Source organism: Mycoplasma sp. 06067-C1-B144P-99-0482-3, assembly GCF_051053925.1.
In the GTDB taxonomy this organism is placed as follows: Bacteria; Bacillota_I; Bacilli_A; order Mycoplasmatales; family Mycoplasmataceae; genus Mycoplasma; species Mycoplasma leachii.
The window spans coordinates 634,387-749,729 of the sequence record NZ_CP144017.1 but is presented as its reverse complement, the minus strand read 5'-3'; the positions used below and the strand labels follow the sequence as shown (position 1 = coordinate 749,729).

Here is a 115,343-nt window from a genome sequence, read left to right as displayed (position 1 = left end):
AGTAACAATAGCATTGATTATTTAATACTTTTTATTGTAATTTTATATGGTTTTAAAATATCTTTAATTTCAACAGTATCACCAATTTTTTTACCTAAAATAGCTTTAGCAATTGGTGATTCATTAGAAATTAAACGAGAAAAAGGATCGGCTTCAATGGCACCAACAATTTTTATTTCTTTTGTTTTATGATCTAGACTTGAAAGAAATTCTACAGTTGATCCTATTTTAACTTCACCAGTTGAATGAGTTTTAGAATCATCAATAACTTTAGCTCTATTGATTAAAGTTTCAACTTCTTTAATTCTTGCTTCAACTTCAGCTTGTCTATTTCTTGCAGCATCATAATCAGCATTTTCAGATAAATCACCTTGATTACGTGCTTCAACTAGTTCTTCAATAACTTTAGGTCTAGTAACTTCTAAAAGATTTTTAAGTTCTGCTTTTAATTCTTCTAATCCTTCTTGAGTTAAAATAATTTCTTTTGACATGTCCTTCTCCTTATAACTAGTTAATTATATAATAAAGACTAATAAATATCTATTACTATATCAAATCTAAAATTAAAATATATTTAGAAATCTATTTTTTAAAATTACTAATAATTAAATTAGTAATTTTTTTATTATTAATAATTTTATTTAGTTCATCAAAATCAGCATTTTTAATATTCTCAATTGTTTTAAAATGCTTGTATAATTTTAAATTAGTTTTTTTACCAACACCTTTTATTAAAAAGATTTGATCATTTAACTGATTGTGATATTTTTTTCTAAATCCAGATTTTGCATATTCATCAACTCTAATTTGTAAACTAGTTAAAAAATTATACAATTTTTTGAAGTTTTTAATATCAATAGTTTGTTCAAAAATATCAATTAAGTATCTAGTTTTATGATTATTATCTTTACTTAAACCGATTACATTAATTTTTAAATTTAATTTATTTAAGACTTCTTTAGCTGCATGAATTTGAATAATCCCCCCATCAACAATAATAAGATCTGGTAGTTGCTCTTTTTCTTTTATTCTTTTTAAAAACCTTTTTTCTAACATAAACTTCATTCTTGCATAATCTGAAGTATATTGAGAATCAATATTATATTTTCTAAATTCATTTCTAACTGGTTTTGCATTAATATAAACTATGCAAGCTCCAGTTATAAACTGATTATAAATATTTGAAATATCAAAAATTTCAATACGTTTTGGATATTTGTTAATATTTGATACTTGTTGAAGTTGATCTAAAATTTCAAGCTCATCTCCACTATTAACATTATTTGAAATAATAGATTTATTTAAACTATCAATAGCATTTTGTTTTGCTAATTTTATAAACACATCATCTTGATTATTAAAACTATAAGAACTAAACTCTAACAAATTTTCATCTAAATCTAACAAGTCAATTTCATTTGGTATTAATAACACATCAGGATAAAGATTTTTTTGATAAATTTGCTGTAAATAACTATTTAATAATTCATCTAGATTTTGACCTTCATAATTTTGAATGTATTCATCTTTATAAGTTAATTGACCCAATCTATAAAATAACATTACAAAACAAATTTTTTCTTCATTAATTTCATAATTAATTACATCAATATTTTTATTTGTAACAATATCAACATTTTGTTTTGCAGTAATAAAATCTAAACTAGTAATTTGGTCTTTAATTCTTTTTGCTTGTTCAAATTGTAAATTATCACTAGCTTTTTGCATTTGTTTTACTAAAGTTTGTTTCACTTGATTAATTTCACCTTTAAAAAATTTATCAACTTGTTTTATTTGATATTCATAATAACTAGGATCAACTGTTTTAAAACAAGCCCCAGAGCATTGATTTAAATGATAATACAAACAAGGTTTTTTCAAATCACCTTTACACATTTTTAAAGGAAACAAACGTTGTATGGTTAATAAAATAGATCTAGCATTACTTCCAATTGGTAAAGGTCCATAATTTCTTATAGCTTTTTTTTCATACTTTCTAACATATTTATACATTGGATCTTTTTGATTAGTAATCACAATGTATGGATAAGTTTTATCATCATTTAATAAAACATTATACTTAGGACGATATTTTTTAATTAAGTTTTTTTCTAAAAGTAATGATTCTTTTTCATTATCAACAATAAAATATTTTAAGTCAGTAATTTCTCTAATTAGTCTTGTTGTTTTTATATTATAAGCTTTATTAAAATAAGTACTAACTCTTTTTTTTAAATTTTTAGCTTTTCCTACATAAATAACTTCGTTATCTTTATTTAAAAATAAATAACAACCAGGTTTATTTGTAAGTAAGTCAACTTGTTTTTTTAAATTCATACTATTACCTACTTTTGTTCAAATAGCTCATTAAAAAATTCATCATCACTTATTTTTTTAGATGGTTTATTTCTTTTAAAAGGACTAATTTGACTATCTGTTAAAATACCTTCTTTATGATGATTTTTAAACTGACTAGTATGATTTTTTGTAGAATCATTGATTATTTCTTGCTCTTTTTTAAAATCAGTTTTTTCTAGTTTTCAAAATAACATTTTATCGACAAAATTAGTATCTAATAGTATATTTTCTAAGTTTGTTAGTAAATTTTTTTCTTTGTTTTTATAAACTGGTAGTTCTAAATTATCATCTAATTTGTTTTCAAAAATTTTTAAATCTTTAACATCATAATATTTAGTTATTTTAGGTGTAGCTATTTGATTATTTAAAGCATTATTGTTTTTCAAAGATATTTTTTTGGCCTTATTTTTTAATAAGTAAAATGGATCATCAGTCACTAATCATACAAGCGAAATTATTAATAAAACAATTAAGGTTAAATAACTAGCAGGTAAAGTAATATATCAAAAGATTCCGCAAATAAAAAATGAAATAAACCCACCAAATAAAAATAGATTAAAATAAGTATCTTTATTAAAAAAAAAGTTTACTCAGTTTTTAAAATCTATTGTAAAAACTGAATTTGTATACCAATGATAATTATAAAATTTAATTATTTGAACTAAAATATCATTTTGTCATAAAGCATAAATTTTGTAATTATTAGAAATAGTTTGCTCGTTAATAAATTGTCAAATTATAAAATTTAAAGTTAAAAAACTAGCTAAAACTATTATAAAAAAACTAATTATTATAAATGTTTTTAATTTAATTGTTACTATTAGTTTTTTAAATAAACAAAAGTCAAAAACAAATAATAAGAAATAAATTAAATATTTAAATCATCCAAATAAAAAAGAAAAGAAAATATCATCAAAAAATTGTCCGACTAGTGTTAGTCTAAACATACTAATAATTAAAAATATAAAAATAATTATGGCAATTAAATTATTTTTAAAATTACTAATTTTAGAAATAAAAAACACTTTAGATTCAAAATTTTGATTTTTTCTTATCTTTTTCATAAAAAATTCCTATATATTTTCTAATATTATTATAAAAATACTAAACAATTACTTAAGATTTTTATTTAATTTTTGTTTTAAATGCTTTATTTGTATTAATTAAAATAAATTCTTTATCAAGCTCTTTTTGTAGTTTTTTACCTTCACTAGTTGATAATCTTTGTTTTAGTTTTTTATTATAATATGCAAAGTATCAAATTATTGCAAATGCTAGTGAAATTATAATAAATAATAATTCAACAACTGCTCCTATTAAATCTTCTAATTTTGTGTCTAGATCTTTTTTAATATATTTAGCAATTATATTAAATAATTCATAATAGTGATAAAAAAATAATACAATTAATAAAATTAATACCAGACTAAAACTAATTCATTCTCAAATATGCAATTTAATATATTTTTGAATAGCAACTTTTAATAATGCTAAAACACTTATAATGTATAAAGAAATTATAATAGCACTTGATGCTTCTGTTAATTGAGCTACATTAAAAATTAATTGAGTTCCTGGTTTTTGAAAACCATAAATAATATCTGGAATAATTAATCATAAAAATGTTATTAAAAGTATTACATAAGTATTTAATAACGAAGCTTTAACAGGAATATTGTCTTTATTTAATTCATTATATTTTTCAGAAATATATCCTTCAACAGCCATAGGTTGAAGCATTGTTCCACCATACAAAGCATTCTGTACAGAAGTATTTGCTCTTAAAGCAATTTGGGAAATAAACATTATAACAATACCTAAAACAGATAATCATTTTATTTGTATTATTGGTTGCATATTTCATAACCCAGTTGTCATATTTTGACTAAAGCCTTGTTTTGGGTTAACTGCTGCAAAAAATATCATCATAATTACTATGTAAAATATTGATGAAATTAACATAATAATCATAATACCTTTTGATAAGTTCTTTTCTGGATTTTTAATATTTTTACCAGCTGTTGCAAATGATTCAAATCCAGAAAAAAAGAAAAAACAAGAAACAAATGCTTTTGAAAAAGCATTAAAACTTAATGTTTTAATTGATTGATTAAAATCATTATTTCACATTTTATAATTAGTTGAACCATTCATAAAAGCCATAACAATGCCAGCTAAAATTAAAACAAGTGAAGTAGCTCATTTAATAGCTGATGAATAATTTGCTATTCTTTTAAATCATTTCATACCACCAAATATTACTAGTGCAAATGCAAAATAGACAACAATTCCTAAAATATCTAAAACTAATGAACTTCAGTTTCCAAGACCAGCTATTTTATCAAAGCCTCAACTTAATCCTGGATAAATCTGTTATTAAAAAAGTTTTTAAAAGACCTCAAATTTGATGAGCAATAATAAATGGTAACATTACATACTGAATAAATGCAACCATTAATCCTATAAATCTACCAAAAGCTGTTCTAGCATACAAATAAGTTCCACCATTATTATCTGATTTATGAATAGTAGAAAGTTTTGCAAACGCTAATGCACAAATTGAAGCAACTAGTCCTAGTAGTGCAAAAATTCAAAAAATATGTAACCCTGTTGAATTTTGATTTATTTGATTTTGAATTTTAATATTAGAAAAAATTGCTAAATTACCTATAAAACCAATACCAACTGTATAATTAAATCCCATTCAGATAAATTCTTTTAGAGACATCTTTTTTTCGTCCACCACAATCTTATACCGTTTTTCTATAAAATAATTCATTTTAATTATATAGTAGTATGGTATATAAAATTTATTTGATAATTATTAGATTTAATTTTATAAAAAAAGATAAACCATTAGGATTTATCTCTTTTAGATTTATTGTTTTTTCCCGGGTTGTTAAATCTTTTTTTATTATTTTTAGGAATATAACCTTTACCATCAGATTCATTAATAATTACTAAAACAATTGGTGTTTTTCCTGATTCTTGTTTTATTAATTGTTTAATTCTAGATGTTATATCTTTTTTAATTTCGTTTAAATCATATTTTTTAGGATCTTTTTTATATAAAGCTTGTCCTTCAATAATTAAGTTAGTAATTTCTCTTTGCAAAATTTTAAAGATAGGGTTGTCTTCTTGAATATATAAAACACCTCTCATTTGTGTGTCAATTAAAGAAATTAACTCTTTATTTCTACTATCAATAGTAGCTCCAACTATAATTACTCCATCAGTTGCCAATTGTTTTCTTTCATTTAAAACAATAGAACCAACATCTCCAATTCCAGATCCATCAACATAAACATTTCCGTGTTCAGCACCATGTTCTGATATTGCTAAATGATTCTTTGATAATTTTAAAATTTCACCATTATCAATAATTCCAATATTTTGATTATTAACACCAGCTTCAATAGCTGCCTTTTCGGCATTTAAAAAATCTTTATATAAAGCTTTTATTGGAATAAAGTATTTTGGATTTAAAATAGAAGTTAGCATTTTAATGTCTTCATAACTTGCTCTCATAGATCAAATATTTTTATCACTTAATGCAAGTAATCTAGCATCAGTTCTTGCAAGTTCATCAAGAATTTGAGCATGGCGTTTTTCAACTCCAGCAACTGGGGTATTTGTTAAAATAATTAGATCTTTTTCTGTAAACTCAACTAAACTATCATTAGAAGTAGCGATTTTTGCTAATTTTGAATAAAGATCATCACCAGTACCTGAAATTATTAAAACTCCATTATTTGAATTAACATATTCTTGGATTGAAATTAAATCTTCAGGTTTTATAACTAGATTTTCATGGATTAAATTAGATCTTAAAACTGCATCCATTGTTCTTCCATAAACTGCTATTTTTCTATTGTTTTCTTTAGCGGCCATACATATTTGGCCTAATTTATGAATATCTTCTTCAAAAATTGCAACAATAATTTTAGTGTTTTTTTCTTTAAATGGAGCTAATATGTATTTATCTATTTTATGGTTTGGAACAGTAAAATCTTTTCTTGAAGCAAACTCAGCATCACTAATTAAAGCTAGTACACCCCTTTTTGCAATTTGAGATAAATGAGTATAATCAGTTGAAAAATAAGATTGTTCTTTTCCATCAATAATATAATCACCAGCATAAACAATAGAACCTAATTCGGTATGAAAGACATATCCAAATGATTGTGGTGAAGATGAAGTTGTTCTAAAAATCTCAACTTTGGTATTTCCTATTTTTAAAATATCTTTATCATGAACAACTTTTAATATATGATCCTTATTTTTTACTCTTAACTTTTGAAATTTAATTCTTGCAATTAATTCAGTAATTTCATTGCAATAAATTGGTGCTTCAATTTCTTTTAATAAATAAGGAATAGCTCCCATATTATAAGCACTAGGATTTGTTAAAAAAATTCCTTTTATCTTTTTTTTGTTTTGTTTAATATAGTCAAATTTAGGAATAACTGTATCAATTCCTAAAATGTCTTTTTCAGGGTACTTAACCCCGGCATCAAGTATAAAAAAATCATTATCTATTTCTAAAACATAAAGATTTTTTCCTCTCTCATCTTGACCACCAAGAGCAGTAAATTTAATATCTGGCATTCTAATATCCTTTCAATATGAATATTCTAAATGTTAATAACAAGCAATTAAAACTAATATATATTACAAAACTATTGCTAATATATATTTAGATTTATTTATGTATTTTTAGTTAGCTTATACTTTTTGATTAGTGTGAGAAATCATTAGCTCAGGAATTACTACATCTTGTGGCAATGAGTAAATATAATAAATAACTTCAGCTAGTTGTTCAGGTTTTAAGCCACCATTTAAACTATTTTTTCTTGATATATAACTATTTAAAATCTTTTGATTTTTAGTTGTTGATAATAAATTAGTATCAACAATTGCAGGTTCAATTAAACTAAATCTAATATTAGTATCACTTAATTCTCTTCTAACTTGTTCTGTAATTGCATTAACAGCAAATTTAGACCCATTATAAATAGAATGATCATCATAAGTATATCTTCCAGCAACACTAGAAATATTAACTATTGTTCCATGATTTTGTTTTAACATGCTTGGTAAAACTGCATCCATTCCATTAATAACACCTTTAACATTAACATCTAAAGTATTATATTTATCTTCTAAACTTTGATCAACATATTGATCCATTGGCATAATTCCAGCGTTGTTAATTAATAAATTAACAGGTCCATAAACTTGTTCAGCTTTTTTAACAGCTTGATTTAGTTCTTCGAAATTTCTAACGTCAACTTTAGCAGTTAAAGTATTTGGTAAATTTAAATTATCTAATATTTCTTTTCTTCTAGCAAGTATTAGTAATGGAAAGCCTTTTTTTGAAAAATATTTAGCACAAGCTAATCCAATTCCTGAACTTGCTCCAGTAATTACAACTAATGGTTTCATTTCCCTCCTGTTTAGTTTTTTGTTTTGTCATTTAAAACAAAAATATCTCTTAAAATTTGGATCTTATTAAATTTATCTTTATTTAAATTTAAAAGCTTAATTTTTTTTCTGCTTAATTTAATTAAAAATTCTTTGTTTTTAAATGCATATTCATAAGTATCAGCACTTAAAGTAACATTTGTTAAATCTTTAAGTTTTAAAGTTATATGTTCTTTGTCTGAAAAAATAATTGGAGCATTTAAAGTTCTAAATTTATTAGTTGAAATAGGCATTAATTCTTGCATTTCAAAAAGTGAAACTACAGGATAAATAATTGCTCCATTAGCTGATTTTATAAATCCAGTAGATCCACTTGGTGTTGAAAAAACTAAACCCGTACCCTTAAATTGTTCTAAAAATTCATTATTAATATAAATATCTAATGTTAAAGGTCTTACTTGATTAGTAATTTTTATTTCATTAATTGCATAAACTTTTTGATTATCGTAATTAACTTCAATTAGTCCTAATTCAGTAATGTTTGGGTCTTTAATAATTTTATATAAATCAACATTTTTTAAATCATCAACTCTATTTTTATTAGTATAAAAACCAATTCCACCAAATTTAATTGGTATAAAAATTAATTTATCTAAAATAGATTGATATTTATGTACTGCATACAAAAAAGTACCATCGCCTCCAATGACAAAACAAATGTCTGGTTCTTTTTCATCTTTAGTAAAGTTTGCATCTTTTAATATATCTAATAACTGGTTTAAAATGTCTCCTGATTCTTCGTATTTGTTTGTTATAAAACTATATTTCATAATATTCCTTAACTATATTTAATTATATCTTAGATACTGTTATTATAGAAAATAGCTATTTAACAACTTTCTAAATTTATAACAATTAAAAATCTCTCTTAACTTAGAGAGATTTTAAACTAGTTATGCTTTTAAATCATTAATTTTTTTATTAATTGCTTCTAGTTGTTCTTTATAAGTTTGATATTTAGATTTTTCTTGTTCAACTTTTTGTATTTTTGCTTTTTTAATAAACTCAGGATTATTTAAAATTTTTTGACTTCTTAAAATTTCATTAGTTAATTGAATTTGTTTAGTTTTCAATTCTTTAATTAACTCATCTTTATTAGTAAATGAATCATTTGAAATTTCAATAAAATACTCATCAATTGATAAACTAGTTTTATTAGATATTTTAATAGAATTATCTAACTTAGTATTACAAAAGTTTTTTAAAAAACTATTAATTTGTAAAAAATGTTTTTCAAATATGTAAGAATGTTTATCATTAGTGTTTGAAATATTTGCTAATAAACAAATATTATTTTTAATATTTTTAGTATTTCTAAATTCTCTAATACTTGTAATCATTTTAATAACATCATCAATAAAACTTGTATCATAATTAGAATTTAAATTAGTTCATTGTTCTAAAAGAATAGATTCTTTTAACATCATATTTAAATAAATTTCTTCACTTACAAATGGTATTAAAGGATGAAGCATAATCAAAATTTCTTTTAATACATAAAATAAAGTTTGCTTAGTTTGATAGTTAAATTTATCATTACTTAAATTAACTTTACTAAATTCAATATATCAAGAACAGTATTTGTTTCATACAAAATCTCAAAGATGATTTCCAGCTAAACTAAACTCATATTTGTTCATTTTTTCATAAACATAAGCTTGTGTTTTACTTAGTTGAGTCAAAATTCATTGATTAGTTATTTCTAAGTCAGTTTTATAAAAGTTGGGATCAAATTCAAAGTGATCATCTAAATTTAAAAATACATATCTACTTGCATTTCATAATTTATTTATAAAATTTCAACTAGCTAAAATTTTTTCATTTGAATATCTAATGTCTTGACCTGGAGTTGAATTAGTTAATAAAAATAATCTTAACGAATCACAACCATTATTATTAATAACATCCATAGGATCTATTCCATTACCTAAAGATTTAGACATTTTTCTATTTAATTCATCTCTTACAAGTCCGTGAATTAAAACATCTTTAAATGGAATTTGTTTTGTATATTCTAAAGTTTGAAAAATCATTCTAGCTACTCAAAAGAAAATAATATCATATCCTGTAACTAAAACACTAGTTGGAAAATAATTTTTAAAATATTCACTTTCTAAGCCTTTATTATTTAAAAGTGTTGAAAAAGCTCATAGTCCTGATGAAAATCAAGTATCTAAAACATCTTGATCTTGAGTTCAATTTTCTATATCACTTGGAGGATTAATTCCAACATACATCTCATTAGTTTTTTTGTGATACCAGCAAGAAATTTGATGGCCTCATCATAATTGTCTACTAATACATCAATCATGAGCATTAGTCATTCATCTATTTAAAACATCACTAAATCTATTTGGATAAAAATTAATTCTATTATCTGAATTTTGTAAATCAATTACCATATTTTTAAACTTATCCATTTTAACAAATCATTGATCAGATAAATATGGTTCAACAATAGCATTTGATCTTTCACTAAATCCAACTTGATTAATAATGTCTTCTTCTTTTACAAACAAATCTTCTTTAATAGCATCTTTAATGATTTCTTTTCTAGCAACAAATCTATCTAAACCTTGATATTTTCCGCCTAATTGATTAACTGAACCATCAGTATTTAAACAAATTGGCATTTTTAAATTATGTTTAATCGCTAAATGATAGTCATTTAAATCATGAGCAGGAGTACATTTCATAACTCCAGTTCCAAATTCAATATCAACATATTCATCACTTATAATTGGAATAACTTGCTTATTAACTGGATTAATTACTTTTTTATTAATATATTCTTGATATCTAGAATCGTTTGGATTAACAACTAAACATTGATCAGCAAACATAGTTTCAGGACGAGTTGTAGCAACTATTAAATATTTGTCAGAATTTTCTAACATATATTTAAAATAATACATTTTGCTTTGAGTTTCTTTATAAATTACTTCAACATTAGAAATAGCAGTTTTTTGTTCTGGATCTCAATTAACTATTTGTTTGTCTTTATAAATTATTTTATCATTATAGAACTTTACAAAAATCTCTTTAACAATTTGATTAATATCTTCATCTAGAGTAAATTTTTCAGTTGAATAATCTAAACTTAAACCTAATTTAGCTCATTGTTCTCTAATAATACTTGCATATTCTTCTTTTCATTTTCAAGCTTCTAATAAAAACTTTTCTCTACCCAATTTATTTTTATCTATACCTTGTTTTTTAAGTTTTTGTTCTACTTTTACTTGAGTACTGATTCCAGAATGATCCATACCAGGTAAAAATAAAGTATCATATCCAGTTAATTTTTTAAATCTAATAATAGCATCTTGTAAGCTAGTATCTCAAGCATGTCCAATATGTAATTTACCAGTAACGTTTGGTGGAGGTAAGATGATAGAAAATTTAGGTTTTTTAGAATTAGGATTAGCTTTAAACAATTTTTTATCTAGTCAATATTGATATTTAGTTTTTTCAACTAAGATGTGATTATACTTAGGGTTTAATTGTTTTTTCATAAGTTCTCCTTAATAACTATATAATATTTTAACATTATAAAAAAACTATAAAGTTAGAAAATGCCTCTAGTGAGGCAAAGTGATTTATTTTGTTAATATACAAATTATTGGGTTATCAGATGAAATTATTCCATCTTTATAAGGTAAAAAAGCATTAGATAAACAAGAATTACTATATGCAGATAAACTTAAATTTTCACATTCATACTTAAGGTCTTTAATTGTAATGTTTGTATTATCCTTTGAAATAAAACTAACATAAGTATAATCTTGATAATCTTCAAACTTTAAAATATTTGTTCCCTTGTCAAATTTAAATAAAATTGAATCATCATTAATAAAAGTAAGATTATATTTGAAAATAAAATGAAAAATAGAGTAGTTTTTATCATATCTTTTTGTAGCATTAGCTATAAAAATAATTCTAGCATCTTTACTAGCTTCTAAACCTTTTAAAATCGCTAATTCACCATCAAAATAATCTTTTTCAGGACTTCAAATTTCAACGTTTTTTATTTTTGATTTAATTAGTTCTAATTCTTGATCTGTTACTTTGTCAAAATCTCCAATTGCATAATCAATTTTCATATTTCTACTAATTAGATCTAAACAACCTCTTTCAACTCCAATAATATAAGTTGAATCATTATTAAAAGGTTCAAGATTTAAATTAGTTTTTGCTGTAACAATTAAAATAGTTTTATAGTTCATCAAATAGTCCTTTTGCTCTTTTTGTAAAATCATCACTACCAAATAAATAACTACCAGCTACTATCATATCAACTCCAGCTTGCTTTACTAAAACTGAAGTTTGTTCATTAATTCCACCATCAACTTCAATGGTGTATTTATATTTTTTTTCTTTTCTTAATTGATCTAAAATTTCAATTTTTTTTAAACTAGATGTAATAAATTTTTGACCACCAAATCCTGGTTCAACACTCATAACTAAGACATTATCTAATTTATCTAAATAAGGATAAACTAAACTAACATCAGTATTTGGTGAAATAGCTAAAGAAGCTAAAATATTATTTTGCTTACATAAATTAATAAATTTATTGATTGTACTATTATCTTTTAATGATTCAATATGCATTGTCATTATTTCTGGTTTTGCTTTTATATAATCTAAAAAAAAGTCTTCAAATTGTTTTGTTTTAACATTAACCATAAAATGTACATCAACATTAATATCAATATTTTTTTTAATATCGTGTAGAATTTTAGAACCAAAAGTTAAATTTGGAACAAAATCAAAATCCATAACATCATAATGAATTCAATTTATATTATTTTTTTTACATAATTCTAATTCATTTTTTAGATCCATAAAATTAGCTGATAATACTGATGGAGCAATAATATACTTTTTCATCTTAATATTTATTCTTTCTATTTTGCTTTAATTCTTCATATACTTTTACATAATCATTATAAATGAATGTTGGTAGTAAGTGCTCAGCTACAGCTTTTTTTACTACACATTTAGTTTCATGAGTATGTGTACAATCAACAAACTTACATTTGTTTAAAAAAGGAATAAACGTTTCTCAAGAATATAAAATATGCTCAATATCAATATTATTTAAATCAAATGCTGAAAATCCTGGAGTATCAGCTATAAAAATATTATTTTCTAAATTATAAAGTTGAATACTAGTTGTAGTATGTTTTCCTCTATTTAGTTTTTTTGAAATTTCATTAGTTTTAATTTGTTTATTAATATCTAAAAAGTTATTTAAAGTAGTAGATTTACCAGCTCCAGTTTGTCCTGTAAAAACACTAATTTTATTTTTTAAAAGTTCTTTTAATTTTAAAATGATTGTGTTTTTATTTTCTAAATTGTCTTTATTATTAATGATTAAAACTTGATAATGCATTTTTTCATATCAGTTAATTTTATGCATAACTTCTTGATAATAAGAACTCTTTTTTAATAAATCAACTTTAGTAAAAATTAAAATAGGTTTAATTTTTAGCGTTTCTAACATCATAATATATTTATTTAATAAAAATGATGAAAATAAAGGTTCATATAATGCAGTAACTATTAAGACTTGGTCAACATTTGCAATTTTTGGTCTATCTAGACTATTTTTTCTTGGTTTAATTTCTTTAATATAACCATATCCATCTTCTAAAATACTAAATTCAACAACATCTCCAACTTTAGGTTTTAGTTCTTTTTTTAAATTACCTTTTGCATATACTTTATATATTTTATTTTCATAAAACACATAACTTTCATTACTATCTTTTTTAACTAAAATTCCTTGCATCTACTCACCTTATTTCAAAAATAATGCTATTAAAAAAATAATAAAAATACTCATAACTATTAAAATTCAAAAAATAAAATATTTAGAATTAGTATTTTTAAAAAAATATTGATATTTTAAAGTATTGTTGTTTTTAATATTTAAAGAACTCTCATTTTCTCATCACATATTTGGAAAATCAAGATTAACATTTTGCTCTTGTTTTGCTTTTTGAAGATCTTCAATAATTTGATCAAAAGAATGATATCTATTTTTATAATCTTTAGCTAAGCATTTCATAATAATATTTTCTAGTGCTTGAGAAATATTTGGGTTAATTTCTCTAGGTCTAACAACTTCTTTTAAAATATGTTGTTGAAAATTAACTCTTTCTCTTTCTTTAGAACTAGCAGTATTAGAATTATAGTTTAAAAATAGCATACCACCTGTTAAAAACTCATACATAATCACACCAATTGAATAAATATCTGATTCAAAATAAAAAGCATCTTTTCTTGATTCAAAATTTAAAAACTGTTCTGGTGCTGTATATCTTGGAGTTCCTGGTGAAATATGATTTTGACTATCATCTAAAATAATACTTTTAATTTTAGAAATTCCAAAATCAGAAATTTTTACTTTTGAGTCATTTCCAATTAAAATGTTTGCTGGTTTAACATCTCTATGAATAATATTATTATCATGAATTTCTTTTAAACCTTTAGTAATTTGTAAAAAATAATAAATAAATTCTTTGTTAGATAAAACATTATTATAAGCATTAAATTTTTTACTTAAATCAGCACCATCAATCAGTTCCATTACAATTACATAATAATTTTGCCAACTAAAAATATCTTTCATCTTAACAATATTTTTAGAAAAGGATAATTTTGCAAAAGCATTTGTTTCTAAAAATAAACGTTTTTTAATAGCTTCGATATTTTTATTTTTAGCTTTTAAAATAATTTTTATTGCTACAAAAACATCTTTTTTTTCTAAAACAGAAGCATCCAAATCAAGTGCTTTAAAAACAACTGCAAAAGCACCAGAGTTTAAGTATTTAACTAATTTGTATCGATTGTTTACAATTTGATTTAATAATGCGTCTTTATCTATTCCAAGATCTTTTTTAGTTTTTTGCATTACATAACCTCTAATAAAATTATTGATAAATTATCTGTTGATAAATTATTAATAGAATATTTAATAATGTTTTTAGCTTTAGTTTTTAGTGAAGATTTTAGATCCAAATAGTCTTTAAATGTTTTTATATCAATAAAATCATGTATTCCATCAGTTGTTAAACAAAATAGACCATTACTATCTTTTAAAAAGTAACTATCTATTTTTAGTTTTTTTGTTGGTCCTAAAGCACTAGTTAAGCATTTTCAATAAGTATTTTCATTAAATTTAGTTCCATAATATTTTTGAGCTTGTTTTTTGATTTTTTGCATATCATAATTAGAATTCATTAGATTTTGATCAATTGTTACTTGATTAAAATGTTGATCTTTTAAATGATAAATTCTTGAATCTCCAATATTAATAATATGAGCATTATTATTTGCTATTAAAATAGCAGATAATGTAGTTCCCATATCTTTTACTTCAATAAAACTTTCTACATATTTTTTCATTACATTAATAATATAAGAAATACTATTTTCTAATCATGAAAAAATTTCTTTACTTTCTTTTTGTTTAAAATTAGATTTTTTAAAAAGATCAACAAAAGTATTAACTGCTAGTCTTGAAGCAATTTCACCACATTTATGACCACCCATACCATCACAAATAATTGCTAAAAATGAACCATCAGTGTTTTTATAATAATTTAAATAGTCTTGATTTTCTTTTCTAAAATTACCTTTTTCTGAAAGACCTACTGCTTTTATTTTCATAAACTTACCTATAAATATTATTTTATCATTTAAGTACTTTTACTTTTTTTATTCAAAGATTTTGCAATAATTTTATTTAATAAAAATAATAAACAAATTAGTACTAATAAAATAATAGCAATAATAATATATAAATAAGGGTTTTTATAGATTAATTTATTTTGATCAAAATTATTAACTGAGGTTGTGAAATTATTTTTAATATCTAATTGCTGATTTTGATTTAAAGTATTTGGTTTATTAGATATACTATTGTCTTTTTTTATTTCAGTTATATTTTCATCTTTAAAATTTAAACGAATTTCTTTTTGATTATAAAATTTATTTTTATATTCTTGTTTGGGTTTAATAATTAATAAATTATTTTTAACTTCAGTTTGTAAAGCAGTTAAAAATAATAAATTTAAATCAGGAAAAAGTCTATTAATATTTTTTAAATCATTTTTACTTACTAATAGTTCATTAACTTCAATTAATCAATTTAAATCAATTTTTTTAAAATATTTAGTTATAAAATAAATATCTCTAAGATATTTTTTGTATTTTTGTTTTACTGGTAATGTTATTTTAAGATTAACTTTATCATCTCAAATAAAACGTTTTAGTCTTTTTTCTTGTTGATATTCTAGTTTTAAATTATCATATAATCCATCTCATAAAACTTTATTTTGTTTATAAAATTCAGAGTTTTTAAAATTAGTTTGTTGTAAATAAATTTGTTTTTTAATATCATCAATACTTACATTATCTTTATTAATGTTAAAGTCAAACTCTCTTATTGTTTTATATAAAGAAATAGGAGTATAAAAGCGGTATTTTATATCATTAATACTATATTTGAGTGAATTAAAACTATGTAAGTTGTTAAAATCAATAAATCTAAAGTTTTGCTTTTTATTAAACACGTGTTTTAAGTTAAATAAGTACAAATCTTTATTAAAAGAAAATTGTCAATGATTATTTGTATCAATATAATTAGTAATATTTTTATCTATAGTTTGATATCTAATATTTTTCCAAGTTGTATTTTTTGTACTTTGATTTATAAAACTATCATTTGATAAATAAAAAGTTAGATCATATTTATTATTTAAATATTGATCATTTGTAGTAATAACATCTAAATTAACTGTTAAACTAATTTCAAGTTTCATTCCATCTTTTATAAATGAAATATATTCATCAGATAGTTTAAAATTAAAACTCTTTAAAATATTTTCAACATTTTCATTATAAAAATTAGCTAACCCTTTAGATAAATAAAAATTAGAATCACTATTTTTACTAGGTGTATCTGATGCTTTGATAGTTCTAGTTATATTAACTTGTTCAACTAGATTAAATTCAGATCTAAAATTTTCAATTTTAATATATTTTTGAGTATTTAGATTGTCACTATTATTAGATAAGTTCATACTTGATAATAAAGCTAAAAACATTTTAACCATCTCCTATTAATGTATTAGAAAAAAATGTTTAGTAAGTTAAAAATACTAAAATAGTGTTAAAAAAAGAGTTTTATAATAAATAATAATGAGGTTTATATGAAAGTTAAAATCAATAATTTAGAACAAACTTATAAATTAGCTAAAAAAATAAAAAAAATAATTCAAAACAAACAAATTCCTTTTTATGTTTTATTAAAAGGAGATTTAGGAAGTGGTAAAACTACTTTTACAAAAGCTTTATTAGAACAATTTGAAGTTAAACAAAATATTACATCTCCAAGTTTTGTAATTATGAACCAATATTTTGTAAATGATTTAAAAATCAATCATATGGATGCTTATAGATTAAATAATGATAGTGAATTAGAAATGTATTTAGATGAATTTTTAGATAGTTTAAATATTATTGAATGATATGAAAATTTAAACTTAGATTTAAATACTATTAATAAGTTAATTATTGAAATTAAAATTATAGATGAAAATAAACGTTTATTTTTTATAGGAGAATAAAATGAATTTGTTTATAGATACTACTAATTGAAAGTTAATTTATATTTTAGAAAAAGATCATCAAATTATTGATTCTTTAATTATTTCAAATAATAAAAAACTTTCAGATATTGCTATTTTAAAACTAAATGAGTTCTTATTAAAAAATCAATTAACTATAAAAGATCTTAAAGCTTTTTATTTAACAATTGGTCCTGGTAGTTATACAGGAGTTAGAGTTGGTTTAACAATAGTTAAAACTTTAAAAGTCTTAAATAATAATTTTGAAGTTTTTATAATAAATTCTTTATTATATCAAGCTGGATTAGATAATGTTATTTCATGTATTGACGCTAGAAGTAATAAATATTATATAAGTGTTTATAATAATGCCAAACAATTATTAGATATTAGTTTAATAGAACAAAATCAAATTGATAATTTAATTTCTAAATACAAAGATTTTAAATTAGTAAATGATTATCAATTTGATTACATTAAACACTATTTAGATTTAAAAAAGTATTTTATTAATATAAAAGATGATAACCAATTAAATCCTTTATATATTAAAAGCTTTATTTAATAAAATAAGTTTTAGAGCATAAAAAAATGAGTTTGTAAAACTCATTAAAATTATGCTATTTATTTTTTATTTTTGCCATTTTCACCATTAATTTTAGGTCGTTTGCTCATATCTGTTCATTTTTTAGCACCATTATGATATGCAGAATAAACTCTTATTTTACTAGTATCCCAACTAGATAGATTTTGGTCAAAATTTTCTGCATCTAAAAACATTGCTTCTATATTTTCTAAACTCGATGTTTTTCAACTAGAAATATCTTGATTAAACATTTTTGCTTTGTTGAACATATTTCCCATATCTTCAACTTTACTTACATTTCAACTATTCAATGATTTTCCTTTGTTATCGAATTTTTCAGCTGAACCAAACATAAATCTCATTTTTTTAACATTACCAACATTTCAATTGCTTAGATCTTGATTAAATTCTTTAGCCTCTAAAAACATTTGTGTCATATCTGTTACATTTGAAACATCCCATTTTGAAATATCTTGATTAAACACTGGATTTTTTGCAAACATTGTATACATAGTTTTTACATTTTTTGTTTTTTCATTTCAAGTTAAAGGTCTTTGACCATTATTAAATTTAGACTTTGAGAACATTTGTTTCATACTTGTTACATTACTTACATTTCAATTAGATAAATCCTGATTAAAATCTTCAGTTTCTGAAAGTGCATAATCCATAATTCTTACATTTGAAACATCTCATTTTGATATATCTTGATTAAATTTTTTAGCACCAACAAACATTTGATCAATAGTTTCTAAATTTGAAGTATCTCACATTGATATATCTTGATTGAATTCTTTTGCATCTCAAAACATAGATCTAGTTGAAGTAATTTCTTTTGGTAACTCTTTTGGAACAATTTGAATAGAAGTTGGCATAGCAACAGCTCTTATATGTAATTTATCTGCATCATGATTGTCTTTATGCTCATAATATCCTATTTCAATAATTTCTTTTACATTATTTAATTCTGTATTTGAGCTATCTGAAAAATCAGTTGCATCAGTAGTCTTGATTTCACCTGTTTTTGGATCTATATATTTTGTTGCTTTCTTACCCTCTTTAACCTCACCAAAATCTAAACTAATATTTCTTTCACCAACTTTAATATTAATTTTTTTGATTATCTTGTTCTTTTACAGGTCTCTTTCTAGATTCCTCTTTATTAGATAAATCAATTAATTCTTTTTCTTTAGGATTATTTAATTTATCTTTAACCATTTCAACAATCATTGAATAATTTTTAGCACTAGTTATTTTATCTTTAAAATTATCGTTTCAAATATTTTCTACTTTTTGAGCTAATTGAGTTTCACTAATTGTACTATCAGTTGTTTTACATGCAATTACACTAGTTCCAATTGTAGCAATTAATGTCACTGAACCCAAAACTGTTAATAGTTTTTTCATTAAAAAGCCTTTCAATTTGTTGCTTATTTTTATTTAATATTCACACAACTAAACAGTTGTATATATATATATATATATTTAATGAATTTTGTAAAAAATGTAGCTAAATTATTTTTTTATTATTTATAAAAAATAAAAAATAGACCTTTTTAAGAGATCTATTTATTAAAAGAAATTAAATTTTAATTTAATTAATAAATGTTATTCAATTTCATTTAAAACAACATTTGGTTGAGTTTTTCTAATTTTTCTAGTTGAAATTCAAATTGAAAAAAAATGAACAAAGAATTAAAATTACACAAATTAATGGTGTTCATCATTGTGTTCCAATAGGTATAGAAATATCATTAATAATAATTTATTAAAAATTATAATTGATATAAAAATAATACTTATTGTTAAAAGAATAATTAGGATATTAAAGATTTTAGTAATCGTAGGTTATTATACAAAATGGTACTATAAGTTATAATTATATTATCAAAGAAATTAGAGAATAATAGATCTATTCTAACAAGCCTAATTTATCTTTGAGTTCATGGGAAAACCTTGAACAATCACTTTTAACCCTCAATACGATTCCTGAGATCTCGTCAACTAACTCACTAGGTAATCCATTGGGGTATTTTTTTATGTATAAGAGTGTTTTGTCTAATCCACTATGAATTCTTCTTGTTTGGTTTATCATTGTTAGTATTTTTAAATCTTCTTTTCTACTTTCATCTAATTGTTTTCTTCTAACAAAATCAACTTCAACTCAATCAGTTGAACCAATTTCTAATGGCTTTGCAATATAGCGTTTAGTATCTGTTCTAAAGTAAAGTTGTTCATCTGAACCAATTACAAGTTGAATATTTTCTTTTTTATAAAATCTAAAACGTTTACCAAATTCATCGTATGGAGCATAAATTTTATTTTTATACTCTGCTACACCATTTGCAAATTTTCTAGGTATAGGTAGGTCAAAGAATTTTTCAACTTCATTTTCACCTAGTTGTCTAAATGCATTATCTCTTTTTCTTTTTTTACATTTACTATTAACAAAATCTATTAATTTGTGTTTTATTTGATTTGCTTGTTCAATTGTTTTTATATCATTTTGTTTAAAGAAGAAAGGTGCATTTTTTTGGACTGTATCTCACATTCTTTCAACATGTGGTTTTGCATTAGCATTAGATGAAGAAATCACCTCTATACCCCTATTTTCAAGCTCTAAACGCGTTCTAGCGTTATTTCTTTCATCTTTTTTAAAATTAGCTCTATTATCAGTAATAATTCTTTGAGGATAGCCATAAGTTCTAAATATTGTTTCAAAAATTTTTTGATAAGAATTTAAAGATTCTTCGTATTCTTCAAAACACATATCAAGTATTTGATTAGTTCCAACATCAACAGCCATAACACATGTTGCTATTGTGTTATTTTGAAAATAATAATGAGTACATCCATCTACTTCTATTACCTGTCCAAATTTATAATTGTTTGCTACTGCTAGTCTGTGTTTTTCTACGTTTTTAGGCACATAAAAAACTAGCTCATTGCTATACCTAATTAATTTTCCTTCTTCTTGTTGTCTTCTTATTTTTTTAACTTCTTTTTTGGTTTTACGTTTGCAATAAGGGCTTGCATAACCTTGTTGTATTAGTCTCCTATTTAAAGTTGAATAAGAAATTTTATTTTTAGTGTTAGTTGACATAAGAGTGCTGTGATAGTTTTCTAAAGTTAAATAAGAACAACTAGCATTATTTACATCTCCACCAGTTATTTTTACTTGTTCTTGGTATTTTTCACCTAAATTATGTATTATCTCATCACTATATTTTTGAGCATTTTTATTATTAGTGTTTTTATGTGAAAGAATTAGCTCTGCTTCCTTGTTCTTTCATTTAATATATTCACTTTTATATTTTTTTACAGTAGAAAGTGATTTTTGAAACTGTATAGCGATTGATAACAACTTTCTGTTAGGCTCTTTTTCAAAAGTATCTATTATAAGTTTCTTTTTTTCATTAAACTTTTTATTTTCTTGGATAACAAACATTAGACCTCCTGTTCAATTATAAGACCACAGATCTGTGGTCTTATAATTGGTCTGGTACCATTTTGTTTAATAATCCAACTATATTAACTACTTCTATTTTATTTATTTTAAATTTTTAAAATTTCTAGTAATTCCTTTTTCTTTACAAATTTAAGTGAAGCTTCTCCGCCAGTTGAAATTAATGAAAAATTATCTTTAAATTCCATATTAATAGCAACTGAATTACCATCTTTATAACCAATTAGTAAAGAATCTAACAGATGGAAGAGGATACGTGTTTTCATTAGTTATTTCTTCAATCGTTCAAAAACCATGTATGTATGCTTGACATTATATATATAATGAATTTCAGCTATATAGAATACATAATATGTAGCTAAAATAACCGGTTTTTTGAAAGGATAATTAATGAAAAAATTATTAACTTTACTAGGTTCAGTAGGTTTAATTGCATCAACTAGTGCTGCTGTAGTTGCATGTGGTGATAGATCAAATACTGAAATGAACAATAATGGAACTTCTGAAAAACCATCAGAAATGACAAAAGAAGATAAAGATAATGATAGTAAACCAACTGAAGGAGCAGGTTCATCAACAGGTAAACCAACTTAAGGAAATGCTTTGAGAAGTTCTTATGAATCAAACAATTCGGAATTAGATTCTTATTGAAATGGTTATACTCTTGATTTATAATTTTTTTAAAAAATATAGTTAAGTTTTGAATAAATTAATATTTATATAAGCTAAAAAAGAAAGATCTTTTTAATCTTTCTTTTTTTATATAAAAAATTACTTAGTTTTTAGTTAAAAAAATAGATTTTTAAAAAACAAACATAAAACTTATTTCAACTATAAAGTTTAGATAAATCCTGCTAAGTGCTTGACATTATATATAATGAATTTCAGCTATATAGAAATACATAATATGTAGCTAAAATAACCGGTTATTTAGGAGGTACATTTATGAAAAAGTTGTTAACTTTATTAGGTTCAATTGGTATGGTAGCTTCAACAGCAGCAGTTGCAGTTGCATGTACTGATAAAGGAACTAATACAAGCTCAAATACAGATAATAATGGTAGTGAAAAACCAAGTGATAGTGGAAATCCTGAAGTTCAACCATATGGAGGACACTGAAAATGATGGTGGAATGCAGGATGATAAAGCTAATCAAAAAATACCTACAGATGCAGCTAAAGAAAAAGAATTAAATGATGCAAAAGAAGCTGTAGCAGCTGCTCAAAAGAAAGTTGATGAGGCGATGAGGCTAAACAAGCGTTAGAAAAAGTTGCTCCAGATAAAAAAGAAGCAACTAGAAAAGTAGTTACAAAAGCTGAAGAAGAATTAAAATTAGCTAAAGAAAAATTAGATAAACTTCAAAAAAACACCTAAATCATCATTAACAACAGATTCTTTAGGTATAAATATTGATGTAGATGGTTATAATGTTTTAGGATTATAGTAAAAAAAGATACACATTTAAATATTTTGTAAAGTGAAAGGTTTAAGAAACCTTTCTTTTTTATCCAATTTTAAAAATTAATTATTATTGATGTTTTACTTTTTAATTTTTTATTCACTATTATGAATTATAAAATTAAAGTGTGTTATCAAAATTAGAAAGGTATTATGCTATTTAAAAAAGAACTTGTAACTTATATAGATACAAAAATCACTTCTTGACAACAAGCTATACAAGTTGCTAATGAATTATTAGTAAAAAATCATTATGTTAATGATGATTTTTCAAAAGAAATAATAGAACTAACAAATAAAATAGGTCCATATTATATTATTGCTTCACAAATAGCTTTACTTCACCTAACACCAAAAGAGAAATGAAAAGATAAAAATAATGCTATTAGTTTAACTGTTTTTAAATATCCTATAATTTTTAAACAAGAGCAAAGATATCATGTTAAATATTGTCTGTCATTATTTGCAAAAGATAATCATTCACACATTGATCTTTTGCAAAAATTTGCAGTTTTATTTAATAATAAAGATTTTATAAATGAATTAGAAAAAGTTAATAACACACAAGATATATTAATAGTTTTACAAAAATATGATAAGTAGAAGGAGTTAATATGGATTTTGGAAAATATGTTTTAAATTTCTTTACTGAATTTATTGGAACTCCAGCAATATTAGTAGCACTATTTGCTTTTATTGGTTCTTTATTACAAAAAAAGAAATTTACAGAAAGTTTAACTTCAACAATTAAAACAGCTATTGGTTTTTTAATTATTGGTGGTGGAGCTGGTATTATTGCTGGTTCTATTCAAAAACTAGGTTTTGCTTTTAACTTGTTATTTCAAAGATCTGGAGCTATTGCAAATAATGATGTTTTACCAGGTTTATTTTTAAATATTTCAAAAATAGTTTTAACTGGATCACTAATTATGATTTGTGCTATGTTTTTAAATATAGTTTTAGCCAGAATTAGTAAATTTAAATATATTTATTTAACAGGTCGTGTTTTGTTTTATTTTTCAACAATGTTTGCAAGTGTAATGCATGTTGCTGGTCTAAATTTAGATGAAGTAAAAAATTTAACAACCGTAGTAATTTCTGGAGCTTTGCTAGTTTCTATCTATATGGTGTTAACCCCAGCTTTATTAAATAATCATGTTATTAGAATTACTAAAAATGATAATTTAGCACTAGGACATACTGGTTCACTTGGTTATTGATTATCAGCAATTATTGGATTAGGAATAACAAAAATTAGTAAAAAACCATCACGTTCTACCGAAGATGTTAATTTTCCAAAAGGACTAGCATTTTTAAGAAATACTAATGTAGCTATTGGTATAACTATGTTATTGCTTTATTTGATAATTTACTTTACTACTTTTATAGTTCATGGATATGAGCAAATGGTTGCTCATAAAATTATTGATAATGGAAAAGATGTTTTTGTACAAGGATTATTACAATCTTTAACATTTGCAGCAGGAGTTGAAATTGTTTTAATTGGAGTAAGAATGTTTATTGCTGAAATTATCCCATCATTTCAAGGGATTTCACAAAAAGTAGTTCCAGATGCAAAACCAGCTTTAGATTGTCCAATTGTATTTCCTTATGCACCAAATGCAGTTCTAATTGGGTTTATTTCATCATTTATTGGTGGAATTATAGCAATGGGGATAGCAATTTTAATTGTTAATTTAAAAGGAATTAATGTAGATATTTGAATTATTATTATTCCAAGTATTGTTCCACACTTTTTTGTTGGTGCTACTTGTGGAGTTTTTGGAAATTCAACAGGTGGTATTAAAGGAGCTGTTATTGGTTCTTTTGTTAATGGATTAATTATTTCATTTGTTCCGTTCTTATTTATTGGTTTACAATTAATTCCAAACATTTCTAATAACAATCAACATATTGCTTGAGGAGATGGAGACTTTTTATTAGGGTTACCAATTGGAGTTTTATTAAGATTAATTGGAGTTAAAAGTGCTATTTGAGTTTTACTAATAATTAGTATAATAAGTTGATTAATCTTACCAATTTATAGTTTTTTAACTAAAAAAATTAATTTAGTTAAAAAACTAGATAATAACAATAAAGATGAAATTATTAATAAAGATCAAAAGCTTATATCAAAATATGATCTTAAAAAACAATATAAAATAGTTGCTGTTTGTGGTCAAGGTTTAGGTTCATCATTGCTAATTGAAATGAATTTAAAAAATGTTATTAAAGAATTAGATTTACCAATACAAATAACACATACTAATTTAAATTCATTTGATCCAACTGATGAAACGACATTAGCTGTAGTTTGTGGAATAGATTTGCAAAATAGTATTAACTTTGAACGTAAAATTGTTTTAGAAAATCTTTTAGATCAAGATCAAGCTAAACAAAAGATTAAGGAATTTTTAAGTTAATGAAAATTGTTCCATCAATTTATTGTGCAAATCTAATTGATTTAAAAACAGAAATAACTAATTTAACAAAAGCACAAATTAATCAAATTCATTTTGATGTAATGGATGGTGTGTTTGTTAAAAATTATGCTTTATCAAATAAACTTGTTGATCAAATTAAACAACAATTTCCAAATTTAATAATTGAAGTTCATATTATGGGAATTGATTTATTAGATAAAATTAGTCTATTTAAAAATGCTGATTATTTAACATTTCATTATAATGCTATTAATGATTTAAACCAGGCTAAGTTATGAATTAATGAAATTAAAAAATATAATTTAAAACCCGGAATTGCTTTAGATCTTAATAATGAAATTAATGATATTAAAAAAATATTAAATGAAATAGAAGTGGTTACTTTTATGTCAATTAAACCAGGATTTACTGGACAAAAGTTTGAAGAATCTACTTGAACTAAACTAAATTTAATTAAAGAATTAAAACTTAAATATCCTCATTTAAAATTTCAAATAGATGGTGGAGTTAGATGAGAAAATATTAAAAAATTAATTGATTCTCAATTAGATTGAATAGTCGTTGGTTCATTATTATTTAATGAGAATGATTTTTTAAAAGTAGTAAGTAAAATCAAACAACTTGAAACTAATTAAACTATTTTATAGTTTAACCTTAAACTTAATTTAATATAGTTTAAGGTTTTTTTTATTTGTTTTATTAATATTGTTGTATTTGTAAAATACTATGTATTTTGTATTTAATTTTATGGTTGGATTTTAGTAGATAGTATATAATAATTTTTGATGATATTAATATTCTATTAGCCTATGAAAGGATAGAAATGAAGAAGTTATTAACAATATTAGGTTCTATTGGTTTAATTGCTACAAGTGGAGTTGCAGTTGTTGCATGTAATACATCTGATAAAACAAAAATGCCTAATGAAAGTAAGGGTGAAGAAAAAGTTGATTTAACAAAAGTTGCTAAGCAAAAAGATTTAGGTTTTATTAGTAAAAAAGACAATGAAATAATTAAAAAGGCTTTTATTAAGCAAAATTCTATTGACGAAAAAAAAGTAACTGTAAGTGTTAAAGGTAATGGAAATGATGTCTCTGCTACTGATTCAGCTAATGACACAACTACAAATACAAGTAATGGTAGTTTAAACGATAGTGCTGTTATTGAATTAAAAGCTACAAATAATGGTAATGAAACAAAAATAGTAACTGTAATTTTTGAAGTAAATAATAATTTAGAGAAATTAATTCAAGTAAAAAAATTAAAAGGTTTAGCAGATAATAAAGATGATACAATTTTAAAAGCAATTGATAAACTAAATCCTAAATCAAATTTAGATACTTCTAAATTATCAATTGAAAGAAAAGATAAAAAAGTTTTTATAAAGTCATCTGATAGTACTTATACAGGAAATCCTGTTGAAATTGAAATTGAATCAAAAGTAGGAGTTTATGTTGGTCTTTCTCTACTTTCAGTAGCTTTATTAGCTTCTTCAGGATTTATTATTTATAGAAGTTTAAAAAAGAAAAAGAAATAAAATATTAAGACTAAAAGGCGTATAAAAATATACCTTTTTTAATTTTTTTTTAATAAAAAAATAAAAAAAATTTAAAAATTCTTTTCTTATAATAAAGCCTATTCTATAGGCTTTTTATTATACTTATCAACATTAAATAACTTGTTAACGAGCTTTAAAAGGCTTGTTTTTTTTTTTTTTTTTTTGTAAAAATAAAAATAAGATTTGAAGCAACCAAGAATACAAAACATAAACTATAAATAAAATGTAGTCTAGTTGGGTTTCAAATCTGCATCTGCATATATTAGTACAAAGGAAGATATGGTAGGAAATGTTTTTGAAAAACTACGTGCTAATGTGAAAATGAAAAGTGATAAATATAGTATAGTAGTTGATAATTTTTATAAAAAGTTTAAAGATATAGAAATTGGTCCGTTTTCATTTAATATTGAAAAAGGGAAAATTACTGCTTTATTAGGAAGTAGTGGATCTGGTAAAAGTGTATTTATTAACTCACTACTAGGAACAAGTATTAATTATCAAGGAAACATTTTTATTAACCAAAAAGAAAGAAAAGATAGCGATTCAATCCAAAATAATTCTGATATTGGATTTTATTCACAAATGGACTTTTCTTTGTACTCAATCTCAGCTTATGATTTTTTATACAATATGTGCTATGTTATGGGTTTAGAACAAAAACTAGTTAAAACCAGACTAGAATATTGATTGAAAAAATTTGACTTATGAGAATATAAAGATAAACCTTTAAAAAGCTTTTCATGAGGGATGAAAAATCGTGTTAACTTAATTTTATGTTTTATAAAAGAACCTAGAATTTTAGTATGCGATGAACCTGGAGCTAACTTAGATTCTCATTGAAGAAATCAAATTTATAAAATCTTAGATGAATTTAGAAGAAAATCAAATAGTACAATAATTTTAACTGTTCATAATATAGATGAAGTTTATGATATTATAGAAAACTTTGTAATTTTAGAAAAAGGTAAATTACTATTTTGTGGTACTAAACAAGAACTAAATTTGTATAAAAAAATAAAGATTACATTCGAAAATAATATATTACTAGATGAAGTAGAAAAAATTTTAAATCAAAATGATATTTTAACTTTTAATCTAGATAGTGATTCTAATTCTTTAGTAATCGGTTTAAAAGAACATCAAGTTTTTAGTGATGCTTTAAATATTTTAGAAAAAAACAATTTTCAAATAAAAAGTATTGCCAGTTTATCTATTAATATTGATGCAATTAAAAAAGCTTTAGAAGATAAGATCACTAAACATCAACCTAAATATCAACCAGCTAAATATCAACCAGATATTAATTTAAACTCTAATTTTAACCAATCAATTAGTTTTGATAAAACTTTAAATAATTCAAATATAACCAATCAGCGTGATTCAGCTTCTGAACAATTAGAAGTTGAGATATTGGATAATAACAATAATAATAACAATAATAATATTCAATCAGTTAATTTAATTAATAATTTATTGCAAAAAACATTTTTAAATATGTTTAATGAAATCAATAATTTAAAACAACAAGTTAATCAAAGCAATCTAGATAACTATGAATTTTTTGTAGATGAACTAAAAGCTCAAATTAATAGTGTTAGTGAAATTAAAAAAGATTTTTTAGACAAAATAGATCAACTAAATACTGATCAAAGTAGTGTTTTAGATTTAAAAGATTTTATTAGTAAACAAACTAATAAAATTAATCACACACTTTATAAAGAAATTAAAAATATGAATAATCCTTGTAAAACTAAACTAAAAAATCATTTTAATTCTTTTAAAAGTAGTTCACCTTTAAATGATCAATTTGATCAATTAAAAGATCAAATTTCTTATTTAAAATCTCAAATTCATCAAAATAACTCTAATGATGTTAATCAGTTTTTAAAAAATGAAGAATTTAATAGACTAAAGTCTGATATTTTATCTCAAAAACAAGAACTAGAAGAATTTAAAAAAGAGCTTTATTTTGAAAAAATGCTTAATGAAAAACTAGAAAGTTTTGATAGTAAACTAAAACAAAAAGAAAGTATTTTAGAATTAGAAAGACTAAAACAAGAAATTAAAGATGAACAAAATAAATTACGTGAAATGTTACTTTTAGAAAAACTGGTTAATAACTAATAAAACGAATTTTAACTTATTAGGTTTATAGGAGCATATTTAATTTATGCAAAAACTCTCTAATAATTCTAAAATAAACAATTCTACTAATTCTAAACTAATTAAATATAAAAGAATTCCCTTTAGAAAATTAATCAGATTTTGTTTAAAAAATCTAATAAAGGAACGTTTGTTTTGCATCTTAAACTTTTCTAATATTCTTATATCGTTTTTAATAGGTGTTCTTTTAGCTTTTGTTAAAACAGGACAAAATAGAGTGATTATCTTCAATTTTTACATACTATTTTTTACTTGCTGTTTATTATTTGTCCTTATTTTAAAAATGATTCAATTTTTCTTTAATAAAAATTTAGAAGATAAGACTGCCTATATTGTTTTAACAAATCAAGTTAGTAGAAATAAATTTTTTATCTCACAATATTTTTTAATAATTTTGATTTTAGCAATAAATGTTTTAGTAAGTTTTCTACTTATTAATTTAGCTTATAGTGTTTTTAATAGATTTAAATACGATATTTTTATTTTAAAAATGACATTAGTATATCTTTTGTATAATTTGTTTGCCTCATTTTGTCTAATTAATTTTATAAGTATGTTAATGTTTCTTTTCTCTTTACAAACTACAACTATAATTTGTACTTTATTACTTAGTTTATGTTTTGTAGCAAATATACCGATGTCATTTGTCAGAGCTAATGAAAAAAGTTATAGTATTAAAGTTTTAACACAAAATAATAACCATGAAGATTTTAAGTTAAATGATGTTTATGATACTTATACATTAAATAAAAATATATTAGAGTATAAGATTAAATATCCTTATTTATCTAAATATATTTATCAATATTTTTTAAAGAATAAATTTTTAAAAGATGATTTTTCTTCTAAAAGCAATATTGATTTAAGAATTAAAATGTGAGATGAGCTAGGTCTAATCAATCATGAAAAAATAATGATTAATGAAAAGAACTTAAAGTTATTTTCAAAACCTTTTGGAAATAGTAAAGTTCCTAGTTCATGGAATAGGAATGATTTATTAGATTTAAAACTAATTTTGAAAAACACATTTATTACAAATAATCAACTAAAAGAATTAATCAAAAAAACTACTGATAAAAATAAAAAAAATATTTTACTTGATTTTTTAAATTTTTCTATTGAAATTAATAATTATTTTGAAGATAGCTTACAAGTTAATAACTATGAATTACTTTATGATTTCTTGTTTTTAGATAATTTAAAAAATAGTAACTATTTAATAAAATCAAATGATTTAAAATCTGTTAAATATGAACTAAATAATAAAGATATTCGAAATATTTATGAATATGAACTTTTAGGTGATGCTGGTGATGGTTTTAAATTCTCTAATTCAAAAAGTCTAGTAAATGAATTAAATTTCAATCTAATGTATGTAGCTAGAATATTAGAAAACTATTTTATTAAATATTCTAGCAACTATATTATCCTTTCTACTTCTCGTGTTTTAACAGATCAATTAGATTGATCTAGTTATATTAAAACTAGAACTAAAATGAAGTATTTTTCATATCTTAATTTGTATAACGGATTATGAGTTTTTTATACTAGTAATTTAGGTTTTTATTACAAAGATATTTGATTTACTCCAACTTCAGATTCATTTATTGAACTAGAAAATCAAAAAAACTTATTTTTAGGTTATTTAGAATATGACCTAAAGCTTTTAGAAAATAATTCTATAAGTAAAAATACAACTAGTAATTACACTAAACCGCAAATATACTTAATTACTTTAATTGTAATTAATGTTTTAAGTTTTTTAATAACTTTTTATAAATTTAAAAAAAAGGATTTTTAAAAGAATTTTTTTTTAAAAAATCATAGAAAGGAATACAATGAAAGGTCTATTGAAATTGTTATCGCTTGTTGGTTTTTCAACAGTAGTAACTAGTTCAGTTGTTGCATGTGGAAAAACATCAGATACAAGTTCTGATCAAGATACAGATAAGTCTAAATCAAATGATGAACAAGATAAGTCTAAATCAAATGATGAACAAGATAAGTCTAAATCAAATGATGAACAAGATAAGTCTAAATCAAATGATGAACAAGATAAGTCTAAATCAAATGATGAACAAGATAAGTCTAAATCAAATGATGAACAAGATAAGTCTAAATCAAATGATGAACAAGATAAGTCTAAATCAAATGATGAACAAGATAAGTCTAAATCAAATGATGAACAAGATAAGTCTAAATCAAATGATGAACAAGATAAGTCTAAATCAAATGATGAACAAGATAAGTCTAAATCAAATGATGAACAAGATAAGTCTAAATCAAATGATGAACAAGATAAGTCTAAATCAAATGATGAACAAGATAAGATAAGTCTAAATCAAATGATGAACAAGATAAGTCTAAATCAAATGATGAACAAGATAAGTCTAAATCAAATGATGAACAAGATAAGTCTAAATCAAATGATGAACAAGATAAGTCTAAATCAAATGATGAACAAGATAAGTCTAAATCAAATGATGAACAAGATAAGTCTAAATCAAATGATGAACAAGATAAGTCTAAATCAAATGATGAACAAGATAAGTCTAAATCAAATGATGAACAAGATAAGTCTAAATCAAATGATGAACAAGATAAGTCTAAATCAAATGATGAACAAGATAAGTCTAAATCAAATGATGAACAAGATAAGTCTAAATCAAATGATGAACAAGATAAGTCTAAATCAAATGATGAACAAGATAAGTCTAAATCAAATGATGAACAAGATAAGTCTAAATCAAATGATGAACAAGATAAGTCTAAATCAAATGATGAACAAGATAAGTCTAAATCAAATGATGAACAAGATAAGTCTAAATCAAATGATGAACAAGATAAGTCTAAATCAAATGATGAACAAGATAAGTCTAAATCAAATGATGAACAAGATAAGTCTAAATCAAATGATGAACAAGATAAGTCTAAATCAAATGATGAACAAGATAAGTCTAAATCAAATGATGAACAAGATAAGTCTAAATCAAATGATGAACAAGATAAGTCTAAATCAAATGATGAACAAGATAAGTCTAAATCAAATGATGAACAAGATAAGTCTAAATCAAATGATGAACAAGATAAGTCTAAATCAAATGATGAACAAGATAAGTCTAAATCAAATGATGAACAAGATAAGTCTAAATCAAATGATGAACAAGATAAGTCTAAATCAAATGATGAACAAGATAAGTCTAAATCAAATGATGAACAAGATAAGTCTAAATCAAATGATGAACAAAATTTACAAATAATCGAAACTTAATTCATAGAAGATGAAATTGCATTTAAAAAATTATTAGAGAATAATTTGTCAAAAAACATAAATTAATAGGTTATAAAAAATAGTTTAATTAAAATATCGATTAATTAAAAAGGTTTAAAAAGAAAGGATAACAATGAAAAAGCTACTAAAAGTATTAACAATTGTTGGTTTTTTAGCACTAGCTGCAGCTCCAGTTGTTGCATGTGGAAAAGAAGATGATAAAACATCAGATCAAAATAATAGTAGTAATCAAAATAATAGCTCTAATAATAAGCAAAAAAATGAGTTAATTCAAAAATTTAATAATGAAGTAAGAAATGTTTATAATGGAACAGTAAGACCTTTTATTATTTCTAGAACAGCATTTTTATCAAAAGATTCAGATACTAAAAATTTCTTTTCAAGAGAAAGTCTTTATAAACTTGACAATGAAAAAAATCTAAGAAGAGATAGTGATGGATATTATAATTTCTATGAAAATCTTGTTCAAGAAAGAAAAAATGAGTTTGAAAAAACTTTAAGAACTGTTTTGGATGTTAATTCTGCTGTTAACAAGTTTAAAGAAAAAATATTAAGTTTAGGTGTTGACAAATATCGAACTATATTAGGTGGTTTTAATAATAATAAATGAATTAAAGGAATCAAATTTAGATTAACAGATTCAAAAATGAAGTTTTTTGAAGAAAAAGGTTCATTTGATTCAACTATTCAAGTAGGTTTAGATTTTCAATATCAATATAAAGATAGTGCTGACCAAATAAAAACTGAAACTATTTCAGATGATTTTGTAATTAATATTTCTAGTGAAGAAGCTGTTATTAAGTTAGTAAATGATATTAAAAAATCTTGAGTTGATCTTTTATTATTAGATAGTAACAATTTATTAGAAGTTGATTTTGAAAGATTAAAAAAATTTTTAGCTGAAAATCAAGTATTAACTGCTCAAGACTTGTTGACAACTGCAACTAATAATTACAAGAGTGTAATATCTAAATACAATGAAAGTCTAGCTGAAGATGTTAAAGAAGAAATTTCTAGACATTTTATTAAAAATAGTGAAAATAAAGTAGTTAAAAATTTATTACTTTCATTTAAAGATCAGAATCAAAAAACTGATGTTGAAAAAAATAATACAGAACTTAATATTGGTCCATTAGAAAGAAGTTACTATAATGCTAAAGGTAAAAAAACTGGTACTTTAGAAAAAGGTTCATATGACTTGTTGCATTTATATTTTGGTGAAGTAAAAAATGGGCAAGAAATAAACTTGCTTAACACTAAAACAGGAGATGAGAAATTAGCCAAAGACTTGATTAACCCTTGAGTAGAAAAAATGGCTAATTATAAAACTAAGTTTAAACAAACATTAGCTAATATTGCTAGTGGATTTGTTGATGAAGATAAACTAGATGAGTTTAATAATAAATTAGAAAAAGATAATGTTTTAAAAAATTTATTTAAATCATCTACTTCTATTGAAAGTTTTGATCTAAAAGGCTTACAGTTAAAACTAGAAAATGGATATGTACATGATTTAGGTAATATTTCGTTTAGTTATTTTGTAGAACTTGATAAAAAAGATAAAGAGTTGAATTTTGAAAATTTAGAAAATTTAACAAGTGAAGGTTATAAAAAGTCTGCTGTATTTGATGCATATTATAAAGGAATTGAAGTAATGCTAGATAAATTCCATAAGTTTTATGGAATTCAAAAGGCAAACCCAGACTTTGAAAGTTCAGAACCTAGCTATCCACTAAAAAGACTATTGTTTAATATGACAGGTAAACCAAGCAGTTTAAAAGATAGTGAAAATAGTGATTTTAATATTTGAGATGAATGAGAAAAATATTTAAGTCAAACTGAAAATAATAGAGTAGATGATTGAACTAGTTTTTATAGCTTAGATTTTAATGCTGATGTTAAAAAAGTTAAAGAAGAACACTTGATTTCTAATATGTTAGGAATTAAAAATTTTAAAGTTTTTCAAGATCAAGAACAACAACATCGATATGAACAAGAAATTTATTATGTAAATGAAAGTTATCAAAGGGACTATGAGCAAAGTAAATTACATGTAACTTTTCCTAAGGGTATTGTAACTAGAGGAAGACGTAATACTCATTTAGAATTTGGACTTTTAACAGATTTATTAAATTTTAAACTTAAAGTAGCAGAAGGCTTTACTTACTATACTCTTGGTGCTGTTACAATAATAGGTAAACTAGATGACCAAAATGATGAACAAGATAAGTCTAAATCAAATGATGAACAAGATAAGTCTAAATCAAATGATGAACAAGATAAGTCTAAATCAAATGGATCAACTGAACCTAAACAACCAGAAAATCAAAAATAAAATAAAGAACTAATTTTAAAAATAACTAAAGAATTTAATTTAAAAGGAGGTTAATTAAATGAATCCTTTATTAGAAAAAAAAGTTACTGAAACTCTAAAAAAAGTAAAAGCAATTGTTTTAGATGCTCAAGATAATGTTAATGAACTACAAAACATTTTTAATAATCAATTAAAAAAACTTACTAAGTATTATGTTGAATCTTCAAGTAATTCAAATTCATATCAAGAAACTAAGTCAACAACTTATTATTTAGCTTATTATGATAAAAGATCTAAAAGATTTAAAGAAGCTGAATTAAATACAAGTGAATTAAATGAAGATCAAAATGGTGATGTTCAACCAGTTGATACACCAAATATTGAATATTTAGATGGATACAAGAATGTTGCAAACTTACAATCTGGACTAAAAACAAAATTTGTTATTGAAAAAATTAGTGAAATTTTAAATGCTATTTATAATGGTGTTGAAACATATTTAAAAGATAATTTAGAAAAAAGTTTAAAACTTAATTATTATGAATATGAACTTTCAAAAATTAATAATGAAGAATTTGTTAATTTACTAGCAAAAAATGATCTTAAGTTTGTAGATTGAAATAATCAATCACTTGAAGAAAAACTAAATCAAATCAAAGATTCTCTAATTGAAAAAAATAATCAAATCATTGGTTTGAATAAGAGAATAAGTGAATTAGATAATATGAATGTCTTCATTAATAAACAAATTGATAATATTGATGATCAAGTTAAGAGATAATTTTAATATAATAGCAAATACTCCTTAAAGGAGTATTTTTTTATAATTTTTAATAAAAAAAGATTACTTAGTTAAAAAAGTAATCTATGTCAAATGTTATTATTTTAAGCTTGACCTAATCCTTTTTCTTTTCACTCAGCTAATATTTGATCTTTTTGTCCTTTAGCTAAACGATCTTTATATTCTTCAAATCTTGACTTGCATTCTTCAAGTTCTTCTAAAGCTTCATCTAAAGTTCCTCAACCATTAATTTTAACTACTTTATTTTGTAAAGCTTTATATTGTAAGAAAAAGTTTTCAATTTCATCTCTGTAGTGTTTTGGTACGTCATTTAGTGTTTGATATTCTTTAAATCTTGGATCATCATTAAACACTCCAAATAATTTAGTATCAACTTCTCCAGCATCAACCATTTTAATTGAACCTAAAATTCTAACATTAACTTCAACTCCTGGTAATGTTGGGTATGTACATAGTGAAATTACATCTAATGGATCTCCATCTCAATCTAGTGTGTTTTCAATCATTCCATATTCACCTGGATAAAAGTTAGCTCCATATAAAACACGATCTAGTTTAATTCTTTTTGTTTTTTCATCAACTTCATATTTGTTAGATGAACCTTTTGGTATTTCAACTACCATACTAATTACATTATTTTTCATATTAAAACCTCGCTTTTTTGATTATTTATTATTTATTTTATAATAAATATTTTTTAAATAATAGTAACTTTATTTATTTATAAATTTTATAAATAAGATATTATTGATATAATATTATATATATAAAAAAGAAAGGAGAAAGGCTTATATGAAGAAGAACGAATCATTAAAAGAACAATTAAATGATGTAGTATGTAATGTTGATAATGATTTAGATATGCACAAAGAACTTGATAGTAAAGATCATAAAAAAATAGATCATTATCATGGAAAACATCATTTTGATAAATTTGGAAATCACGATGATATTCAAAATTATAATTTTGAATTAAGAACTGTTTTTTTATTTAGTAGAAAAAAATTGCTATTTAAAATTGTTTTAACTGGATTTTTTTTAGCTTTAACTGCTTCAGTTAGTGCAATTGATATATTATTAGAGTCAATCAAAATTCCTGTAAGTGATCAAGTATGAATTCAATCTAGATTTTTAGATATTTTAGTTGTTTGTATTTCAATAGCTACTTTAGGTCCGATCTTTGCTAGTTTATTAGGATTTTTAACTCCAATTTTACATAACTTTATTCATGGTATGGAACATGGTTGAATACAACCACCAATTGAAGCTATAACAAATGTTTTTATTGTTTGAATTGTTTTTCTTGTATTTAATGTGATTTTTAATAACTCACCAATTCATCATGATACAAATAAAAATGTTGCTAGATTTAAAAGATGAACCCCACTACCAATTATGATTGTTTTAGTTTCTTTTGTTTCCACTCTAGGATTTATTTTAGCTTTATATATAGATTCAAATATAAATTCTAATCACTTGTTATCAAATCAAATTAGTTTTTATCATGCTGGTCATGATCATGATCACATTCATGATGAACATATGCTAAGTTTTACAAATATTAATACTTTTATTATAATAGCTATTTTTGGATGAAATATCTTAAGATATGGTATTGCTTTATTATTATTTATTCTAGTTGAATGAAAAATGAGACCAATTAATCATAGATACAAATAAAAATGCCTAGGCATTTTTTTATGTTTAAATAGGTTTATTATAAAATATAAGTTAGTAATAGGTGTTTTATGAGTAAAGATTATACTTCTAGAAATCAGTTATTTAGTAAAGAAATTGACTTAGTTAATCAACAAATTAAAAAAGCTAAAAACTTAGGTGATTATAGTAAATTTATTAATAATAGCTTAAATGTTTTAAATAAATTAGATAATAAATATTTTAATAAAGTTTTTAACAATATTTATGATGAATTTGATAAAGGTGGTTTTTATTTAGCAAAAACTAGAATTAACCAAACTATTAATCAAGAACTTTTAAATAATATTCACAAACAAATTAGTTTATTAAAAAAAATAAGTACTAATGAATTAGTTGATTTAAAAAAATATTCAGATTTTATAGTTTTAGATGAGCAAAAATTTCATTTTAGCAATTTATTAAAAATGACTAAAGATATTAATTCATATAAAAAAACAACTAGTGAAAAGTTTGAAAAACTTGATGTTATAAATAATGATTTTACTAATTTAACTAAACTTATTATTAATCAAAATGATTTAAATTCTATAAAAGAAATTAATGAAATCAAGCAAGTACAAATTACTGATTTAATTAAAAAAACTAAAAAAGAAAATTTAAAAAAAATTGCAGAATTAGAAAGAAAAAAACAAATGTATCAAATTAAAAAGAATTGATTTTTAATTTGAATTTCTATTTTTATTAGTGTGATGATTTTTTCTTTATTATTATTTATTGTATTATAGGAGATAGTATGGAAAAACTGATTATAGCTGTTGATGGTACTAGTAGTAGTGGAAAATCTGTAATTTTTAAAAAAGTTGCTAGAATTTTAAATTATCAGTTTGTTGATACTGGATTAATGTATCGAGCTTTTACTTGATATTGTTTATTTAAAAATATTGATATTAATAATCAAGATCAAATTATCAAATTATTAGATAGTTTTGATTATAAAATTAGTGATGAACAAATATTTGTAAATAATATAAATGTTACTAACAAACTAATAAGTAGTGAAATTTTAAATGTAATTAATAAAATTACAATAATTCCACAAATTAGAAATTATATGGTAAAAGCTCAACAACAAATGGTTAAAAATAAAGGTTATATACTAGTTGGTAGAGATATTACAAGTGTAGTTTTACCTAATGCAGATTTAAAAATTTATTTAGATTGTGATATTGAAATCAGAGCAAAAAGAAGATTTGAACAAAATGTAGAAAACAAAATTTTAGGTAAATCATTTAAACAAATTTATCAAGATTTAATTAAAAGAGATCAAGTTGATAAAACAAGAAAAATAGGACCTTTAGTTTTAGTAAGTGATGCTTGATATATAGATAATTCTTATTTAACTATAGATCAAGTTGTAGATATTGTAGTTAATAAAGTTCATCAATTAGAAAGTCAAAAATAATGAAAAAGAAAATTGTAGCAATTGTTGGAAAGCCAAATGTTGGTAAATCAAGTTTATTTAATAGAATTATTAAAGAAAAAAAATCTATAGTTGATAATAAACCAGGAGTTACAAGAGATAGAATTTATAGTAATGCTGAATGATTAACTAGAGAATTTATTTTAGTTGATACTGGTGGAATTAGTATTGATCAACAATTGTTTTCAAATGAAATTCAAATACAAACTCAAATTGCTATTGAACAAGCTGATGTTATTATTTTTGTTGTTGATTTTTTAAATAGATTAGATAAAGATGACAAAATGATTGCTAAAATTTTACACAAATCTAAAAAATCAGTAATTTTAGCAATTAATAAATATGATAAAAAAACTATTGATGATCATAACTATGAATTTATGAATTTAGGATTTAGTGATTTATATTTTATTTCTTCAACTCATGGAATTGGGATTGGTGATCTATTAGATAAAGTGATTTCTTATATTTCTAAAAATGATGTAGATTTAAAAGATGATTCAACTAAAATAGCAATTATTGGAAGACCAAATGTTGGTAAATCAAGTTTAGTAAATTCTTTAGTTAATGAAAACAGAATGATAGTTAGTGAAATTGAAGGAACTACTTTAGATGCTGTTGATATTAGTTTTTCTTATAATAGAAATAAATATACAGTAATTGATACAGCAGGAATTAGAAAAAAATCTAAACTAGGTCAAACTGTTGAAAAATATAGTTATTTAAGATCATTATCTGCAATTACTAATAGTGATATTGTTTTATTAATGATTGATGCAACAAAACCAATAACAGATCAAGATACTAATATTGGTGGATTAATTTATGATGAAAAAAAACCTGTAATTATTGTTGTAAATAAATGAGATCTAGTTAAAAATAAACAAGAACAAATTCTAAAAAAAGAAGAAGAAATTAGAGCATATTTTAAATATATTTCTTATGCAAAAATTATTTTTATTTCAGCACTTGATAAAACTAGAGTTACTAAAATTTTAGATTTAGTTGCAGATATTAAACAAAGTTTATCAGTTAAAGTTAAAACGTATGTGTTAAATGAGGTTTTAAATAAAGCTCAACTAATTAATCCAGCTCCTGAATTTAACGGAAATAGATTAAAAATTTATTATGCTAGTCAAGTTCAAGCTTACATTCCAACATTTGTTTTATTTTGTAATCACCCAAATTATTTACACTTTTCATATAAAAGGTTTTTAGAAAATCAAATTAGATTTAGCTTTGGATTTGATAGCATTCCTATTAATTTAATTTTTAGAGAAAGAAAATAATATGAAAAAAAATATCACTATTATTGGATCTAATGCTTATAGTATTGCTTTAGCTAATATTCTAGCTGATAATCATCATAATGTAATTATTTATTCTGAAAATGAATTAGATGTTAATAATATTAATTTTAATCATAGTTATAATATTTCAACTCAATTAAAAATTAATAATAAAATTGTTGCTACAACTGATTTAGTTGCTAGTTTAGAAAATGTTGAAATTTTAATTTTAACTAGTTTAAATAAACAACTACTTTCAACTATTAATCAAATTAAAAAGTATTTAAAAAATGAAATTATTTTAATTAGTACTATTGAAGGTTTTGATGAGAATAATTTAGATTTATTATCAAATTTAATTATTAATCAATTTAATAAAACTAACTTATTAAAAGAATTTGTTTGTTTATATGGACCAAATAATCCTAGTCAAATTATTTTAAAAAAACCAACAACAGCTATGATCATTTCAAAAAACTTAAGTATTTGCAAACAGTTAGTTAAAATATTTTCAAATGAATATTTTTTATGTTATTCAAATAATGATTTGATTACAAGTGAATTAGTAGTTTATTTTAAAGATTTAATTAATCTTTCACTAGGTATTTTAGAAGGTCTTGGTGCTGAAAGTAATACTAAAGCTTCATTAATTACTATTGTTATTAATTTAATTTATCAAATAGCTAAAAACTATAATGCTAAATTAGAAACTTTTTTTAATTTTGCTACTTTAGCTACTTTAATAGAAAATATTTTAAATAAAAATAATAAATATTTTTTGTTAGGAATTGATATTGTTAAGTTAAAAAATATTACAAAAGCACTTGAAAAAAATAATTTAACAATAGATCAAATTCAAGTTGTTAGAATTGCTTATCTACTATGTGATAAATATGAAATTCATAATGAATTTATTAACACACTATATAGAATTTTATATAATAATATTAGACCAATAGCGCTTTTAAACCATTCATTTAAAGGTGTTTGACTGGTTTAAGTTGAAAAGTAGAAAAGAGAAGTAATTTAATATGACTAAAAAAGAATTAATTGAAGAAATCATTATTAATGAGAATATTTCTAAAGTTGATGCTGAAAAAGTTGTTAATAGAATCTTTCAAACAATTTCAAAACATTTAATTGAAGGAAAAGAAGTATCAGTTGCAGGATTTGGAAAATTTGTTATTTCTGAAAGATCATCTAGAGAAGGAGTTAACCCATCAACTGGTGAAAAAATAATTATTCCAGCTTCTAGATCAGCGAGATTTAAACCAGCTAAACAACTTAAAGAATCATTAATGTAATAATTATAAAAAGGTTGCTAAGCAACCTTTTTATTAACATTTATAAAGGAAAATTTTATGATTTTTGAATTATTAGAAAAAGGAATTGTTTCTAAAAAAAAGTTATTATTAGAATATTATAAAAGACTAAATTTAACTGATAATCAAGCTTTAATTATTTTAATGATAATGTATTTAAACGATCAAACTAGAAAAATGACAACTCCTAATTTATTAGCTAATTATTTAAATTTATCTAGTGTTGAAATTGAAAATGAATTAGAATTATTAGCTGAAAAAGATTTAATTGAAATTAAAACAGATTTTATTGATTTTTCTAATTTGTTTAAAAAAATTACCCTACTTGTTAATGATTCTTTTTTAATAAAGCAATATAATCAATTTTTTATTAATTTTGAAAAGAATTTATTATTTGTTTTAACTAAAGATGAAAAACTAAAAATTATTAAGCTTTTACAAACAAATATTAAAGAAGAACAGTTATTACAAATTACTAATAAGAAAAAAATTTCTGATTTTAATTTTTTATTAAAAGAAATTGAAAAATATTTAAATTCAAATCAACTTATTTTATTTGATTGATTAAATGATTAAAGTGTTTAAGATAATCTAGTTTTAATTTATTTGTTAAAAATAATTCTTGACAATTTTTAGTTATTCAACTTCTAGGAATTGTTTTTTTATTATTTTTAATATATTCTATTAGTTTATTATAAGAAATAATATAAAAATCATTGTATTTTGAAAAATACAAAATAATAAATGCTAATCCTTTATTTTTACTAACTAAATTAAGTTTTTGTTGTTGATTTTTTCTAATAGCATTAAAATTAAACTCATCTTTTGATGTTTCTTTAGCATCAAATTCAAAATATAAACCATTATAAACTCCAATATAATCACAATTAAAATTATCTTTAAAAGTAGCGTTTGTAATGACTTTATTATTGATATTAATTAGATTAATATTTGTTGGAATTTTACTAACTACACATAAATTTTCATCTAGATATTTTTGATTAGTAATGTTTAAAATTGTTTCTAAATATTGACCTTTATTTTTTAATGGGTGCATATTTCCTCCTTATTATAGTATTAGAAAAAGATGTTATAATAATTATCAAAAAGGAGTCATATATGAAAAAGTTATCAGTTAACCAGATTCAAAATAAGAAATTTAACATAGCTTATAAAGGTTATAAAATTGAAGAGGTAAACGACTTTTTAGATGAAATTATTAAAGACTATGTTGTTTTAGAAAATCAGATTGCTAGTTTAAATGAACAATTAGATTTAGTTAATCAAAAATTAACAAAACTTAGTGCTGATAAGCAAAAAGTTGAAAATGAACTAGAACAATATGCTAAAAAGAATTGAAAACTAGTTAAAGATAACTTAAATGATATAGATCTCATTAAAAGAATAGCAAGAATTGAAAAAAAATTAGTTGGATATGAAGAAAAATTAAATAAAATTGATGAAATTTATAAATTATTAATAAGTAAATCAAGATAGAAATGATCAACCAAAATTTCTATCTTTTTTTTATTTATTTTTTAGTTTTGTTAGATTTTTATCTCAAAATTATTAATTTACTATAATAAAAGTGGTATTAAAAATCAACTTAATACATATTTAGTAATAAGAAAAATAATTTATAAAAGGCTATAAAGATGAAAAAAATATTAACATTATTTAGCTCATTAGCAATGATTAGTACTACTGGTTTTTTAGTAGTAGCATGTAATAATACAAATAATAATCCTGTTAAATCAGAAGTTATTATCAATAACAAACAAGCTGTTATTGATTTATGAAATAAAGAATTTAAAAACAAATTAGATAGTGCTAAAAATACTAGCTTAATTGTTGAAATGCTTAAAGAAAAATTACCAAAACAAGTTAGTGATTCTATTGATTTAAATGGTAGTTTGTATGAAAATACTGTTGAAAAATTAACTAAAGATGAAAATAATAAATTAAATCAAAAAGTTAAAGTTTTAGTAAATAAAGATGTTATTAAATTAGAAGTTGGATCTGTTAAATATGGTCAACAATCAATAAAATATAAAACAAAAGACGGAAAGATTGTTGAAAAAAATAAAGACGAATGAGAAAAAATGGTTTGAAAAGATCCATCTAAAAAAAGACAAAAACAAGAAATAAGTGACATTGATGAAGTTATTCAAATGGGTTATTATGATGATGAAGGTGATAATTATTTAAAACCTAACGGAATAAATATTAATTACGTACAAGCGTTTGAAATGCCAACAAATATTTCTAAAATAAGCGCACTTTTACCAAGAGAAGTTAATAGTTTAAGTAAAGTATTTAATCGAATCACATCTACAAATGTTAATGGTATTGAAAAATGAGATGTTTCTAGAGTTTGTCAAATGAGTTTCTTATTTGATGGTGCTAAAAACTTTAATCATGATATTTCAAATTGAGATGTAAAAATTTTAAGAGATTCTAATTCAATGTTTGCTGATAATGCTAAATTTAATCAAAATTTAGGAAAATGAAAACCATATAATTTAGCATTTGCTAGAAAAATGTTTGCTAGAGCAAAAGTATTTAATCAAGATCTAAGTTCATGACAAACTTCTCATGTTTATAATATGGAACAAATGTTTGATGGAGCAGAAAAATTTAATTCTAATTTAGACAAGTGAGATACCTCTCATGTTCAAACAATGAAATCAATGTTTTCTGGTGCAAAAATGTTTAATGGAAACATTTCGTCTTGAAACACTTCAAAAGTTGAAGACATGACATCAATGTTTAGAAAAACTGGAGAGTTTAATCAAGATATTTCAAAATGAAAAACTAATAGTGTAAAGAAAATGAATTATATGTTTTCTGAAGCAAAAATGTTTAATCAAGATATTTCAAAATGAGATGTTTCTAACGTAGATGAAATGAACTTTATGTTTAATAAAGCCTCTAGTTTTGATCAAAATCTAAGTGAATGAAAGGTTAAAGAAAAAGTAAAACACAGTAGTTTTGCAACTGGCTCAAAAATAGAAAGTCAATCTTCAAAATTACCTAAATTTAAAGATTCAAGTTCATCCACTCCAACTCCAACTCTAACTTCTACTCCTGCATCAACTCCAACATCAGCTAAATCTAAAATGAAATAAAATAATTTAATATAATTTTTATTAAAGTTCAAATAAATTTATTTGAACTTTTTATTTTCTATAATGAGATTTTTTTTAAAATAGTATTGAGAATTAATTTGTATGAAAAAAATATTAATATTTTTAAATTCACTATTAGTAATTAGTTTAACTAGTTTAGTTATTTCTTGTTATCAACTTGATACACAAACTCTAGAAATGTTAAGTACAAAAATCAAAGATGAACTAAATGAAGTTGATTTAAAAATTACTAATTTACAAAAAGAAAATAATAGTTTAGAATCTCAATTACAAGAATTAAAAAATATAGAAAAAATAAGTTATAAGTTTGAACCTTTTACTAGGTTATATGATAAAGCTAATGGTTATAGATATAAAACAAGTAAAATAAACTTACCTATTAAAAATCAATACTTTAAAACAAAAATCCAATTGAATAAATTTAAAAATAATCAACAAGTCAAAGTACTTTTAAATGACATTCAAATTAAAGAAAATCAAATTTTAAATCAAGAAAAAATAAATTATCAACTAAAACAAAATATTGAAAATACAAAAGAAGATTTATCTAAGTTTTGAGGTTATGGAATTAATCCAGTCTATAACAAAAATAAGTTAGTAAAAATTGGATATTTTCTAACTAAAGATTTTGAAATTCAAATAGAAAAAATTAAACCTAAAACAAATCAAGTACCAGATCATTTACCTAAAGAAATCACTTCTTTAAAATTAGCATTTCAACAAAATATAAATTCAAAAATTAAAGGTATAGAAAATTGAAAAACAGATAATATTAAAAATATGAGTGAAATGTTTGAAAAGGCTAAAAACTTTAACCAAGATATATCAAATTGAAATACTTCTAATGTAATTAAATTTAATTCAATGTTTAACGAAGCTGAACAATTTAATCAGAATCTAAGTAGTTGAAAAACTAATAATGCAATCAATATGGATTCAATGTTTGTTGATGCTAAAAATTTTAATAATAATAATCAAAAACTAGTGTGAAATACTAAAAATGTAATTAATATGAGATCAATGTTTTTAGGTGCTAGTATGTTTAATCAAGACATTTCAAAATGAGATGTGTCTAATGTAACTGATATGAGTAATATGTTTTTTAGAGCAACTTCATTTAATCAAAATATTTCAAATTGAAATGTTTTAAATGTAACTAATATGAGTAAAATGTTTTTTAATGCATCTAGTTTTGAGCAAGATTTAAGTAAATGAAAAATTAACAAAAATGTTGTTTTTGATGATTTTGCTCTTAGATCTAAAATAGATAATGATAATAAAAAACTTCCTAACTTTAATAATTAAAAATTAAATTTTATAAATTATTAATAAATAAACTAAGATTGTTTATCTAGTGTTTTGTTTGATTTATGTTGTAAAATTAATAAGAGATTTTATTGGTCAATCGCTGTATTTGAAAAAGAATATAGAGGAAACTCCACGCTTACACAATCTGTGATGATTGTAGTGTTTATGCTAAATGAAAAAATAAATTTAGGCAGTAATTAATTACTGACGGCATAACTAACCTAAGGCTTTGCTATGGTAATGTTATAAAGTGCCACAGAGACGAATAAAGAGAAATCTTGAAATGGAACGCGGTAAACCCCATAAGTAAGAAACTCAAATTTTGGTAGAGGAATCTGATTAAGAGAATAAGAATCAAAATCAGAAGTTATTATTAACTAGATAGATGATTGACGCTAAAAAGTACAAAATGTGGGTTATAGATAAAATCTCATCATTTTTTTTAATAGATTGTGGTGATTTTATGAGTTTAAAAAAAATAGTTAAATTATTAATTAAAGCTAATTTAACAATTTCAACTTGTGAATCATTTACTGGTGGATTATTTAGTAATTTAATTACTAATATTAAAAATAGTTCAAAAATATTTTATGGGTCATTTGTTTGTTATCAAACTATGTTTAAAGAAAATATTTTAAATATAGATAAACAAGTTATTAAAAAAGATGGTGTTATTTCTTTTGAGTGTGCAAAAGAAATGCTTATAAAAACTTATGAACTAACAAAAACAAATATTGTAGTTAGTTTTACTGGTAATGCTGGTCCTAATAGTATGGAAAATAAACCTGTAGGTTTAGCTTATATTGGTGTTTTTTATAATAATGATATTAAAGTTTTTGAATTTAAACCTAAATTTGTAGTATCTAGAAAGTTCTTTAAAAAAAGAGCTATTAAATTTATTGTAAAAAAAATTAAGCAAATGGTTCTTTTTTAATTTTTTTTCTAATACAAATATGAAAGGAAAAAAAGAGCTATGAGTACAGAAATACAAAAAATAGAAGATAATAATTTAAAAGAATCACAAATGTGAAATTCAAAAGAACTAAAAGAAGCTATTAAAGAAATTGAAAAAATGTTTGGTAAAGGTTCTATTATGGTTCTTGGTCAAAGTGATAATTTAAATGTTGAAACTTTTTCATCAGGTTCACTTTTATTAGATAATGCTTTAGGAATTGGTGGTTATCCTAAAGGAAGAATTATTGAAATTTATGGTCCTGAATCATCTGGAAAAACCACTTTATCACTACATGCTATTTGTGAAATTCAAAAATTAGGAGGAATTGCTGCTTTTATTGATGCAGAACATTCATTAGATCCAAAATATTGTCATAATTTAGGTATTGATACTAACAAATTATTAGTTAGTCAACCAGATAATGGTGAGCAAGCATTAGATATTTTAGAAATGTTAATTAATTCAAATAGTATTGATTTAATTATTGTTGATTCAGTAGCTGCTTTAGTACCAAAAACTGAATTAGAAGGTGAAATGAGTGATCAGTCAATTGGACTACAAGCAAGAATGATGTCAAAAGCTTTAAGAAAGTTAAATGGTTTAATTGCAAAATCTAATACAACTGTGATTTTTATTAATCAATTAAGAGAAAAAATTGGAGTTATTTTTGGAAATCCAGAAACTACAACAGGTGGTAAAGCTTTAAAGTTTTTTTCATCAATTAGACTAGAAGTTAGAAAATCAGAAAATATTCTTTCAAACTCAGAAATTATTGGTAATAAAATTAAAATAAAAATTGTTAAAAATAAAACTGCTATTCCTTTTAAAACTGCAACCATATCACTTTTATATAATAAAGGTATTGATAAAATTGGTGAATTAGTTGATTTATTAGTAAGTTATGAAATTGTTGAAAAATCTGGTGTTTGATATTCTTATCAAAATGAAAAAATAGGACAAGGAAAAACTAGTGTTATTCAGTGATTAAATGCTGATGAAAATAGAACTAATGAATTAATACAACAAGTTAAAAAAATAATAGAACAAAAAGAATAATTTAAAGCACCAATGTGCTTTTTTGTTTGTAATTATTGTCAAAATTTCATTGCTTAGCTATTGTCAAAAATTTCTTTATTTTTTAAATGTTATAATAAATTAGTATTTAAAATTAATTGTAACTTTTAAGCAGAAAGAAAATAGATAACATGAATGATGACATAATTATATTACTCTCAGTTTTTTGTGGTATATTTTTTATTTGCTTTATTATTTGTAGTTCTATTGCTTTGTATTTATGAAAATCTAAATCAAGAAAACGTCTTGTTGAACAATATACAAAAGAAGCTAAGCAAGCAAAAAAACAAATTTTAGCTAATGGATATAAAGAAATTAGTGAAGCAAAGATGCTTTTTTTAAAAAGAAGTGAATTAGAAAAAAACGAATTAGATAGAGTAAAAGAACAATTAGAACTAAGAAGTAATGATTTAAAAAGAAATCAAGAAATAGTTGAATCTAAATCACAAAGATTAGATGCTAGTTTATTAGATCTAGAAAAAAGAAAATTTTTATTAGATAAAAAAGAAGAATATTTAATCAAGATTTTAGAAGATGCTTCTGGTTTAACTAAATCCCAAGCAAAAGAATTATTAATAAAACAAGTAAAAAATAAATCAGAAAAAGAACTTATTTCTATTTTAAAAAATGCTGAATTACAAGCACATAGTAGTTCTAAAATGATTGCTAATAATATTATAATTTCAGCAATGGAAAGAATTAAAGTAGAACTTACAAGTCAAAGAACAACTAATATTGTTAAATTACCATCTGATGATCTTAAGGGTCGTATTATTGGTAAAGACGGTAGAAATATGAAAGCTTTTGAACAAATTGGTGGAGTTGATATTGTTGTTGATGAAACACCAAACACTGTTGTAGTTTCTTCTTTTAATCCAATTAGAAGAGAAATAGCAACAAGAACATTAGAACAGTTAATTATTGATGGTAGAATCCAACCAATTAAAATTGAAAATGAATTAAAAAAACAAGAACAAGAATTAGAGTATATAATTCAAGAAACTGGCTTAAGTACTATTAAAGAGTTAAATATTAATGATATTGATATTGAATTAGTTAAATTAATTGGTAAATTAAAGTTTAGAACTAGTTATGGGCAAAATGTCTTAGCTCATTCTATTGAAGTTGCTAAACTATCTGGAGCTATTGCTTCTGAGTTAGGTTTAGATGTTGAAAAAGCAATTAGAGCAGGATTATTACATGATATTGGTAAAGCTATAGATTTTGAAAAGCAAGGTAGTCACGTTGTATTAGGTGCAGAAATTGCTAAAAAATATAATGAAGATCCAATTATTATAAATTGCATTGAATCTCATCATGAAGATAAAGAAAAAGAAAGTGAAATAGCTGCTATTGTTGCTATTGCTGATTCTATTTCAGCTTCTAGACCTGGAGCTAGATATAATGCAATTGATGAATTTATTTTAAGAATGACTGAAATTGAAAAGATTGGTAATTCCATTCCAGGAGTTGCTAAAACATATGCATTACAATCTGGTCGTCAAATTAGATTAATAGTTGATCCATTAGTTGCTTCTGATTTAGATCTAGCAATGATTTTAGAAAAAATGAAAGAAGAAATAAAAAATAAAGTAATTATTCCTGGTGAAATAACAATAACAGTAATAAGAGAAAGAAAAGAAACTGATGTTTTAAAATAAAATAGATTTTAGTTGGAAAAGGAGTTAATATGGGATTTGGTGATTTTTTATCAAAAAGAATGCAAAAAAGCATTGAAAAAAATATGAAGAATTCTACTTTAAATGAAGAAAACATTAAAGAAACATTAAAAGAAATTAGATTATCTTTACTAGAAGCAGATGTTAATATTGAAGCAACTAAAGAAATTATTAATAATGTAAAACAAAAAGCTTTAGGTGGGTATATATTTGAAGGTGTTAATGCTCATCAACAAATGATTAAAATTGTTCATGAAGAATTAGTTAATATTTTAGGAAAAGAAAATGCATCTTTAGAATTAAATAAAAAACCAAGTGTTGTTATGATGGTTGGATTACAAGGAAGTGGTAAAACTACTACTGCTAATAAACTTGCTTATTTATTAAATAAAAAAAATAAGAAAAAAGTTTTATTAGTTGGTTTAGATATTTATAGACCAGGAGCTATTGAACAACTAATTCAACTTGGACAAAAAACAAATACACAAGTATTTGAAAAAGGAAAACAAGATCCTATTTTAACTGCACAAGAAGCTTTAGAATATGCACAAAAAAATAATTTTGATGTTGTAATTTTAGATACAGCAGGAAGATTACAAGTTGATCAAGTTTTAATGACTGAATTAGACAATTTAAAGAAAAAAACATCGCCAAGTGAAATTTTATTAGTTGTTGATGGAATGAGTGGTCAAGAAATTATTAATGTTACAAATGAGTTTAACAGTAAGTTAAAACTATCTGGAGTTGTTGTTACTAAATTAGATGGAGATGCTAGAGGTGGAGCTACTTTATCTATTAGTTATTTAACTAAACTACCTATTAAGTTTATCGGTGAAGGTGAAGGATATAATGCTTTAGCTGCTTTTTATCCAAAAAGAATGGCTGATAGATTAATGGGAATGGGTGATATTGAAACTTTATTTGAAAAAGCTGTAGAAAATATTGATGAACGTTCTATTCAAAAAACTATGAATCGAATGTTTTTAGGTCAATTTGATTTAGAAGATTTAAGAAATCAGTTAGCTCAAATTGCAAAAATGGGTAGTTTAAATAAGTTGATGAAAATGTTACCTATTAATAAAGTAAGTGAAACACAAATTCAAGATGCTCAAAGAAAATTAGCTGTATTTTCAATTTTAATGGATTCAATGACTTTAAAAGAAAGACGTGATCCAAGAGTTTTAAAAGCAATAAGTAGAAAAAATAGAATTATTAAAGGATCAGGAAGAACTGAAAAAGAATTTAATGAGTTAATAAACTCTTTTGAAAAAGGTAAAAAACAAGTTTTAGAAATAACTAAAATGATTAAAAGTGGAAGAATGCCAAATCTTTCTAAAGGCGGATTTAAATTTTAAAATTTATGAAAATCAAAATACTTTGTTTTGGTAAATTAGATAAAAAATTTTATATTGATGCTTTTAATGATTATTTTAAAAGATTAAAAAAATATGTAGATTTAGAAATTATTGAACTAAAAGAAGAAGTTAATGGTGAGTTAAATAAAATTAAAGATGAAAATTCTAACTTATTATTAAAAAAACTACAAAATTATAAAGATTTTGAAAAAGTAGTTCTTGATGTTAACTCAAGATTAATTTCAACTGAAAATTTAGTTGAAATTATAAAAACAAATCTAAATTATAAATCAGCAAAAATCTTATTTATTATAGGTCCTAGTGATGGATATTCAAAAAGTTTTTTAAATTCTTTTACCAATAAGTTTTCACTAGCTAAAATTACACTTCCACATCAGTTATGTAGAATTGTTTTAATAGAACAAATTTATAGAGTTTTTAAAATTATTAATAATGAAAAATATCACAAATAATTTTTAGGTGTTAAGTACAATTACTTGACACCTTTTTTTAAAATTGTTATTATTATTAAGGTTTTAAAAATATATTATAGGAGGAAACAATGGTTAAATTAAGATTAAAAAGAATCGGTAAAAAGCAAGCACCATTTTATAGAATAGTAGCAGCTGACTCACGTGTTAATCGTAATGGACAATATATTGAATTAGTTGGAACATTCAACCCATTAAAAGATGAAGTTAAAATTGATAATGAATTAACTTTAAAATGATTAAATAATGGTGCTCAACCAACTGATACAGTAAAAAGTTTGCTTTCTAAACAAGGAATTTTAAAAGCTTTACACGAATCTAAATTTTCTAAAAATACTCAAACTGAAAATAAAAAACCTGTATCTAAAAAAACTACTAAAAAAAAGTAAAGATAATTAATTAGATTAAAATAATCAATGAATGCTAATCTTATTAAAATAGGTGTTATAGTCAATACTTTTTCTATTAAAGGACAGGTTAAAGTTATTTTAAATAGTGATATTGTGATTGATGATTTAAATAAAATCAATACCTTTTTTATAAAAACTAATGATAATTTTCAAGTTTTAAGAATACAAGAAATTAATTTAAATAAAAATTATTTAATTGTTAAGTTTTTAAATTTAAATAATATTAATGATGTTATTAAATTTAAAAACAAAGAAATATATTGTTTAAAAAATCAAAATATCACTCAGCTTGTATCATTAATTAACTTTAAGTTTACTAGTTTTAAAACAAATGGAATTATTATAGATTATATGAATAATAGTTATCAACAATTAATAAAAGTTAAATCAGAAGATCTTAAAGAGTTTTGAGTTCCTTTAGTTGATGTTTTTATAAAAGAAATTGATTATGAAAATCAAATGATAATAGCAAAAAATATTGAAGGACTAAAATAACATGAAGTTTTCTATTATTACTTTATTTCCTAAAATTATTAACTCATATTTAGAAGAATCAATTATAAAAAGAGCAATTAATAAGCAAGCTATTAAAATAGAAGTTATTGACTTAAGAAACTTTTCTACACTTAGTCACAATCAAGTTGATGATTATCAATATGGTGGTGGTAGTGGAATGGTTTTAATGATTGAACCACTAATTAAAGCAATTGAATCAGTAAAAACAACAAAATCAATTGTTTTATTAACAACACCACAAGGAAAAACTTTAAATCAATCTATAGTAAAAACTTATGCTAATAATTATGAACATATTATTATTGTATGTGGTCATTATGAAGGATATGATGAAAGAGTTTTAGATTATATTGATGATGAAATATCAATTGGAGATTATGTAATAACTGGTGGAGAATTAGCCAGTTTAATTCTAGTTGATTCAATATCAAGGCTTTTACCAAATGTCATTAAACAAGAATCACATGAAAATGAAAGTTTTGAAAATAATTTATTAGATCATCCAGTTTATACTAAACCATATGAATTTAGAAATAAAAAAGTTCCAGATGTTTTATTAAGTGGTCATCATCAAAATATTAAAAAGTGAAGAGAAGAACAGCAAGTAATAAAAACACTTAAAAAAAGACCAGATTTAATTGATATAACTAAATTAAATAAACACCAATTAGAAATTTATAAAAAGATGAAAGGAGAACAATAGTATGAGTTCAAAAGCAACAAAAACTGTTAAATCAAAATTTGATATCATAAATAATCAATTACGTGATGATTTAATAGATTTTAGATCAGGAGACACTATTAGAGTTGATGTAAAAATTAAAGAAGGAGACAAATTCCGTATTCAATCTTTTGAAGGATTAGTTATTAAAACTCAAGGATCAGGAATTACTTATTCTGTAGTTGTTAGAAAAATGTCAAATGGTGTATTTGTTGAAAGAACTTTTCCTTTACACTCACCAATTATTGACTCAGTTACTTTAATTAAACGTGGTAAAGTTAGAAGATCTCGTATTTACTACATTAGAAAACTTTCTGGTAAAGCTGCTAGAATTAAAGAAATTATGCCAACAAAACAAGCTAAAGAAATCAAATAATTTAATCATCATATAAAGTATTTTTCTACTTTATTATGATGTTTTTTATTTATTGATAAGATTATATTAGAAAAAAGAAAGAAGTGATTTTATGAGTGCTGAGTTCAACTGGTTTCCAGGTCATATGAATAAGACTTTAAAAGATATTGAAGCAAGAATTGAAATAGTAGATGTCGTTGTTGAAGTTATTGATTCAAGAGCTCCTTATTCATCAAAAAATGCCACTTTTGAAAAGCTTTTAAAAGATAAACCAATAGTTTATATTTTTTCAAAAGCTGATATTGCTGATTCTAAAGTTACTCAACAATGAGTTGATTATTATATTAAAAACGAAAATTCAAAAGTGATTGTTTTATATAATAGACATACTGATATAGTTAATGAATTGATTAATGTAATTAATGAGTTAACAATTAAAAAACGTGAAAAAGACAAAGCTAAAGGAATAAAAAATACTTTAATTAATGCTTTGGTTATTGGAATTCCAAATGTTGGAAAATCTACTTTTATAAATAGAGTAATTAAAGGTAAAAATGTTAAAGTTGGTAATAAACCAGGTGTTACTAGAGGAATTCAGTTAATTCATTTAAATCCATTTATTAATTTATTAGATACACCAGGAGTTTTACCTTCAAAACTAGAATCTGAAACAGTTGCTGTAAATATTTGTGCTATTAATTCAATAAAAGATAATGTCTTTCCAAAAGAAAGAGTAGCAGCTAAATTAATGAGCTATGTTTATAACAATTATGATGATATTATTGAAAAATATTACAAAATAAATTTAAGACTACAAAAACCCATTTCAGTTATAGATTCTTATAAGATTTTTGAAACAATTGGAATTGAAAAAAAATGATATGTTACTGAAGATATTTTAGATATGGAAAGAATACTATCTTCATTTTTAAAAGATCTAGATAAAGGTAAATTAGGAAAAATTTCATTTGAAAAAGTTTTAGAAGTAGTTCCTGAAGAAATTCAAAAAGCTATTAATCCAGAAGATAACAAACAAGATAATGATATTAGTTCACTATGATAAGTAGAAAATCATTTGATGATCAAATTAAAATTGTTCATAATATTACTTATTTATCAGGAAGCGATGAAGCTGGTAGAGGTTGTTTAGCTGGTCCTTTAGTTGTTGCTAGTGTGATTTTAAAACCTGATTATTTTAACCCTTTAATAAAAGATTCAAAAAAAATAAATTCTAAAACTAGAGAAGTTTTATATGATGAAATTATAAAAAATTGTCTAGATTATCAAATTATTATAATTTCAAGTAAACAAGTTGATGAACTTAACCCCTTACAAGCTAGTTTATTAGGTTTTAAGACAACAATTAATAATTTAAAAATCACCCCAGATCTTGCTTTAATTGATGGTAATCAAAATATTGAATTAACTAATATTAAAACTTTACCAATCATTAAAGGTGATGATAAAAGTTTTTCTATTGCTTGTAGTAGTATTTTAGCAAAAGTTACTAGAGACAAAATACTAGATGAATATGATCAAATTTATCCAAATTATGATTTTAAATCTCATAAAGGTTATTGTACAAAAAAACATTTACTAGCTATACAAAAATATGGTATTTTAGATATTCATAGAAAATCTTATAAACCAATTAAAAAAATAAGCAAAGAAACTAGTTAAAAAAACTAGAATCTTTGCTTTTTTATTCAAAATTATAATCTGTTAAAATCTTTTTTCTGTTTGTCCTACGTTTCCCACTTAGTCGCGAAAACACTCAGTTTTCAGCGACTATATTTTTTTATAAAAAATATAATTTATTATGCTTTTATGCTTAAATATGATATAATAAAGACGTGAAGAAGTCAAGAAATGATGTAAAAAGACAATGAAGAACATCAATAGCAAGAGTTAAAAAAGGCGAATACTTATCAATTGGAGTGCCAAGACCAGATAACAAAGGTTTTGTATATAGATTAGGATATGGATATTTACATGAATTAAAACAATATCATGATGATCCGCTAGCAATTATCAAAGCAATTATTGCAAACTTTCCATTGTCTTGAACAAAAGAACAAGTAAGAACTAAATTAGATGAAATTTTTAAAGAGAAAAAAGAAACCAAAAAAGAAGTTTTAGAAAGGTTTAAAGGTTACGAAGTAGTTGAAAAACTATTTGATTATTTCAATATTTTTAATGATTGTTCTCCCACAAAATCGACAACATTAAAAGATGTTGTTTTACAGTTGATTTATCAAAGAATTAAAAATCCAATAAGTGTTTTTAACACTTATAAGACAGCAAAAAAAGAAAAAATAGACACTCATTCAAAAAATTCATTTTATAGATCATTAGACTATATAGCAAAAAACAAAGATGAAATTTTAAGAAATTTAAATGCAAAAATTTGTGCAAATACCAATAGAAAAATTGATGTATTATGATTTGACGCAACAACTACTTATTTTGAAACATTTTCTCGTGAAGGTTATAAAAAAACTGGTTATTCAAAAGATGGAAAATTTAAAGAAGACCAGATTGTTATAGGTATGGCAACTGATGAAAATGGAATACCGTTACACTACAAAATATTTCCAGGAAATGTTGCTGATTCAAATACTTTAATACCATTTATGCTTGAAATTGCAGATATTTATGAAGTTAACAGTGTAACTATAATTGCTGACAAAGGAATGAGTGTTAATAGAAATATTAGATTTTTAGAATCTAAGAATTGAAAATACATAATCTCATACAGAATGAAAGCTGGAAGCAAACAATTTAAAGAGTATATATTAGATGAAAAAGATTATATAAATGATGGTGGTTTGATATACAAAACTCGTGATATTGCATCTTCATACAATAAAAAAAGAATTAATGGACATTTTAGAAGACAAATAATTAGTTTTAGTCAAAAACGAGCAACTAAAGACAAAAACGATAGAGACATTTTAATTCAAAATTTCACTAAGAAAATGAATAAAGATAATCTTGTTTCTTGTGATGATTTAGCGGGATCTAAAAAATATAGATTCTTTAAACCTATAAACAAAGGTGCATTTTATGAACTTGACATAGAAAAAATACAAGAAGATCAAAAATATGATGGATACTATGTTTATGAAACAAACAGAACAGATTTATCAGTAAAAGAAGTTATTAATTTATATTCAAAACAATGACAAATTGAGTCTAATTTCAAGACATTAAAAGGTAAATTATCTCTTCGTCCAATGTATTTATCAACTTGAAACCATATTGTTGGTTACATTTGTTTATGTTTCATTTCATTAGTGTTTTTAAACTACATCATCTACATTCTAAATTCAAAATTAGGACTGACTGGAAAAAGCAAAATCACTGAGCATAAAGTGATTAATGTTATCAAAGAAGTTAAAGAAATTGAAGTATTTGTAAATAAACAAAAAATCGAAACTATACAAGTGTATAATGATGAGTTACAAGAAAGTTGGCAAACTTATCAAATATTATTAGAGCTTTTAACAAAAGAAAAAGTCACTTAGACATTACATTATAAAAAACATAACTTATGAGATCAAAAATTTACATAAGTATGTTTTTTTGTTTTATGCTTAAACTGGGAAACGTAGGAAAAAAACTAGAATCTTTGCTTTTTTATTAAAAATTATAATCTGTTAAAATCTTTTTTCTGTTTGTTGTTTTCGTGGGTTATTATACAAAATGGTACTATAAGTTATAATTATATTATCAAAGAAATTAGAGAATAATAGATCTATTCTAACAAGCCTAATTTATCTTTGAGTTCATGGGAAAACCTTGAACAATCACTTTTAACCCTCAATACGATTCCTGAGATCTCGTCAACTAACTCACTAGGTAATCCATTGGGGTATTTTTTTATGTATAAGAGTGTTTTGTCTAATCCACTATGAATTCTTCTTGTTTGGTTTATCATTGTTAGTATTTTTAAATCTTCTTTTCTACTTTCATCTAATTGTTTTCTTCTAACAAAATCAACTTCAACTCAATCAGTTGAACCAATTTCTAATGGCTTTGCAATATAGCGTTTAGTATCTGTTCTAAAGTAAAGTTGTTCATCTGAACCAATTACAAGTTGAATATTTTCTTTTTTATAAAATCTAAAACGTTTACCAAATTCATCGTATGGAGCATAAATTTTAGTTTTATACTCTGCTACACCATTTGCAAATTTTCTAGGTATAGGTAGGTCAAAGAATTTTTCAACTTCATTTTCACCTAGTTGTCTAAATGCATTATCTCTTTTTCTTTTTTTACATTTACTATTAACAAAATCTATTAATTTGTGTTTTATTTGATTTGCTTGTTCAATTGTTTTTATATCATTTTGTTTAAAGAAGAAAGGTGCATTTTTTTGGACTGTATCTCACATTCTTTCAACATGTGGTTTGCATTAGCATTAGATGAAGAAATCACCTCTATACCCCTATTTTCAAGCTCTAAACGCGTTCTAGCGTTATTTCTTTCATCTTTTTTAAAATTAGCTCTATTATCAGTAATAATTCTTTGAGGATAGCCATAAGTTCTAAATATTGTTTCAAAAATTTTTTGATAAGAATTTAAAGATTCTTCGTATTCTTCAAAACACATATCAAGTATTTGATTAGTTCCAACATCAACAGCCATAACACATGTTGCTATTGTGTTATTTTGAAAATAATAATGAGTACATCCATCTACTTCTATTACCTGTCCAAATTTATAATTGTTTGCTACTGCTAGTCTGTGTTTTTCTACGTTTTTAGGCACATAAAAAACTAGCTCATTGCTATACCTAATTAATTTTCCTTCTTCTTGTTGTCTTCTTATTTTTTTAACTTCTTTTTTGGTTTTACGTTTGCAATAAGGGCTTGCATAACCTTGTTGTATTAGTCTCCTATTTAAAGTTGAATAAGAAATTTTATTTTTAGTGTTAGTTGACATAAGAGTGCTGTGATAGTTTTCTAAAGTTAAATAAGAACAACTAGCATTATTTACATCTCCACCAGTTATTTTTACTTGTTCTTGGTATTTTTCACCTAAATTATGTATTATCTCATCACTATATTTTTGAGCATTTTTATTATTAGTGTTTTTATGTGAAAGAATTAGCTCTGCTTCCTTGTTCTTTCATTTAATATATTCACTTTTATATTTTTTTACAGTAGAAAGTGATTTTTGAAACTGTATAGCGATTGATAACAACTTTCTGTTAGGCTCTTTTTCAAAAGTATCTATTATAAGTTTTTTTTTCATTAAACTTTTTATTTTCTTGGATAACAAACATTAGACCTCCTGTTCAATTATAAGACCACAGATCTGTGGTCTTATAATTGGTCTGGTACCATTTTGTTTAATAATCCAACTAAAATCTTTTTTCTGTTTGTTGTTTTATCATTAAAATACTCATAATAGCTTAGCTGTAAAAATGAACCTTGGATATTAATAAGATTATTAAATCCTATTTTTTCTAACATTTTTATAGATTTATAACTACTTCTACCAGTTCTACAATGAATATAAACTGGTCTATATTTTGGTATTTCATTATATGAAGAAAGAAAACATGATTTAAAAACCCTAGGAAGAATAAATAAAACAAGATGAATTCATACTGTATTAGATAAGACTCTTAACAGCATTAAAAAACACCCGAGTGGATTGCCCAGTGAAGTAGTCGACGAACTATCAGGACTTGTCTCAGGTGTTAAGAATGAATGTTATCGCATATCATTCGAACTCAAAGAAAAATTAGGCTTATTGGATTAGTTTAATTTTCTAATTTCCTTTGATAAGATTATTATAACTTAAAAATTTAAAGGTTTATTTGTTTAAAAACCCACGGTCATGCAAAATTTTTGTTGCACCTTGCCCTTGGTGTATTCTTTTCAATTCTTTAAATTTGGGTTTGTTTCCTTCTGAAATCTTAGAATCTTTATCAAATTGAGAGTGAACTGTAACTTTATCAACGTTTCAGCCAGATAAATTTTGATTAAAACTTTTTGTACCATAAAACATTGAATCCATATTAAAAACATTATTTGTTTTTCAGCCACTAATATCTTGGTTAAATTTTTTTGCTTCATAAAATGTTTCATTCATAAATTTTATGTTTGAAGTATCTCATTTGTCTAAGTTCTTAATTGTTTCTTGTGTATTGTTTCTAAACGCGCCTTCTAAAGAGGTTATAAACGGTGGCAGGTTTTCTGGAACTTCCTTTGTTTGTTCATTAAAATTTAAAATATCTGTGCTGCTTCTACTTTTACTTCAACCAATTTCTTTTACAACTTCTTTTTTTTCGCCTTCATAAACAGTATTATGACGATCTTTATAAAAATAAACAATTACTGGATTTTTACTATTTCCTTTTGTTGAAACACTTACTTTCTTGTAACCACTATTATCATTTTCTTCAACATTAAAAGAAACATTGTTTAATGTTAATGTGAATTTAGGATTTTGTTTTTTAATCAAATCTAAATACTCTTGGAAGTTTTGAGGTAGTTTGGCAAGCTCGCCATCTCCTGTTCCACTTCCATCTATTGAAATAAATTTATTTGTTATCAGCTTATCTAGATCATATTGTTTGCTATTTTCTTGTTTCTCAGACTCAGATTGTGTTGACGGATTATCTTTTGGTGAAGTTTTGTCTTGATTCGATTTAGAATTTTGATCATTATTATTAGGTTTACTATTTTGGTTTTTGTCTTTGCTTTTATCAAATTTATTATTTTGGTCTTTATTCTTATCAGATTTAAGATCTTTATCTTTATCTTTTTTATTCTTACTCATTTCAGTGTTTGCACAACTAACAACAGTTGCAGCAACCCCTGATAATAATATTAAAGAGCTAAATGATATTAATAACTTTTTCATATTATTCACCTTATTATATATTCTATTAAAAATATTATAATTTATTAATCCTTTATGTTGGATTATTAATCTTTTATTTTTACAAAAATTATTTTATTTAATTGTGTGTATTTTGCTTTTAATTTGTTTTAATATGTAATTCATCTAATTGTTTTTGATCTACAAGATCTGGTGCATTACTCATAGGATCAATTCCAGATGAGTTTTTAGGAAATGCTATTACATCTCTAATTGATTGAGCATTAGTTAAAATCATAGCAATTCTATCTAATCCTCATGCTATACCAGAATGATATGGTGCTCCATATTTGTAAGCATTCATAAATCAACCAAAATTAGTTTCAACTCTTTCTTTTGTTAGTTCAATTGCATCAAACATTCTTTGTTGAATTTTAGGATCAGTAATTCTTTGACTACCCCCACCAATTTCAAATCCATTCATAACTAGATCATAAGCATAAGCAATAGCATCTTTTTTATTTATATCAAAAGTATCTAAACTTTCTGGTTTTGTCATTGTAAATGGATGGTGAGCTGCTAAATATCTTTGTTCTTTTTCACTATATTCAAATAATGGGAAATCAACTACTCATAATAACTTAAATTCATTAGGATAGGCTAAATTAAACATTTTACTAATTAAACTTTAATAGAATCCATTAATTGAGAAATTTTTTCATATTTACCAAAATTAATTAGTATAGTTGCTTTTGATTTGATATTAAATCTTTTAATTAATTGTTCTTTTTCTTGATCTGATAATTGACTTGCTAAACTACCAGTTCAATTTGAGTTTTCAAATTTAATAAATCCTAATGATTGATATTGGAATTGTTTTGCTTGTTCTATTAAAACTTCTAATTGTTTTTTTGTTAATAATTCATCAATTGCAACTACCAATCAAAGTTAATATACTAATATCATTTACATTACTAATATCTGAAATTAAATCAAGATTATAAAAATGAAAAATTATTTTTTAAACTAAAAACTATTTGAACTTAAACTTAATAACAATATAAAAACTTTAGTTAAATTAGTATTTTTATATAAATAAGTTTGTTTTATTCCTAATGAAAAATCAAAACTAGATCTACTAATTACATAACTTAATATAAAACCAATAATTAGAAATAAGCATAAACTAGTTGATTTTAAAAATAAGTTGATTTTTGATTAGACTATTTATTTAAAATTTTATTTTTTTATTAAAAATATTAAAAAGATTTATAAAAATAAGTTACTTTTAATTTTTTTTATCTAATACAATAATGAGAAAACAAAAGGAGAAAGCATATGAATTTAGTAAACATTATTGGACAATTAGAAGGAGATGCAACTGTTGCTTATACTTCAAAAGATGGAGAAAAAAAGCTTTATAAGTTTGTTGTTAAAGTACCAAAACCATATAAAACAAAAGAAGTAGACTCACTTGATTATATTAATATTAAAGCTTGATCAAATGCTGTTGATGATGAGTTTTTATTACACGATCAAGCTGTTGTTGGAATCGAAGGAAGAATTCAGTCTTTCACTTCAAATAATGATTTAACAAATATCAGAAATGAAATTTTTGCAAATAGAATTTTATATTTAAACTAAAAATAAGTATTAAATTTTTTTATTGTTATTTATCTTAAATTTTTTAGATATTTTATGTTTGCAAAATTAAACTAGTTTATTAGTTATTTAATTAAAATATAATTCCTAATAAAAAATGTTTTAATTAAATAATACTAGAGACTATAACTTGGTCTCTTTTTCTTTTTAAATAGCTAAATGTTATAATTAATAGTGATTTTAATGTAAGGAGAATAAGAATGAAAGTCAAAAATAATTTCGATCATTTTTATAAACCAATGACTGATGAAGAGTTAAAAGAAGATAGAAAATCTTTTAACCGTGGTAGAAAAAGTTTTATTAATGTTATTTGAAAGCACATGAAAATTAATAAAAAATGAGCTATAGGTTTATTAGTTACTGCTATTTTATCTGCTTTTTTTGCTGCTTTTAATCCTTTATTAATGCAACAATTACAGTTTTCTGTTGAATTTGAAAAAACTAAAAAAGTTTTTGATAATTTTTGAGGGTTTAATTGAAAAATAATTTTATCTATTTGAATTATTATTTTAGTTATTACTGCAATTTTGACTTACATTGCTAACTTATTTGGAAATGAACTAGGTAGAAAAATTGAAATTAGTTTAAGAAATGAATTAACTAAAAAATTAATTACAACAGATATTGAATATTATTCAAATAAAAAAACAGGTGAAATTTTAACTAAAGTAGTTTCTGATACTCAAATTATTGGTATGCAAGCTTCTGTTATACCAAATATTATTTTTATTGCTTTTTTTACAATGATATTTACTTTAATTACTTTATTTATTACAACTAGTTTATATATTGGTTTATTTTTTATTGCACTATTTTTAATGTTTGGTATTTTATTTGGTTTAGCTTTTTTACCTATGAGAAAATTGGTGTTTAATCTTAGAAAAATTATTACTGATATTAATGGCGATGTTACTGATAGAATTAATACAATTAAATTAATTAAAGCTAATGGTACTGAAGAATATGAAAAGAAAAGATTTGTAGATATTCATGAAATTTATTATAAAAAATATAAACAAATTAGTTATTTTCAATCTGTAATGATAAGTATCTTATTTTTTGCTATTAATACAGTACAAATTTTAATGACAATAATTGCTTTATGATTATATAAAAATGATATTGATACTTTAAAAGCTATTTTAGGTCCGATGTTAATATGTGCTGGAATGTTAATTGGTCCTGTTATGCAATTACTAAGAGCTGTTGTAGGAATGGTTCAAGCAAGTACTTCAGCACAAAGAATTGATGAAATTACAGCTGCAAAACAACTTATTAATAATCATGCATTAGATAAAAAAGGAATTAGAATTCATAAAATTGAGGGAAATGTAATATTTAAAAATGTTACTTTTGCTTATTCAGACAAACCAGATAATGTTATTTTGCCTAATTTTAATTTAGTTTTAGAACAAGGTAAAAGTTATGCTTTTGTTGGTCAAACTGGAGTAGGAAAATCAACTATTTCAAAACTATTATTAAGATTTTATGATCCAAGCTCAGGTGAAGTTTTAATTAATAATAATATTAATCTTAAAGATGTGTTTTTACCAAGTTATTTAAATCATATTGGATATGTTGAACAAGATCCATCAGTTTTATTAGGAACAGTTTTAGATAATTTAAGATATGTAAAACCTAGTGCAACAGATGAAGAGATTATTCTAGCATGTAAAAAAGCTGAATTACACGATTTAGTTATGACTTGACCAGATCAATATAATACAATTTTAGGAGAACGTGGATTTATTTTATCTGGAGGTCAAAAACAAAGACTAGTTATTGCTAGAATGTTTTTAAAAGATCCACAAATATTAATATTAGATGAAGCAACAAGTGCATTAGATAATGTTGTTGAAAAAGAGATTCAATCTAAATTAGAAGAATTAATGAAAAATAGAACAAGCATTACAATTGCTCATAGACTTTCAACAATAAGAAATGTTGATCAAATTATTGTTTTAGCTCCTAAAAAAGGAATTATTCAAATTGGTACTTTTAAAGAACTAGTAAAAAAACCTGGTGAATTTAAAGATCTATATGAAGCCGGTTTTTCTAAATATGATGTCTAATTAAGGAGGTGTTTATAATGTCAAAAGTAAAAAAAGTTTATACAAAAATCAAAAAAAAGTGAAGTTTTGATAATACAGGCAAATTTACTTTAAAAAAATTTGGTCTTTTTATTAGAATGAATATTGAAATAGCTAAAAAAAATCCTTTGCTTTTTTTTGGTGTTGTATTTTTTACATCATTAGATGCAATATTTGCAGCAATGCTTCCTTTATTTTCATCAAAAGTAATCACTACTTTAGTTCAAAATAATAAACAATGGTTATTTAATTGAATGGAATTAGATTCAACTGGTTGGTTATATGTTATTGCTATTAATTTGGCAATAATTATAATTTGTGAATATTTTACTAATTTCACAATAGCTTTGTATTCAGCTCAAATTGAAGTAATGCAAAGACTTAAAATTTTAAAAGCATTAACAGATCAGGATGTAGATTTTTATTTTGATCATGTTTCTGGAAACATTTTAACAAGATTAGTTGGAGATACTCAATTTCTAGCTTTAGGAGTTCAGCAATTTTTAACTAATTTAATTTATGCTTTCTCTGGATCAATAACGGCTATTACAATTATGTATACTCAAAATTTATATATGATAGCAACTTTATCTTTAGTATATTTATTAATAGCTAATTTATTTTGTGTAGGCTTTTTTATTGATATGAGAAGAAAATTAATATTAGCATTTGATATTAAAAGAGAAACTGATGCTGATATGACAGATAGAATTAATAATATTTCACTTATTAAAGCAAGTGGAACTGAAGAATTTGAAATTAAAAGATTAGAAGAAAAAAATAAAGATTATGAAAATGGATTAACAAAATTTACTCACTCCTCAGCTTTGTTAAATACTTCTTTAACTTTTGTTATTCAATTATTAATTCCAATTATTTTTATAATTATTGCAGTTCAATATTTAAGTAATAATCAGTCAAGTAATAGTTTAGGTGCTGATATTGCTTTAATTTTTCCTTTATTATCAACTTTAATTGGTGGAATTGCTATTTTATTACCAAGTTTAAGATCAGCAACTGCTGCTTCTAATGCTGCTAATAGAATTAGTGAATTAACAGATCCAAAGCCAATGGTTCATTCTAATTTAAAAGGTTATAAAATTGATAAAATTGATAAAATTGTTCTTGATAACATTAGTTTTTCATATCCAAAAAAACCTGAAAGAATAGTTATTCCACCAACTAAATTAATTTTTGAAAAAGGAAAAAGCTATGCTTTTGTTGGCCAAACTGGTAGTGGTAAAACTACTATAGCAAAACTTTTATTAAGATTTTATGTTCCAACTGATGGAAAAATTTTAATTAATGGTGAATATAATTTAAACAGAATTAATTTACCGGCTTATTTAAATCATATTGGATATGTTGAACAAGAACCACAAATTTTATATGGTACTTTTTTAGATAATATTAAATATTCTAAATTTGATGCAACAGATGAAGAAGTGATTCAAGCTTGTAAAAAGGCTGAACTTCATGATTTTATTATGTCTTTACCAGATCAATATCACACTGTTTTAGGGCAAAGAGGATTTATTTTATCTGGAGGTCAAAAACAAAGATTAGTTATTGCTAGAGTCTTTTTAAAAGATCCTGATGTAGTAATTTTAGATGAAGCAACAAGTGCATTAGATAATGTTGTTGAAAAAGAAATTCAAGATAAATTAGAAGAATTAATTAAAGGTAGAATGTGTATTACTATAGCTCATAGGTTAACAACTATTAAAAATGTTGATGAAATTTATGTTTTAGGACCTAATGGTGTGGGAATTGTTCAAATGGGAACTTTTGATCAATTAAAAAAACAACCTGGTCATTTTAGAAACTTATATGAAGCAGGGTTGATGGAATAAGATTTATTAGTCTTATTTAAATATAAAGTAGGTGTTATTATGCCAGAACAAGAAACTATATTTTGAGTTTATTTTCATGATATAGTTAAAAAAATAAAAACAGATAAATTTAAAAAATTAGATCTTTTATTAAGAAAAAAAATCAATGAAATTTTTGAAGTAACTCATTATGGATTATTTCAATATCAAATTTTAAAAGATAAGTCATTAACAAATATAGATGATTCATCTGTTAGTGAAATTTCAAACTATATTACAAATAACTATTCAAGATTTTTCGAATATTTAAATTATAATAATTCAAAAACTTCAATGTATAGTTCAAAATTAAGTAAAATAGAAATTGATGAAATTTCTTTTATTATAGAAAATATAGCATTAAAATATATAGCAGACAACTTATTATTAATTAATAATAATAACTATAATAATGATTTTTTAAATTTATTATTAATTGAATTATCAAAAATGTATCGTTTTGATACTAACTTTTTAGCAAGAAATAATGATAAGATAGTTTATCACTCTTTAGTTTATCCTTTATTTTTAACTATGTTAATTATTGATATAACTAATGAAAATCAAATCTTTAATAATATTAAAAAAATCTATACTAAACAAAATATTTTAAATGCATTAAAGGTCGGAAGACCTTTATCTTCTAATGAATATAATTACTTTAAATCTCATATCGATATTTTAGAATATGATGAAGAATGAAATACTTTTTTATTGAATTTTAAAAATGAAAATTGAGTTTTGCATTCTATTGAAAAAAAATATAAATTAATCTTTCAATTAGCAAAATACACTGCTTTATTTTTAAAAGATAGAATTAAATCAGTATGAGCATTAAGTGATGGTGAAGAAATTTTTGATAGTTTTTATAACTATATAATATTATTTTTAACTAATAAGCCAACTGGTCAAACTTCTACTATTTATCTGACAGCAAAACCTGATTTTATAAATAAAAATTATGATGAAGATGATAAATTTTTATTACCATTTTTAATTAAAGACTATAATCCTATACAAATTGGACACCATATTAGTTCATTAAAAGATTATTCTAAATTTGTATGTGATAAAGATCGAATTATTGATTTTTTAGATGCTGTTTCATTATCTACAAATTACATTAGTTTAATTGATATTTTAAAAGTTGATAGCAATTATTTAGCTGACTTTTTAATACAAAGAAAAAAATTAGCTTTAGTAGATACTTTGTTTTTATATAAATTAGATGATCATAATATGTATAAAAAACAATATAATTCAATTAGTTTAGAAGATATTCAAATTAATCAAAATGTTTTAAAAGAAATTATTAAAAAAGATTTTAGATTAGAATTTTTAAAAACTAACAATCAATTAGCAAATATGTTAAAAACTATTTCTTTAATTTTGAGTTTAGTACCTTCAATTGCTAAAAGATTTAACTATTCATGAGAATTGATTTTAAAATATTTCATTATTACTTTTGGACCATATAAAAGAAAAAAAGCTTTATATGATAAAAAAACTATTAATGAAGTATCTTATAAAATATCTAAACTTTTATCAAATTTTAAACATGTAAAAAACAAAGAAGATTATAGTCAAACACTATTAATCATTTATAAATTAGAAAATTTTAAAAATTAATTTATATTATTTATTTTCATATATAAATATGATAAATTTATATATGATTATTATTGCCCATGTAGCTCAGTAGGATAGAGCACGCGCCTTCTAAGCGTGAGGTCGGAAGTTCGAGCCTTCTCGTGGGCACCACTTAGAATCATTAAAATCGTGCTTAGCACGATTTTTTGTTTTAGAAAAAAATATTATGGCAAATTATTATGATCAAATATTAAAAAAAATTAAACAACTAGTTGAAAAAAATAATCTAACTAAAGCTTTAGATATTATTAATCAAGAATTAGAGATTAGCTATATTCCTAGTGATTTTGAAAAATCTCTTTATAAAATAAAAAAAGAAATTAAAGAAAAACAATATAGTCAATTAAATAAAACATACAGTATTTTAGAAATTAAAACTTTATTAAATTCAAAAAATAATTTAGATCAAATTATTGGGATTAAAAATTTAATAAATATTAATATTAGACTAGTTCTTGATGAAATAAAGAAATATTTAATTAATATAAATAATGCTTATGAAAATAAATCATTATTATTAATTAGTTTATCTGATCAACAAATAGATCAAGATTTTGAAGTGTTTAAAGATAAAAAAACTAGTTTTTTAATTAATCCAAAATCACTAAATATAAAAGAAATTTATAATATTTACTATCAAATTGAAAGCCAAATTTTAGAAGTTATTGATCAAAAGGATATTTTTTTAATTCAAACTTGTAAACAAGTGCTTTTTTCATACTTTTTATACATTTTTCCTTATGTTGAGTTATTAAAAACAAATGATGTTATTGTAGCAATAATTTATTTATCTTTTCAATTTAATAATTTGAAATTTGATATTAAAAAATTAAATAAAAACATAGAATTTAATCAAGTAAATGTAGATAAAATAATTATTGATATTAAAAAAAGTGGTGTTTTTAATTATGAAAGTTAATTTTGATTCTAAAAATTATAAATATTTTAGAGATTATAATTTTTTTATGGTTAAGTTTTTTAATATTACTTGTTCTTTATGTGATAATTATGAAATTAGTTTTGTAATAAATTCATCACCAACTCCAATTGGAACAATATTAAAAAAAGAAAATAAAAAATTAAGTGAAAAAGAAGTTGAACAATTAGTTAAGCAACAAATTGATATTTGAGAGAATTTAGAAAAAGACAACTTTAAAAACAACATTCCTACTTTTTTGTGTGATGAATGTTGAAACACTTTAACTAATCAAAGCAATTAAAGAGAAATTTTTAAAAGATAATTTAATAATAATAAAATATTATAAGTAATAAATGTAAAGTAGGTGCTATATGAAATTTGTTGATTATGCTGATTTAATTATTAAGGCTGGAAAAGGAGGAGATGGAGCAGTTAGTTTTTTACATGCTTTATTTGTTCCTAATGGTGGTCCTAATGGTGGTGATGGTGGTGATGGTGGGTCTGTTTATTTTCAAGGAGATGAAGGTAAACATTCACTATTAGATCTAAAATTACAAAAAAAATATAGTGCTCAAGATGGTTTTAAAGGTGATATTAAAAATATGCATGGTGCTAAAGGTGAAGATAAAATCATTAAAGTACCTGTAGGAACTATTTTATATGATAAAAAAACTAATAACATATTAGCTGATATCAATGAAAATAATAAATTAGTTTTAATTGCTAAAGGTGGAAAGGGTGGAAAAGGAAATGCAAGATTTGCAAATTCAAGAAATAAAGCCCCAACTATTTTTGAAGCAGGTGAATTAGGTCAAGAATTTGAAATTAGAGCTGAATTAAAAGTTTTAGCAGATGTTGGATTTGTTGGTTTACCAAATGCTGGAAAATCAACTTTATTAAGAGCAATTTCAAACTCTAAACCTGTAGTTGCAGATTATCCATTTACTACTATTACTCCACAACTTGGGGTTGCTAGAACTAAAAACAATGATACTTTTATAGTAGCTGATTTACCCGGATTAATTCAAGGAGCTAGTTTAGGAAAAGGTTTGGGTCATCAGTTCTTAAAACATATTGAAAGATGTTTAGTGATTTGTCATATTATAGATGCTTCTGGAAATTTTGGTTCAGAAGATATTATTAAGAATTATGAATTAATTAGAAATGAACTAAAAGCTTATAATTTAAATTTAGAAAAAAGAGCTGAAATTATTGTTTTAAATAAAATGGATTTAGATGAAGCTCAATTAAATTTACTAGATGAAAAAATAATAAATTATTTTAAAAATAAAAAAGTCATACAAATTTCAGGTTTAAAAAAAGAAAATATAGATCAATTATTATTTATGATTTATGAAGAATTAAAAGTTGCAAAAAAACAACCTTTATGAGAATTAGATAAAAATAATAATCAAGATGAAATGGTAATTTATAAATTTGAAGAGCAAAAAGAAGATATTCAAGCTTATAACAAAGGTAATAATCGTTGAGAAATTGCTGGAGAAACTATTTTTAAAATTTATCAAAAATTTCCAATATGAACAGAAGATAACTTATTAATGTTTAATGAAAAACTAAAAGAAACTGGTGTTTATGAAACATTAGTTAAAAAAGGCATTAAAAAAGGTGATTTTGTAAAAGTTTTTGATTATGAATTGGAGTGAACAGACTAATATGCAAACTAATTTAAAACAATATTTAGATTATTTAGTTGAATTTATTCAACAAACTGTAAAAAAAGCTAAATGCAATGGTGTTGTTGTTGGAATTAGTGGAGGAATCGATTCAGCAGTTGTTGCAAATTTAGCAAAACGTGCTTTTCCAGATAATTATTTAACTGTGTGAATGCCAATTTATTCTTCACAACTAGATTATGATTGTGCTAATGAACTTATTAAAACTAATCATTTAAAAAATATTGAAGTTAACTTAGAAACTAGTTTTGATGCACTTAAAAATAGTTTTTCTAATTTAGATGAAAAACCAAGTTTATTAGCTATTTCAAACGCTAAAGCTAGGTTGAGAATGACAACTTTATATACAATAGCTCAAACTAAAAAGTATTTAGTTTTAGGAACTGATAATTTAGATGAATGACATATAGGTTATTTTACTAAGTATGGTGATGGCGGAGTTGATGTTGTTCCTATTATTCACTTATTAAAATCTGAAGTTAAAAAAGCTGCTAAAATTTTAAATGTTCCTGAATTAATAATTAATAGAAAACCAACAGCAGGGTTGTGAGAAGGACAAACTGATGAAGGTGAAATTGGATTTAGTTATGATTTAATTGACAGCTATTTATTAAAACAAAACAATGATCCTAAATTAAAAAAGCGTATTGATTATTTACATAAAATTAGTAAACATAAAAGATCATTAGCTATAAAACCAAAAAAAATTCAAAGATAAAAGAAAGGGTAAAATAAATGTTTTGACAATTAAGTAAGTATTATTTTAAACCAATTGAAGTGTTTGGAATTGCTATACCTTTTCGAATTTTTATTTTGGTCTTTGCTATTATTGCTATATTGTCATTATTAATTTTTATTTTGACTTATTTTATTCAAAAAAAGAAAAACATCAATCAAACAAAACAACAAGATATTCAAGAAATTATAGATCAAGAAATTAATTTAATTATTAAAAAAGAAAAAGAAAAGCAACAAAATTAAACAATTTAGGTGAAGTAATGAGTAAAAAAATAGCTCTATTTGGTGGTAGTTTTGATCCAATTCATACTGATCATGTTAATATTATAAGAACTTGCTATGAAAAATTAAATTTTGATGAAGTCTGGTTAATCCCAACTTATTTAAATCCTTTTAAAAATAAACAAAATAGTAGTGTAAAAGATCGTTTAAATATGTTAGATATTATTAAAAATAAATTTGATTATGTAAAAATTTATAATTATGAAATTAAGAATCAAAAATCCACTTCAACATATCAAACAGTTAAACATATTTTAAAAACCAATAAGAATGACTCTTTTTCTTTTATTATGGGTTCAGATCAATTAGATCGTTTTGAAGAGTGAAATAATTTTAATGAACTAATTCAAATAATTGATTTTAAAATTTTTAAAAGAAATGAAAATTATAACAAAACAATTTTAAATAAGTACCATTTAGAATTATTTGAATTTGAAAATAATCATTTAAGTTCTACAGATATAAGAAATTTAAAACATTTAGACAAACAAATTAAAGATATTAATGATTATGTTAATTATAATTTAATGTATTTATATGAACGTATGGAAACAAAGATGGATCTTGAACGTTATAATCATTGTTTAAATGTTGGAAAAATGGCTTATGAATTAGCAATTAAATGAAATGTAGATCCTAAAAAAGCTTTAATTGCTGGAACACTTCATGATATTACAAAAAGATGATCAAAAGAAAAAGCTTTAAGTTATTTAAAAACTTATTTACCACAATTAATTAATGAACCTTATCCAGTTTGACATTCATATACAGCTTATTTACATTTATTATATGATTGACTAATTGATGATCAAGAAATTTTAAGTGCTGTTTTTAATCACACTGTTGGTAGTGAGAAAATGACTAAATTAGATATTATAGTTTTTTGTGCAGATAAAATTAGTATTGAAAGAAATTATGAAAATATTGAACAATTAAGAGAACTATGTTTTACAGATTTAATGACAGGATTTAAAGTTTTATTAAAAAATCAATATGATTTAGCTATAAAAAAACATGGTAAAGAAAATATTGGTTCTATGTTAATAAAAACAGTTGAACATTTTTTAAAAGATAAAAAATAATATGAAATTAATAATTAGTGCAATGTATGAAGAACTAGAATATAGTCTTAAAAAAACTGGTGCAAAATTAATTATTGATAATGATATTTTAAAATTGTATCAATATCAAGATATATTGTTATGCATAAGTGGAATTGGGTTAGTAAATGCCAGTTGTAGTTTAAGTTATTTATTAAATAATTATCAAATTGATCAAATTTTAAATATAGGAACTTGTGGTAGTTTAAATAAAAACTTTAAGCAAAATGACATTATACTAGTTAATAAGGCTTATTATTTTAGTGTTGATGTAACTGGATTTAATTATTCATATGGTCAAATTCCAAAACTACCTAAATATTTTTTAGCAACTAAATTAAAGTTATCTTTAGATTACAAAACAGCAAATATTGCTTCTGGAGATGTTTTTATTAATAAACAAGAACATTTAAAACAATTTATTAATAAGCTAAATCAAAAAATAGATTTAGTTGATATGGAAGCTTGCAGTTTATTTCATATAGCTTTTTTATATAAAAAACCAATTAGTAGTGTTAAAGTTGTTAGTGATATAATGTTTTTAAATGATTCTAATATGATACAATTTGATAAATTTATAAATCAAGCTTCTATAACAATTTTTGAAATTTTAAATGATTTGTATTTTAAATTTAAATAAATAAGATAATTTGGTGAGAAAATGAGAATAGCTATTTTTGGAACAACAGGAGCAGGTAAAACAACTTTATTAGAAAATCTTAAAAAACTTTTAGATAAAAAATATGTTTTTGTTGATGAAACTAGTTTAGATTGCCCTTATTTTAATAAGGCTTATGATGATAGTAATTCTGATGTACAAGATTATAATTATAAACTAGATTTATGAATGCTAACTGATCGAATGAAAACATTTATTAAATATAAAAATCATCAAAATGTAATTTATGATAGAAGTATATTAGATTCAATGGTTTTTAGTCAAACTGATCATATATATAATCGTTTAGATGATAGAGATTATAATGTTTTTAAAGATTATTTTTTAACTTGTATTTTGCCAAATATATTTGATTGCCAAACTAATAATAAAATTTTTGATATTGTAATATATTTAAAAGTTGATCCATATAAAGCTATTAAAAGAATTAATAAAAGATCAAGAGATATTGAATTAGATACAAATGATTTATTTTGATTAAATTTAACAAAAGTTTATGAATTTTGATATGACATTTATAAAGAAGTAATTCCATTTTGAGTAATTGATGCTAATGTTGATGAGCCAAATTATATTGCTAATATGATTGCTAATAAAATTAAAGAAATTGATAATAAGATAGATTAAAATAAAATAAAAAACTTTTTTAGTTTATTTTAGTACATCTTTTTTTAGTCTTTGTTTGTTTTATAGTTTTAATAATCTATTTAATAGATATTTTAAAATAGAAAGTATTTTTTTATTTTTTAATTAAAAAATAAGTAATTTTTAAAAATCAAAAAAATTAATTGGTATAAGTTAAATGTAAAATATTAACTTATTTAAAAATTAAGGAAAGGATATAAAAAAGTTTTTAACAATATTAAGTTTTATAACAATATTAAGCTCTTGTTTTGCTGTTGTTTCTTGTAAAGTATCAAATACTAATCAAAAGATTAATAATAAAAAAGAAGATGATAATAACAAGAAAAAAATAGAAAAAACAGAAGATAATTCAACTAATAAAAATAAATTAGATAAACAAAAAGAGTTTTTAAACAATTGAAATAAAGTATTTATAGATAGTCCAACTGGCTATGATATTGCTTTAAGATTAACTAAAGAACAAAAAGCAAAAATAGAAAAAATAGATTCTGCTACTAATGATTTTAAAAAGCAAGTTGTTAATTTAATAGAAAATAAAGATGATGAAAAAATAAAAGATTTTTCTAAAAATCTAGTCTTTGAAAACTTAACTATTAATTCTAATGAAATTAGTACTAAAACAATAGAGTATAGACAAAAGATTCAAAAAATGTTAGATGAATTTGATTTTGAATCTATTAAAAAAGAAATAACTCTTAATTTTAGTAATGGTTTAAAGATTAATGAAAAGTCAACTGAAGAAAATAGGAGAAAGACACTAGATACTTTTTTATCTGAAGTAAAACAAAACAATAAGGAAAAAATTTTTCAGTTCTTTAGGAATTTTAAGTACTTCATTTGCTAGTGTTTCTTGTAAAAAACCTAATAATATTAGCATAAAATTTAAAGACAAAAATATAGAAAAAGATCTTAATAATAAACTATAAAAAAGTAATAATAAAAATAAAGATGTAGAAACAATAAATTCAAATGATACTTCGAGTTTAACTGATATTAATAGACATAAAAATGAAAATACTAATGCTGATTTAAAAAAAACAATTTAATAAATTTCTAGAAGTATTTTTATTAATTAAAAATAATGAAATCATATTTATAAAAAAGGAATGAAAAAATGAAAAAATTATTAACAATACTAAGTTCTATTGCGTTTATAAGTTTTTCTACTGTTGTTGTTTCTTGTAAAAAAACTACAATAAATCAAATTTCTGATAATAACAATTCATCTACAAATAAACAAGATAAAAATAAACAGGATCATTCCAATAATGAAAAAATGGGTGAAAATACAAAAAATGATTCAGATAAAATGAATACAGAAAAAACTTTAGATAATGATAGAATGAATAACCAATCTGATCAACCCAGAGAAGAAAGTACACCTAGAAATAATGACTCAAAAGAAAACGTTAGATGAAGAGAGATAAAAAAAAGAATTTTAGAATCTCTTAATAGTAATAATTTAGATAATCTTAAGATACTATCAAATAGTTTAATTCAAGAAAAAGAAGAAACTTTAATATTAAATAATATTAATAAGAAAACTCTTGAATATAAAACTAAGCTTACTAAATTTTCTAGTGAATTAAAGTTTGATGAAATAAAAAAAGAGTTAATTAGTAGTCTAGAAGAAAGTATTAAAAAAAATAACAATAACAAACATCAACACGAATTATTATTACATCAATTCAAAGATAGACGACTTGAAAAACAACATATTGGCGAAATTACAAAATTAATTATTGATATTTATAGATCTAATCTTTCAAATAAACTTTATAAAGAACTAGATGAAAAAATACAAAAAGAAAATAGAGAATTTGAAGAAATATTTAAAAGAAAAAGTGAAAATGAAATTAAAAATAAATTATTTGACTTAGTTGATCAAATTACAAAACTTGAAGAAGAATTAAAAAACATATCTATTTAACTCCTAAATATATAGGAGCTTTTTTTGTAAATTTAGTAAGTAAAAAATTCACTAATTTATAATTTTATATAAATACTAATTTTAGAAAGGATATATATGAAACAAAAAGTTATAGTTGGATTATCTGGTGGAGTAGATTCTTCAGTTGCTTGTTATTTATTATTACAACAAGGTTATGAAGTTGAAGGATTATTTATGAGAAACTGAGATTCTGCAACTAATAATGATATTTTAGGTAATAGAAATATTAATGATGATATATGTCCTCAAGAACAAGATTATTTAGATGCAAAAGCAGTTGCTGATAAGTTAAATATTAAATTATATAGAGTTGATTTTATTAAAGAATATTGAGATTATGTTTTTTCATATTTTATAGAAGAGTATAAAAAAGCAAGAACACCAAATCCAGATATTTTATGTAATAAATATATTAAATTTGATAAGTTTTTAAATTATGCAATTAATCAATTAAATGCTGATTATATTGCTATGGGTCATTATGCAAAAGTTGAATTTAATAAAACTAATAATCAATATGAATTAATTAAAGCAAGTGACACTAATAAAGATCAAACTTATTTTTTAAGTCAATTAAATCAAAAGCAATTAAGTAAGACTTTATTTCCTTTAGCAAATCTAACAAAAGAACAAGTTAGAAAAATAGCTTTAAAACAAAACTTAATTACAGCTAATAAAAAAGATTCAACTGGAATTTGTTTTATTGGTGAACGTAGTTTTACTAATTTTTTACAAAATTATATTCCAAATCAAACTGGAGATATTGTTGATATTAAAACTAATAAAGTTTTAGGACAACACATTGGAGTAATGTATTATACAATTGGTCAAAGAAAAGGCATTAATCTTTCTGGAATGAGTGAACCTTATTATGTAGCTGATAAAGATGTTAAAAAAAACATTTTATATGTATGTAGTACAAGTGATCAAAGTTATTTACATTCAACTAGTTGTTTAGTAAATGATATTAATTGAATTTTAGATATTTCTAAGTATGTTGATGATATTAATCAGTTTGAATGTCAAGCTAAATTTAGATATCGTCAAATAGATAATAAAGTAGTAGTTAAAAAAATAGATGATAATAATTATCAAGTAATTTTTAAAAAACCTTTAAAAGCAATTACAATAGGTCAACAAGCTGTATTTTATTTAAATGATATTTGTCTAGGTGGAGCTGTTATTGATAAAGTAATTAAATAAAAATACTTTATAATTATATTGTTATAGAAAGAAATGATTTTATGCAAACATCTACAATATTGATGATTGTGCTTTTAGTTTTTGTAGTTGGTTTTGTAATTTGAAGCACTATTACAGGTAAAAAAGCAAACAAAAAAGAAAAAGAAAAAAGATACAATCAAGTAAGAAGTAAGATTAAAGAGTACATTTTAAAAAATGAACATAAAAAAAATTTAAGAATTGAGTTTGAAAAAGTGTATGCTAGAAAAGGTGCTGAATACAAGTATCGAGATGTTTTTGATGTTATTGTTCAATTAATTGAGCCAAAAACTCAAAAAGTAATTGAAATTAGAGCATATGAAGTTGAAGGTTTAACTACTAAAGTTAATAAATCACAATATAATACTGAATGAATAGTTAATAGTCAAATTGATTTAGAAGAAACCAAAAGAAGAATAGCAATTGGAGAAAAAACTATTAAATTAACTAAAGCTGAAAAACAAAAACTAAAAGAAGTTGAAAAAATGCAAGCTAAAAAATTAGCTCAACAAGAAAAAGAACAACTAAAAAAAGCAAAAGAAAAACAAAAATCTCAAAAAGGATCACTAGATATTTATCAAGAAAGAAAGTTAAATATTTCTAATAAAAAGTTTGTTCCTTCAAGAGCTAAAAGTAATTAAACTTAGGCACTAATGATGCCTTTTTTATTTTTAATAAAGTATAATTTTACTTAGCAAATATTAGAAAGAATTAGTCTATGAATAGTATTTTTAAAATTAATATTTCTAAAGAAATTTTTAAAATTGCTAATTTAAAATGTATTAAAATTGCTTGAATTTTACATAATATAAATAATTTTAAAAAAGCTGTTGAATGAAATAAAAATAAAGAGTATTTTTTTAATATTGATCATGATTTAGAATCTGAAGATGATTTTTCAAGTGATGCTACTAGTATTAATTTATTTGAAGAATATACAAATACAGAATTAAAAACTGAACAAGAAAAAAATGAATTTAAACAAAAGTGAGAAAATTTTTTTAATAGTGATGATGGATTTAATCTTGATGAGTTTAAAGGTGATGCTATTGAAGACGGATTAGAATTTGGTCAACAAGTAATTCAATATTTTGATTTAAAACAAATTAAAGAATATCCAGACAAACTAACTAAAGACTTTAATGATACAGCAAATATAATTGATGCAGTAAATCAAACTAGAGAACTATTAAAAAACCATCAAGATCAATATATCTATTTATATGAGCCAGCTTTTGAATATGATAATTTTAATTTAAAAGTTAAATGTGATGTTTTGAAATTAAATGGTAATAATCATGTTGAAATAATTGAAGCAAAAGCTACTAGTAAAGTTAAAAAAGAACATTTTTGGGATTTAGCTTATCAAGTTTATGTTTTAGAAAAAAATGGTTATATTGTTGATAATATTGCAATTGCTAGATTAAATAAAAATTATTTAAGAGATTATGATACTAATATTGATTTTGATTTAAAAACAAGTATTGATGAATTTGTAAAAAAATATGAAAATATCAGTTTTGATGAAGCTAAAAATATTGTTGATAATATTAATTATTTAGATTTGGGATTTAAAGATGTAGATGAAATTGAAGATTTAGATTTGAATAAATTAATTGAAATTGATTATTTTACTTATGGTCAATCTAAAACTAGAACTACATTATTTGAAGATTATAAAAACTTAGTTAATGTTGTTGATTTAGATGAATTATTTTTAAAAATTGCTTATATGTTAAGATATGGTGAAAATCAAATTATAGAAATTTTTAAAAATGATTCTTGTTATTTACATTATGATAAAAAAACTAAAAATTGAATTAAGTGAACTAGAGAAATTTCAGATTATAAAGCTTGTCAACATGTATTAAATTGATTTGATGAAAAAACTCCTAATTTTTGGCATTTTGGTGGAGCTAGACAAACACAAAAAGCTTTTTTAATTAGACATTTACACTCACCATATTTTAAAGATTATAATTCATTATTAGATATTGAAATTACTAATTTATTAAATGATCAATATGATAAATTTATTAATTATAAGTATAATCGTATTTTTGAAATTAGTAAATTAGATGATCAAATTAAATCAGATCCTTCATTAATGATTGATAATAATTATTTTTATATTTTAAAGCAAGTAATGAATAAATATAAAACACTACCAATTTATATGTATGATTTTGAAACAGTTAAATTTGCTGTACCAAAATATAGTAAAGTTAATCCTTATTATCAAATTCCTTTTCAATATTCAATTGATATAATTCATAATAAAAATTACGATTATAATAATCCAGATAGTATGATTCATTATGATTTTTTAGCAAATGATTATCAAGATCCAAGAAAAGAATTTATTATTAATTTTTTAAAAGATATTTTTAGTAATAAAAAAGGTGTTTATGTTGCTTATAATGATACTTTTGAAAAATCTGTTTTAAAAAGAATTGCTTTTTTATTTCCAAAATTAGCGATTCCAATTTTATATATTGTTAATAATACAATTGATTTGATGGATTTTTTTAAAGGTGTAAAACAAGATAATAGTATTGATGCTAATTTTAGGCCTTGATTTTTAATTGCAAATAAAAATTTTTATGGATCTTATTCTATTAAAAAAACTCAACCAGCTTTAGATTCAACTTTTACTTATAAAAATTTAACAATTAATAATGGAAGTAAAGCAAGTGAAACGTTTAGAAGATTTTTAGAACAAAGAATTGAAAAAACTGTTTGAGACAATTTAATTAGAAAAGATATGATTAAATATTGTAATAGAGATACTTTAGCTATGGTAGTAATATTAAAAAAAGTAGATCAAATAATAAAAATATGAGAGGCTAAGCATGCAAAATAAAATTAAAGTTGTCTTTTGTGGCACTCCAAAAATTGGATCTGATGTTTTAAAAGCTTTAATTGAAATGAATCAAGTTGAAGTTGTTTTAGTAATTAGTCAACCAGATAAACCAATTGGTAGAAAAAAAGAAATAGTTTATACACCAGTTAAACAATTAGCTTTACAAAACAATTTAAAAGTTGTTCAGCCAAATAAAATAGGTGATATTTATGATGAATTAGCTAAATTAGAGTTTGATTTTTTAATTACTTGCGCTTTTGGTCAATTTATTCCAACTAAAATTTTAAAATTAGCAAAAATTGATTCAATTAATTTTCATGGTAGTTTATTACCTAAATTAAGAGGGGGAGCTCCTATTCAATATGCTATTAAAAATGGAAATAAAAAAACTGGGATTACAATTATGCAAATGGTTAAGCAAATGGATGCTGGTGATTATTATGTTCAAGAAAGTATTGACATTTTAGATAGTGATGACTCTGGTAGTTTATTTGAAAAAATGGGTCAATTAGCTTATAGTATGTGTAAAAAATATTTAGTTGATATTTATAATCATAAGTTTGAGTTAATTAAACAAAATGAAGATGAAGTTACTTTTTGTAAGAATATTTCTAGTGAAGAAGAAAAAATAAACTGAAATAATACTAGTTTAGATATTTTTAATTTAATTAGATCACTTTGTCCAACTCCAATTTCACATACAACTATTAATAATCAAAGATATAAAATTAAAAGTTCTAAAATAATTGATTTAGATGATCAAAATAAAAATGTTGCTCCTGGAACTATTATTGATATTAATAAACAAGGAATAGTTGTTAAAACTTTAGATAGTAGTTTATTAATTTTAGAAATTCAAAAAGAAGGTAAAAAAATGATCTTAGCTTCTAATTATTATTTAAATAAATTAAGTGATTTAAAAATAAACGATAAGTTTGACTAAGCTTAAAATAACAAATAAGCAATTATAAATAAATGATATAATTATAAGGAATTTTGCTTTTTTAATTAGCTTAAAGATAGGAGAATATAATGTCAGTTAACGATTTACGCCCAGGTACAACATTTATATATGATGGAAATATTTATTTAGTATTAGAACAAGCATTTTCAAAAACAGGAAGACAACAAGGTAAAGTAACTGTTAAAGCAAAAAATATGAGAACTGGTGCTAGAGTGGAATTAACTTTTACAGGTGGTGAAAAAGTTGATAAAGCAATGATTGAAAGAAAAGAAATGCAATATTTGTATAATGATGGAAATGATGCATATTTAATGAATACTGAAACTTATGAACAAATTCAAATACCAATGACTAGATTAGAATGAGAAAAAAACTTTTTAGTTGATGGTCTAATGATTAATATGACTGAATTTGAAGGAGAAGTTTTAGGAATTGATCTTCCTGTTAAAGTAGAATTAACTGTGGTTGAAGCTGAAGCTGCTGTTAAAGGTGATACTACAAGTGGAGCTCAAAAAAAAGCTATATTAGAAACTGGTTTAGAAATAATGGTGCCTTTATTTGTAAATCAAGGAACTAAAATAATTGTTTCAAGTAGTGATGGAAAATATGTAGGAAGAGCTTAATTATTGAGGTATTTATATGTATATAGATATAGAAAAAAATACTAAAGGTAATTTACAAATAGAAAAAAAAGTTATTAATAGACTAATTGAAAATGTAATTTTATCAACTACTAAAATTTCAAATCCACAAGATATTAGCTCTTCTATTTATTTACTTGAGGAAAATCAATTGCACATACTAACAACTATTAGAATTCAAGAACAAAAATTACAAGACTTAAATATCAATGAAGATAAAATTTTTAGAGCTATTGATAGAATAATTAATCAAACAATTTCTATAAAACCTAAAAACATCAATATATCATATATAAAATAGAAAAGGAAATATTAAAATGATTTTTGCACAAGAAAAATTAGTTGATCAAGGTCAAGGAAAATGAACTGTTACAGTTGATGGTGAACAGTGAATAGAATTTTTAAAAAAGGCTAAAAATAGATTAAAAGCCAATTTAGTAGTTCCAGGATTTAGAAAAGGTAAAGCTCCTGAAAGTGAAGTTGCTAAATATTTAACACCTATTAAAATTTATAATGAAGCTTTTAAAATAGTTATTAAACCAGCATTTGATTTTGCACTAACTCAAGAAAATAGAATTCAAAATGATAATTCACCAACTCCTGTAATTGTTAAAGTATCAGAAAAAGAAATTGTAATTGATTTTGTTTTTGAGTTAGTTTTAGAAGTAAAAATTGGTGAATATAAAAATATTTCAACTGTTCAAAAATCAACTGTAGAAGTAAGTCAAGAAGATGTTGATAATGTTATTGATATGTATCGTTCAAGATTTGCTATGCAAAAAGAAAGAGAAGCTAATGACCAAATTCAAAAGGGAGATATTGTAACTTTTGATTTTAAAGGTTATGTAGATGATCAAGCTTTTGAAGGTGGAGAAGCTAAAGACTTTGTTTTAGAAATTGGTTCAAATCAATTTGTACCAGGATTTGAAGATTCTATGATTGGTCTAAAAATTGGTGAAAATCAAGAAATTAATGTTAAGTTCCCTGAAGAATATATTCCATCACTAGCTGGAAAAGATGCTAAATTTATATTAAACATTAAAAATATTAAAGAAAAAATTCTGCCAGCAAAAGATGATGAATTAGTAAAAGACTTAAATTTACCTGATATTACAACTTATGTTCAATTAGAAGAAAAAGTTAAAAAAGATGTATTAGATCAAAAGACAAAAAATAGCAAGTCAGAATTTGTTGAAAATATAATTGATGAAATTATTAAAACTTCAGAATTCCAAATTCCAAAAACTATTGTTGAAAGACAATTAAAAGATGTTAAAAAAGAGTTTGAAGATCAATTAACTCAACAAAAAATTACTTTAGATAAGTATAAAGAAATAACAAAAATTTCACAAGAAGAAATTGATGAAGAGCTAAAAAATGATGCAATTCATAGAATTAAATCATTTTTAGTAGTTAATGAAATTAAAAATAAAGAAAATATTAAAGCTAGTGAAGAAGCAGTAAATACAAAACTTGAAGAGTTTGCTAATCTTTATGGAATAGAAGTTGAAAAAATTAAATCTCTAATTGATAATCAGGCTATTAAACATCAAGTTGAAAGTGAATTACTAGAAACATTTATATTTGAAAATAACGGAAATTAATAAAAAAAAGAACTATCCTTTTTCAAGGATAGTTTTTATTAAATTAGCACTTTAGTCTATTAAGTGCTAAAAAACTGTGTTACAATATTTAAAGAAAATAAAAGGAGTAAATTTTATGAAAGATAAAAAGCTACCTGTTGTTGTAACTAGAGGAATATTTATTTTACCAACTACTTCTAAAACTATTGAGTTTGGAAGAACAAAAAGTAAGAATGCCTTAAATGCTTCTGTTGAATCTTATAATAATCAAATTGTAGTAGTTTCTCAAGAAAGCCCCTTAGAAGAAGAGCCTAATTTAGATCATTTGTTTTATTTGGGAACTGTTGCTAATTTATCAATTAAAAAAGTTTGAAAAGATGGAACAATTTCAGCTGAATTAGAATATGACCAAAAAATTAAGATCGATGAATTTGTTGAAGAAAATGGTGTGATTTATGCTCTTGGTAGCGTGTTTGAAGATAAAACACCAAGAACTGATGTTCAAAAAAATAAAATAAAAGAAATTCTTATTGAATTACAAGAAAAACACTCATTTAATACTTCTGAATTACTTTTAGCATTTAATGATAATGATTTTTATAAATTAAACTCATTAATTTATCAAATTATTGATAAAATGCCTCTAGTTTCTTTAAATACTAAGTTGCTTTTAATTCAATCTACTTCTATTTTAGAAAAATTAGACTTATTAAAAGAACTAATTGTTAATAGACCTAAACCTACTATTAAATTAAATAATAATTCAAGTGTTGATTCTGAAATTAATAAAAAGTTAAAAGATAAAATGGACAAGCAACAAAAAGAATATTATTTAAGAGAAAAAATGAGAATCATTAAAGAAGAATTAGAAGATGAAAGTTCTGATGCTTCTCAATTAGACAAATACAAAAAACGTTTAGAAGAAGAACCATTTCCAGAATCTGTAAAAGAAAAAATTTTATCTTCAATTAAAAGAATAGAAACAATGCAACCAGGTAGTGCTGAAGTTAATGTTGAAAGAAACTATGTTGATTGAATGATGTCTATTCCTTGATGAGAACAATCTGAAGACATTGATGATTTAAAATATGCTCAAGAGATCTTAGAAAAACATCATTTTGGATTAAAAAAAGTTAAAGAAAGAATTATTGAATATTTAGCTGTTAAACAAAAAACTAAGTCATTAAAAGGTCCTATTATTACATTTGTAGGTCCTCCAGGAGTTGGAAAAACTAGTTTAGCTAGATCGATTGCTGAGGCTTTAGGTAAAAAGTTTGTTAAAGTTTCATTAGGTGGAGTTAAAGATGAATCTGAAATTAGAGGGCATAGAAAAACTTATGTTGGTTCAATGCCTGGAAGAATTATTCAAGCTTTAAAAAGAGCTAAAGTTAAAAATCCACTATTTTTATTAGATGAAATTGATAAAATGGCTAGTGATAATAGAGGAGATCCAGCATCAGCAATGTTAGAAGTGTTGGATCCAGAACAAAATAAAGAATTTTCAGATCACTATATTGAAGAACCTTATGATTTAAGTACTGTTATGTTTATAGCAACTGCTAATTATATTGAAAACATTCCAGAAGCTTTATATGACAGAATGGAAATTATTAATTTATCTAGTTATACAGAAATTGAAAAAATGCATATTGCAAAAGATTATCTAACTAAAAAAATACTTGAAGAAGATCAATTAACTGAAGATGAATTAAAATTTACTGATGAAGCTTATGATGAAATTATTAAGTACTATACTAGAGAAGCTGGAGTAAGACAATTAGAAAGACATTTAGCAACAATTGCTAGAAAATTTATTGTTAAACTTTTAAATGGAGAAATTAATAATTTAGTAGTTACTAGAGAAGTAGTAATTGAATATTTAGGAAAACATATTTTTGAGCACACTTCAAAAGAAGAAGAATCACAAGTTGGAGTAGTAACAGGTTTAGCTTATACTCAATTTGGTGGAGATATTTTGCCAATAGAAGTAAGTACATATGCAGGAAAAGGTAATCTAACTTTAACTGGTAAACTAGGTGAAGTAATGAAAGAATCTGCAACTATTGCTTTAACTTATGTAAAAGCAAATCATGAAAAATTTGGTATAACTAAAGAAAAATTTGATGATATTGATATTCATATTCATGTTCCTGAAGGTGCTGTTCCAAAAGATGGACCAAGTGCTGGTATTACTTTAACAACAGCTTTGATTTCAGTCTTATCTAAACAACCAGTTTCAAAAGATTTTGGTATGACTGGAGAAATCACTTTAAGAGGAAATATTTTACCGATTGGTGGGTTAAGAGAAAAATCAATTTCTGCAGCTAGAAGTGGATTAAAGCATATTTTAATTCCTTCAAAAAATGTTAAAGATATTGAAGATATTCCTCAAGAAGTTCAAGATGTTTTAAAAATCACTCCTGTTTCTAAGTATGAAGATGTATATGAAATAATCTTTAATAATAAAAATTACTAGCAAAAATATAATACAATGTACAACTCACAATCTAAATTGTGAGTTTTTATTTTTAAACTTTATAAGTGTATCTATAAAATAAAAAGAATAAAATAAAAATGAGGTGTTAACATGGATCAGCCACTATCTTTTTTATTAAGACCAAAAAGTACTAAAAACATAATTGGACAAACTGAAATTTTAAAACCTAATGGATTAATAAATAAAATGATTTTAAATAATTATTGTACATCTTTAATCTTTTTTGGTCCAAGTGGAGTTGGTAAAACTAGTTTTGCAATTAGTTTAGCAAATGATTTAAAAATTGATTATGAAATTTTTAATGCTAGTTATGATAAAAAAGAAAAACTTACTAATATTATTCAAAATGCTTTAAAAAAAGAAAAATTTATTTTAATAATTGATGAGATACATAGATTAAATAAAGATAAACAAGATATTTTATTAGAGTATATGGAAAAAGGAAATATTTTTGTTTTTTCAACAACTACTGAAAATCCATTTTTTGTAGTTAATCCTGCATTAAGAAGTAGAAGTATATTAATAGAATTAAAACTAGTTAATAAAGATGAATTGATTAGTTATGCTAAAAAAGTTATTAATGAATATCAATTAAAAATCAAAATTTCAGATCAGGCTTTAGATTTTTTAGCTCAATTAAGTGTTGGAGATGTTAGAACTTTTTTAAATTATTTGGAATTAATTGATAAACTTTATAACAATGAATTTATAGACATAGAAAAAATTAAAACTATTATAACAGTTTCAAAAAATCCAACAGTTCAAGATAGTGATGATTTTCATGATTTAAAATCAGCTTTACAAAAATCAATTAGAGGTAGTGATGTTGATGCTGCTTTGTATTATTTTAGTAGATTAATTGAATTAGGTGATTATGAAAGTTTAATGAGAAGAATGATAATAATTAGTTATGAAGACATTGGTTTAGCTAATCCTACAATTCCAAGCAGAGTAGTTCAAGCTTGTAGTGCTTTTAGACAAATTGGTTTTCCAGAAGGAATTATTCCACTAGGTTTAGCAATTGTTGAAATGAGTTTGAGCTTAAAATCTAATTCAGCATATTTAGCTACAAATTCTGCTTTAGATTTTGTTAAGAAGGGAAATATTTATAGTGTACCAAAACATTTAAAAGACAATCATTACAAATCTGCTATTAAGCTTGGTATAGGAATTGGTTATAAATACCCACATGATTATGAAAATGCTTGAGTAGAACAACAATATCTACCAGATGAAATTAAAAATAAAAAGTTTTATAATCATAAAAATAATCAATATGAGTCTAAAGTTTATGAATTATATAATAGAATGAAAAATAAAAAATAATTAGATTAGTTTTTAATAACCTAACTATTTTTTATTTTATTTCTACTTTTGAAATATTTGAAGCTAAAGTTGAATCAAATGCTTTAGCTCTTATTCAATATGTTCCTTTATCTAAATCTTTTAATGTTGTTTTTTAACTGTATTTCAATTTGTATCTTTTTCTTTTTTTTAAATTCCATACTATAATCTAAACCAATAAGCATATTATGATTAATTAATTTAACTAATTTGTCAACTTCATTAGCTTTTTGAATTTCAAATACTGTTACATCTGAACTTGGACTATTATCTTTTTCTTTATATCTAACATAAAGTTTTCCAATAGTAGAATCGCTTAATATCGAATTAGAAGGAACATCCTTTCAACTATTATTGTTGAAGTTATATTCTAAGTTATTTGTTTTACTAATAATCTTGATTCTACTATTATCTAGTGATTGAATTTTTATATTAGGTTTTTCTTGTTTTTTAATGTTAAATTTGATTTTGTCTTTCCCATTTAAGTCAAATTTATAATCTTTTCTTTTAATAGATTTCAATTTAACTTCTACTTCACCAAAACTAGAAAAGTGCTCTAAGTATAAAATGTAAGTTTTACCATTTTGAATTTGTTCAACTTTTTTAATAATAGCATTATCAATGTTAAAATTACCAGCTTTTAAATCTTTAATTTCTTTATCGAATTCTATTTTTATAGCATTTTTATTATCATATTGTTCAATATTATTTATCTTAATATCAGTTAATTCTTTAATATTTGAGTTGTTAAATGTATAAATAATCGATTTGTTAGGACTTCCTGATGAAATAGAACCATAACTTCAATTTTGAACATCTAAATTTCTTTCTTCAAGAGCTTTATTAACAATATTGAAATTACCTCTGTCAACTATCAAATTTAATCTATTTACTTGCTTATTGTTTGGATTGAAATTGTTATCAATCAATACCATAACATCTTCTTTTGTTTTAACAAAGTTTTTAAATTTTAAGTTTCTATAACGTTTACCTTGATTATCAAATTCTTTATTAAATTTATCAGAAGTTGTAAAATCGTCATTTATATTTAAAAAGAAATTAAATTTTGTTTTACTATCAGTTCTATCTGAAGTTGGATCAACATGGTATCACTCATTATCTATTTGAACTAAGTTTCAAGCATGTTTTGCTGCAGATTCTTCTCTTTTGCTTTGACCTTCCATAAATCTACATGGAATATCAAGTTCATCTAATATTAATTTTAATCCTTTAGCATAACCAGTACATACTGTATATTTTTTAACCAAAGCTGAATGAGCATTTTGATTTTTTAGAATTGGACCAGTTGTGAAATCATAATCATATTTCACTTCCTTAGTTACTAATTCATAGGCTTTAGTTAATTTTTCTAAAGTAGGCAATTTATTTCAACCATTTTCTTCAACAATTTTTTTAGCTTTTTCTATAGCTTCATTTTCATCTTTTATTAACTTACTTTTGTCTTCTGAATAAACTTTAATAATTGTTGACTATAAATACCCTTTATACTTAGCTCACAATCTTGCTGATTTTTTTCTACTTCTCTTTCATTAGACTCTTTTGTATCTTTTCATTTTATAGTTCCATCACTAGATAATATAAAAGTTGCTTTATCTTGATTATCATTTGCACTAATAACTTGATCTTCTGGATAAAAAATTTGTTGATATCATTTAATTTTTTCACTTGGAACTTGTTCTTTTGTATTTATATCAAAAAGTTTTAATTTAATTTGATTATTTTTAAATTTATCTAGTGTTATAGTTTGCTTTTCTAAACTATATTTGGATGAGAATAAAAGTTAATAGGAAGTTTATTCTTTAAAATAATGTTTTTTATTGTGTTATCATCAACATTCATTTCATTAAAATTTTTATTGACATTTTCTAGATAAGTTTTATCCAAACTAGTTAAATTGTAATCTAAACCAGAAATTGTAGAAAAATAAGTTTGACTATTAATAAAAGCATCATTTGTTTGAGTATTATTTTCAACATAAGGAGTTATTGTTTCATTATTAGAGTGTTCATTATTATTAGTTACACTTGAATTGTTATTTATATTATCATCATTATTTTCATAATTATTTGGTTGTGTATTTGAGTTTTCAGGAGTTGAATTATTTGTAGAATTTGAATGACTATTAGGGGTTTTGGGTTTTTTATTAGAAGTAGGTATTTCAAAAATATTTTTACTACTAGTATTAACATTACAACTTATAGTAGTACTAGTTAAAACTACAACAGAACCTAATGATAATTATTTAATATATTTTTGTAATTTTTTCTCAAAAACCTATGGCAGTGTCTTATTTATTGTTATTTAATTTAGTTATTTGAGCTATTTTTCAAGGTTGATTAGAATTTGAAGTTCTAATTAATGAAATTTTATAAGTTCAATTTTGTTTATTATTGTTTGGGTTTTTAAATTTTAACATATAATTAATTGTTAATGTTTCATTTAAATTATCAATATTTCCTTTTTGATCTATAAGTTCTGTTGTTCAATTATTTTGATCTAAATAAACATCAAAATTATCTTTAGCATATTTTTTTATAGATACGTTTTGAAATCAATTTATTAATTCTAAATATGATTTGATTAAAACATTTATAGCATTTTTAGAAGCTTCTTTATTTAAATCTTTTTGACTATGTCCAAATAAATTTGAAACATTATCTAAAATAGAATTTTCATAAAATCTCTTTTTGTCATTGTTATAACCTAGTAAAATTACTGAAGCTAATCCATATTGTTTTTCTTCTATTTGCTTATTAACACTATCACTAATTTTATTATTATCACTAGTTATATTAATTTTTAAATCTTCTACTTTATTTGGATTTAAAGCTAAAATTGTCAGAATAGTTGATAAAGCATTTTTTGTTTCTAATTGCTCTTTATTATATTTAAAACTAGAAGTTATATTTTTGTTAAAAATTACATCTAATAAATTTTTAAAATTATCTAAATTAAAAATATATGACAAATCATCTTTGTTATAAAAATTTTCTAAATTTCTAATAATTTGAGAAATTGATAAATCTTTTAAACCATATAAAAATTGAAACTCATCAAAGCTATTTTTACCACTTATTGGTTTTTTTATTAAACTTAATAAATAATCTAAAAATTTGTCTAATTTTAAATTAGTAAGATTATAAATATTTGAAATATTATCAATAATTTGATTATTAAATACTTGTTTATCTGATAATTGATTAATTAATATAAAAACTTCTTTTAAAAAGTCTTGGTTATATAAAGCTAAAAAACAATTATTTAAAAAATCTTTTAAAGCTTTTGAATCTAAAAACTCAATGACTTTTTTATTTATTCCTAGTGATGGCAAAATCACTTTTGCTAAACTTAAGTATTTATTTAGCTCTGTTTTTAATTTATTATTAACACCTTGTTCAACTAAATCTTGGTGAAATGCTTTAATAATGTCAAATAAGATTGGAAGATAATTAGAGATAATAGAAGAAAAAGGTTTAATTTTTTCTATTTTATTTAATTTTTCTATAATGATTTTTTTTAATAATTCTTTATTATTTTTTTGTTCATATCATTTATAAAAAGGTGAGATTAAAAAATTGTTTGTAATATTATTTTTTTGTTCTACTTCACTTGAACTACCTAATAACATCACAATAAATTTTTGAAATTTATATCCATATTTATCTTCTTTTTCAAAAACCAAATTATTTTTTAAAAAGCTAATTATTTTTTTTAAATCAATTGAATTAATTTCTTGTTTAATTTGTTCTTCAGTTTTGTCTTTATAAATAGTTTGTAAATCAGTTTGTAAAATTTCATATAAAAACTCACTATTAGTTTTTTCTTTACTAAATAAATATAAAGGTTGCATAGTAGAATAATTTAAAGTTTTATCTGATTTTTGTTCTATTAAATTTTGATAAATACTAAAAGCTTTTAATAAATCAATTAGAGGTTTAATAATTTTAAATCAGTCTATTTTTAAATCTTGCTTATTGTCTTTTGGTAAAATTTCATCTCATAATTTTTGAGATGAAAATTCTAAAATTTCTTTTAATGTTTTTTGGGTTAAATTATTATTATTATTATTATTATTATTATTATTTGAGTTAGTAAATCAGTCTGGTTGAGAAAATAAACTGTTGGCTATATTATAAAATTTATTTTCTTCTATTTTATTAAGTTGGTCAATAAGATTAGTAAATTTGTTGTTATTAAAAACTGTTGATTCTAATAAAGCTGATTGATTAGATAAAAAGTTATTAATTAAATTACCTTGTTGATTTGGTGTAAAATCACCAGAAAACAAAAAATTAATTCCAGCAGAAATTAAACTTAGAGTTTTAAAAGTATTATTTTCAGTTGTTCTAGTAGTTTGGTCATTTCAATTTAAATCTAAATTAGTATTTTTATCTTTTTCAAGTAAAGCTATTTGTTTTAATTTATTTGTTCAGTCTTGTTTTTCTAATGTTAAAAACATTGATTTAAATTGATATTCATAAGTTATTTTTTTATCAACAATATATTTATCTACTAACTGTTTTTCTTGATTTTTATATAAATCACTAATTTTAGTTTGGCTAAAAGTTTTTAATGAATAATCAGTACTTATGTTTGTAGTATTTTTATCACTTAAAATAATCGATTGACTAGCGATTGCAGAAGTGTTTAATAATAATTTAATTTGATCTAAATAATTATTTTTAAATTGGTAAGTTATTGTACAAGAAATTATACTAGATGAACTTACTAGTAATGAAAATGTACTAAGACTTATTAATATTTTTTTCATCCATTTCTCCTTGTACTAATAAAAATTATCAATTAAATATTAACATATCACTATATTGATTTATTTTAAAAAGACCTTTAAAAATGTAGTTTACATAAAAAAATGATAGTATTAAAAAGACAAGCTATTTGTAATTATGGAGAAGTACAATGAAAAGAATATATAGCTTTTTTTTGTTATTAAAACAAGGACTTAAAGGTGTTTTTAAGTTTAAAATTCAGTTTATCATTATCCTTTTATTATCTTTTTTAGCTTCATTTATTTTAAGCACTTCTCTTACTTTAACTTCAAGAATTAATAAAACTTATAATAATATAGTTAATAATGTAAATAAATTTGATTATAGTAGTTCTAATGAAATTAGAACTTATAGAACTGATAGAAATAATTCAACAACAGATAGATCAGTTATTCCTTTATTAGATTTGGTTAATAATTCTAATTCTTATTACAATCAAAATTCTAATAATAAAAATATTTCATATTTAAACTTTATATTAAATAAAAAAAATTTAACTAGTAAATTTGATAATAAAACTTTACTAACTGAACTTTTTGAAAATAAAGATTTTATTGAACTTTTTACAACAATTAATGGTAATAATATTCAATTAATTTGAGAAAATAACTGATTATGACAACTTGCATTATACTTTAATAAGTTTACTTATCATTCTTATGAACAATTTTTAAAAGATAATAAAGAATATACTTATTTAAAAAATACTGTAATTGGAAAATATTTAACTAACAGTTTTAAAGATAAAAATGAATTTTTAAATGATGCTAAAGTTTTAAAAAATATTAAAATTGATAATTTAAAAAATAATTTTAATGCTAAAGAATTTAGACAAACTTTTAATAAACAAATTCAAAATAAAGAGTTATTTTCTTATATTTATATAAGTGGAATGTCTTTATTTCAATATATTTATAGAAATATTTATTTACCATATTTTAGTGATTTTAAAATTGAAAATAATAATAAAGGAAATAGTTTTTATACTTTTTTAACTGGAAATAAGCTCGATAATATTAGTAATAATCAAGTTGATAAATGAGTTATTAATGATAAAAATAAATCTTATCTTACTGAATTTGAGCTAAATAAAACAAAAGTAAATGAATCTGATAATAGCATTTTAATATCTAATCAAAATAATAAAGAAGCTATTAAAAAGCTAATTTTAGAAAAAGGGATGAAAGGAAATACTGAACTTGTTTTAATTACTAGTGATAATCAAAAAGTTCAGTCAATTAATCCAATTATTAACGATACTTCTTTATTTAAACTTTTATTTTACAATGGTAATGGTACTTCTGTAACTAATGTTGTTAGTGTCTTATCAGATACAAATTTTATAAAAAAAGATATTGTAATTGGTGAAAATCAATTTGATAATATTGAATTAATTCACAATATTTGATTAGCGCATTTAAAATATACTGCTTTAGCAAGTGGGTATGATATTAATTTTAGAACTGAAGTTTTTAATTATGATAGTGTTACTCAAATTAGATATCGCTTGATTGTCTTAAATGATGATCATACTACTAATTTAACTATTTTAAATAAAAACCAAGGAGCAAGGTTACCAACTAAAAGTGAAGCTTTAATTTCTGAGCAATTTGCAAGAGCTCATAAATTAAAATTAGGTCAACAAATTATAGTTGATGGTGCTTTGTTATCAATTGTTGGATTTGCAACTGATGCTTTTTCATTTTTCCCAACAACAGATCCTGATTTTCCAATTCCTCAATCTGGATTAGGTGCTATTTTATATGTTAATAAAAGTACTATAAAAGATATTTTAAGTTCTACTTCACAATCAAATACAAACAGAGTTTCTAAAGGATATTTATCTTTCTTTTTAACAAAAAAATATTCTACAGCTTCAATAGATATGTTTAATGCGTATCAAATGAATGATATTTCTAAATTATATGATTCTATTAATTACCAAAAAGAGCAAAAAAATAAACTTTCTACTTGATTAAATATTAAAGATTTTGATCATTCAATTTTTAGATTTAACTGAACAATAGCTCCGCTTGCGATAAATACTTATAAAATTTCAACTTTAATTGCTGCTTTAGCTGTTTCACTAATTGCTATTATTGCTTTAATTATTTGTATTAGAAAAACTATTTACTTTAATGCAAAACAAATAGGTATTTTAAAAGCTTTAGGAAGCTCCCCGTTACAAATTTCAATTAGTTATTTAGCTTATATTTTAGTTATTATTTTAACTTCTGTTCCTTTAGGTTGAATTGTTGGTTTATCTACTCAATCAGTTTTTGTTAAATTATTTGTACATTATTTTAGTATTCCATTATATTCATTTACTATTGAACCATTTTCATTATTAATTAGTTTATTAATTTTTGGTTTATTTGGTTTAATTATTTCTTTACTAACTGCATTTTTAATTACTAAAAAGCCATTATTTGATATATTAGCAGTAAAACAAAACTGATCTAGTTCTAAATTTATTAATAGATTAAAAAGAACTTGATTTAAAAAAGCTAAATTTACTACAAAATTTAGTTTAACTTTAGCATCATCTGGTAAAAAAAATATTTTCTTATTAGTAACTGTTGTTGGAATTTCAACTATGTTTATTTCAGCAGGTTTAGCAATTCCATCAATTGCTTTTACTATTAAAAATACTTATTATAAAAGTATTAAATATGCAAATGAGTACAATTATGCTAAAGGTGTAACTAATTCACCACTAACTAAACCAACAATTAATTATTGAAATGGACAAGAAGAATTAGATAAAAATATCTCTTCAACAATTTTAAATAATCAAGAATTATTTTATTATAATGATCCAACAGCTTATGCTTCTAGTTCTTATGATGTTAATCCTTTTCCAAAATATTTATACAAATTAGAAGAATTTGATAAAGATAAAAAAGAGATTAAAAATAAATTAGCTTGAACATTATTAGAATTAATTCAAAATAAAGATCATTTAAATGATTCAAATAAAACTAATTCATTAGATTTATTATTTACTGAAATGTTTGGTAATAATTTATATAATGTTGTTGGTAACCAGTTTTCAATTGGAGTTATTGATCAAATATTAGGACTAATTTTAAATTCAAAAGATAATATAATAAATCCAAATGATAAAAACACTAAATGAACTGATGAACAAAAAGATCTAATTTTTAAAGAATTAACTAATAATTTTACAAAAACTGGAACTACAGCAATTTCTATTTTAGTAAATGATTTATCTCCAAGTAAAAGTGATGATTGAAAAACAAAAATTTTTGATGCAATTTTAAAAGCAGTACCACCTTATGTTAGTGCTTATATTCAAAAACCATCAAGAAAAGAACAATTTTCAATTGCTTATAATGTTCAACACTACATTCCAGATCATGAAACTTTAACTACAGTTAGTGATGTTAAAGCAACTATTAATCAAAAAAATACTGATTTAGTTTTAACTGGTATTTCAAATAATCAATCAGCATTTATTATCAGTCAAAAAAATGCTAATAATTTTTTTGTTGATTATAAAAAACTACTAGCTTTACAAGAAGTGTTTTTAGAAAAGAAAACAAGTGATATTAAATTAAATGATCAATTTTTATTATATGATTCAAAAAATAATCAAATTAATTTACCTATTTTACCAAATAAACAAGCAAGTGCTTTTTATAATTTAGATAAAAATACTGATATATCAAATATTTTAACTACTAGTAAGCAATTTTTTATTAATACAAAAAATGGATATGTTAATTTACCAAAACATGCTTGAGTTTATGATGATTTAAACTTTATTAAATCTAAATACTATAATTTATTAACAGAACAACAAAAACAATTAATTAGTAAATTTAGAACTGGTAGAAATAGTAGTGCTGTTAATAGTGATGATATTAGATGACTAGATCCATATAATTTAGATAATAATAAGTTCACTTTAAAACTATTATATGATCAAGATAGATTTGATAATGATTCAACTTATGATAATAAAGAGTGAACATTATTAAATAATAGTTATATGTTTGATGATTTTACTTATAATAATCAATTTGATGATTTATTAAGTTCATATATTAGACCTTATTATCAATATAAAAATATTCAAATTTATATTCCTCAAAGTTTAATTGATATTGATCAAATTATTAATATATCTAATTCTAAAAAAACTCAAGATCGGTTAAAAAATAATACTGAACATTGATATAAAAAAGATATTGATTATAATAAAGTTCCAAAATCAGTAATTAAAGCTTGAGATATTAAAAATACTAATGAAAAGTTTTTAATGATTAGACCATATGATTTAAGATTTAGTCTAACAATAGATAATGTTTATAAATCAGGGTTAAGTAATTTAATAGCAAAACCCGAATATTGAATGTATCAATCAACAAAAACTAATAATTTAGCTAAATTAAACGCTCAAATTATTCAAAAAGATGCTAAAACAGTTTATCAGAATAAAGATTTAAAAATTGTAGCAAAACCAGTTGGTACACTAGATTCATATAATCAAAAATTAATTTTAACTGATCAAGGATTAATGAATTTAGTTTTAAATCTTTCAATTGGTAAAAAAATTGGAATTAAAGATAATTTTTATAATAGAGAAACTGTGATTAAAGCTGGAGAAAAATATAATGATATCATTTCTCGTTTTGATCGATATGATTTTAACCAAATCACTAATTATTTAGATAAAAACAAAAATAAAAAAGAATTTAATAATCTTTTATTTAGTAAAAAAGATCCATTCAAGCAAGCCCAATTTTTATGACATAACTCAAAATATTCAAACATTGAAGAAGCTTTAGATTTAACTAGTGGAATTAGTTTTATTCCAGATACTGCTTATAATGGGTTTTATATTTTAAATGGTCATGGAGCTTCATCAGCTTCAGGTGATGATGATATGATAAGTAGTATAAAAAATCAAAATTTATTAGCTACTTCTAAAACATTAATCAATCAAATTACATTTATAGCAATTTCAATTGGAATGTTATTAATTATTACTGTAATCATCACTTCTGCTTTACTAGTAATGTTAATATCAGATATTTATGTTACTCAATATCAACAATTTATGGTATTAATGAAAGCATTAGGATATTCAAATTATAAGATTAGTAAATATGCTTTTGGAACTGCTGTAGTCTTTAGTTTGATTGCTTGAGCAAGTTCAACAGCACTTACTTGAATTTTAATTACATTAATTATTAAAATAATAACAGCTTTAGGATTTGCTATTCCTTATGGATTTTCATTTTGAACTTTAATAGTAAGCTTTATTATTATTACAATAGCTTTTATTGGTTCATTAATAGTTTCATCAAATAAAATTCGAACTAAAAAACCCGCTAGTCTTTTAACAGTTTCAAATGAATAAGAGTCTTTATAAAAGACTCTTTTTTGTATAATTAAATAAAGGAGAATTATGAAAAAAATAGCATTGTATTTAAATCCTGGTTTTGAAGAAATTGAAGCAATTACCCCATGTGATGTTTTAAAAAGGGCTGGAATTTTAGTTGATATGATTTCAACAACAGATAAATTAGAAGTAAAAGGTTCACATAATATTACTATTAAAGCTGACAAATTATGAAAAGATTTAAATATTAATTATTATGATGGAATGATTTTACCTGGTGGAAGTGGTGTTACTAGTTTATTTAAAAACCAAACTTTAATAGATAATGTTTTAGAGTTTAATAAGCAAAATAAATTAATTGCATCAATTTGTGCATCTCCACAAGTAATTGGTCAAACTAGATTATTAGATAACAAAACAATTACTCATTATCCAAAATGTGACTTATATTTAGATAAAGCAAATGTAGTTAATAAACCTTATGTTGTTGATCAAAACTTTATAACAGCAACTAGTGCTGGAACAAGTATGCAATTTAGTTTAGCAATTGTTGAATATTTACTAGGAAAAGAAAAAAAAGAAGAAATTTTTAAAAATTTAGTAATTTTTGGTTAATTTTTAAAATCACCTCTAATACATATATGAGAGGTGATTTTTATTAAACTGATTAAACAAAGAGAATATAATGATTGTTCAATAGCTTGTCTAGTTATGATTATTAATTATTATTATAATCAAAACTATGATTTAGATAGATTGAAATTAGAACTTAATTATTCAGAAGAAACATTAAGTTTTTATGATATCTCTCAAGTTTGTCAAAAATATTTTTTAACTACTAAAGCTTTACAAATTCAAAATGACTTAGAACAAATAAATAAAAAAGTTTATTTAGCTCAAGTTGTTAATCAAGTTGGATTATTACATTTTGTAGTTGTTGAAAAACAAAATAATCATTTAATAATTTATGACCCTTTAAAAGATAAAAAAGAAAAAATTACTTATAAAGACTTTTATAAAATTTTTACTGGATATGTTCTAATTTTTAATTCTAATTATAAAAAGTTTAAAGCTAACTATACTAGTCTTTTTAAGTTATTTGATTTTTATTTAGGTTATTGTTTTTATATTTTTTTAAATATTTTTAGTATATTATTAACAATTTTAGAAATGAGATTTTTATATGTTTATTCGTTATCTATAACAAATCAAAATAATTCTTATTTTTTATATTTATATTTTTTATGCATTTTTTTAATAAATATTTTTTTAAATGAAATATCTAAATTTTTATTAAATAAGTACTATCAAAAAACTAAAACTAAAAAACTAGAAATCTTTTATTATTATTTAGTTGAAAATAATATTAAATTAGATGTTATAAATAGTTATTCTGAAATTGAGTTTATAAGTAATTTTCAAACTTATATTTTATTAAGTACAATAAGTGGATTAATTAATAGTTTAGTTATTCTTTTTGTAATTTTTTATATTAATAAAATTATTTTTTTAGTCTTATTTGTTTTTGATCTTTTTTGATTACTAATTAGTTTAGTTCATAACTTTTTTATTAGTAAAACTAAAAAAACTATTAAAACTAATATTAATTTATTAACTCATTTAATTGATAAAAATAAATTAATTGATGAAAAACTTACTTTAAAAATAATTAATAAAGATGTTATTAAAAATCAAATTGATTATTTAAATATTTTATTTAATATATTAGAAAAAATTAGTATGTTATTAATTTATTATTTGAGCTGAGATTTATTAAAGTTTAATTATATAGAATTTAGCATTTTATTAATTATTATTTTATTTAAAGCAATTCATACAAGTGATTTAAAAAAGCTTGTTTACTTTTTACAAAATTTTATTAAATATAAGCAATTATTGATTAAGTTTAATAATTACAAAACAACTAATAATTATTTAAAATTAAATGAAATTAATAATATTAAAATCAAAAATCTTTTAACTAATTGTGAAATTAATTTAGATCAAAAAATTAATTATTTATCTAGTGATTATGATCTTAGAACTTTTATTAAAAACAAAAATAGTTCAGAAGATATTTTGATTTTAATTAACAATACAAATGTTAAAGATATTTCTAAGTTTAGTTTAAATAAACATATTTGTCATTTAGATAATCTTGATATTAAATACACAACAATTTTACAAAACATTATTATTAATCAATCTGAACTAAATATTTTTAATAACAACTTAATTCAATGGATTATAAAAAAGTATCAAATTAATTTAGTTAAAGTAATTAATTTAGAAAATGCTAGTAAGCTTGAACAAGAATTTATTAAATTATTAAGAATTTTTTATTTAGATTATAAATATTTATTATTTAATGATAATTTTGAAATTATAGATAAAAAAGATATTAGTTTAGTTTTAGATTTGTTTAAAAGTTATTCAAGTAGTTCACTAATACTAACAAGTAATGATATCAAGTATAATTTAATTAGCAAGGATTTAAAAAATGTTAAAAATAAACTATTTTAATGATACTGATGTTAATATGAACTTTTGAAAAAAGTTTGCTAATAAAATTTTAAAAACTGCTTATGAATATTTTAATTTTAATTATGATATTGAATTAAGCATTACATTTGTTGATGATTTAAAAGCTCAACAAATTAATCAAAAATATCGTAATCATTCTTATATTGCTGATGTGACTTCTTTTCCAGTAGAAATGACAGATCAAGAAATTAAAGCAATTGGGTTTAGAGAACTAGGTGATATGTTTATTAATTTAAGTGAAGCTAAAAGAAAAGCTATTAAATATGAACACGATTTAAATTCAGAAATGGGGTTTTTATTTGTTCATGGCTTTTTACACTTACTAGGTTATGATCATGAAGATTTAGATGATGAAAAAATTATGTTTGACTTACAAGATCAAATTTTAAAACTAAATAACTTAGTATATATAATTAAATTTAATGAAGAAGACTATTTAGAAAGCAATTAAAAAATGAATAAATTTAAATCTGGATTTGTAAGTATTATTGGTAGACCAAATGTTGGAAAATCAACTTTATTAAATAAACTTATTGGAGAAAAAATTTCAATAGTTACAAATAAACCACAAACTACAAGAAATAATATTAGAGGAATTTTGACTAAAAAAGATCAATATCAAATTGTTTTTATTGACACACCAGGAGTTCACACTACAAAAAAACAATTAGATAAAGTTTTAAATACAAGTGCTTTAAAATCAACAAAAGATGTTGATGTGATTTTATTTTTAGCTCCAAGTGATGAAGTTATTGGAAAAAATGATTTATTTTTATTAAAACAAATAAAAAACTTAGATGTTTTTAAAATTTTAGTAATAACTAAAGCTGATAGTGTTACAAAAGAACAATTAATTTTAAAAGCAAATGAATGAAGTGCTTATCAAGATCAATTTGATGAAATTATTATTACAAGTTCTATAACTAATTTAAATATTGAAAAATTACTAGAATTAATTGTTAATAATTTATCAGATAATGATTATCAATTTTATGATGATGACATTTTAACTGATCAATCAGATCGTTTTATGATAAAAGAAATAATTAGAGAAAATATTTTATTAAAAACAGGTCAAGAAGTACCTCATAGTGTTGCAGTTTTAGTTGAGCATTTAGAACAAAATAAAACTGAAATAAATATTAGTGCAGCTATCATTGTTGAAAGACAATCACAAAAATCAATAATAATTGGTAAAAATGGAGTAAAAATATCAGATATTAGATATAAATCTAAAAAACAAATTCAGACATTATTTAAAAAACACATTAATTTAGAACTATTTGTAAAAGTTCAAGAAAATTGAAGAAATTCACCTAGTTTAATTAAAAAAATGGGTTATAACAAGGATCAGTATTAATGGAAAAAACCTTAAAAGGAATTGTTTTAAATAGTTTTGATTTTAGAGATTATGACAAAATTATCACAATTTATTCTAATTTATATGGAAAAATTAGTTTAATTTGTCTTGGAGTTAATAAAACAAAAAGTAAAAACAAATATGCTATTAATTATTTGTCATACTCAAATTTTGAAATATTTAAAGCAAAAAATAAACTTGGACTATCTAAGTTAAAAAGATCAGAATTAATTAATAGTTTTAATCATATAGCAACTGATTTTAACTTGTATGTTTATGCTAATGTTTTAACTTCATTAGTAATGAATTTAGAAGATCATCTTAAAAATTATAATTTATTTAAAATTTTAAAATTAAGTATTTTTTTAATTAATAATCAACCTAGTATTTCATTCAAGATTTGTATTTTATTTATGTTTTATTTTTTAAAAGTAATTGGTAATCAAATTAATTTAACTATATGTGGTTTTTGTAATTCTAAAATAAATCCAATTATTGCAATTAGTTTTACTGATTATTGTTCAAGTTGTAAATTTTGTTATTTTGATGATTATTTAATAATTGATAATCAGCTAAAAAACTTTATAAATTCTGTAGTTAAAGATGATTTTATAACTAGTTTAAATCAAGAGATTTCTAATCAAAATTTAAAGATTTTAACTAAGTTTATTTTAAGTTATTATAAAGATCAAGTAGGAATTTTTACAACTAGTATGTATCTATTATCTAGTATTAATCAGTTTAAATAGTTTTATACACAACATTTACAAAAATGTTATAATTAACTAGTTACTAACTTTTAGGAGAAAAATATGTCTAAATCAATAGAAAAAATGATTAGTCACTTGAAAAATCAAGGGTTTGTTTTTCAAGGATCAGAAATTTATGGAGGTTTAGCAAATAGTTGAGATTATGGTCCTTTAGGGTGTGAAGTTAAAAATAAATTAAAAAAGGTTTGATGAGATTTTTTTATTAAAAAAAATCCTTTAAACATAGGATTAGATAGCTCAATTATTTTAAATTCTAAAGTTTGAAAAGCTTCTGGTCATGTTGATGGGTTTAATGATCCATTAATTGATTGTAAGAATTGTAAAAGTAGATGAAGAGCAGATAAGTTAATTGAAGAATTTGATCCATCTATTAATACTGGAATAATGAGTAATTTACAATTAGAAGAATATATAAATCAAAATAATATAGTATGTAAAAAGTGTCAAAAAAAAGATTTTACACAGATTAGAAAATTTGCTTTAATGTTTAAAACTAATCAAGGTGTTTTAGAAGATGATTCTTCAATTGTTTATTTAAGACCTGAAACAGCTCAAGGAATTTTTATTAATTTTAAAAACGTTCAAAGAAGTATGAGAAAAAAACTTCCATTTGGAATTGGTCAAATTGGAAAATCTTTTAGAAATGAAATTACTCCTGGTAATTTTATTTTTAGAACTAGAGAATTTGAACAAATGGAATTAGAGTTCTTTTTTGATCCAAATGATTCTAATGATTGATTTAAATATTGATTAGAACAAATAGAAATATTTTTAACTCAAAAAATTTCTCTTGATAAAAATAATTACAAAATTAGAGAAAATTTAAAAGATGAATTAGCTCATTATGCTTTAAAAACGAGTGATATTGAATTTAATTTTCCCTTTGGATGAGGAGAATTATGAGGAATTAGTCACCGTTCTGATTTTGATTTAAAAGTGCATCAAGATTTAAGTAAAGAAGATTTAACAGTTTTAAAAGAAGAAAATAATCAAAAAATTCTAGCTAATGTTATTGAACCAAGTGTTGGAGTTGAAAGATTGATGTTAGCTATTTTTTGACAAGCATACACTGAAGAACAATTAGAAGAAAATAATTCAAGAATAGTTTTAAAATTACCTTATAATTTAGCTCCATACCAAGTTGCTATAACTCCATTATCTAAACAATTAAATCAAAATGCTAATCAATTATTTTTAGAATTATTAAAAGATTTTGATGCTGTTTATGATGAAACTGGAAATATAGGAAAACGTTATAGAAGACAAGATGCAATTGGTACTCCATTTGTTATAACTTATGATTTTCAAACATTAGAAGATCAAAAGGTAACTATTAGATATAGAGATACAATGAAGCAAGAAAGAATTTTAATTTCTCAATTAAAAGACTTTTTAAACTCACAATTTAATTAATCAAACATAAATTTAAAGATTAATAAGAGGTGATTGCATGGTATATATAACAAATGAAAAAATTAATGAAATCATTTCACGAGCTAGTATTGTTGATATAATTTCTTCTTATTTACATCTAATTAAAAAAGGTAATAATTATTTGGCTATTTGTCCTTTTCATAATGATTCAAACCCATCACTAACGATTTCACCACAAAAAAGAATTTATACTTGTTTTAGTTGTAAAGCCACTGGAAATGTTATTAATTTTATAAAAGATTATGAGCATGTTGATTTTTTAACAGCTTTAAAAACAGTATGTCAAAAATCTAATATACAACTTGATGAATTAAAAGATTTTCATCAACCTATAAAAGATTTAGAATCTGAAATGATTTTTAAATTAAATTCTGAAGCAAATGATATTTTTAAAACCACTTTATTTTCTAATTTAGGGACTAATGCTTTAGAATATTTAAAACTAAGAAATATTAGTATTGAAGAAATTAAAAAGTTTGAAATAGGATTTGCTAGTGATAAAACAAATCTTGTTCAAAAATTACTAGATAAAAACTATAATAGTTTAGATATTGAAAAAGCTAATTTAGGAATTATTACTAATAGTTATAATAAAGATTATTTTACAAATAGAATTATTTTTCCAATTAAAGATGAAAATAATCATATTATTGGTTTTAGTGGTCGAAGTTATACTAAAGATAACGAACCCAAATATTTAAACACTAAAGAAAATAAAGTTTTTAAAAAATCTCATTTAGCTTATAATATAGCCAATGCATTAAAAATTAGTAAAGCCTTAAAACAAATAATTGTTTTAGAAGGTTTTATGGATGTTATTAGTTTAAGTAGAATTGATATTAATAATGTTATTGCTTTAATGGGTACTAGTCTATCTAATTATCATCTTGAGTTATTTAAAAAACATAATTTAGAAGTTTTGCTTTTTTTAGATGGTGATGATCCTGGAGTTCAAGCAAATATTAAGATTAGTCATCAATTATTAAAACAGCAAATTAATGTAAAAATTATTGATAATCAAACTAGTTATGATCCTGATGAATTAATTAATAATGATATTGAATATCTTAAACAAATTATTAATAAACCTATTCACCCTATTAATTATTTAATAGAAAAAAAATGAATAAAAACTGATATTAATGATCCTGATCAAATTGAAGATTTTATCAAAAATGTTTTAAATTTTATAGTTGATCTTAATAACAATATATTAGTTGAAAATACTATTAAAAAACTATGTGAATTAACTAAAATTTCAGAACAAACTATTAAAAAAACTTTAGATGATTTAAAAATTAAATCAAATAAACAACAAACTAATAAAAATACTATTCAAAAACTTTACACAACTAATAAACCTATTAGTAAAAAACTTCCAGTTGATTTTATAAAAAAAGAATATATTAATGCTGAACAAAGAATTTTTGTTTCATTACTGATAAGTGATCAATTTTTAGATAAAATTGCAGCTAATGTTGAAAAGATGATTCATCCAGATATTAAATATGCAACAATTAATCTAATTAATTTATATAATAAAAAAATTTATCAAGGAAATGATATTAATAAAGCATTTGAACTACTTAAAGAGTATAATCTTATGGGCTTTGATAAAAAACAAGAAGAAATTATTAATAATTCTTTAATAACACAAATAGCAATTAAAGAGTCTGAAATTGATGATGCTTTTAATAAATTAGATTTATATCATAAACATGCAGAAGTTTTAAATTTAAAAAAAATGCTTGCTGAAAGTAAAAACAAAACAGAGAGAATTCAGATTTGAAATGGAATTGATACTCTGAAAAACAAAAAGAAAAAGAGGTAATTATGGCTAAATTTAATAATAAAACAGAATTAAAAAAGATTGCTTCATTTGATGATTTTTTAGATTATACAGTTTCATTTGCAAAAAAGAATAACAATAGAGTTTCATCTGAAGATGTATTAGAAGTTTTTGCTAATATTTTTCCAAATGCTTCAGATAATGAATCTGAAAAATTATTAGATGTTTTACAAAATAAAGGTGTAATTTTTTCAGATCTATTAGATGATCTTGTAATAGAAGAAATCGATCAACATGAAGAAGAACTTGAAGAATTAGAAAATTTAGAAGATCTAGAAGATTTAGATTTTGAATTAGATAATACTTCAACTAGTTTAGGTGATGATTTTGATATACATATTAATGATGATTTAGATGAATTTAAACAAGCAAAAAGTGCAGCTTTAAGAGGAAGAAAATCTGCAAAATCTTCAAATCATATGAAATATCGTGTTGGTGGTATTAGTAATGAAACTAAAATTCAAGACATTATTAAAACATATTTTTATAAAATAGGTCAAGCTCCTATTTTAACAAAAGATCAAGAAATAATGTATGCTAAAATGGCAGTTAGTGATGATCCTGAAGATGTTAAAGAAGGTAGAAATAAATTAATTGAATCAAACTTAAAACTAGTTATTTCTGTTGCTAGAAAACATTTAAATCGTGGATTAGATTTTGCAGATTTAATTGAAGAGGGAAATATTGGTTTAATGAAAGCTGTTGATAAATTTGAATATGAAAAAGGATTTAAATTTTCAACTTATGCTACTTGATGAATTCGTCAAGCAATAACAAGAGCTATTGCTGATCAAGCAAGAACTATTAGAATCCCAGTACATATGGTTGAAACAATTAACAAATTAGCAAGAGTTGAACGTCAGTTAACTCAAGAGTTAGGAAGAGAACCTAATGCTGAAGAAATTGCTAATAGAGTTGGTGAGGGTATAACTTCTGATAAAGTTATTGAAATTAAAAAACTTTCAATTGAACCAGTAAGTTTAGAAAAACCTTTTGGTGATGAAGATGATACTCACTTTGGAGATTTTGTTGAAGATAAAGATATGGTTTCTCCAAATGAATATACTGAAAAAGAAATTCTAAAAGAAGTTATGGATAAAGTTTTTGAAGATATGCCACCAAGAGAAGAAAAAGTTATTAGAATGAGATATGGAATTGTTCCTACAAGATTAAGAACTTTATTAAGACTTGCTCAAGAATGTAATGATTCATCTGCTAAAGAATTAAAGCAAGCAATTGAAGAATTAGATATTCATTTAGATACACCAATTGAAAAAGTTAGAAAATTTAATAATGAAATTATTAATAATAATTTAGCAAAATATGATTCAGCAAGAACTTTAGAAGAAGTTGGAAAAGAATTAAATGTTACTAGAGAAAGAATTAGACAAATTGAAGCAAAAACTATTAGAAAATTAAAACAACCATCACCAAATAATAAATCTGGAAAAACATTAAAAGAATTTTATAAAGGATATTAATGTTGTCTTTTAGATTAAAACAAGTTGCAAAATTAATTAATAATACATCAACAATAGCTGATATTGGTACTGATCATGCTTACTTACCAATATATTTGGTTCAAAATAATAAAACTAAACTTGCTTATGCTTGTGATCTTAATCAAAAACCTTTAAAAATAGCTCAAGATAATATTAAAAAATTTGGTTTAGAAGGCCAAATTTTTGCCATTTTATCTAATGGTTTAGAATTTGTTAAAAACGAACAAATTTCAAATATAGATTATGCAACAATTTGTGGTTTAGGAAGTCAAACTATTTTAGAAATTTTAAAAAATGATCATCATAAGATTAGTAGTTATATAATTTGTTCTAATACTCCTATTAAAAACCTTAGATTATGAGCTTATAAAAATAATTATTTAATTAAAAATGAATTATTTTTATTTGAAGATAATCACTATTATTGGTTAATTGAAATTAATAAAACTCAAAAATCTGATCATTTAAATGAATTAGATATAGAATTTGGTCAAAAACAGTTTTTTTATAAAAACAGTTTATATATTAGTTATTTAGAAAGTGAAATTATCAATTTAAAAAAGATTTTAAACAAAATTAATCCAGCCAATTTAAGATATTTAGAAATTAAACATCAAATTAATAAAATTAGAAAGTATATAAATGTTATTAAATAATATTACTACTTATTTAAATAAGTTATTTAATCCTAAAAAAGCTAGTAGTTGAGATCATGTTGGTTTTCAATTTGAAAGCAAAAAACTAGCTAATATAAATATAAAACAAGTTTTAATATGTTTGGATTTAACTAATGATTGTTTAGAATTTGCTATTAATAATCAAATTCAATTAATTATTACAAGACACCCCTTTATTTTTAATGAATTAAAATTAGAAAAGAAAAATCCTAATAAAAAACAAATGATAAAAAAACTAATAAAAAACAAAATTATAGTTTTTTCAATTCATACAAATTATGATTCTAGTATTAGACAAAATTTATTTGAAATTTTAAATAAAAAATTAGAAATCAATTCTTTTAAAAAATATGGTAAAGACAAAGAATCAAATTTATTTTATTTAAATCAAAAAATAACTATTAATAATTTAGTTAATAAACTTAAAGAAATTTTTAGTTTAGATCAAATTAGATTAAACTCAAATACTAATTTAGATGCTAAAATTAAAGATTTCTATTTAACTAGTGGTTCTGGAGCTAGTACAATGATTGAAAATTCATTAAAAAATTGTACTTTTATAACTGGTGAAGTTAAATGAGATCAATGAATTTATGCAAATAGTAATAATGTTAATTTAATAGAAATTGGACATTATGCTGAAAACCATTTTGTTGAAGATCTTAAAAATAAATTACAAGTTCAATTTAAAGATTTACAAATATTTAGTTATGATATTAAAAATCAATTTATAGAAAAATAGGTGATAAAATGAAATTTACTGATTTTGGTTTTAAAAAGTATATTAATGATACTTTAGATCAAATTGAATTTATAGCTCCAACTTCAATTCAAAAAAAAGTAATTCCTTTATTAAAAAAATACCAAAATGTTATTGCTTTAGCACATACAGGAACAGGTAAAACTCATAGTTTTTTATTACCTATTTTAAATAATTTAAAATTAGAAGAAAATAGTGATAATTACGTTCAAGCAGTAATTATTACTCCAACTAGAGAACTTGGTTTACAAATTTATCAAAACATTAAACTATTTTTAAAAAATAATTCTTTAATTAGTTGTAATTTATTTATTGGCGGAGAAGATATTAGTAAAAATATTGAACAATTAGAAAAAAAACAACCACATATTGTAATTGGAACACCAACTAGATTAAAAGAACTTTATGATTTAAATAAATTAAGATTAACAACTACAAGTTATTTTATTATTGATGAATGTGATATGATTTTTGATCTAGGTTTTATTGAAGATGTTGATTATTTAATTTCTAAAATTAATCAAAATGCTACAATTGGAATATTTAGTGCAACTATTTCTCAACAACTTAGTGTGTTTTGTAAAAAATATATTAAAAATGCTCATTTTATTGATGATAGTCAAAATAAAATTTCAACAAGTAATGTTAAACATATTTTAATTGATACTAAAAATAAAGAACTAGAGCAAAGTTTAATACAAATTATTAATTCAATTAATCCTTTTTTATGTATTATTTTTGTTAATCAAAAAGATGAAATTAGTAAAATAGTTGAAATCTTGCATAAAAATAATATTAAACAAGTTGCTGAATTACATGGTAACTTACAACCAAGATTAAGATTATCAATGTTAAAAAAAATTCAAAATAATGAATTTAAATATTTAGTCGCAACTGATGTTGCTTCTAGAGGTGTTGATATTAAAGGTGTAAGTCATATTATTTCAATTAATTTACCAAATGATTTAACTTACTATATACATAGATCTGGAAGAACTGGAAGAAATAATTCAACTGGATATAGTTATATAATTTATAATTTAAAAAATAAAATTAAAATTGAAGAACTAATTAAAAAAGGTATTGAATTTGAAACTAAGAAACTTATTGACAATCAGTTAGTTGATATAAAAACTAATTATAAAAAAGTTAAAGTTTTTAAAGAATTAGATGCTGAATCAAAACAAGTTATAAGTAAATATCAAAATAAAAAAGTTAAACCAGGTTATAAGAAAAAAAGAAAACAAGAGCTTGATAAAATTAAACAAAAAATAAGACGTAAACATATTAAAGAAAATATTGAAAAAATAAAAAAAGCAAAATATCAAAAAAGAAGATCAGAACTATTTGATTAGATATTTTATGTAATAATATATTTTATAAAGGATAAAATATGCAATTACCAACCATTAAACCTAAAAAAAATAATAACTTAACTGATGAAGAAATTAATGAAATAAAACAAGACCCTTCATATGAAAAAAGTTATATAAAAATTTTTAATAAACACAAAAAGAAAGTAGAACATCAAACTTATTTTAAAAGTAGTTTTTGATGAGATATTTTTATTATTGCCTTAGCTGCTTTAGCTAATACAATAACAATGGATTATTTTATTTTAGCAACTGGAGATACAGGATTATTTCCTGGTGGAACTGCAACAATTGCTAGATTTTTAAGTATTATTTTAAATAAAAATATTAATTTATCTTCATCAAGTAGTTTTTTTATATTTTTATTTCTTGTCAATCTTCCTTTTTTTATTTTTGGGTTTATTAAAGTTGGAATTAAGTTTACTTTAACATCATTACTATATATTTTGTTAAGTATTAGCTGAAATCAAATTATTACTAGACTTCCAGTAATTAATCCAGATCAATGATCTTTAATTATTAATTACAAACTAATTTCATCTTTACCAAGTGAATGGTCATCTAAATTATGATTATTTGTTTTTTCTATTTTTGGTGGATTATTTTTAGGTTTAACTTATTCATTAACATATAAAGTAGGTTCTTCAACTGCTGGAACTGATTTTATTAGTGCTTATGTTTCAAAAAAATATAATAAACAAATTGGTTCAATTAATATGAAAATTAATTTTACTTTATTAATAGTTTTTGTAATTTTAAATACAGCAATTATGCCAATTTATAAAATTGATTCAACAGCAAAACTAAGTGTTTTAAATACATTAAACGATCCTCAGTTTACTGAAATTTATAATAAAGCAAAAGATTCAGGAAAATTTATTTCTGATGTTAATTCACACCATCATTTCTATTTACCAACAAATTGATCTATTAATGATCAAAAAAATTGAACAAGACAACAAATAGCTCAAACTATTGCTTCAAATGCTGATTTTGTAGGTTATGATAATTTAACGACTATTATTAAATTAAAATTTATATTTGGTCCAAGTTTATTTGCTTCATTTATTTGTTTTGTGATTCAAGGTGTTGTTATTGATCGAGTTTATCCAAAAAATAAATTATTTACAGTTTTAATTTCAACAACAAAACCAAGAGAAGTAAAAAATTATTTATTTGAGTCTGGATATAGAAATAATATTCATTTTTTAGAAAATCAAACAGCTAAAAAAGAAAATGGTTATATTGCTCAAAGTGTAATTATGATTCATATTGGATGAATGGATTGAAAACCACTTCAAGTTGGAGCTTATAATATTGATCAAGATATGATGATTTCATTAATTAGAACCAAAAAAGTTCAAGGGCCTTGAAGTTATTCGTTAGATACTCAAAAAAGAGAGTTATCTTTATATAAAAAAGTGATTATTGACAGAAAAATGATGAGTAAAATTGAAAAAGAATCTGTTTTAATGACTAAACAAAAAATTACAAATGATAAAAAAATAAAAACAAAGAGTAAAATAATTTAGTTTTAAGTATAAAATTTTAAAGTGTTATAATTATTCTATCGAGTTTGTTTTTTAGTATTTAAATTTTTTAGGTTTTAATTTTTTAAAGGAGAAGTAGATAATGAAAAATAGATTAGCTAGCTTTAAAAAAATTCTACGTTTTATTATTATGCTAATCCTTATTTTAACTTTATTAACTGGAATTGGTTTTTCTAGTTATAAAATAGCTAATAATACTTTGTATGGTTCTAAGTTTGTTGGTGGTTATCAAGCTTTGGTTGGTGTTTATGATAAAACTAAAAATCAAGAAGAAGAAATCCCAAATGGTGATGCTTTTAAAGGGGCTAAATCACTAGAAAAAAAACTATCTCCATTTTCTGATAATACTATTGAAACTCAACAAGCTGGTCTTTCACGTGTTTTTATTAAAGCTTCAAAAAAAGCTTATTCTAATAATCAAGATGATTTTAAAAATGCCATTGAAAGAACTGGTGGTTTATTTATTTTAGATAAAAATTATCAAGATATTTTCTTTAATGAAGAATTAATGAAAATTATTGGAGTTGGTGAAGTTTATTCAAAAAATTCTTCTGATAAAAGAGTTAATAAAAAACTTACTTTAGAAGAGTTTTTAGGTGAAGCAAGAGCTGAATCATTACAACCTGCTAACTTTTCAAATAAAAACTCTCCTTTTGTTAGTTTTAATTTAAAAAATGAATATTTAAAAAATTTAATAGATCCAAAAAAAAATAAAGATAGCAATTCATTAACTATGATTACTTCAGTTGGTCATGTTATTGAAACTTTAAGAACTTATTATAAAAAAGCAAATTCAACTAATAAGCAAATTATTGAAAAATATTTAAATACTTACTTTAATCAAATTATCAAACCAATTCAAGATTATATTAGTAGTCATACATCAGATACTTTAGCAGTTAAAACTTTAAAAGATTTATTTGCTATTGAATATAGTACAACTACTACAGAAGGTACATCTGGAAATTTAACTATTCAAAGAACTAGTTTAGTTGATTCTAAAATTAATAAGTGATGAAAAAGTAACCAAACAGGTAAAATTGAAAATACTAATGATTTAAAATATGTTTTATTTGGAACTAATAATTTAGATAAAAAAAATGATAGACATATTTTTAGATTTACAAATTCAGTTAATAAATATTTATATGATGCTAATGCCAGTGAAAAAGATTTTATTAAAGATGATAAAGGTAATGTTGGTAAATATTATAATAAATTAAAAATTAGTAGTGATAATAGTATTTCACAAGATGAAGAATTAGATTATATTGATAAAGTTTCTAATAAACTGATTTTAATAATAATGACTGAAATTTTGTTTAAAAAAGATACAACTGATAAAGAACATGTTGTTAATAGAAACTTAGACCAAACTTTATTTAGAAATAATGTTTTATTACATAATAATCAAATATCACCAGATAATACTAGAATAGTTACAACTAATCCTGCTATTGTTACAGATAGAAAAACTCAAATAACTAAACTTTATATTCCTGTATGAAGTAATACAATGGCAAAACAAGTTGAATCTGATATTTTACAAACTTCATTAGGATATACTTTTAAAGTTTTATCAATTAAAGAGTTTAGTGCTGATATTACTAATATAATGTTAATTGTTACTTTAGGATGTTTAGTAATTTTAGCACTAGCAGTTCTAGTGTTTATGTTATTTTCATATAGATTATTAGGATTATTTGCAATTGTTCTTGCTGCAATTTCAGCTTCACTAACAATGTTAGTACCAATTATTTTTAATATGGCAATTGGTCCTGAAATTTTTATGATAATGTTTGTTGGTATTGGTTTAATACTAGATGCAAGTATTATTTATTTTGAAAACTTAAAAACTCATATTTATAAAGAAAAATTATCTCCAGAATCTTCATTTAAGATTAGTAATAAAGATACTTTAACTATTTTACTAGACACATCATTTATTATTTTAATCCCAAATATTTTATTATTTATTTTTGGATCTGGAGCTTTAAAAAATTTAGCTACAATTAGTGTTATTAATATATTAATAGTTATTTTGTTTGTTATTTTAGGTTTACGTTTATTAACTTGAATAGTTTTAAAATCTAAGTTATTTACAAAATATCCCTGATTATTGCCATTAAATACTTTAAAAAACTCTCAATCAACTTGATTTAATGATTTGATGTTAAGTCTTTATTCATCAAGAATTGAGAACTTAAATTCTAAATTAAAACTAACTACTAAAGATTTAATTAAGTTAAAAAAAATTAAAGATAAATATAATTTTTATTTAAATAAACAACAACAAATTATTAAATCTAAAAAAGAAAATCAACTTAAAAAAGATCAAGTTAAACTAGAATCTGTAAATAACTATTTATTAAAGCTTGAAGAAAAAAGAGAAAAACTAACTACTAAAGATTTAATTAAGTTAAAAAAAATTAAAGATAAATATAATTTTTATTTAAATAAACAACAACAAATTATTAAATCTAAAAAAGAAGAAACTAAAGAATATAAAAAGATTCAAGCAAAATTAGACTTATTAAATAAACGCTTATTAAAATTTGAAAATAAAATTTCAAAAAAAACTAATAAAAAATCTTTAATTAAATCATCAATAAAAAACAATTTAATAAAACAAGAATATTTAAAAGCTAAAATTGATCAATTAACATCAAATCAAGTATTAGAAAGTTTAGAAAATAAAAATAATCAAAGAAAAATTTTTAAAATTAATAAAATATTTACAATTATTTTTATAACTTGTACTTTTTTAGGAGCGATTATTGGATTTACAATTGGTCCAAATTATAGCTCAAGTTTTGGTAAAAGTATTTCAGTTATTGCTTATGGTCAAAAAGTTAATGATATTTATGATAATTTAAATGAATCAATAAGAAACTATAAACAATTTGACAAATCTACTAAAAGAGGTAGAGAAATTGTTAAAATGGGTGAGTATCTTGAAAGAGTTAAATTTAGTCAAGATGCTTATATGAAATCAATACTAAACAAAAATTATACTGATTTAGATAAAGTCAATAAAAATAGATGAGCTAGTTATGTTGTAGCTCAAATTTATAAAGAAATTGTTAATAAAAACTATGTAAGTTTATGAAAAAATCCAGTTTCTTATAATAAATATTTTAGAGCTAGTGTTGATGTTGATTATGGTTATGATTTTGTTGACACTAATAATAAAGATCTTGATAATAAGCAATTAGCTTATGTAAGTTTTAGAATAATTAATGCTAAAGATAATAGAATTATTAATATTTTTGAAAAATTATTTGTTAGAGATAATTTACAAAATCCAGATTTATCTATTAGATATGATCATGATGATAATAATTCATCTAGTGGTATTATTAATTTAGTAAACATACCAGTTACTGCATATGGTGAAATTAAAAATATAGCAATTATATTTGCAATTACTTTATTAGCATTATTAATTTATATTTTAATTAGATTTAAATGAACTTATTTTGTAGCTTTAGCATTAACATTAGTTTTAACAATAGTTTTAGTAAGTTCATTAGTAATTATTTTTAGAGTACCAGTTGGAATTGAAATTTTAAGCGCTATTTTAGCTGTATTAAGTTTTACTATTATTACTTGTGTATTATTTTTAGGAAAAGGTAAGTCAATTATTAAATCAAAAGACAATAAAACTTTTTCTGAAATGTTTGAAAAAGAAATACTTGCTTATTCAAATAAAAAAGTTACTAGATATCAAGTAGATAATAAAATTTATAAACTTAAAGTTGAATATAAAAATAATAAAAAGAATTTGATTAAACAACAATTAGAATCAAAAAATATTAAATCTATATTAGCTAAAATGTTTTTTAAACTAAAACAGAATTTAAAATTACGTTTTAATAAAAAACACAATCAGTTATATAAAAATTTAAAATTAGAGATTAAAGAAAATAAAAAGATTTTAAAACAACATAAAAAACATACCAAAATTGAAATTGATTTAATTGCTAATAATAATGCCTTTTTAAAAGAAACTTTTATTAATGTTTTTAAATTTGGTATAAGTAGAAGTTTTTTAGTAACAACAATTTATATAATTTATGCTTTAATAATTTCATTTGGTATGTATTCAATTATTGGAATGGGATTAACTATTAGTATTGGCATTTTAATAGCTAGCTTAGTTTCATTGTTAATTGCTTTACCTATTTGAATTTGATTAGAAAAAAAACGTATGATACATGTTTTAGGATATAGATACTATGTTCAAAACTTTAAAATAAATCAAGAAGAACAAATCATTAATGGAATTAATGATTAGAAAGGAAAAATATGAATTTAAAAGAATTTGTAGTTGATGTCAAAGATTTTCCTCAAAAAGGAATTGTTTTTAAAGATATAACACCATTATTAAATAATAAAGATGCATTTAAACATGCAATTGATACAATTGCAGAATTTGTTAAGCAACTTGATGTTGATGTAATTGTTGCTCCTGAAGCTAGAGGATTTTTATTAGCATCTGCTGTTGCTTATGCTACTAATAAAAGATTTGTTTTAGTAAGAAAACCAAATAAACTACCAAGAGAAGTTTATGATGTTGAATATAGTTTAGAATATGGTACTAATCATCAACAACTTCATAAAGAAGATTTAAAACCAAATGATAAAGTAGTTGTAATTGATGATGTTTTAGCAACTGGTGGAACTATGCAAGCTATTATTGATTTAGTTAAACTAAGTAAAGCACAAGTTGTTGGAATGTCATTTCTAATTGATTTAACTTTCTTACATAAAGAAGATTTATTT

General features: G+C 22.5%; 98 protein-coding genes, 1 tRNA gene, 1 other RNA gene and 4 pseudogenes (1 of these 104 running past the window's edge). 77 read left to right on the top strand and 27 right to left on the bottom strand.

Features of this window, described 5'->3' with window-relative positions:
• Window positions 1-17: 17 nt before the first annotated feature.
• The 15 genes from greA to V2P32_RS03250 all read right to left on the bottom strand — a co-directional run bounded on the left by greA (window position 18) and on the right by V2P32_RS03250 (window position 16,958).
• Complete coding sequence (greA, locus tag V2P32_RS03320) at window positions 18-491, bottom strand: transcription elongation factor GreA (RefSeq protein WP_013447611.1); 474 nt, start codon at window positions 489-491, stop codon at window positions 18-20.
• Window positions 492-582: 91 nt separating this feature from the next.
• Window positions 583-2,337, bottom strand: a complete 1,755-nt coding sequence (gene uvrC / locus V2P32_RS03315; RefSeq protein WP_434343302.1) for an excinuclease ABC subunit UvrC — start codon at window positions 2,335-2,337, stop codon at window positions 583-585.
• 8 nt (window positions 2,338-2,345) lie between these two features.
• Complete coding sequence (locus V2P32_RS03310) at window positions 2,346-3,422, bottom strand: hypothetical protein (RefSeq protein ID WP_434343301.1); 1,077 nt, start codon at window positions 3,420-3,422, stop codon at window positions 2,346-2,348.
• A gap of 61 nt (window positions 3,423-3,483) precedes the next feature.
• Entirely contained in the window at window positions 3,484-4,605 is a 1,122-nt protein-coding gene (locus V2P32_RS03305; protein WP_434343300.1) for an amino acid permease, read from the bottom strand.
• A gap of 91 nt (window positions 4,606-4,696) precedes the next feature.
• Window positions 4,697-5,062, bottom strand: a complete 366-nt coding sequence (locus V2P32_RS03300) for an amino acid permease (protein WP_036431051.1) — start codon at window positions 5,060-5,062, stop codon at window positions 4,697-4,699.
• Window positions 5,063-5,214: 152 nt separating this feature from the next.
• Window positions 5,215-6,966, bottom strand: coding sequence for a ribonuclease J (locus V2P32_RS03295; protein WP_011387142.1), 1,752 nt, complete (start codon window positions 6,964-6,966; stop codon window positions 5,215-5,217).
• A 117-nt stretch (window positions 6,967-7,083) separates the two neighbouring features.
• A complete protein-coding gene (locus V2P32_RS03290; RefSeq protein WP_041159600.1) occupies window positions 7,084-7,803 on the bottom strand; it encodes an SDR family oxidoreductase in 720 nt (239 codons plus the stop codon).
• A gap of 11 nt (window positions 7,804-7,814) precedes the next feature.
• Window positions 7,815-8,612 carry an NAD(+)/NADH kinase gene (locus V2P32_RS03285; RefSeq protein ID WP_011387144.1) on the bottom strand — a complete coding sequence of 266 codons (798 nt, stop codon included), beginning with the start codon at window positions 8,610-8,612 and terminating at the stop codon, window positions 7,815-7,817.
• Between the two features lie 123 nt (window positions 8,613-8,735).
• A complete protein-coding gene (locus tag V2P32_RS03280) occupies window positions 8,736-11,354 on the bottom strand; it encodes a valine--tRNA ligase (protein ID WP_434343299.1) in 2,619 nt (872 codons plus the stop codon).
• An 84-nt stretch (window positions 11,355-11,438) separates the two neighbouring features.
• A complete protein-coding gene (locus V2P32_RS03275; RefSeq protein WP_434343298.1) occupies window positions 11,439-12,065 on the bottom strand; it encodes a thiamine diphosphokinase in 627 nt (208 codons plus the stop codon).
• Complete coding sequence (gene rpe, locus V2P32_RS03270; RefSeq protein ID WP_434343297.1) at window positions 12,055-12,732, bottom strand: ribulose-phosphate 3-epimerase; 678 nt, start codon at window positions 12,730-12,732, stop codon at window positions 12,055-12,057. The genes V2P32_RS03275 and rpe overlap by 11 nt, the downstream gene beginning before the upstream one ends.
• Before the next feature lies 1 nt (window position 12,733).
• A complete protein-coding gene (rsgA, locus tag V2P32_RS03265) occupies window positions 12,734-13,636 on the bottom strand; it encodes a ribosome small subunit-dependent GTPase A (RefSeq protein ID WP_013447621.1) in 903 nt (300 codons plus the stop codon).
• 9 nt (window positions 13,637-13,645) lie between these two features.
• Window positions 13,646-14,761, bottom strand: a complete 1,116-nt coding sequence (locus tag V2P32_RS03260; RefSeq protein WP_434343296.1) for a serine/threonine-protein kinase — start codon at window positions 14,759-14,761, stop codon at window positions 13,646-13,648.
• Window positions 14,761-15,519 (bottom strand): PP2C family protein-serine/threonine phosphatase, encoded by a 759-nt coding sequence (locus tag V2P32_RS03255; RefSeq protein ID WP_434343295.1) that lies wholly within the window; start codon window positions 15,517-15,519, stop codon window positions 14,761-14,763. The genes V2P32_RS03260 and V2P32_RS03255 overlap by 1 nt, the downstream gene beginning before the upstream one ends.
• Window positions 15,520-15,548: 29 nt before the next feature.
• A complete protein-coding gene (locus V2P32_RS03250) occupies window positions 15,549-16,958 on the bottom strand; it encodes a hypothetical protein (protein ID WP_434343294.1) in 1,410 nt (469 codons plus the stop codon).
• A 105-nt stretch (window positions 16,959-17,063) separates the two neighbouring features.
• Between V2P32_RS03250 and tsaE the strand changes: the two genes are divergently transcribed.
• On the top strand, window positions 17,064-17,480 hold the full coding sequence (gene tsaE, locus V2P32_RS03245) for a tRNA (adenosine(37)-N6)-threonylcarbamoyltransferase complex ATPase subunit type 1 TsaE (protein WP_013447625.1): 417 nt from the start codon (window positions 17,064-17,066) through the stop codon (window positions 17,478-17,480).
• Between the two features lies 1 nt (window position 17,481).
• Entirely contained in the window at window positions 17,482-18,045 is a 564-nt protein-coding gene (gene tsaB, locus V2P32_RS03240) for a tRNA (adenosine(37)-N6)-threonylcarbamoyltransferase complex dimerization subunit type 1 TsaB (RefSeq protein ID WP_434343293.1), read from the top strand.
• A gap of 59 nt (window positions 18,046-18,104) precedes the next feature.
• On the opposite strand, the pseudogene V2P32_RS03235 reads toward tsaB, so the two are convergent.
• The 3 genes and pseudogenes from V2P32_RS03235 to V2P32_RS03225 form a co-directional block, all read right to left on the bottom strand.
• Window positions 18,105-19,473 (bottom strand): annotated as a pseudogene (locus V2P32_RS03235) (BspA family leucine-rich repeat surface protein).
• Between the two features lie 505 nt (window positions 19,474-19,978).
• Complete coding sequence (locus V2P32_RS03230; protein WP_434343292.1) at window positions 19,979-21,514, bottom strand: hypothetical protein; 1,536 nt, start codon at window positions 21,512-21,514, stop codon at window positions 19,979-19,981.
• Between the two features lie 107 nt (window positions 21,515-21,621).
• A complete protein-coding gene (locus V2P32_RS03225; protein ID WP_434343291.1) occupies window positions 21,622-21,798 on the bottom strand; it encodes a phosphoglycerate kinase in 177 nt (58 codons plus the stop codon).
• 124 nt (window positions 21,799-21,922) lie between these two features.
• Here V2P32_RS03225 and V2P32_RS03220 point away from each other — a divergent pair, with 124 nt between their 5' ends.
• The 12 genes from V2P32_RS03220 (at window position 21,923) to V2P32_RS03165 (ending at window position 35,542) form a co-directional block, all read left to right on the top strand.
• Window positions 21,923-22,126: a lipoprotein gene (locus tag V2P32_RS03220; RefSeq protein ID WP_434343290.1), complete on the top strand. Its 204-nt coding sequence runs from the start codon at window positions 21,923-21,925 to the stop codon at window positions 22,124-22,126.
• Window positions 22,127-22,477: 351 nt separating this feature from the next.
• Window positions 22,478-22,678: a lipoprotein gene (locus V2P32_RS03215; RefSeq protein WP_434343288.1), complete on the top strand. Its 201-nt coding sequence runs from the start codon at window positions 22,478-22,480 to the stop codon at window positions 22,676-22,678.
• Window positions 22,665-22,796, top strand: a complete 132-nt coding sequence (locus V2P32_RS03210) for a hypothetical protein (RefSeq protein ID WP_434343287.1) — start codon at window positions 22,665-22,667, stop codon at window positions 22,794-22,796. The genes V2P32_RS03215 and V2P32_RS03210 overlap by 14 nt, the downstream gene beginning before the upstream one ends.
• Window positions 22,797-23,143: 347 nt before the next feature.
• Window positions 23,144-23,593 (top strand): PTS sugar transporter subunit IIA, encoded by a 450-nt coding sequence (locus V2P32_RS03205; protein ID WP_434343286.1) that lies wholly within the window; start codon window positions 23,144-23,146, stop codon window positions 23,591-23,593.
• Window positions 23,594-23,604: 11 nt separating this feature from the next.
• Window positions 23,605-25,413: a PTS ascorbate-specific subunit IIBC gene (locus tag V2P32_RS03200; RefSeq protein ID WP_434343285.1), complete on the top strand. Its 1,809-nt coding sequence runs from the start codon at window positions 23,605-23,607 to the stop codon at window positions 25,411-25,413.
• Window positions 25,413-26,069, top strand: a complete 657-nt coding sequence (locus V2P32_RS03195; RefSeq protein WP_434343284.1) for a ribulose-phosphate 3-epimerase — start codon at window positions 25,413-25,415, stop codon at window positions 26,067-26,069. The genes V2P32_RS03200 and V2P32_RS03195 overlap by 1 nt, the downstream gene beginning before the upstream one ends.
• A 188-nt stretch (window positions 26,070-26,257) precedes the next feature.
• Window positions 26,258-26,971: a lipoprotein gene (locus tag V2P32_RS03190; protein ID WP_434343283.1), complete on the top strand. Its 714-nt coding sequence runs from the start codon at window positions 26,258-26,260 to the stop codon at window positions 26,969-26,971.
• A 300-nt stretch (window positions 26,972-27,271) separates the two neighbouring features.
• Window positions 27,272-29,116 (top strand): ATP-binding cassette domain-containing protein, encoded by a 1,845-nt coding sequence (locus tag V2P32_RS03185; RefSeq protein WP_434343282.1) that lies wholly within the window; start codon window positions 27,272-27,274, stop codon window positions 29,114-29,116.
• A gap of 676 nt (window positions 29,117-29,792) precedes the next feature.
• Window positions 29,793-30,956 (top strand): hypothetical protein, encoded by a 1,164-nt coding sequence (locus tag V2P32_RS03180; protein WP_434343281.1) that lies wholly within the window; start codon window positions 29,793-29,795, stop codon window positions 30,954-30,956.
• 37 nt (window positions 30,957-30,993) lie between these two features.
• Window positions 30,994-32,415, top strand: a complete 1,422-nt coding sequence (locus tag V2P32_RS03175; protein WP_434343280.1) for a hypothetical protein — start codon at window positions 30,994-30,996, stop codon at window positions 32,413-32,415.
• A 144-nt stretch (window positions 32,416-32,559) separates the two neighbouring features.
• On the top strand, window positions 32,560-34,782 hold the full coding sequence (locus V2P32_RS03170; protein WP_434343279.1) for a hypothetical protein: 2,223 nt from the start codon (window positions 32,560-32,562) through the stop codon (window positions 34,780-34,782).
• A 58-nt stretch (window positions 34,783-34,840) separates the two neighbouring features.
• Window positions 34,841-35,542, top strand: a complete 702-nt coding sequence (locus V2P32_RS03165; protein ID WP_434343278.1) for a hypothetical protein — start codon at window positions 34,841-34,843, stop codon at window positions 35,540-35,542.
• 104 nt (window positions 35,543-35,646) lie between these two features.
• Here the strand turns inward: V2P32_RS03165 and V2P32_RS03160 are convergent, their stop codons facing one another.
• Window positions 35,647-36,207 (bottom strand): inorganic diphosphatase, encoded by a 561-nt coding sequence (locus V2P32_RS03160; RefSeq protein WP_011166592.1) that lies wholly within the window; start codon window positions 36,205-36,207, stop codon window positions 35,647-35,649.
• A 148-nt stretch (window positions 36,208-36,355) separates the two neighbouring features.
• On the opposite strand from V2P32_RS03160, the gene V2P32_RS03155 reads away from it, so the two are divergent.
• From V2P32_RS03155 to V2P32_RS03125, 7 genes are all read left to right on the top strand, one after another.
• The gene (locus V2P32_RS03155; RefSeq protein WP_434343277.1) at window positions 36,356-37,243 is read left to right on the top strand and encodes an ECF transporter S component; all 888 of its coding nucleotides are present in this window, start codon (window positions 36,356-36,358) and stop codon (window positions 37,241-37,243) included.
• Between the two features lie 68 nt (window positions 37,244-37,311).
• A complete protein-coding gene (locus V2P32_RS03150) occupies window positions 37,312-38,007 on the top strand; it encodes a hypothetical protein (protein WP_434343276.1) in 696 nt (231 codons plus the stop codon).
• 8 nt (window positions 38,008-38,015) lie between these two features.
• Window positions 38,016-38,684, top strand: coding sequence for a (d)CMP kinase (cmk, locus tag V2P32_RS03145; protein ID WP_011166595.1), 669 nt, complete (start codon window positions 38,016-38,018; stop codon window positions 38,682-38,684).
• Entirely contained in the window at window positions 38,684-39,991 is a 1,308-nt protein-coding gene (der, locus tag V2P32_RS03140) for a ribosome biogenesis GTPase Der (RefSeq protein WP_434343275.1), read from the top strand. The genes cmk and der overlap by 1 nt, the downstream gene beginning before the upstream one ends.
• Before the next feature lies 1 nt (window position 39,992).
• Window positions 39,993-40,991, top strand: a complete 999-nt coding sequence (locus tag V2P32_RS03135; RefSeq protein ID WP_434343274.1) for a glycerol-3-phosphate dehydrogenase — start codon at window positions 39,993-39,995, stop codon at window positions 40,989-40,991.
• Window positions 40,992-41,022: 31 nt separating this feature from the next.
• Entirely contained in the window at window positions 41,023-41,295 is a 273-nt protein-coding gene (locus V2P32_RS03130) for an HU family DNA-binding protein (RefSeq protein WP_011166598.1), read from the top strand.
• 57 nt (window positions 41,296-41,352) lie between these two features.
• Window positions 41,353-41,889, top strand: a complete 537-nt coding sequence (locus V2P32_RS03125) for a DnaD family protein (RefSeq protein ID WP_434343273.1) — start codon at window positions 41,353-41,355, stop codon at window positions 41,887-41,889.
• On the opposite strand, the gene V2P32_RS03120 is transcribed toward V2P32_RS03125, so the two are convergent.
• On the bottom strand, window positions 41,861-42,370 hold the full coding sequence (locus V2P32_RS03120; protein WP_434343272.1) for a Holliday junction resolvase RecU: 510 nt from the start codon (window positions 42,368-42,370) through the stop codon (window positions 41,861-41,863). The two genes, V2P32_RS03125 and V2P32_RS03120, sit on opposite strands and share 29 nt — an antisense overlap.
• A 62-nt stretch (window positions 42,371-42,432) precedes the next feature.
• On the opposite strand from V2P32_RS03120, the gene V2P32_RS03115 reads away from it, so the two are divergent.
• The 16 genes from V2P32_RS03115 to V2P32_RS03040 all read left to right on the top strand — a co-directional run bounded on the left by V2P32_RS03115 (window position 42,433) and on the right by V2P32_RS03040 (window position 56,853).
• Window positions 42,433-42,810, top strand: a complete 378-nt coding sequence (locus V2P32_RS03115; RefSeq protein ID WP_434343271.1) for a DivIVA domain-containing protein — start codon at window positions 42,433-42,435, stop codon at window positions 42,808-42,810.
• A gap of 158 nt (window positions 42,811-42,968) precedes the next feature.
• On the top strand, window positions 42,969-44,441 hold the full coding sequence (locus V2P32_RS03110) for a BspA family leucine-rich repeat surface protein (RefSeq protein WP_434343270.1): 1,473 nt from the start codon (window positions 42,969-42,971) through the stop codon (window positions 44,439-44,441).
• Window positions 44,442-44,543: 102 nt separating this feature from the next.
• Window positions 44,544-45,767, top strand: a complete 1,224-nt coding sequence (locus V2P32_RS03105; RefSeq protein WP_434343269.1) for a BspA family leucine-rich repeat surface protein — start codon at window positions 44,544-44,546, stop codon at window positions 45,765-45,767.
• Window positions 45,768-45,855: 88 nt separating this feature from the next.
• Window positions 45,856-46,194, top strand: an RNA gene (gene rnpB / locus V2P32_RS03100) — RNase P RNA component class B.
• 39 nt (window positions 46,195-46,233) lie between these two features.
• A complete protein-coding gene (locus tag V2P32_RS03095; RefSeq protein WP_015545303.1) occupies window positions 46,234-46,704 on the top strand; it encodes a CinA family protein in 471 nt (156 codons plus the stop codon).
• 39 nt (window positions 46,705-46,743) lie between these two features.
• Window positions 46,744-47,781: a recombinase RecA gene (recA, locus tag V2P32_RS03090; RefSeq protein WP_434343268.1), complete on the top strand. Its 1,038-nt coding sequence runs from the start codon at window positions 46,744-46,746 to the stop codon at window positions 47,779-47,781.
• Window positions 47,782-47,930: 149 nt separating this feature from the next.
• Entirely contained in the window at window positions 47,931-49,460 is a 1,530-nt protein-coding gene (gene rny / locus V2P32_RS03085; protein WP_434343267.1) for a ribonuclease Y, read from the top strand.
• Between the two features lie 29 nt (window positions 49,461-49,489).
• Window positions 49,490-50,833 (top strand): signal recognition particle protein, encoded by a 1,344-nt coding sequence (gene ffh, locus V2P32_RS03080; protein WP_434343266.1) that lies wholly within the window; start codon window positions 49,490-49,492, stop codon window positions 50,831-50,833.
• A gap of 5 nt (window positions 50,834-50,838) precedes the next feature.
• Window positions 50,839-51,306: a 23S rRNA (pseudouridine(1915)-N(3))-methyltransferase RlmH gene (locus tag V2P32_RS03075; RefSeq protein ID WP_011166608.1), complete on the top strand. Its 468-nt coding sequence runs from the start codon at window positions 50,839-50,841 to the stop codon at window positions 51,304-51,306.
• Window positions 51,307-51,395: 89 nt separating this feature from the next.
• Window positions 51,396-51,713, top strand: coding sequence for a 30S ribosomal protein S16 (rpsP, locus tag V2P32_RS03070; protein ID WP_434343265.1), 318 nt, complete (start codon window positions 51,396-51,398; stop codon window positions 51,711-51,713).
• A 27-nt stretch (window positions 51,714-51,740) separates the two neighbouring features.
• Window positions 51,741-52,229, top strand: coding sequence for a ribosome maturation factor RimM (locus V2P32_RS03065; protein WP_434343264.1), 489 nt, complete (start codon window positions 51,741-51,743; stop codon window positions 52,227-52,229).
• Window position 52,230: 1 nt separating this feature from the next.
• On the top strand, window positions 52,231-52,953 hold the full coding sequence (trmD, locus tag V2P32_RS03060; protein WP_434343263.1) for a tRNA (guanosine(37)-N1)-methyltransferase TrmD: 723 nt from the start codon (window positions 52,231-52,233) through the stop codon (window positions 52,951-52,953).
• A 1-nt stretch (window position 52,954) separates the two neighbouring features.
• Entirely contained in the window at window positions 52,955-53,347 is a 393-nt protein-coding gene (gene rplS, locus V2P32_RS03055; protein WP_011387413.1) for a 50S ribosomal protein L19, read from the top strand.
• A gap of 91 nt (window positions 53,348-53,438) precedes the next feature.
• Complete coding sequence (ylqF, locus tag V2P32_RS03050; RefSeq protein WP_434343262.1) at window positions 53,439-54,389, top strand: ribosome biogenesis GTPase YlqF; 951 nt, start codon at window positions 53,439-53,441, stop codon at window positions 54,387-54,389.
• Entirely contained in the window at window positions 54,383-55,006 is a 624-nt protein-coding gene (locus V2P32_RS03045) for a ribonuclease HII (RefSeq protein ID WP_434343261.1), read from the top strand. Before ylqF ends, V2P32_RS03045 begins: the two co-directional genes overlap by 7 nt.
• 173 nt (window positions 55,007-55,179) lie before the next feature.
• A complete protein-coding gene (locus V2P32_RS03040) occupies window positions 55,180-56,853 on the top strand; it encodes an IS1634-like element IS1634 family transposase (protein WP_434343260.1) in 1,674 nt (557 codons plus the stop codon).
• Between the two features lie 230 nt (window positions 56,854-57,083).
• Here V2P32_RS03040 and V2P32_RS03035 read toward each other — a convergent pair whose 3' ends face one another.
• From V2P32_RS03035 to V2P32_RS03015, 5 genes and pseudogenes are all read right to left on the bottom strand, one after another.
• Complete coding sequence (locus V2P32_RS03035; RefSeq protein WP_434343259.1) at window positions 57,084-57,722, bottom strand: hypothetical protein; 639 nt, start codon at window positions 57,720-57,722, stop codon at window positions 57,084-57,086.
• Window positions 57,668-58,585: a hypothetical protein gene (locus V2P32_RS03030; RefSeq protein ID WP_434343258.1), complete on the bottom strand. Its 918-nt coding sequence runs from the start codon at window positions 58,583-58,585 to the stop codon at window positions 57,668-57,670. Before V2P32_RS03030 ends, V2P32_RS03035 begins: the two co-directional genes overlap by 55 nt.
• Before the next feature lie 71 nt (window positions 58,586-58,656).
• Window positions 58,657-58,971 carry a rhodanese-like domain-containing protein gene (locus V2P32_RS03025; protein WP_434343257.1) on the bottom strand — a complete coding sequence of 105 codons (315 nt, stop codon included), beginning with the start codon at window positions 58,969-58,971 and terminating at the stop codon, window positions 58,657-58,659.
• 181 nt (window positions 58,972-59,152) lie between these two features.
• Complete coding sequence (locus V2P32_RS03020; RefSeq protein ID WP_434343256.1) at window positions 59,153-60,205, bottom strand: BspA family leucine-rich repeat surface protein; 1,053 nt, start codon at window positions 60,203-60,205, stop codon at window positions 59,153-59,155.
• A gap of 118 nt (window positions 60,206-60,323) precedes the next feature.
• Window positions 60,324-61,099, bottom strand: a pseudogene (locus V2P32_RS03015) (amino acid--tRNA ligase-related protein); the annotation flags it as partial.
• Window positions 61,100-61,501: 402 nt separating this feature from the next.
• On the opposite strand from V2P32_RS03015, the gene V2P32_RS03010 reads away from it, so the two are divergent.
• The 25 genes and pseudogenes from V2P32_RS03010 to V2P32_RS02890 all read left to right on the top strand — a co-directional run bounded on the left by V2P32_RS03010 (window position 61,502) and on the right by V2P32_RS02890 (window position 86,539).
• Entirely contained in the window at window positions 61,502-61,807 is a 306-nt protein-coding gene (locus V2P32_RS03010) for a single-stranded DNA-binding protein (protein ID WP_434343255.1), read from the top strand.
• A 218-nt stretch (window positions 61,808-62,025) separates the two neighbouring features.
• A complete protein-coding gene (locus tag V2P32_RS03005; protein ID WP_434343254.1) occupies window positions 62,026-63,897 on the top strand; it encodes an ABC transporter ATP-binding protein in 1,872 nt (623 codons plus the stop codon).
• A gap of 17 nt (window positions 63,898-63,914) precedes the next feature.
• Complete coding sequence (locus tag V2P32_RS03000; protein WP_013447839.1) at window positions 63,915-65,768, top strand: ABC transporter ATP-binding protein; 1,854 nt, start codon at window positions 63,915-63,917, stop codon at window positions 65,766-65,768.
• Between the two features lie 39 nt (window positions 65,769-65,807).
• Complete coding sequence (locus tag V2P32_RS02995) at window positions 65,808-67,415, top strand: hypothetical protein (RefSeq protein ID WP_434343253.1); 1,608 nt, start codon at window positions 65,808-65,810, stop codon at window positions 67,413-67,415.
• 55 nt (window positions 67,416-67,470) lie between these two features.
• Window positions 67,471-67,547, top strand: a tRNA-Arg gene (locus V2P32_RS02990).
• A 55-nt stretch (window positions 67,548-67,602) separates the two neighbouring features.
• Entirely contained in the window at window positions 67,603-68,355 is a 753-nt protein-coding gene (locus V2P32_RS02985; RefSeq protein ID WP_434343252.1) for a DUF3196 family protein, read from the top strand.
• On the top strand, window positions 68,345-68,656 hold the full coding sequence (locus V2P32_RS02980; protein ID WP_434343251.1) for a hypothetical protein: 312 nt from the start codon (window positions 68,345-68,347) through the stop codon (window positions 68,654-68,656). Before V2P32_RS02985 ends, V2P32_RS02980 begins: the two co-directional genes overlap by 11 nt.
• A 70-nt stretch (window positions 68,657-68,726) precedes the next feature.
• Window positions 68,727-70,028, top strand: a complete 1,302-nt coding sequence (obgE, locus tag V2P32_RS02975) for a GTPase ObgE (RefSeq protein WP_434343250.1) — start codon at window positions 68,727-68,729, stop codon at window positions 70,026-70,028.
• A 1-nt stretch (window position 70,029) separates the two neighbouring features.
• A complete protein-coding gene (gene nadE, locus V2P32_RS02970; protein WP_434343992.1) occupies window positions 70,030-70,767 on the top strand; it encodes an NAD(+) synthase in 738 nt (245 codons plus the stop codon).
• A gap of 17 nt (window positions 70,768-70,784) precedes the next feature.
• Complete coding sequence (locus tag V2P32_RS02965; protein ID WP_434343249.1) at window positions 70,785-71,030, top strand: TIGR04561 family membrane protein; 246 nt, start codon at window positions 70,785-70,787, stop codon at window positions 71,028-71,030.
• Between the two features lie 17 nt (window positions 71,031-71,047).
• Complete coding sequence (locus V2P32_RS02960; protein ID WP_434343248.1) at window positions 71,048-72,151, top strand: nicotinate-nucleotide adenylyltransferase; 1,104 nt, start codon at window positions 71,048-71,050, stop codon at window positions 72,149-72,151.
• A gap of 1 nt (window position 72,152) precedes the next feature.
• Complete coding sequence (gene mtnN, locus V2P32_RS02955; protein ID WP_434343247.1) at window positions 72,153-72,809, top strand: 5'-methylthioadenosine/S-adenosylhomocysteine nucleosidase; 657 nt, start codon at window positions 72,153-72,155, stop codon at window positions 72,807-72,809.
• A 21-nt stretch (window positions 72,810-72,830) separates the two neighbouring features.
• The gene (locus V2P32_RS02950) at window positions 72,831-73,475 is read left to right on the top strand and encodes a deoxynucleoside kinase (RefSeq protein ID WP_434343246.1); all 645 of its coding nucleotides are present in this window, start codon (window positions 72,831-72,833) and stop codon (window positions 73,473-73,475) included.
• Window positions 73,476-73,689: 214 nt separating this feature from the next.
• Window positions 73,690-73,941: pseudogene (locus V2P32_RS02945) on the top strand (MAG6090-like repeat-containing lipoprotein); the annotation flags it as partial.
• Window positions 73,942-74,142: 201 nt separating this feature from the next.
• Window positions 74,143-74,337 (top strand): hypothetical protein, encoded by a 195-nt coding sequence (locus V2P32_RS02940; RefSeq protein ID WP_434343245.1) that lies wholly within the window; start codon window positions 74,143-74,145, stop codon window positions 74,335-74,337.
• A 270-nt stretch (window positions 74,338-74,607) separates the two neighbouring features.
• The gene (locus tag V2P32_RS02935; RefSeq protein WP_434343244.1) at window positions 74,608-75,423 is read left to right on the top strand and encodes a hypothetical protein; all 816 of its coding nucleotides are present in this window, start codon (window positions 74,608-74,610) and stop codon (window positions 75,421-75,423) included.
• Between the two features lie 96 nt (window positions 75,424-75,519).
• Window positions 75,520-76,647, top strand: a complete 1,128-nt coding sequence (gene mnmA / locus V2P32_RS02930) for a tRNA 2-thiouridine(34) synthase MnmA (RefSeq protein WP_434343243.1) — start codon at window positions 75,520-75,522, stop codon at window positions 76,645-76,647.
• Window positions 76,648-76,688: 41 nt separating this feature from the next.
• Entirely contained in the window at window positions 76,689-77,306 is a 618-nt protein-coding gene (locus tag V2P32_RS02925; protein WP_434343242.1) for a hypothetical protein, read from the top strand.
• A gap of 77 nt (window positions 77,307-77,383) precedes the next feature.
• A complete protein-coding gene (locus V2P32_RS02920; RefSeq protein ID WP_434343241.1) occupies window positions 77,384-79,528 on the top strand; it encodes a DUF2779 domain-containing protein in 2,145 nt (714 codons plus the stop codon).
• Window positions 79,518-80,471 (top strand): methionyl-tRNA formyltransferase, encoded by a 954-nt coding sequence (fmt, locus tag V2P32_RS02915; protein ID WP_434343240.1) that lies wholly within the window; start codon window positions 79,518-79,520, stop codon window positions 80,469-80,471. The genes V2P32_RS02920 and fmt overlap by 11 nt, the downstream gene beginning before the upstream one ends.
• Window positions 80,472-80,560: 89 nt before the next feature.
• Window positions 80,561-81,115, top strand: coding sequence for an elongation factor P (efp, locus tag V2P32_RS02910; protein ID WP_013447824.1), 555 nt, complete (start codon window positions 80,561-80,563; stop codon window positions 81,113-81,115).
• A 16-nt stretch (window positions 81,116-81,131) separates the two neighbouring features.
• On the top strand, window positions 81,132-81,434 hold the full coding sequence (locus V2P32_RS02905; RefSeq protein ID WP_013447823.1) for an MMB_0454 family protein: 303 nt from the start codon (window positions 81,132-81,134) through the stop codon (window positions 81,432-81,434).
• Window positions 81,435-81,450: 16 nt separating this feature from the next.
• Window positions 81,451-82,737 (top strand): trigger factor, encoded by a 1,287-nt coding sequence (tig, locus tag V2P32_RS02900; RefSeq protein ID WP_434343239.1) that lies wholly within the window; start codon window positions 81,451-81,453, stop codon window positions 82,735-82,737.
• A 115-nt stretch (window positions 82,738-82,852) separates the two neighbouring features.
• A complete protein-coding gene (gene lon / locus V2P32_RS02895; protein WP_434343238.1) occupies window positions 82,853-85,192 on the top strand; it encodes an endopeptidase La in 2,340 nt (779 codons plus the stop codon).
• Between the two features lie 111 nt (window positions 85,193-85,303).
• Window positions 85,304-86,539, top strand: coding sequence for a replication-associated recombination protein A (locus V2P32_RS02890; protein WP_434343237.1), 1,236 nt, complete (start codon window positions 85,304-85,306; stop codon window positions 86,537-86,539).
• Window positions 86,540-86,570: 31 nt separating this feature from the next.
• Here the strand turns inward: V2P32_RS02890 and V2P32_RS02885 are convergent.
• Window positions 86,571-88,816 (bottom strand): annotated as a pseudogene (locus V2P32_RS02885) (MAG6410 family transglutaminase-related lipoprotein).
• A 49-nt stretch (window positions 88,817-88,865) separates the two neighbouring features.
• Window positions 88,866-91,349 carry an MOLPALP family lipoprotein gene (locus V2P32_RS02880; RefSeq protein WP_434343236.1) on the bottom strand — a complete coding sequence of 828 codons (2,484 nt, stop codon included), beginning with the start codon at window positions 91,347-91,349 and terminating at the stop codon, window positions 88,866-88,868.
• Window positions 91,350-91,498: 149 nt separating this feature from the next.
• On the opposite strand from V2P32_RS02880, the gene V2P32_RS02875 reads away from it, so the two are divergent.
• The 15 genes from V2P32_RS02875 to V2P32_RS02805 all read left to right on the top strand — a co-directional run.
• Window positions 91,499-96,757 (top strand): ABC transporter permease, encoded by a 5,259-nt coding sequence (locus V2P32_RS02875; RefSeq protein ID WP_434343235.1) that lies wholly within the window; start codon window positions 91,499-91,501, stop codon window positions 96,755-96,757.
• A gap of 48 nt (window positions 96,758-96,805) precedes the next feature.
• A complete protein-coding gene (locus tag V2P32_RS02870; RefSeq protein WP_434343234.1) occupies window positions 96,806-97,354 on the top strand; it encodes a DJ-1 family glyoxalase III in 549 nt (182 codons plus the stop codon).
• Window positions 97,355-97,450: 96 nt separating this feature from the next.
• Window positions 97,451-99,262, top strand: coding sequence for a cysteine peptidase family C39 domain-containing protein (locus V2P32_RS02865; protein ID WP_434343991.1), 1,812 nt, complete (start codon window positions 97,451-97,453; stop codon window positions 99,260-99,262).
• Complete coding sequence (gene ybeY / locus V2P32_RS02860) at window positions 99,240-99,734, top strand: rRNA maturation RNase YbeY (RefSeq protein ID WP_434343233.1); 495 nt, start codon at window positions 99,240-99,242, stop codon at window positions 99,732-99,734. Before V2P32_RS02865 ends, ybeY begins: the two co-directional genes overlap by 23 nt.
• 3 nt (window positions 99,735-99,737) lie before the next feature.
• Window positions 99,738-100,643: a GTPase Era gene (gene era, locus V2P32_RS02855; RefSeq protein WP_434343232.1), complete on the top strand. Its 906-nt coding sequence runs from the start codon at window positions 99,738-99,740 to the stop codon at window positions 100,641-100,643.
• Entirely contained in the window at window positions 100,643-101,392 is a 750-nt protein-coding gene (gene recO / locus V2P32_RS02850; RefSeq protein ID WP_434343231.1) for a DNA repair protein RecO, read from the top strand. Before era ends, recO begins: the two co-directional genes overlap by 1 nt.
• Window positions 101,393-101,455: 63 nt before the next feature.
• The gene (locus V2P32_RS02845) at window positions 101,456-102,826 is read left to right on the top strand and encodes a glycine--tRNA ligase (protein WP_013447809.1); all 1,371 of its coding nucleotides are present in this window, start codon (window positions 101,456-101,458) and stop codon (window positions 102,824-102,826) included.
• A gap of 37 nt (window positions 102,827-102,863) precedes the next feature.
• Window positions 102,864-104,678, top strand: a complete 1,815-nt coding sequence (dnaG, locus tag V2P32_RS02840) for a DNA primase (protein ID WP_434343230.1) — start codon at window positions 102,864-102,866, stop codon at window positions 104,676-104,678.
• A 2-nt stretch (window positions 104,679-104,680) separates the two neighbouring features.
• Window positions 104,681-106,177: a sigma-70 family RNA polymerase sigma factor gene (locus V2P32_RS02835; RefSeq protein ID WP_434343229.1), complete on the top strand. Its 1,497-nt coding sequence runs from the start codon at window positions 104,681-104,683 to the stop codon at window positions 106,175-106,177.
• Entirely contained in the window at window positions 106,177-106,854 is a 678-nt protein-coding gene (locus tag V2P32_RS02830) for a tRNA (adenine(22)-N(1))-methyltransferase (RefSeq protein ID WP_434343228.1), read from the top strand. The genes V2P32_RS02835 and V2P32_RS02830 overlap by 1 nt, the downstream gene beginning before the upstream one ends.
• Window positions 106,841-107,617, top strand: a complete 777-nt coding sequence (locus V2P32_RS02825) for a Nif3-like dinuclear metal center hexameric protein (protein WP_014584402.1) — start codon at window positions 106,841-106,843, stop codon at window positions 107,615-107,617. The genes V2P32_RS02830 and V2P32_RS02825 overlap by 14 nt, the downstream gene beginning before the upstream one ends.
• 8 nt (window positions 107,618-107,625) lie before the next feature.
• Window positions 107,626-108,990, top strand: a complete 1,365-nt coding sequence (locus tag V2P32_RS02820) for a DEAD/DEAH box helicase (protein ID WP_434343227.1) — start codon at window positions 107,626-107,628, stop codon at window positions 108,988-108,990.
• Between the two features lie 38 nt (window positions 108,991-109,028).
• Window positions 109,029-110,540: a YitT family ABC transporter gene (locus tag V2P32_RS02815; RefSeq protein ID WP_434343226.1), complete on the top strand. Its 1,512-nt coding sequence runs from the start codon at window positions 109,029-109,031 to the stop codon at window positions 110,538-110,540.
• 100 nt (window positions 110,541-110,640) lie between these two features.
• Window positions 110,641-114,855, top strand: a complete 4,215-nt coding sequence (locus V2P32_RS02810; protein WP_434343225.1) for a protein translocase SecDF, variant type — start codon at window positions 110,641-110,643, stop codon at window positions 114,853-114,855.
• A gap of 11 nt (window positions 114,856-114,866) precedes the next feature.
• On the top strand, window positions 114,867-115,343 hold the 5' portion of the coding sequence (locus V2P32_RS02805) for an adenine phosphoribosyltransferase (RefSeq protein WP_014584399.1). 36 nt of this gene lie beyond the right edge of the window; only the first 477 of its 513 coding nucleotides appear in the window; the start codon lies at window positions 114,867-114,869; the stop codon falls past the right edge of the window.